Genomic DNA, 114,142 nt, shown 5'->3' with positions numbered 1-114,142 from the left:
CTCGACCCTTCCCGGCTGGTCGCGCAGCCACGTGCTCGCGCACGTCACGGCGATCGGCGAGGCCATGGCCCGCCAGGCGGAGCACGCCGCCCGCGGCGCGCTCGTCGAGGTGTACGACGGCGGAGCCGCCGGCCGCGAGGCCGGCATCCAGGCGGGCGCGGGCCGGTCCGTCGCCGCGCACGTCGTCGCGCTCGAGGCGCTCGCCGAACGCCTCGACGCCGCGTGGCCGGAGCCCGGGTCGTCCGGGTGGGACGCCCCCGTGACCTACCGCGACGGGACCGTCGCCGACGCGCTCGTCGCATGGTGGCGCGAGGTCCGCGTCCACGCCGTGGACCTCGACGCCGGGATCGGCCTCGACACCTGGCCGCGCTCCCTCGACCTCCACCTCCTCGACTTCCTCGGGGTCCGGCTCGCGGACGACGTCGTGGTCGAGCTCGCGAGCGAGCCCACCGTGCTCGGGGTGGGTCCGGGCGGCCTTCGCCTCGCTGCCGAACCCGGGATCTCTCCCGACTCGGAGACTCCCCTGGGGAGCGACCCCGGGTTCGACGCGCGAGCCGGTGTCGTCGTCCGGGGTCGCCTGACCGACGTCGCCGCCTGGCTCGCGGGCCGCGCCCCCGACGCCGCACCCCTCGCGTTCCGCTCCGGCGAACCGGTCGCCCTTCCCGAGATCAGCCCCTGGCCCTCCCCGTACTCGCCGCCGCGGTAGACCCGCGTCGGGGTTCGACGCGTGGCCGGGTCTCGGGCGCGAGCCGAACCCGCCGCTCGAGCGGCGGAGCCTCTGAGCCCTCCGCGACCTGCTCTCCCTCGGCGGACGGGGGTCCCGGGGTGCGGGTGAGACGTCCGGCCTGTGCCGGTCGGGACGTTCGTCCCGCGAAAGTGTGACGCACGCCCGTGACGGAACGCACACTTAGTGCACTCTTTCACAAGCGTAGAATCGGAGCGTGTCGAGTCGAGCGAGCAACCCCGCAAGCAGCGCAGACCAGATCGACGTAGCCCTCATCGGCGGTGGCATCATGAGCGCCACGCTGGGAGCCCTCCTCAAGGTCCTGGAGCCTTCCTGGACCGTGCGCATCTACGAGCGTCTGGACGCCGTGGCGCAGGAGTCGTCGAACCCGTGGAACAACGCCGGGACCGGCCATGCCGCCCTGTGCGAGCTGAACTACACGCCGGAGAAGGCGGACGGCTCGATCGACATCACCAAGGCGGTGAAGATCAACGAGCAGTTCGAGGTGTCGCGCGAGTTCTGGCACCACCTGCTCACCACCGGCGCCCTCCCCCAGCCCGCGAGCTTCATCTCCCGCACGCCGCACATGACATTCGTGCGCGGCGCGGAGAACGTCGACTACCTGCGCCGCCGGTTCGAGACGCTGCGCCGGCACCCGCTCTTCAGCGAGCTCGAGTTCAGCGACGACCCGGCCGTGATCGCCGAGTGGGCCCCGCTCCTCGTCGCGGAGCGCGACGGCGACGAGCCGGTCGCGGCGACGCGCGCGACGAGCGGCACGGACGTCGACTTCGGCGCCCTCACGCAGCAGCTCGTCGACTACCTCGTCTCGCAGGGCACGCAGCTCTACCTCGAGCACGAGGTGAAGAACCTCAAGAAGACGAAGGACGGCCGCTGGCGTCTGACGGTCAAGGACCGCTCGTGGAACGCCCCGAAGCGCCGCTCGACGGTCGAGGCGCGGTTCGTGTTCGTCGGCGCGGGCGGTGGCGCCCTGCCGCTGCTCCAGGCCGCGGGCATCCCCGAGGCCAAGGGTTACGGCGGCTTCCCCATCAGCGGCGAGTTCCTGCGCACCGACAGCCCCGAGCTCGTCGCGCAGCACCAGGCCAAGGTGTACGGCAAGGCCGACGTCGGCTCCCCGCCCATGTCCGTCCCGCACCTGGACACGCGCGTCGTCGACGGCAAGACGTACCTGATGTTCGGCCCCTATGCCGGGTTCAGCCCCAAGTACCTCAAGAAGGGCAAGTACCTCGGGCTGTTCACGTCGCTGCGCCTGCACAACCTCGGCTCGATGGTCGGTGCGGGCCTGAAGAACCTCGACCTCACCCAGTACCTGGTCGGCCAGCTCCTGGCGAGCCCGGAGACCAAGTTCACGGCGCTCCAGGGCTTCATGCCGACGGCGCACCCCAAGGACTGGGAGACCATCACCGCCGGCCAGCGCGTGCAGGTGATCAAGAGGGACAAGGACGGCAAGGGCGTCCTCGAGTTCGGCACCGAAGTCATCGCCGCCGGCGACGGCTCCATCGCGGGCCTGCTCGGGGCCTCGCCGGGCGCGTCGACCGCGGTCCCCGCGATGATCGACCTGCTGGAGCGCTGCTTCCCCGCGCGCTTCACCAAGTGGCGCCCCGAGCTCGCGACGATGATCCCGAGCCTCGGCCACGCCCCCTGGGAGGCCGAGGAGCTCGAGGGTCTCGACCAGCTCACCGGCGGCGCGGACGTCGACGCGGTCGGCTCGCGCGCCTGACCAGGATCTGACGCCCCTCCCCCACGACGGCCCGGACCTCCACGAGGTCCGGGCCGTCGCGTCTCTGTCGCCACGTCTCTGTCGCCCCCTCTCTGTCGCGGCGTCTCTGCAGCCGCCTCCTTGCCGTCCTGGCCGTCTCGCGTCCGTCGTCGTGCGTTCGCCGCGGGCACCGACCGCGTCAGCGCGGGAGCGGCACGCGCCGCGCCGCGCTCGGCGGACGCCGGTTCGACGTCGGCGGCTCGGCGAGCGTCGCCGACGCCTGCGCCGGGGCACCCCGCACGCCGTCGCGCACGGCAGGGTTCGGGACGACGCGCCGCAGGACGAGCTCGGCCGCGACCGCGTGCGGGTCGACGTGCGCGCCCTGCGCGTCAGGGCGCGAGGCCGCCGCCCGCAGGTCGGCGTCGAGACGCTGCGCGTCGCGGTCCGGGCGCTCGCCGTCGACCGACCGGTCGCCCCACGCGCCGGCACCGGGCCACGCGCCGTCGGACCCCGCGGGGAACCACGGTCGCGCGGGGTCCTCGCGCCGCACCGCGAGCGCCGCGACGGTCGGGCCGACGACGAGGAGAAGAACCACCACACCCCAGAAGATGTCCATGCCCCCACCCTTCCGCCGGGCGGCTCCGCCGACGAGTGGCAGGACTGACACCTCTCGACAAGATCCCGCCACGGGCGTAGCGTGCCGTGCATGGTGCACTCCGTCGCTGCCGTCGTGTGCGATGGCCTGGCCCCGTTCGAGTTCGGCGTCGTATGCGAGGTGTTCGGCCTCGACCGGAGCGAGGACGGCGTCCCGCCGTTCGACTTCCGCGTGTGCGGCCCGGTCGCCGGGTCGCCCGTCCGCACGTCGGTCGGCGCGCAGGTCGTCCCCGACCACGGGCTCGACGCGACGGACGACGCCGACCTCCTCATCGTCCCGGCGATCCGCATCGGCTCGCACTACCCGCCCGAGGTGCTGGACGCGGTCCGACGCGCGTCGGACCGCGGCGCGCTGCTGCTGAGCGTGTGCTCCGGGGTGTTCGTGCTCGCCGCGGCCGGCGTGATCGAGGGGCGGCGCGTCACGACCCACTGGATGCACGCCGACGAGCTGCGTCGCCGGTACCCGAGCCTGGACATCGACCCGGACGTGCTGTTCGTCGACGACGGCAACCTCGTGACGAGCGCCGGGACCGCAGCGGGGATCGACGCGTGCCTGCACCTCGTGCGGCGCGAGCTCGGGGCCAAGGTCGCGAACACGATCGCGCGGCGCATGGTCGTGGCGCCCCAGCGCGAGGGCGGTCAGCGCCAGTTCATCGAGCGCCCGGTCCCGGAGTGCGAGGAGGACTCGTTCGCCGAGCTGCTGGAGTGGATGACCGAGCACCTCGACGAGTCGCTCACGGTGCGCGACCTGGCGCGCCGGGCCCACACGTCGGAGCGGACGTTCGCGCGTTCGTTCGTCGCCCAGACGGGCACGACGCCGCTCGCGTGGCTGACGTCGCAGCGCGTCGCGCACGCGCAGTCGCTGCTCGAGGAGTCGTCGCTCGACCTCGAGGAGGTCGCGCGGCGCTGCGGTTTCGGGTCGGCGGCGCTCCTGCGCCACCACTTCCGGCGCGCGGTCGGCATCACGCCGACGGAGTACCGCCAGACGTTCCGCTTCGCCGCCTGACCACGACGCCGCCCGTCCGGCTCCTGCGCGAGTTCTTCACGTGACGCGCTCGCATGCGCAACCTACGGTCCCGTAGGGTGGGGGTCATCTGCAGCACGAGCACCCGCTCACCTCCGCGGCTGGGAAGTCGACACCGACACCCTGCGAGGCCGCACATGACCTCTGCCGCAGTGCGCCCGGGCTTCCGGGCCACCCGTCCCCGCACCGACGAGCCGGGCGCCGTCACCAGCACGTACAGCGCGCTGTCGCGCACCGTGCGCGACGCCGGCCTGCTCCACCGGACGCACGGCTACTACCTGTGGACCCTCGCCGTGCTGACGCTCGCGCTCGGCGGCGCCGTCGCCGGGTTCGTCCTCCTCGGCGACTCGTGGTTCCAGCTCCTGATCGCCGGGGCGCTCGGCCTGATCTTCACCCAGTTCGCGTTCGTCGCCCACGAGGCGTCGCACCGGCAGGTCTTCGCGTCCGGCCCGGCGAACGACCTCCTGGGTCGCATCCTCGCGAACGGCGTGGTGGGGATCAGCCACTCGTGGTGGATGAACAAGCACACGCGCCACCACGCGAACCCCAACCAGCGCGGCAAGGACCCGGACATCGCCCCGGACGTCGTCGTCTTCCTCGACGAGGACGCCGCCGCCGCGAAGGGCTTCCGCTCGGTGATCAACCGCTACCAGGGGTGGCTGTTCTTCCCGCTCCTCACGCTCGAGGGCCTCAACCTGCACGTCCAGGCGTACCGCTCGCTCCTCGCGGGTGGCCGGACGCGCGGCAACGTCCGCGACCGGGTCCGCGAGCTCGTCATCCTCACGCTGCGCCTGTCGCTCTACGTGGGGGCGATCTTCTGGTTCCTGCCGCTCGGCATGGCGTTCGCGTTCCTCGGCGTGCAGCTCGCCGTGTTCGGCGTCTACATGGGGGCGTCGTTCGCGCCCAACCACAAGGGCATGGCGATCATTCCCGAGAACGCGAAGATCGACTTCCTGTCCAAGCAGGTCCTCACGTCGCGCAACATCCGCGGCGGCTGGTGGATGAACGTCCTCATGGGCGGGCTGAACTTCCAGATCGAGCACCACCTCTTCCCGAGCATGCCGCGTCCCCACCTCGCGCGGGCGCGGGAGATCGTGCGCGAGCACTGCGCGAACCTCGGCCTGCCCTACACGGAGACCAGCCTCGTCCAGTCGTACGGCATCGTGGTCCGCTACCTCAACCGCGTGGGGCTCTCGGCGCGCGACCCGTTCGACTGCCCGATGTTCCGCCAGCTCCGCAAGGTCTGACGGGACAGAGGCGTGCCGCCCGGGCCCTCAGGTCCGACGACGCCCGGGCCGGTCAGGCCGACGCCGCGTGCCCGTGCCGCCAGTACCCGACGAAGTCGACGTGCGCCTTGGGCACGCCGCGGTCGTTGACGAGGTGGCGGCGCACCCCGGTCGCGAGCGTCGACTCCCCCACCGCGTACGCGTAGACGGGACCGGACGGCAGGTCGGCCGACCGCACCGCCTCGAGCGCCAGCGCGCCGGGCAGGAGCGCGTGCGGGTCGGTGCCCTCGGGCGCGGAGCCCTCCCGCACGACCCAGCGCAGCTCGACCCCGGCCGGGACGCGAAAGTCCTGCGCGTCCGCCGCCTCGGGGATCTCGACGATCGCGAGGCCGCGCGCGTCGTCGGGCAGCGACTCGCAGATGCCCGCGACCGCGGGCAACCCGGTCTCGTCGGCGACGACGAGGGTCCAGTCGTGCGGGACGCGCGGGTTGTACCCCACACCCTGGTCGAGCACGCCGACGCGGTCGCCCGGCCGCGCGGACAGCGCGAACGACGACGCGGGCCCGGCGTCCCCGTGGACGACGAAGTCGACGTCGATCTCGCGCAGGTCGGGCCGCGCGGCGCGCACCGTGTAGTTGCGGACCCAGGGCCGGCGCGCCTTGGGCGTCGCGAGGTACTGGACGTACCACATGCCCGACGTGCGCGTGGGCAGGCGCAGGGACTCCTGGTCGTCGCGGGCGAGGAACATCCGGAACCACTGGTCGAAGCCCATGGGTGTGAAGAGGTCCATGTCCTCGCCGCCGAGGGTCACCCGCACGACGTTCGGGCTCACCCGCTTGCTGCCCACCACGCTCAGCGTGACGACGTGCGCGTCGGCGGGCTTGACCATCTTGAACGTGGCCACCAGCGGCTCCTCGGGGTGCGGCCCGGGCCTCCCGGGCGGACGACGGCCCCGCGACCACGGTGACCGTAGGCAAGGCTATCCTCACCTGCGGGTCACCGTCGATGTGGCCGATCCCACACACCCCGTGACCCTCCCCGGTCCGGAGGCACCGCGCTCCGCTGGCATGCTCGACGCGTGGAGCTCCCCGTCGCCTGGTCCGTCGTCCTGCTCGTCGCCGCCGCGTGGAACCTGCTCATCTGGCCGCGGTTCCTCCAGCGCATCGCCAAGGACCCCCGCGCGCGGGACGCCGAGGGGCGCGCGACGCGCTTCCTCACGGTGCACGTCGTGCTCATCGCGGTCTCGCTCGTTCTCGCTCTGGCAGTCGGCGCGCTCGGCGTCCTCACGCTCGTCTGAGCCCGGCCAGCCGCTCCGGGTTCCGGAAGAGCAGGACGCGCACGACGCGCTCGCCGTCGTACTCGACGGACGCCGCCATCGCCGGCGCCCCCTCCACGGTCCACACCCCGCCCAGCGCGCCGTTGACCAGCGCCGGCTCGAAGGCCATCGCCGTCGTCTCGGGCTTCGCCGAGAGGCCCACGAGCATGCGCGCCACCTTGTCCGCCCCCGTCACGGGTCGCAGCGCCGCGCGCGCCTTCCCGCCGCCGTCGCTCACCACGACGACGTCCGGCGCGAGGACCTCGACGAGCGCGGTCGTGTCACCCGTGGCGCACGCGGCCATGAACCGCTCGACGGCGGCACGCTGCGCGTCGTCGGGCGGCGTGAACCGCGGGCGACGCGCCCGCACGTGCTCGCGCGCGCGGTGCGCGGTCTGACGCACGGACTCGGCCGAGCGGTCGAGGCCCTCGGCGATCTCGTCGTACGGGACGTCGAACACCTCGCGCAGCACGAACACGGCGCGCTCGAGCGGGCTCAGCGTCTCCAGCACGACGAGCAGCGCCATCGAGACGTCCTCCGCGCGCTCGACCTGCAGCGCGGCGTCCGGCGTCGTGAGGAGCGGGTCGGGCAACCACGACCCCACGTACGTCTCGCGGCGCGCCCGCAGCGCGCGCAGCCGGTCGAGCGCGAGCCGGGTCGTGACGCGCACGAGGTAGGCGCGCGGGTCCAGGACGTCGGACCGGTCCGCAGAGGACCAGCGCAGCCACGCCTCCTGGACCACGTCCTCGGCGTCGGCCGCGGAGCCCGTCATCTCGTAGGCGACGGTGAAGAGGAGCCGGCGGTGGGCGCTGAACGGTACGAGAACCGGGTCGGGGCCGCGACGGTCCGCGACGTCGTCGGGCGGCGCGGTCTCGGCGTCGTCGCTCACCCGGCCAGCCTGCCAGCCGTCGCCGCCGTGCGCAGCCCGCCGTCGAGCGGGACCTCGCAGCGGTCGCTGAAGCCCTGGCTGGACAGGCCGAGGGCCGCGTTGATCCGGCTGCGCAGGTTCTCCAGCGCGACGACGGCGGTGAGCTCGACGAACGCGGGCTCACCCAGGTCGTCGACCAGCGCGGCCGCGAGCTCGTCCGTCACCGTCGGCGGGGTCGCGGTGGCCGCCTCGGCGTACTCGAGCACGCGCCGCTCGACGGCGGTGTACGCGTCGCTGTCGCGCCACGCGGGCACGTCGTGGAGCTTGCGGGGGTCGACGTCGCCGTGCTCCGACTCCCAGTAGCCGAAGTCGACGCACCACGAGCAGCCGATCTGCACCGCGGACGCCATGACCGCGAGCGCCGAGAGCGTCGGGTCGAGCGTCCGCCAGCGCGCGGCCCCGGCCTCGAGGACGCAGTACGTCGTCGCGACGCGCGGGTCGTGCCCGATGGCGGCGAGCGGCTCGAGCACGGCGCCGTACCGCCGGCGCGAGAGCGCCGCGAGCGTGCGGTTGAGCAGGGTCCGGGGCGGGTCGAGCGAGATGCGGGCCACGAGGGTCTCCTTCCGTCAGCCGGCGCGGTGCGCGCCGGTCGAGCGCGGGGTCGACCATCCAGACGCGCGCCGCGGGCCGCGCGTGACACGCACGCGCGTGACCTGCGTCACGGCCGGTGCGCGCGCTTCTCGTTGCCCCGCCGGTAGTTCCCCGTCGCCCGCGCGAGCAGGAGCTGGACCTCGACCTCGTCGTCGCGCGCCTCGGCCCGCTCCAGGGCCGCGACGAGGCGGTCGGCCGCCGCCCCCGCGACCGTGACGACGACGCGACCGCCGCGCGCGACCCGGACGCGGCCGTCCTTGGTCACCTGGTGGTCGAACGGGTCGGGGAACGGGTCGGGGGGTGTGCGGTCGCTCGTCATCCCGCCACGCTAGGGCGCGTCGGACGACGCGCGCACCGCCTTTTGCCCGGCGTGCGGTCGCACGAGGTTCGCGAGCGGCGAGTAGCGCGGCACCCAGCGCGCGAGAGCCGCCGCGGACCCCGCGCCGAGGAGCGACGTCGCCCAGACGCCGGCCGCGAGCGACCCCAGCGCGGCCCCCGCCGAGAGCACGAGGGGGCCCAGCGCGTCGCCGGTGTCCTGGAAGAGCCGCCACACGCTGAGGAAGGTCGGGCGCACGTCCGCGGGGGCGACGTCGGCCCCGAGCGTCATGACGATGCCCGACCCCATCCCGTTGCCGACCCCGAGCACGGCCGCGACGACGGTCACCGCGCCCACCGTGTGGGCGAGGGGCAGGAGCGCGAGCCCGGCGGCCATGGTGAGCATCGACGGCACGGCGACCCACAGGCGCCCGAACCGGTCCATGACCTTGCCCGCCGGGTAGAACAGCAGCATGTCGAGCGCGCCGGAGACGCCGAAGACCAACGACGTCACCTCCGCGTCCAGCCCGAGGTGCTCGCCCCAGAGCGGGATGACGGTCTGGCGTGCCCCGCGGACGGCGCTCACCAGGAGGATCGCGACGCCGAGGGTCGCGAAGAGGCGCCGGTGCTCACGAGCGACGGCGGCGATCGTGACGCGTGGGCCGCTCGACGCACGGCTCACCCGGGACCTGGCCCGACCGTCGCGCTCGCTCCCGTCCGGGCGCACGACGGCGAGCACCGCCACCGCGGCGAGCGCCGCCCCGGCCCCGAGCCAGTACGCGCCCCGCACGTCCGTCGCCGCGATGACCGCGGCACCGGCGAACGGGCCGAGGAACAGTCCGATGCGGTGCACCCCCGCGAGCGTGGACAGGACCCGCGCCCGCCGCAGCGGCGGGGTGATCTCCGTGAGGTACGCCTGCCGGGCGAGGTTGAAGACGGCGGTCGACGCCCCGAGCGCGAGGACCCCCACGGCGAGGCCCCACAGGCTCGGCGTGAGCGCGACCCCCGTGAACGCCGCCGCGGCGACGCCGCCCGCGAGGAGCATCGCCGCGCGGTCGCCGAGCCGCTGGGCGAGCGCCCCGGCCGGGAGGTCGAACAGGATCTTGCCGATCGGGACGAGCGCGGCGATCAGCCCCGCGACCGTGAGGCTCGCGCCGCGACCGGTCGCGGTGACCGCGACCACGGGCAGCATCGCGCCGATGCCGATCTCGAGCACGAGGGTCGGGACGAACGCGCCGAGGACGACGCTGCGGAGCGGGAAGAGCGGCGCGTCGGTGCCCGCCGGGGCGGTCACCGCACCTCCGCCGCGGCCTCGACGCCCACCGGCTCGTCGTCGGGCCGCGTCACCTCCGCCCCGCGGCACGCGGGAGCGTCGGCGAGGAGCTCGAGGAGCTGGGGCGCGGCGGAGGCCGTGCTGTCCCAGCGTCCGGTCACCACGGAGACGACCCAGCTCGGCGCGCCGCCCTCCGGCAGCGGGATCGTCACGAGGCGCTCGGCCTGCGGCTTCGCGGCCACGTGGCGGGGCACGAGGGCGATGCCGAGACCGCGGTCGACGAGCTCGAGGAGCGTGTGCACGTCGTTGACCGAGCACCGCACGCGCCGGTGGACGCCGTGCGCCGCGCACGTGGCGTCGTTGACGGGACGCGCACCCCACGACGGGTCGAAGTCGACGAACTCCTGGCCGGAGAGGTCGGCCCAGTCGACCCTGCCCCGCGCGGCGAACGGGTGCTCCGGGGCGCACACGAGCACGAGCGGCTCGCTGCCCAGCACGGTCTGCGACAACGACCCCAGGTGCTCGGTGGTCGCGACGAACGCGACGTCGAGGTCGCCCTCGCGCACGCGTGCGAGGAGGTCGTGCGAGCCGGCCTGCGCGAAGTGGATCTCCACCTGGGGGTAGCGGCGGTGGAAGCGCTCGAGCAGCGTGGTGACGTCGAGGACGCCGAGGCACTGCTCCGAGCCGACCCGCAGCGAGCCGGACAGGGCGCGCGTCGCGCGGACGACCGCGTCGCGCCCGGCGGCCGCCTGCGCGAGCATGGAGCGTGCGTGGGGCAGCAGCGCCAGGCCCGCCTCGGTGGGCTCGACGCGGCGGGTCGTGCGCGTGAACAGGCTCGCGCCGAGCTCCTCCTCGAGGCTCCGGACCGCGGCGGACAGGCCCGACTGCGAGACCCCGACGAGCTGGGCGGCCCGGGTGAACTGGCGCTCGTCCGCGAGCGCGACGAGGTACTCCATCTGACGAAGATCCATTGACCACTCGCACTTCTCTATATGACAACTACTAGTTGTTGGACTTCTAGGTTATCGCTTCCTAGGCTCGAGCAGTGCCGGGTCGGTCGTCTCGTCCCGCCCGGCGCCCGCCTCGCCGGCGGCGACGTCCCTTCTACCCCTGACCCCGTGAGGAAGTCCCCCATGCAGCAGCGCAGTCTCGGATCCCGGACGGTCTCCGCGATCGGTCTCGGCGGCATGCCGATGTCGATCGAGGGTCGCCCGGACGAGGCCCGGTCCGTCGCGACGATCCACGCCGCGCTCGACGCGGGCGTCACGCTGATCGACACGGCCGACGCCTACCACCTGCACGCCGACGAGGTCGGGCACAACGAGGAGCTCATCGCGCGCGCCCTGCGCTCCTACGGCGCCGACACGTCCGGCGTCCTCGTCGCGACCAAGGGCGGTCACCTGCGCCCCGGCGACGGCACCTGGACCCGCGACGGCGACCCGGCCTACCTCAAGCGGGCCGCGAAGGAGTCCGCCCGCCGGCTCGGCGTCGACGCGATCGGCCTCTACCAGTTCCACCGGCCCGACCCGGCCGTCCCGTACGCCGACTCGGTCGGTGCGCTCGTCGAGCTGCTCGACGAGGGCGTGATCGAGCAGGCGGGGATCTCCAACGCCGACGTCGCGCAGATCGACCTCGCGCACGAGCTCCTCGGCGGCCGCCTCGCGTCGGTGCAGAACCAGTTCTCGCCCCGCTTCCGGTCCAGCCAGGGCGAGCTCGAGCACTGCGCGGCGCTCGGCGTCGCGTTCCTGCCCTGGAGCCCGCTGGGCGGCATCACGAACGCCGCCGAGCTCGGCGCGCGCCACGCCGTCTTCCAGGAGGTCGCCGACGCGCACGGCGTGAGCGTCTACCGGGTGACGCTCGCGTGGGAGCTCGCGCTCGCGCCCGTCGTGATCCCCATCCCAGGCGCCTCGCGGCCCGCGTCGATCCTCGACTCGGCGGGCGCCGCCGACGTCGTCCTCACCCCGGAGGAGGTCGCGCGGCTGTCCGCCGCGTGACGTCCACCGCGTCCCCACCAGCGAAGGAGCTCAGCGGTGAAGACCTTCACCCTCCCCGGCACCGACCTCGTCGTCCCGGACGTCGTGCTCGGCCTCATGCGCATCCAGGACAAGACCGACGACGAGGTCCGCACGCTCGTGCGCACGGCCCGGGACGCCGGGATCACCTTCCTCGACCACGCCGACGTCTACGGCACCGACCTGCACGGCTGCGAGCGCCGGTTCGCCGAGGCGCTCGCCCTCTCCCCCGCCGAGCGCGCGGAGTGGGTCATCCAGTCCAAGGCCGGGATCGTGCGCGAGGGCCCGTACTTCGACTTCTCCTACGAGCACCTCGTCGCGTCCGTCGAGGGTTCGCTCGACGCGCTGCGCACGGACTACCTCGACATCCTCCTGCTGCACCGGCCCGACGCCCTCGTCGAGCCCGAGGAGGTCGCGCGCGCGTTCTCCGACCTGCACGCCGCGGGCAAGGTGCGCGCGTTCGGGGTCTCGAACCACACGCCGGGGCAGATCGAGCTGCTGCGCCGGTACGTCGAGCAGCCGATCGTCGCGAACCAGCTCCAGCTCTCGATCACGCACGCGCCGATCGTCGCGCAGGGCGTCGCGGCGAACATGCAGGGACTCGACCAGTCGATCAGCCGCGACAGCGGGATCCTCGACTACTGCCGCCTGCACGACATCACCGTCCAGGCGTGGTCGCCGTTCCAGGCGGGGTTCTTCACCGGCGTCTTCCTCGGCTCGGAGAAGTACCCCGAGCTCAACGCCGTGATCGACCGGCTCGCCGCGCAGTACGACGTGCCGCCCATCGCGATCGCGACCGCCTGGATCACGCGACACCCGGCACGGATGCAGGTCGTGCTCGGGACCACGAACCCGGAGCGCGTCGCAGGCGCGGCCGTCGGCTCCGACGTGCCGCTCACGCGCGCCGAGTGGTACGAGCTGTTCCGCGCCGCGGGCTACACCGTCCCCTGACGGACGCTCCGCGCGGGGCGTCCCGCACGCCCGTGCCGAAGGTCACGCACGGGCCGTCCGGGCCGCCCCGCGGGGCGGTCTAGGCTCGTGCCGTGGCAACCTTCTCGGCAGTGACCCGGCAGCACATCCTCCAGGCGATCGCGGACTGGGACGACCGGGGTCGGGACGCGTTCCTCGGGGTCTACGGCTTCACCGCCAGCCCCGGGACGCCTCTCCTGCACGAGGACCGGGCGTACGACGCCCAGGCGATCCTCGGCGTCGCGCATCGCTACGCGACCGGGCGCGTGGCGACGGCCGAGGAGTTCCGCAACAGCCCCGTCGGCGTCGCCGACCTGCTCCGCAAGCGCGGGTTCGACGTGCCCGGCGCCGCCCCTGCGGCGCCGGCGCCGGCGCGTCGGACCGCGGCGAAGGCCGCCACCACGCCTCGCGCCCCCCGGCGCACCACGACGCCGCGCGCGTCCGAGCTCGAGAAGCCGCCGGCCGTGTGCCCCACGTGCTTCACGGTCCTGCCCGCGACGGGCATCTGCGACGACTGCGGCTGAACCGGGTCCCCCGACGCACGACGAAGGGGCGCCGTCCGACCGGACGGCGCCCCTTCGTCGTGGGTCCGCGGCGGGACCGGGTCAGTTGACCTCGGACGGGTGGGCGCTCACGCGGCCCGAGCCGTCACCGGTGTCGAGGGCGTCGATCGCGGCGATCTCGTCGGCCGTGAGCTCGAAGCCGAAGAGGTCGAAGTTCTCCGCCATGCGCTCCTTGCGCGACGACTTGGGGAACACGATGAAGCCGCGCTGCAGGTGCCAGCGCAGGACCGCCTGCGCGGGGGTCACGCCGTGGGCGGTCGCGGCGTCGACGACGGCCTGCCGCTCGAACAGCGGGTACTTGCCCTGGCCGAGCGGGCCCCACGCCTCGATCTTGGTGCCGTGCGCGTCCGCCCACGCGAGCACGTCGCGCTGCTGGTACGCCGGGTGCAGCTCGATCTGGTCGACGGCGGGGACGACGCCCGTGTCCGCGACGATCCGGTCGAGGTGCTCCGGCAGGTGGTTCGAGACGCCGATCGAGCGCGCCAGGCCGGCGTCGCGGATCTCGACGAGCTTGGCCCACGCGTTCGTGTACTGGTCCTGCGCGGGCGCCGGCCAGTGCGTGAGGTAGAGGTCGACGAACTCGAGGCCGAGCTTGTCGAGGCTCTCGCGGATCGCGTCGTGCGGCTGCTCGCCGGACTGACGGTCGTTCCAGAGCTTCGTCGTGACGAAGAGCTCGTCGCGCGGGACGCCGCTCTTCGCGATCGCGGCGCCGACGCCCTCCTCGTTGCGGTAGATCGCCGCCGTGTCGATGTGGCGGTAGCCGATCTCGAGGGCCTCGCTCACGGCCTTCTCGGCCTCGTCCGGCGGCACGAGGAAGACGCCGAAGCCGAGCTGGGGGATGGTGTGCCCGGAGTTGAGCGTCACGGTCGGGACAGTGGGAGCGGTCATGCCCTCCAGCCTAGGAACGGGGCGTGCAGCCGTCCAACGACCGCGGGTCGTGCGACTCAGCGCTCCCGCTCATGAGTCCCTGACCTGCTGCGCGAGATCCGGGCTGGACTTTGTAGATCACGGTTTGGTTACATGGGCGCGGTCCTGACCACGAACGAACCGGAGCGCACCATGTCCCGAGGCCGCCACAGCGCAGCCCCCGCAGCTCCCGCACGCTCGTTCCGGCTCCCGGCGCGGCCCGCCCTCCCGGCACTCCCGGCGCGCGCCCTCAAGCTCCCGGCGCTGGCGCTCGTCGGGCTGCTCGGCGCGGGCGTCGTCGGTGCAGGGCCGCAGCCCGCCGAGGGCAACCCCGACCTCGCGCCGCTGAGCGTCGAGCCGGCCAGCGGATCGACCGTCGAGCGCGGGACCGGCGCCGCCAGCCGCTCGTCCGAGCGCACGGCTCCCCCGGCGGCAGCCCAGGAGGCCCCGCTCGTCGAGACCTCGGCGACGATCACCGTGGTCCCCGCCGCCGAGGTCGCCCCGGTCGTCCCCGTCGCCACCGGCCAGCTCTGGACCACCGACGCCGTCAACGTCCGCACCGGGCCGTCTGCCGACGCCGGGCGCGTCGCGACCGCCGCGTTCGGCACCGCCGTCGACGTCACCGGCACGACCGAGGGCGAGTGGAGCCAGGTCGTCTGGGACGGCGCCGCGGCCTGGATCAAGTCCAGCTTCCTCGCGGACTCCCAGCCGGAGGCGCCGGCGGCGACCGCCGCGAGCGGCGGGTCGGGCGCGAGCGGCATCTCCGACGCCGCCTGCTCGGTGAGCTCCGGGATCGAGTCCTCGCTCCGGTCCAACGCCCGTGCGGTCTACCGGGCGGTGTGCGCGATCTTCCCGCAGGTGACGTCCTACGGCGGGATCCGCCCGGGCGACAGCGGCGACCACGGCACCGGCCGCGCCCTCGACATCATGATCACGGGCGAGACGGGCTGGGAGATCGCGCGCTACCTCCAGGCCAACGCCGGCGCCCTCGGGATCACCTACCTCATCTACCAGCAGCAGATCTGGATGGCCGGAGACCCCGCGAGCGCGTGGTCCGGCATGGAGGACCGCGGCGGCACGACCGCGAACCACTTCGACCACGTGCACGTCAGCACGTCGTAGGCCACGACCGCACGGTCACGGCACGACGTTGGAGAACAGCCTCCTGCCCAGGGCGTCCACGTCCGACCCGTCACGGGTCAGCCCCACGTAGCCGCCGCGCTCGACGACGAAGACGTCGGACGGGACCGCGGCCGTCAGGCGCGACACCCAGGAACGCTCGTGGTGAGAGACGACCACCTGGACGCCGTCGGCGACCAGCCGCAGCACCACGTCGACGAGCCCGGGGTGCGCGGGCAGCGGAGCAAGGCCGTCCTCGTCGTCGTACCCGGCGTCCTCCGGGCCGGACCCGCCCGAGAGCTTGAGCGACCGCAGGTGCGGCACGTGCGTGAGGAACGCGCCGTCGGCGCCGTCGAGGCTCAGTGACAGCCGCTCGACGGCGGTGTGCCGCAGTGCGGTGAGGTCGGCACCCCGGGTCGTGCCGAGCAGGTGCAGCTCGGTGAGCGCGGGCAGCTGGGACAGCGCCTCGACGCCCGTGAGGTCGGGGCTGCCAGGGCCACCGGTGACGTTCACGTCCAGCCGCTGGAGATCGGTGCACTCCGCCAGGGGCGCGAGGTCCGCGCGCTCGGTGAGGACCATGCGGAGGCCCGTGAGTCCCTGCACCGCGCCGATGCCCTCGACGGACGGGCACGCACCGAGCTGGAGCACGGCACCCCCGGGGCGGAACATCGTCGCGGCGAACTCCCGCCGGTCGAACCTCCCCCACGCGCGGTGCAGCTCCGCGAGCTCGACGTCGGGGTAGCCGTCGCGCGCGTACCCGGCGAGCACGTCGAGCGCCGCGGGGGTCCCGATGCTTCCCAGCGCCCGGAGGGCCACCCGCCGCTCGGCCGCCCGCTGCCCCGGGCGTGCCGCGAACCACCGGGGGTCCGCGCCGGGACGAGCCGCGAGCCACGACGCCACCTGCGCCACCTTCTCGGGGAGCGCCGGGACGTCGCTCCTTGCGGTCGCGAGCGGCACGTCAGGAGCCTCAGCCGACGCGGGAGCCGCCGGCACGGACCCCAGCGCCGCCGCGTGCTTCGCGGCCGCCCGGCGGATCGTCGCGATCTTCGGAGCGCCCCGCAGTGCGGTCTCGGCGGGGAGCCGGTCGAGGACGGTCACGTCCGCCCGGGCCGCGAGCGCGAGGAGCGCCCAGAGCGTCCGTGCGTCGAGCGCCTCCGCGAGGCTCGACGCGTCGAGACCGGCAACCGCCCTGAGTCCCGGGTCCTCGAACACCCGCAACGCCGCACGCTCCAGCGCGGGGTCACTCGGGAGGCGCACGGCCCCTTTGATGGCGTTCGGCTGATTCGAGTAGCGGTCGAACCGGGTCAGCACCTGCTCGGCGCGTGGTGCGCCGATCGCGTCCGCCAGCACGGCGAAGACGCCTGTCGAACCCGGCATGCGAGCCTCCGCTTCCCGTGGGGACCATCCAGCCGCCGGACGGCAGGACGGGCGGGGCGGACCCTACCGGTCGGGCCTCATGCCGCCGAGGCGCGCCGAACAGGAGAGCGAGAGCGACGACCCGACGCAGCGCAGAAACACGAAAGCGGGGCGCCGAAGAACGACGCCCCGCTTCGATCCGGTGGAGCTGAGGGGACTCGAACCCCTGACCCCCTGCATGCCATGCAGGTGCGCTACCAGCTGCGCCACAGCCCCGTGGATCTGCGAAGATCCTGGTCAAACACTGGATGAACACTCCCCCGGCCGGTTTCCCGTCCTGCGGAGCGTCGCTAGTCTACGCAGAAACCGGCTCCAGATTCCAATCCGGTCCCGCGTTCCACTCGTCGAGCGGGAACCCGGCGCCGACGTTGTGCGCCACGAGCCGCCACGCGGGCGTCGCGGCGCGCGCGGAGCGGTGCAGGTGGGACCAGTGGACGTTGTGCAGGCCGGAGATCCCGCGCCAGCCCTCGGGGTCCAGCCCGAGCAGCGCGGTGACGGCGAGCGTGATGGCGGCGCCGTGGGACACGACGACGAGCGTGTCGTCGTGCTCCAGCTCCTCGACGTGCTCGGTGACGGCCTCCACGAGGCGCGCGGCCACGGCGGCCTTGGTCTCGGCGCCCGCGCGCGTGGGCTCCTCGCCCCGGCGCCACGCCGCGTACTCCTCCGGCCACCGCTCGGCGATCTCCGGGCCGGTCAGGCCCTCCCACTCCCCGAAGCCGCGCTCGCGCAGCCGAGGGTCGAGCAGGACGTCCGCGCCGATCGCGCCCGCGTACGCGCGCGCGGTGTCGGTGGCGCGCACGAGGTCCGACGCCACGACGCGCGTGGCGCGGTGCGCGCTCGCGAGCGCCTTCGCGCCGTGCTCGGCCTGCCACTGCCCGACGCCGTCGAGCGGGATGTCGACCTGGCCCTGCAGGCGCATCCCGGCGTTGTACGCCGTCCGGCCGTGGCGCAGGAGGACGAGCGTGCCGGCGCTCACGCCAGGGGCTCCCCCGAGAGGCGGATGGCGCCGTCGCTGCGGGTCGTGTCGTCGGCGTCGTCGGCCGTGCCGTCGCCGCCGCGCGCGTCCTCGGGGAGCTCGACGACGGGGCAGTCCTTCCACAGCCGCTCGAGCGCGTAGTAGACGCGGTCCTCGGAGTGCTGCACGTGCACGACGACGTCGCCGAAGTCGATGAGGACCCAGCGGGCCTCCTGCTTGCCCTCGCGGCGGATCGGCTTGGAACCCGCCTTGAACATCGCCTCCTCGACCGCGTCGACGATCGCGGAGACCTGGCGCTCGCTCGACCCGGACGCGATGAGGAACACGTCCGTGAGGACGAGCTGCTCGCTCACGTCGAGGGCGATGATCTCCTCGGCCTTGCGGTCGGACGCCGCCCGCGCCGCGATGACGGCGAGCTCTACGGCTCGTTCGGTGGCAGTCACGTGTCTCCGTTCGTGGTGCGGCCGCTCAGCGGCCGGTGTCGAGGGTGCCGGGGTCGTCCCACGACACGGCGGTCGCCGAGGCGCTCGTGTCCTCGGTGGCGAGACCGGGGTCGTCGCGCGAGACGAGCGTCCACACGAGCAGGCCGAGGACGAACGCCACGGCGACGAGGATGAGGTAGTGCAGCCACGTGTACGAGGGGCCGCGCGGCTCGTCGTCGAGGTCGTCGTCCGCCTCGCCGTCGAGCTCGTCGGCACGGCCGCGCACACGGGGGAAGAGGTCGTCGGACGAGCCGCCGACGGCGCGTGCCGCGGCCGCCGTCTCGCGCACGCCGCCGAAGGGAGGCGCGGGCTCGCGGCCCGCGCTCGCCGGCTCGGGCGCCGACCCGGACGTGATCGCCGACCACGGGAGCGCGGCTCCCGGGGCCTCGGCGGGCGCGGCCGCGGCGGGCGGAGCCGCCGGCCGCGCGGCGGCCGGCGTGCGCTCGGGCGCGGGCGCCGCGGTCGCACCCCACGGCGACGGAGCGGGCGCGGGAGACGGCGTGGCGGGGGGCGCGGCAGGTGCTGCCGCGGGAGCCGAGAAGGCCGACAGCCGCTGCGGCTGGGCCGGCGGCGCCTCGGGCGCTCCGACCCGGCCGACCGGCGCGGACCCGAAGCCACCCGCGGGAGCGGACGGCGTCGGGGGTCGGACGGGGCCGGTGGCGCCCGGCGCGGCGGGCCGCGACGGGCCCGCGGGCGGGCGGGAGCTCGTGCGCGTCGGCACCACGGGCGTCGGGACCGGCGGACGGATCGCGACCCGCTCCGCGGTCTCCTGCACCGGGGTGAGGCGACCCGTCTCGTCGAGGCCCCGCATGCCACCCGAGGCGGCCGGAGGACGGACGACGGACGGCTGCGACGGGAAGTCCGTCGGACCGGTGGTCTCGCGCAGGGTACGGCGCGACGGCGGCGGGGTCGCCGGGGCGGCGGGCCGCGCGGGAGCAGGCTGCTGCCACCCGCCGGCGCCGAGCGCCGGGGCGGGTGGAGGCGTGCCGGGCTGCGCGGACCGCTCAGCCGCGGCGGCCTGCTCGCGCTCGCGCATCTCGCGCCGCGTCAGCGGGCGGACGGGCTGCATGTTGCCGTTGTCACTCATCGTGCTGACCTCGATACAAACCGTGCTTGGCGATGTACTGGACCACGCCGTCCGGAACCAGGTACCACACCGGCTGGCCCGCCTCCGCACGCCGACGGCAGTCCGTCGACGAGATGGCGAGGGCCGGGACCTCGAGCGTGGTGACCCCGCCCGGCGGCAGACCCTCGACGCTCAGGCTGTGGCCCGGGCGGGAGACAGCCACGAAGTGTGCCATCTTCCACAGCTCGTCGGCATCCTTCCAGGTCAGGATCTGCTCGATCGCGTCCGCACCCGTGATGAAGAACAGCTCCGCGTCCGGACGCGCGGCCCGCAGGTCGCGCAGCGTGTCGACCGTGTAGGTCAGTCCCGGCCGGTCGACGTCGACCCGGCTCACCGTGAAGCGCGGGTTCGAGGCGGTCGCGATGACCGTCATGAGGTACCGGTGCTCGGCCGGGCTGACGCTCTGGTGCTGCTTGAACGACGGCTTTCCCGTGGGGACGAACACGACCTCGTCGAGGTCGAACCGCGCCGCGGCCTCGCTCGCCGCGACGAGGTGGCCGTGGTGGATGGGGTCGAACGTGCCACCCATCACCCCCAGGCGGGGACGGCGCGGGCTCATCGGGACGTCATCGGTCGCGGGCGCTTCCGTCGTTCGCTACCGGTCAGTGCCGCGTGCCGACGCTGCGGAACGCGTAGGTCACGAGCAGCAGGGCCACGAGCCCGCCGAACCCGAGCAGCCCGTAGGCGAGCGGCGGGATGGGCAGGTGCGACGCGGCCTCGGCGCCTTCCTCGGCGGCCAGCACGACGGCAGAGATCACGACGTCCTCCTCGAAGGTCGTCCCCGGGGCGGACGGTGTCGTGCCGCGGTCCGGGGTGGTGCGGTGGAACGGTTCGCCTGCCGGGACCGGCCCGACGGCGGACCGGACGGGCTCCGGTCGCCGACCAGTCTCTCACGACCGCTCGGCGGCCCGGTCCGGCAGGTATCAGGTACGTGCCGACGAACCGCTCGTCACGGACGGACGTGACCGTCGCCGTGCACGACCCACTTCGTCGTCGTGAGCTCGGCCAGGCCCATGGGGCCGCGCGCGTGGAGCTTCTGCGTCGAGATGCCGATCTCCGCGCCGAGGCCGAACTGCCCGCCGTCGGTGAACCGGGTCGAGGCGTTGATCATGATGGCGGCGGAGTCGAGCTCGGCGACGAAGCGCTCGGACGCCGCGAGGTCGCGCGTGACGATCGCCTCGGTGTGCCCGGACGTCCACGTGCGGACGTGCTCGATCGCGGCGTCGAGGTCGTCGACCACGCGCACGGCGATCTCGGGCGCGAGGTACTCGGTCGCCCAGTCCTCGTCCGTCGCCGCGAGCACCTCCGTGCCCTCGGGCGCGAGGCCGGCCGTGCGGTCGTCGCCGTGCACGACGACGCCCGCCTCGGTGAGCGCGGCGAGCGCGGCGGGGAGGAACTCGGGTGCGGCGTCCGCGTGGACGAGGAGCGTCTCCGCGGCGTTGCACACGCCCACGCGCTGCGTCTTGGCGTTGAGCAGGATCTCGAGCGCCATGGCGCGGTCGGCGCTCGCGTCGACGTACACGTGGACGTTGCCGACGCCCGTCTCGATGACGGGCACGGTCGACTCGCGCACGACGGTGCGGATGAGGTCCGCCCCGCCACGCGGCACCAGCACGTCGACGAGCCCGCGCGCGTGCATGAGCGCGACGGCGCCCGGACGCCCGTGGCGGTCGATCGACTGCACGAGGTCGCCGGGCAGCCCCTGCGCCTCGAGCGCGCGGGCGAGGACGCCCACGATGACCTCGTTGGAGCTCGCAGCCGCGGACCCGCCGCGCAGGATCACGGCGTTGCCGCTCTTCAGCGCGAGTCCCGCGGCGTCGACCGTGACGTTGGGCCGCGCCTCGTAGATCATGCCGACGACGCCCATGGGCACGCGCAGCTGGCGCAGACGCAGGCCGTTCGGCAACGTCGAGCCGCGCACGACCTCGCCCACCGGGTCGGGCAGGCCCGCGAGCGCCCGCAGCGCGTCGGCGATCGCGGCGATGCGCGGGCCGTCGAGCGCGAGCCGGTCGAGCAGGCCCTCGCTCATCCCGTTCGCGCGCTCGCGCGCGAGGTCGACGGCGTTCGCGGCCACGATCTCGTCCGTCGCCGCGACGAGCGCGTCGGCGAGCGCGAGGAGAGCCGCGTCCTTGGTCGCGCGCGTGGCGGTCGCCAGCGTGCGCGAGGCGACCTTCGCGCGGCGCGCGACGTCCTCGACGGCGGTCGCGACGTCGGTCGCGGGGCCGGCTGCGGCGGGACCGGCGGGCTGGGGCTCGGTGGCGCCCGCGACGACGGGCGCGTCCTCGGTGGTGGTCATGGACCGAGCCTACGTCGGCCGGGCTCACCCCGGGGGCGCCGTCCGACGGCCGGTCAGCGGGGCCGCTTGCGCACCAGGACGAGGTCGTCGCGGTGCACGACCTCCCGGTCGTAGCCCTCGCCCAGCTCCGCCCGCAGCTCGCCCGTCGACCGGCCGAGGAGGTCCGGGATGTCACGGGACTCGAACGCGACGAGCCCGCGGGCGACCACGCGCCCGTCCGGCGTCACCAGCTCGACCGGGTCCCCTGCGTCGAACTCCCCCTCGACGGCCGTGATCCCCGCGGGCAGGAGCGACGCGCGCCCGCCCTGCACGGCCTTCACCGCGCCGTCGTCGAGCACCAGGCGGCCGCGCGTGCGCGCGGCGTGCGCGAGCCAGAGGCGACGGCGGGTCGTCCGCTTGCCGGTCGCCGCGAACCATGTCCCGACGGGGTCGCCCGCGAGCGCGGCGGCGGCGTTCTGCGCCTGGGTCAGCACGACGGGGATGCCCGTCCCGGTCGCGATGGAGACGGACTCGAGCTTGGTGAGCATGCCGCCCGTCCCGACCGCGCTCCCCCGGCCCGTGACCTCGACGCCCTCGATGTCGGCCGCGGAGCGCACCTCGGCGATGCGGCGCGTGCCGGCGCGCGACGGCGGGCCGTCGTAGAGGCCGTCGACGTCGGTGAGCAGGACCATCGCGTCGGCACGCACGAGGTGGGAGACGAGCGCGGCGAGGCGGTCGTTGTCGCCGAACCGGATCTCGTCGGTCGCGACGGCGTCGTTCTCGTTGACGATCGGCACGACGCCGAGGTCGAGCAGACGTTCGAGCGAGCGCTGGGCGTTGCGGTAGTGCCCGCGGCGGACGGTGTCCTCGGCGGTGAGCAGCACCTGGCCGACGCGCAGCCCGTGCCCGGCGAACGCCTCCGTGTAGCGGGCGACGAGCATGCCCTGGCCGACCGAGGCGGTCGCCTGCGCCGTCGCCAGGTCGCGCGGTCGGCTCGCGAGCCCCAGGGGCCCGATGCCGGCGGCGATCGCACCGGACGTGACGAGCACGACCTGGCCGCCCGCGGCGCGTCGCGCCGCGAGGACGTCGACGAGAGCCCGCAGCGCCGTGAGGTCGAGGTGACCGTCCGCGCCCGTGAGCGAGGACGAGCCGATCTTCACCACCACGCGGCGGGCGGAGGCGATCTCGGAGCGGGAGGACAGCGCGTTCACGCGTCCATCATCGCCGCCGGACGGTCGCGGGCGCGCACGATTTCACGGACCAGGACGCCCCGGACCGGTTGTGGGCATGGAAGGGGCCCGGTCCCGAGAAGGAGACCAGGCCCATTCCATGCCCACAGCGGGCCCGCGTCAGTCGGCGTCGGGGTCCGTCCAGGTGCCGGCCTCGCGCTCGGTCCACAGCTCGCGACGTGCCTCGGCCTTGGCGTCCATGCGCTCGTGGTGCTCGCGACGCTTCTCCGAGCGCGTGGGGCGCAGGCGCTCCTCGAGGCGGTTGTCCGAGCCGCGCGGGCCGCCGAGCAGCTCCGAGCCGGTCATGAGCGTCGGCTCCCAGTCGAAGACGACGGCGTTGGCGTCGGTGCCGATGCGCACCTCGTCGCCCCCGACGGCCCCGGCCGCGAAGAGCTTCTCCTCCACGCCCAGGCGGGCGAGGCGGTCGGCGAGGTAGCCGACGGCCTCGTCGTTGCTGAAGTCCGTCTGGCGCACCCAGCGCTCGGGCTTGGCGCCGCGCACCTCGAACCAGTAGTCCGTGGCCCCGCCCTTGCGCGTGACGGTGAACCCGGCCTCGTCGACGGCCCGGGGCCGCAGCACGACGCGCGTCGGCTCGGGCGCAGGCGCCTCGGCCCGGGCCTTCTCGACGAGCTCGGCGAGCGCGTACGTCAGCGGGCGCAGGCCCTCGTGGCTGGCCGTCGAGATCTCGAACACGCGCAGGCCGCGCGCCTCGAGGTCGGGCTTGACGAGGTCGGCGAGCTCGCGCGCCTCGGGGACGTCGATCTTGTTGAGGACGACGAGCCGCGGGCGCTCGGTGAGCGGCACGCGGCCGCCCTCGATGTCGAGGTCCTGGGCGTAGGCGGCGAGCTCCGCCTCGATGACGTCGAGGTCGCTGATCGGGTCGCGACCGGGCTCGAGCGTCGCGCAGTCCAGGACGTGCACGATCACGGCGGTGCGCTCGATGTGGCGCAGGAACTCCAGCCCGAGCCCCTTGCCCTCGCTCGCGCCCGGGATGAGGCCCGGGACGTCCGCGACGGTGAAGCGTGCCGAGCCCGCCTGCACGACGCCGAGGTTCGGCACGAGCGTCGTGAACGGGTAGTCGGCGATCTTGGGCCGCGCGGCCGAGATCGCGGCGACGAGCGAGGACTTGCCCGCGCTCGGGTACCCGACGAGTGCGACGTCGGCGATCGTCTTGAGCTCGAGGACGACATCCCGCTCCTCGCCCGGCTCACCCAGCAGGGCGAAGCCCGGCGCCTTGCGGCGCGGGGACGACAGCGCGGCGTTGCCGAGCCCGCCGCGACCGCCCTCGGCGACGACGTACTCCGCGCCGTCGCCCACGAGGTCGGCCAGCACGGTCCCGTCCGCCGCCTTGACGACGGTCCCGTCCGGCACGCGCAGGACGAGGTCCTCGCCGTTCGCCCCGTCGCGGTCGTCACCCATCCCCTGGGTGCCCGACGTCGCGTGCCGGTGCGGCGAGTGGTGGTACTCCAGCAGCGTGGTGGTCTGCGCGTCGACGACGAGACGCACGGTCCCGCCGTCCCCGCCGTTGCCGCCGTCGGGGCCCGCGAGCGGCTTGAACTTCTCGCGACGGACCGAGGCGCACCCGTTCCCGCCGTTGCCGCCGGAGACGTGCAGGACGACACGGTCGACGAAGCTGGCCATGGAACGATCCTCTCAGAGGTGGGAGTGCGAGAAACAGCAGGAGGGGCGCACCGCGTCGGTGCGCCCCTCCTGCTCGAAGCCTGTGGCTGTCGCTCAGCCCTCGACGGCGACGATGTCGATGACCTTGCGGCCACGACGCGTGCCGAACTGGACCGCACCGGCGGCCAGGGCGAACAGCGTGTCGTCCTTGCCGCGCCCGACGTTCTCACCGGGGTGGAAGTGCGTGCCGCGCTGGCGAACGATGATCTCGCCCGACTTGACGACCTGACCGCCGAAGCGCTTCACGCCGAGGCGCTGGGCGTTCGAGTCGCGACCGTTGCGCGAGGAGCTCGCGCCCTTCTTGTGTGCCATGACGAACCTGCTTTCGTGCTGGTTGCTGAGGGAGGGTGCCGGTCGGCGCGGGGCGGCCCGTGGCCGCTACCTCGCGCCGGGCGAGGTCACTTGATGCCGGTGACCTTGAGGCGGGTCAGCTGCTGGCGGTGACCCTGACGACGGCGGTAACCGGTCTTGTTCTTGTACCGCAGGATCGTGATCTTCGGACCCTTCTCGTCCCGCACGACCTCGGCGGTGACCTTGACCTTCGCGAGCTTCGCCGCGTCGGTGGTCACCTTCTCCCCGTCCACCAGCAGGAGAGCGGGCAGCTCGAGGGACTCACCGACCTTGGCGGACACCCGGTCCACCACGACGATGTCGCCGACGGAAACCTTCTCCTGCCGGCCACCGGCCTTGACGATCGCGTACACCACGTTGCTGCTCATCTCTCCTAGTCTTGGCGTGCTCGTCACGGCGAGTTCGTCTTGGAGACTCCGACCACGCCGCGGCGTGCGAGTGCGAGTCGTCCGTGGGCACACGGGACCGGCGCGCCTGGGCGCGCCGACTTTCAAGAGTACGGAAATCGGCTGGGCAGGTCAAATGGCGCGGGCGGTGCCCGCCCGCTCTCGTCCGCGCGGCGGCCCGTGTCCCGCGGCGTGCCGGACTCCGTTCCTACTCGAGGACGAACGTGACCTCGAGGACGACCTGCCAGGTCGTGATGCGCCCGTCGACGATGTCGACCTTCTGCTCCTTGACCCACGCGCCCGAGACGTTGCGCAGCGTGCTCGCCGCGCGCTCGACGCCGATCCTCACGGCGTCCTCGAAGCTCGTGTCCGACCGCGCGCTGATGTGCGTGATCCGTGCCACCGTGCCGCTCATGCCGGGCTCCCCCGTCCGGGGCGGGCGCACCGACGCGCCCGCGCACCCGTCGAGCATCCCGCCGCCCGCGGTCCCTCGCCACCGGGGCCGGGCCCGACTCCCTCGACGTCGCGGCCGCCGCGACGGAGGGCGGGCCGCGCGCGGCCGTGCGTACGCTGGCGGCGGAGGTGGTCGCATGCGCCCGGTACGCCCGCACGACGGGGTCGACGGTCGCGGGCACGACGCCGTCGCCGCCGCGATGCGCGCCGTCGACCGCCGCGCGTTCCTCCCTCGCGCGCAACGGCGCTGGGCGGGCCAGGACCGCCCGCTCGCGATCGGGCACGGCCAGACGAACTCGCAGCCGTCGACCGTCGCGGCGATGCTGCGGCTGCTGGACGTCGGCCCCGGGGCCCGGGTGCTCGACGTCGGGGCCGGCTCGGGATGGACGACGGCGCTGCTCGCCGTGCTCGTCGGCCCGGAGGGACACGTGCTGGGCGTCGAGCGCGACCCCGACCTCGCCGCGTGGGGGGCGACGAACCTCGCGACCCGCCGCGCCCCGTGGGCGCGCATCGTCACGGCGTCGCGCGGAGCGCTCGGCACGCCGGGCGAGCGGTACGACCGGATCCTCGTCTCCGCCGCGGCCGACGCGCTCCCCCAGGCCCTCGTGGAGCAGCTCGCGCCGGGCGGCCGGATGGTCGTCCCGGTCCGGCACACGATGGTGCTCGTCGAGGCCGAGCCGAGCGAGCCCGGTGGCGTCCGGCTCAGCGAGCACGGCTCCTACTCGTTCGTCCCGCTCGTCGAGGAGCCGCCCGCCTGAGCCCGCCACGGGGCCGCCGGCAGGTGCGCCCGGCAGCGCGCCTCGTAGCTCTCGGCCCCGCCGACGTGGGCGGCGACGGGGACCAGCGGGTCGCGAGGCCTGCCGCCCTCCGCCGTCGTCTCCGGCACCACCCGCACGTGGAACGCCGCGTCCTCACCGCACACCGCGCACACCGCGGTGAGCTTGTCGACGCGCTCGGCGAGCGCGGCGAGCGTGGGCAGCGGCTCGAACGGGCGTGCGTCGAACGTCACGTCGAGACCGGCGACGACGACCACGAGCCCGTCGTCCGCGAGGCGCTGCACGACGTCGACCAGGTCGGGCCCGAAGAAGTGGGCCTCGTCGACCGCGACGAGGTCGAGCGGTCCGCCGTCACGCACCAGGCGCGCGAGGTCGGCCGCGTCGTGGGCGGTCCGCGACGGGATCGCCAGACCGGAGTGCGAGCTCACCGTGCCCGTCCCGCGCCGGGTGTCGAGGACATGACCGACGACCTCGACCCGTCGCCCCGCGACCTCGGCGCGGCGGACCCGACGGAGCAGCTCCTCGGTCTTGCCCGCGAACATCGGGCCGCACACCACCTCGACCCGCCCGCCCGCGCGGGAGGCGTCCGGGACTCGCGCGGCGCCGCTCATGCGAGCAGTGAACCATCCCGGCACCGGCACCGCGCGACGCGGGACCGGCGCCCGGGTCAGTGGTGCCGGGCCGATCCGTTCGACGACGGACGCACGGGGAGCGGCTTGGGCTCCCCCGCCGGGCCGAGCACCGACACGCGGTCGGGCGCGCCCGCGCGACCGGCGTCGCGACGGCTGAGCAGCGTGGTCCCCGTGGACCCCGGGTCCTCGGCCCCGGACGGGCGGCCTGTGGCCTCCGGGCTCGCCGTCGGAGGCGCGGCCGCCCCGCCGTCCGCCGGGGCGGCCGGAGCCGTCGGGGCGGGGGCCGGGTCGCGTCGCTCGGCCTCGCGCGCCGGCTCCGCGACCGGCGCGACGGTGGCCCCGGCGGCGATTCCGACGAGGCCCGCCCCACCGATGCCCGGGACCGACCGCACGAGCGGGAGCTCGCGCGTACCCGTGCCCGCCGGTCGGGTCGGCTCCTCGGCGCGCTCCCGCGCCGGCTCGTCCTCGGCGTCGTGCTCGGCCGCCGGTGCAGCGGGGGCCGGCGGCGTCGCGGCCTCGCGGCGCGTCGGGGCAGGAGGCACGGCGTCCGCCGGAAGGGTCCGCCGATCGTCGACCGCCGGGTCTGCCGGCAGGATCCCCCGGTTGAGCTCGCCGTACGGCACGTGCACCGACGGGGCGACCCGGCGGGTGGCCTCGACGACGGCGCGCTGGTCGTCGAAGAAGATGTGCGGGCGCAGCACCTCGAGGACGCCGTCCTTGTCCACGCCGCCGAGGAAGAACGCGTCGTCGACGGTCACGCCCCACGACGACAGAGTCGCGACCGCGCGCTCGTGGGCCGGGGCCGAGCGCGCCGTGACGAGGGAGACGTGCACGCGCGGCCGGTACGACGCGTCGGCCGCGTGCCGCTCCCGCTCGACGACCTGCACCCGGTGGATGCCCACGAGGAGCTCGCGCAGCGGGCCGCGCCCGAGCGGGACGTCGGCGTTGAGCTCCTCGTGCTCGCGGAACGACGCGAGGCCGCCGTCCTGGAACCGGCGCTCCGACGAGTCGTCCGCGAGGACGCCGTCGAAGTCGAACGCGATGCGCAGCTCGTCGCCCGCCTCGTCCGCGAACGTCGGGTCCAGCACGTACCCGGCCGGCAGGCCGAGGTCGACCGCGTCGCGCACGGACCGCTCGTCGGCCGAGAGGAACAGGTCCACGTGCAGCGGACGGATGAACTCGTGCGGGCTGCGGCCCTGGCGGAACACGGCCCGCGTGATGTCGAGCTCGTGGTGCCGGATCGAGCGCATGACGCGCAGGCCCGTCTCCGGCGAGTTGCGCGACATGACGATGACCTCGACGAGCGGGTCGTCGGCCGACGGCGCCAGGTCGTTCAGCGCGAGCAGGCGGCGCACGAACCCGAAGGCGACGCCCGGGGCCAGCGCGTCGTCGCGGTGACGCTCCTGGAAGTCGCGGTACGCCGCCTCCCCCTGCGTGCGGAACACGCGGTCGGACTCGGTGAGGTCGAACAGTGCGGAGGAGGCGACGCCGACGACGAGGCGGCCCGAGAGGTCGTAACCCATGGCGGCATGATGCCAGGTGCGGGTGACGCGGACGAAGACGACCCGGAACGGTCAGGCCCGCGCGGCCCACTCCCGGCGCAGGACGCCCAGGACGACCGCGTCGTACCGGGCGCCGTCGACGACGCGGGCGTCGCGGAACCGGCCCTCCTCCACGAGGCCGAGCGCTCGACCGGCGCCCAGCATCGCGGCGTTCCCGGACCACGTCGCGAGGTCGAGCCGGACCCAGTCGGTCACCGAGAAGAGGTACGTGATCCACGCGCCGAGCGCGTCGCGACCGAGTCCGCGCCCGCGCACCGCGGGGTCGTACAGGCCGATCCCCACGCGCGCCCACTGCGTCTCCGCGGACTCCCAGTACCAGGAGCACGTCCCGACGAGCCGGTCCTCCTCGTCGGCGACGACGACGCGCCGGGGCGGGAGCCCGTCGTCGTCCAGCCCGCCCGGGCGGGCGGCCTGCGCGGCGGCGGCGCGCGCGAGGCGTGCGACCGCCGCGTCGGACGCGGCGTCGTCGGGCACCGGGTAGTACGGGCCGTCCCACCGGTGCCACTCGTGCACCGGGCGCAGCCACTCGCGGTACGCGGCGAGGTCGTCCGCGCGCCACCCGCGCAGGCGGGCGCGCGCCCCGGCGGCGTACAGCGGCACGCCGCCGGGCGCTGTGCCCGTCACTCCTCGCCGGGCTCCGCGTGCGCCTCGTCGCCCGGGACCGGCGCGGAGTCCGCGCCGTCGTGCTCGTGCTCGTGGGCGTGCGCCGCCGCCGCCGCGATCGTGGCGAGCGTGGCCTTCACGGCCGCGCGGGCCTCGGACGTCACCTCCGGCAGGACCGGTACCGCCGGCTGCGGGAGCGTGATCGGGACGTCCTTGGCCGCCGCGGCACCCGAGCCCGAGCCGCGCTTGCGGCGAGACCGCGAGCGGCCGGCCTCGGCCGGCTCCTCGGCGGCAGCCGGGGTGGCGGCGCCACCGCCGTGGTCGTGCCCCCCGCGGCCGTTGCCGCCGGACTTCTCGATCGGGTCGGTGTGCACGATGAACCCGCGCCCGTGGCAGTGCTCGCACGTCTCGCTGAACGCCTCGACCAGGCCCTGGCCGACGCGCTTGCGCGTCATCTGCACGAGCCCGAGCGACGTGACCTCGGCGACCTGGTGCTTGGTGCGGTCGCGGCCCAGGCACTCGACGAGACGACGCAGCACGAGATCGCGGTTCGACTCGAGCACCATGTCGATGAAGTCGATGACGATGATGCCGCCGATGTCGCGCAGCCGGAGCTGGCGCACGATCTCCTCGGCCGCCTCCAGGTTGTTGCGCGTCACCGTCTCCTCGAGCGTGCCCCCCGAGCCGGTGAACTTGCCCGTGTTGACGTCGACGACGGTCATCGCCTCGGTGCGGTCGATGACGAGCGAGCCGCCGGAGGGCAGCCAGACCTTGCGGTCCATGCCCTTGGCGAGCTGCTCGTCGACCCGGTGGACCGTGAAGACGTCCTGCGTGCCCGTCCACTTCGAGACGCGCTCGCGCAGGTCGGGGGCGAGCTCCTCGACGTACGAGGAGATCTCGCTCCACGCCCCGTCGCCCTCGACGACGAGCGAGCTGAAGTCGTCGTTGAAGATGTCGCGGACCACGCGGATCGCGAGGTCGGGCTCGCCCTGGAGCAGGGCGGGGGCCGACGCCGTCTTCGACTTCTTCTCGATGGCCTCCCACTGGCCGCGCAGGCGCTCGACGTCGGCGCGCAGCTCCTCCTCGCTCGCCCCCTCGGCCGCGGTGCGCACGATGACGCCCGCGCCGTCGGGCACGACCTCCTTGAGGATCTTCTTCAGGCGGTTGCGCTCGGTGTCCGGGAGCTTGCGGCTGATGCCCGTCATGCCGCCGCCCGGGACGAACACGAGGTAGCGGCCCGCGAGCGTGATCTGCGACGTGAGACGCGCGCCCTTGTGCCCGATCGGGTCCTTGGTCACCTGCACGAGCACGGAGTCGCCCGACTTGAGCGCCTGCTCGATGCGTCGCGGCTGGCCCTCGAGCCCTGCCGCGTCCCAGTTGACCTCGCCCGCGTACAGCACCGCGTTGCGGCCCTTGCCGACGTCGATGAACGCGGCCTCCATGCTGGGCAGCACGTTCTGGACGCGGCCCAGATAGACGTTGCCCGCCATGGACGCCTGCGACTGCTGGGAGACGTAGTGCTCGACGAGCACGCCGTCCTCGAGCACGGCGATCTGCGTGCGGCCCGCGCGCTCGCGCACGACCATCGACCGCTCGACCGACTCGCGGCGCGCGAGGAACTCCGCCTCGGTGATGATCTGGCGGCGGCGACCGGCGTCGCGGCCCTCGCGGCGCCGCTGGCGCTTCGCCTCGAGGCGGGTCGAGCCCTTGAGCGCCGTGACCTCGTCGGCCAGGCTGCGCTCGCGCGGCCGCGAACGCGTCGAGGAGCTCTCGCCGCTCTCGCCCCGCCCACCGCGGCGGCGGCGACGCCGACGGCGGCTGCTGCCCGCCTCGTCCTCGCCGGGCTCGGCGTCGGCAGCGTCGTGCTCGGGCTCGTCGGCGTCGGCGGCCGCGCCGGAGTCGACCGGCTCGTCGCCCTCGGCGGGGGTCTCGTCGTTCTCGTCCTGGTCGCGACCGGTGTCCGGGCGACCGCGGCGACCGCGGCCACCGCGGCGACGGCGGCGCCGGGGACCGGACTCCGCGTCGTCGGACGCGGCCTGGTCCTCGGTGCCGTCGGGCGCGCCCTCGTCCAGGTCGGCGAAGTCCTCCGGGCCGAACGCGTCGTCGGGGAGCTCGATCCCCTCGGCGACCAGCTCCGACTCGATGGCCTCGATCTCCTCGACGGCGGCGGCGTCCTCGCCCGTGAGGGCGATCTCGACCGTCACGTCCTCCGTGCGCTCGGACGCCACCGGAGCCGCCGCGGGCTCCCTCCGCTCGCGCGGTCCGGCCGCGGCGGGGGGCTCCTCGGCCACGGGGGTCGGCTCGACGTGGCGCGGCGGACCGGCCGGGCTCTGGGCCCGGCGAGGACGCCGCGGCGCGGCCGCGGGGTCGGGCGCCTGGAAGAGCAGGGCGGTCGTCGCGAGGCGCGGCGTGCTCGTGCCGGCGCCGGTGGCGGCGGGCGAGACGGGCGCCTCGGGCGCGGCCGTGGGTGCCGGCGTGGCGGTCGACGTCGGCGCGGCCGTCTCCTGCGGCGCGGGCGCGGCCTCGGCGGGGGCGGCCTTCGAGGTGGCGCGGCGCGAGCGGCGTGCGGGCTTCTTCGGCGCCTCCTCGGAGGTCGGCGCGTCCGGCTCGACGGGCGGCGCGGAGGCCTCGGCCGCGGGTGCGTCGGCGTCGGACGTCGCGGCCGGAGCCGCGTCAGCGACCGTCGCGGTCGGGGCCTTCGTGGTCGGGGTCTTCGTGGTCGGGGCGCCGGCCGCGGAGGTCGCGCGGCGCGAGCGGCGCGCGGGCTTCTTCTCCGCGGGAGCCTCGGACGCGTCCGGCGCGGGCTCGGTCGGACCGGCGGGCTCCACCGCGGAGGCCTCGGGCGCGACGTCGTCCGCGGCCGTCGTGCGCGTCGTCCGGGTGCGCTTGCCCTTGCGGGGCGCGTCGGGGGCGCCGAGCAGCGCGTCCGCGTCCGGGCCGGTGGTCGCGGGTGCCGGCTCCGCGGCGGGCGGGGCGCTCAGCCCGAACTCGGAGAGCACGTCGAGCGGGACGTCGGCCGGGGCGGAGGCAGCCTTCTTGGCGCCGCCCTGGGCGCGGCGCGCGGTGCGCGCGCGTCCCTTCGGCGCGCTCGCCTCCGGTGCCGCCTCGGCGCCGGACGCCTCGACGGCGACCACGGGGGCGCCTGCCACCGCCGCGTCCGTGGCGGTCGTCGCGGGGGCCTCGGCCGCGTCCGGGGCGGGCTCGACAGGCGCGGACGTCGTGCGGGTCGCGCGGCGCGAACGGCGCGCGGGCTTCTTCTCGGCCGTGTCGGGAGCCGGGGCCACGTCGGCCGCGGGAGCCACGTCGGCGGGAGCCGCGGGGGCGTCGGTGGGGGCGGTCGCGCCCCCGTCCGGCACGGCCGGCGTCTGGGGCGGGGCGGCGCTGCGCGTCGCGCGGCGGCGGGCGGGCTTGCGCCCGGTGGTGGTCGGGCTCTCGGCCCGGTCCTGGGTCGCGGCGGCGTCCGCCGTCGACTCTGAGGGGGTGCTGTCGGAGGTGCTGTCGAGCGTCACGCGTCGTGCTCCTGCTGCCACAGGGACCGCCCCGCACCGTGCGGCCCTTCGGGGCGGTCGGTCGTCGCTCGTGACGAGCGCACCGGAGCGCGTCGTCCGGCGACGGAAGTCGTCGGCCACGGCCGCGGTCCGCGTGCGCGGCGCGGGCGCCTGCCACCGGGCCCTTCGCCCCGGTCGGCGCTCCGACTGCCGCGGTCCGCTGGTGCCGCGATCTCGTGCTCGTCGGGAGGGCGATGCGGAGCCCACCCGGCTCCGCCCAGTATCGCACAGGGGCGCGAACGAACCCCGGCGACACGCACCGCGCCCCGGGCCCCGGGTCCCGCCGGACCGGGACCATGGTCCCGCGTGCTTGTGAACATAGTCACAAGCGCCGTGTTTTCAGCACTTGCCGTCATCTCCCGCCCTGCCGATGGGGCAGATTGGACCTAGCGTCAGGACACGGGCGGTCCTCTCCCGGACCGTCCTGACCGGCGCCGTAGCTCAGCACCTCCCCCTGAAGCCCGCCGACCCGTCGGCCTCCCGAGGAGCGCACGTGGAAGCCCTGGATCTCGCCCGGTGGCAGTTCGCCATCACGACCGTCTACCACTTCATCTTCGTCCCGCTGACGATCGGCCTGTCGCCCCTCGTCGCGATCATGCAGACGGCCTGGGTGCGCACCGGCAACGAGCGGTGGCTGCGCCTGACCAAGTTCTTCGGCAAGCTCCTGCTCATCAACTTCGCGCTCGGCGTCGTGACCGGCATCGTGCAGGAGTTCCAGTTCGGCATGAACTGGAGCGAGTACTCGCGGTTCGTCGGCGACGTGTTCGGCGCGCCGCTCGCCATGGAGGCGCTCGCCGCGTTCTTCATCGAGTCGACGTTCCTGGGCCTGTGGATCTTCGGCTGGGACCGCCTCAACAAGAAGGTGCACCTGGCGTGCATCTGGGCGGTCGCGATCGCGACGAACCTCTCCGCGTTCTTCATCCTCGCCGCGAACTCGTGGATGCAGCACCCCGTGGGCGCGATCTTCAACCCCGAGACCGGGCGCGCCGAGATGAACGACATCGGCGCCGTCCTCACGAACAACACCCTGTGGGCCGCCTTCCCCCACCAGATCACGGCGACCTTCCTCACCGCGGGCACGTTCGTCACCGGCATCGCCGCGTGGTGGATGGTCCGGCTGGTCCGCACCAAGAAGGCCGAGAACGTCGAGCTCGCGCGCGACGTCTACCGCCCGGCCGTCACCCTCGGCGTCATCGCGATGCTCGTCGGCGGGATCGGCGTCGCCGTCTCCGGCGACGTCCAGGGCAAGATCATGTACGAGCAGCAGCCCGGAAAGATGTCCTCGGCCGAGGCGCTGTGCCAGGGGCAGGAGGGCGCCGCGTTCTCCATCCTCACGATCGGCGACCTGTCGAACTCGTGCGAGAACGTCACGCACCTCATCGAGATCCCCGGCCTCGCGTCGTACCTCGGCACGGGCCACTTCTCCGGCCCCGAGTCGTACCTGCCCGGCGTCGAGGACGTCCAGGAGCAGATGACCGAGCGCTACGGCGACGTCACGGCCGCCGGCGACCCCGTCACGTACACGCCGAACCTCGCGATGACCTACTGGTCCTTCCGGCTCATGATCGGCATGGCCGCCGGCTCCGTGCTCCTCGCGCTCATGGCGCTGTGGCTCACCCGCAAGGGCCGCGTCACCGACAACGTGTGGTTCGCGCGCGTCGGCCTCGTCGCCATCCCCATGCCGTTCCTCGCGAACTCCTTCGGCTGGATCTTCACCGAGATGGGCCGCCAGCCGTGGGTCGTCGCGCCGAACCCGACGGGCATCGACCAGATCCGCCTGCTCACCGAGCGGGGGGTGTCGACCGTGGTGAGCCCCGGCGTCGTGCTCACGTCGATGATCGTGTTCACGCTCGTCTACGGCGCGCTCGCCGCGGTCTGGTTCACGCTCATGCGCCGCTACGCGATCGAGGGCGTGCCGCTGGTGGTGCACGACGAGTCGCCCGAGGCGCAGGAGCCGCCCGACGACGGCACCGAGGCCGCAGACCGCCCGCTGTCCTTCGCGTACTGACGCGCCCGGACCCGCCCAGAATCTCAGGAGAACACCACCGTGGATCTCGCCGTCGTCTGGTTCGTGCTCATCGCGGTCCTGTGGACCGGCTACCTCGTGCTCGAGGGCTTCGACTTCGGGGTCGGCATGCTGCTGTCGATCCTCCCGCGCGGGGACAAGGAGCACCGCGAGAAGGAGCGCCGCGTCCTCATCAACACCATCGGCCCCGTCTGGGACGGGAACGAGGTCTGGCTGCTCACCGCGGGCGGCGCGACGTTCGCCGCGTTCCCCGAGTGGTACGCGACCCTCTTCTCCGGCTTCTACCTGCCGCTCCTGCTCATCCTCGTCGCGCTCATCGTGCGCGGCGTCGCGTTCGAGTACCGCGGCAAGATCCGCGACGAGGGCTGGGCGCGCCGCTGCGACGTCGCGATCCAGGTCGGGTCCTGGGTGCCCGCCGTGCTGTGGGGCGTCGCGTTCGCCAACCTCGTGCGCGGCGTGCAGCTCGACGCCGACCACCAGTTCGTCGGCGGGTTCTTCTCGCTCCTGTCGCCGTTCGCGCTGCTCGGCGGCCTCGTCACGCTGAGCCTCTTCCTGCTGCACGGCTCGGTGTTCGTCGCCCTGAAGACCGACGGCGAGATCCGCGCCCGGGCCCGGCAGCACGCCTCGGTCTTCGGCGTCGCGGCGCTGGTGCTCGCGGGCGGCTGGGCCGTGTGGGCGCAGGTCGCGTACTCCGTGCCGTGGACGTGGGCCGCGGTCGTGGTGGCGGCCGGCGGCCTCGTCGCGGCGCTCGTCGCCAACCGGCGCGGCGCCGAGGGGTGGGCGTTCATCGCCTCCGCCGTGACGATCGTCGCGGCCGTCGTGCTCATCTTCGGCTCGATGTACCCCGACGTCATGCCCGCCGTCGACCCCGCGAACTCGCTGACGATCCACAACGCGTCGTCCACGGACTACACGCTCACGGTGATGACGTGGGTCGCGGTGATCCTCACGCCGCTCGTCATCGCCTACCAGTCGTGGACCTACTGGGTGTTCCGCCGCCGACTGTCCACGAAGGACATCCCCGCGCCCGTCGGCCTCTCGCTCAAGAAGGTCCGCGAGGCGGCGTTCGGCGGTGCGTCCTCCGGTGGCTCGGCCGGACGCAGCCTCGGGACCGGCGGGTCGGGAGACGCGTGAAGCCGCTCGACCCGCGGCTCCTGCGCCACGCGCGGGCCGCGCGAGGGTACGTCGTCCTGACGGCGGTGCTGGGGTTCGCCACGGCGGCCCTGGTCGTCGCCCAGGCGGTCGTCCTCGCGTCGGTCCTCGCGCCGGCGATCCAAGGGACGGCCGACCTGGCCGACCTCGGGCCGCGGGTCGGACTGCTCGCCGGGGTCGTCGCGGCCCGGGCGGCGACGTCCTGGGCGCAGGAGCGGTTCGCGCTGCGCGCCGCGACCCGGACCGTGGCCGAGCTCCGCGAGCAGGTCGTCACGCACGCCGTGGCCCTCGGGCCGCGGTGGCTCGCGTCCGGGCGTGGGCCCGAGGTCGCCACGCTCGCGACGCGCGGGCTCGACGCACTCGAGCCGTACATGGTGCGCTACCTGCCCCAGCTCCTTCTCGCCGCGACGGTCACGCCCGCGACGCTCGCCGTCGTGCTCGGCCTCGACTGGGTCTCGGCGGTGATCGTCGCCGTGACCATCCCGCTCGTCCCGCTCTTCATGGTCCTCGTGGGTCGGCTCACCGCCGGGACGTCGGAGCGCCGTCTGGTCGTCATGCAGCGGCTTGGCGCCCAGGTGCTCGACCTGCTCGCGGGCCTGCCGACCCTGCTCGCGTTCGGCCGCGCGCGCGGGCCCGAGCGGCGCGTGCGGGCGCTCGGCGAGGCCAACCGGCGCGCGACCATGGGCACGCTGCGCATCGCCTTCCTCTCCGGCATGGTCCTCGAGCTCCTCACGACGCTGTCGGTGGCCGTCGTGGCCGTGGGCGTCGGACTGAGGCTGGTGCACGGGGGCATGGAGCTCGAGCCCGCGCTCGCGGTGCTCGTGCTCGCGCCCGAGGTGTACCTGCCGCTGCGCCAGGTCGGGCTGCACTTCCACGCCTCGACCGACGGCATCGCCGCGGCCGAGCAGGCGTTCGCGATCCTCGACGAGGAGGCCACCGAGCCCGGGACCGTCCCCGCGCCGCCGCTCGCCGGCGCGGCGATCGCCCTGCGCGGCGTGAGCGTCCGCGCCGGCGACCGCGACGTGCTGGCACCGGCCGGCCTCGACCTGGACCTCGCACCCGGGACGTCCGCAGGCCGCGTCGTGGCCCTCACCGGCCCCAGCGGCGCCGGGAAGACGACGACGGCGCTCGTCCTGCTCGGGCTCGTCCGCCCCGACCGCGGCACCGTCACGATCACCGCGTCCGGGCGGGCGGTCGACCTCGCCGACCTCGACCCGGCCACGTACTGGTCCCAGGTCGCCTGGCTCCCCCAGCGGCCGGTGCTCGCCCCGGGACGTCTGCGCGACGTCGTCGCGGGCGGCCTGCCCGTGGGCGACGCCGACCTCGACCGTGCCGCGCGCACCGCGGGCCTCGACTCCGTCCTCACGACGCTGGCCGACGGCTGGGACACCGAGGTGGGACGCGGCGGCGTCGGCCTGAGCGTGGGCCAGCGGCAGCGGGTCGCGCTCGCCGCGGCCCTGCTCGGCGACCCCGCGCGCGTCCCGCTCGTCGTGCTCGACGAGCCCACGGCGCACCTCGACGCGCGCGGGGAGCAGGTCGTGCTCGACGCGGTTCGGGCCTTCCGCGACCAGGGCCGGACCGTCGTGGTCGTCGCGCACCGCGCGTCGCTCGTCCGGGCGGCGGACGAGGTCGTCGAGGTCCGCGCGACGCCGCTCGACGACCCGGCCCTCCCCGAGCACGCTCGGCACGAGGACGCCGCCTCGCCCGCCCCTGCCGCGGCCGCGCCGACCGACGGGAGGCACCCGTGACCGGGCCCCGCGACCGCCTCGCGAACGACCCGCTGTGGCGTGCCGTCGGGCTGCTCGACGTGCGCTGGCGCCGCGTCGTCTGGGCCGTCGTGCTCGGCACGCTCTCGCTCGGGAGCGCCGTCGGCCTCGCCGCCGTCGCCGCGTGGCTCATCGCCCGCGCCTCGCAGATGCCTCCCGTCCTCACCCTGTCGGTCGCGGTCGTCGCCGTGCGCGCGTTCGGCATCTCGCGCGGCGTCTTCCGCTACCTCGAACGCCTCGCCTCGCACGACGTCGCGCTGCGCGGCATGGCCGCCCTGCGCGCGAACCTGTACACCGCACTGGCGGAGGGCTCCCCGGGCGCGCTCGTCGGGCTGCGGCGCGGAGACCTGCTCGCGCGGGTCGGGGCGGACGTCGACGCGGTGGGCGACGTCGTCGTGCGCGCGCTCGTCCCCGCCGGTGTCGCGCTGGCGATCTCGGTGGGATCCGTGGTGCTCGTCGGGGCGTTCCTGCCCGCCGCGGGCGTCGCGCTCGCGCTGTGCCTGCTCCTCGCCGCGGTCGTCGCGCCGTGGCTCTCCGCACGGTCGGCGCGCGAGGTCGAGGCGCGCGGCGCGACGACGCGCGCGGCGATGACCGCGACGACGCTCGAGATCCTCGAGCAGTCCGGCCCGCTCGCCGTCTCGGGCCGCCTCGACGCGCGCCTCGCCGACCTCCGCGCGAGCGACCGCGCCCTCGCCCGGGTGACCGACGACGGCGCCCGGCCCGCCGGGGTCGCCGCCGGGATCGCGGCGCTCGCCGTCGGCCTCGCCGTGCTCGCGTCGCTCCTGCTCGGCATCCCGGCCGTGACGGCCGGGACGCTCGCGCCCGTGGAGCTGTCGGTCATCGTGCTCACGCCGCTCGCGGTGTTCGAGGCCGCGAACGCCCTGCCCGCCGCCGCCGTCCAGCTCCACCGCTCGCGCCAGGCCGCGGCGCGCGTCGTCGCGCTCCTCGACGGCTCCGCACCCCGCGTCACGACGGCTGCCCCCGCCGCGGACGCGTCCGTCCCCGGTCCGGCGGAGCCGTCGTCCCCCGAGCAGGCGTCGCTCGCGCTCGACGACGTCGCGGCGGGCTGGCCGGGCGCGGCGCGCGTCGTCGTGGCGGGGGCGGACCTCGACCTGCGCCCCGGGCGCGCGGTCGCGGTCGTCGGTCCGTCCGGCGTCGGCAAGACGACGCTGCTCGCGACCGCCGCCGGGCTCGTCCCCGCGCTCGCGGGGAGGGTGACGCTCGACGGAACCGACGTGAGCGCCCTCCCCCGCGAGGCCACGGCGCGCGGCGTCGTGCTCGTCGCCGAGGACGCGCACGTGTTCGACACGACGGTGCTGGAGAACCTGCGCGTCGCGCGAGGCGACGTCACGGCCGAGGAGGCCGCGGCGACGCTGCACGACGTCGGCCTGGACGCCTGGCTCGCCGCGCTGCCGGACGGCGTCGAGACGCTGCTCGGCCCGGACGCCACGACCGTCTCCGGCGGCGAGCGTCGTCGTCTGCTCGTCGCGCGGGCGTTGTTGTCACCCGCGCCCCTGCTCCTGCTCGACGAGCCGGCCGAGCACCTCGACGCGACCGGCGCCGACGCGCTCGTGCGGCACCTCGTCGCGACGACCCGCGCGCCGGCGGGCGCGTCGGCCGGAGGTGGCCGACGCGGCGTCGTGCTCGCGACGCACCGGCTCAGCGCGCTCGAGGCGGTCGACGAGGTGCTGCTCCTCGGTGTCCCGGACGGCGCGCCGGACGACGCCCCGGCGCGCGTCGTCGCGCGCGGGACGCACGCCGAGCTGCTCGGGCTCCCCGCCTACCGGTGGGCGCTCGACCAGGAGACGCCCGCACCGCGGTAGCCCCGAGATCGACCCGTGCGGCCGAGATCGACCCTCCGAGGGTCGATCTGGAGACCGACGGGTCGATCTCGGCCGGTGTCAGTGGTAGCCGTCAGCCTTCGCCGAGGCGCGCGAGGAACAGCGCCTCGCCGACCGCGAGGTTCTCGATCTCGCTCGGTGCGACCGACTCGTTCGGCGCGTGGATGAGGCACGCCGGCTCCTCGACGCCGAGCAGCACGATCTCCGCGTCCGGGTACTGCCCGGCGAGCACGTTGCACAGCGGGATCGAGCCGCCCTGCCCCGCCGTGACCGTCTCGCGCCCGTACGCGTCCGCGAGCGCCGCCGTGAGCGTGTCGAACACGTGCCCGCTCGTGCGGGCCGCGAACGGCTGCCCGACGGCGTCGCGCTCCACGCGGACGCGCACGCCCCAGGGCGCGTGGGCCTCCAGGTGCGCGACGAGCTTGTCCTGGAGGTCCTGGGCGTCGGAGCCCGGCGGGACACGCAGGTTGAGCCGCGCCGAGGCGCGGGGCTGGATCGCCGCGGCCGAGCCGACGACGCTCGGGGCGTCGATCCCGAGGATCGTCACCACGGGCCGGGCCCAGAGCCGGTCGGCGACGCTGCCCGTCCCGACGAGGCCGACGCCGTCGAGCACTCCCGCGTCGTGGCGGAACTGCTCCTCGTCGTACGCGACGCCGTCCCAGGTCCCGTGGGTGACGGCGTCCGGCACGCCGTCGATCGTCGTGTCGCCGTGCTCGTCGCGCAGGCTCGCGAGCACGGCGACGAGCGCGGCGAGGGCGTCGGGCGCGGCCCCGCCGAACATGCCCGAGTGGATCTCGCCCTCGAGCGCCTCGACGTGCACGACGACGTTCGCCGCGCCGCGCAGCGTCACGGTGAGCGTCGGGAGGCCGAGCTCGGCGTTGCCGGTGTCCTGGACGAGCATCGCGTCGGCCGCGAGCGCCCCCGGGTTCGCCTCGACCCACCGGTCGAGGCCGCCGGTCCCCTGCTCCTCCGAGCCCTCGACGACGAGACGGACGCCGACCGGGTAGTCCTCGCCGCCGAGCGCGCGCAGCGCCCGGAGCGCGGTCAGGTGGGTGACGATGTTCCCCTTGCAGTCGGCGGCCCCACGCCCGTAGAGCCGGCCGTCGCGCTCGGTGAGCTCGAACGGCGGGGTCGTCCACGCGGCGTCGTCGAGCGGCGGCTGCACGTCGTAGTGCGCGTAGAGGAGCACCGTGGGCGCGCCGTCGGGGCCGGGGCGGTGCCCGAGCACGACCTGCGACCCGTCGGGCGTGACCTCGAGCCGTGTGTCGATCCCCTCGGCGCGGAACGCGTCGGCGACCCACTGCGCGGCGCGCTCGCACTCGGCACGGGGGTAGAGGCGCTCGTCGGCGACGGACGGGATGGCGACGAGCGTGCGCAGGTCGTCGAGCGCACGGGGCACCAGGCCCTGGACGGCGGCACGCACCTCCTCGACGTGCCCGGTGGCGCCCGGTCGTGCTCCGGTGCTCGGCTGGCTCACGCGTCCTCCTCGGTCGGGGTGGCGTCGGCGCCCTCGGTGGCGTCGCTGCCCGGCTCGGTCGTGCGGCCGGGGTCGAGGTCGAGCGAGTCGACGTACGCGTCGAACGCGTCGAGCTGGTCGGGGCAGTAGACCTCGATGACGAGCCGGTCGCCCGCGAGGCGGCGCTCGTCGAGGACGGACGGCCGCAGCCCCGGCCCGGCCGCCCCGTTCGCGGCGCCGAGGTTCGCCGTCGCCTCGACGAGGGCCGCCGGGTCCGTGCAGAACCCGCCGCCGTCGTCCCCGAGGACGTCGGCGATGGTCTCCTCGCTGAAGGCCGTGATCCCGATCTCGGCGAAGCGGTCGTGCAGCTCGGCGGCCTTCTGCTCGGCCTCGCGTGCGTCGCGGTTGGTGCGCACGTCGTGGAACACGGTCACCATGACCGCGCCGAGCGCGACGAGGAGCAGCGCGACGGCGGTGTACGTGACCCACCGCTTGGACGAGACCGGCTCGGGCTCGTGCTCGGGGACGTGGTCCGGGCGCGTCGTGGTCATGCCGCCTCGCCCTCCCCCGCCTCGTCCGCGGCGGCGATGGCCGCGGCCTCCGGGTCCTTCCAGGACGGCTTGCGCAGCAGGTAGAACAGCGCCGGGACGAGCAGGCCGATGATGCCGAGCCCGCCGCCCACGATGAGCACGTACACCCCGACGTTCCCGCTGGAGAACTGGGCCGGCGGCACGAACCCGATGATCATCGCGGCCACCGACGCGCAGAACCCGACGACGCACAGGAGCGTGAGCACGGGCGCTCGGTAGCCGCGCGGGTGGTCGGGTGCGCGACGACGCAGCCGCACCGCCGCGACGAACAGCAGCAGGTACATGACGAGGTACACCTGCGTCGTGATGACGGACAGGATCCAGTAGGCGCTCGACACGTCCGGGATGAACGCGTAGAGGAGCGCGATCCCCGTCGTGATGAGGCCCTGGGTGACGAGGATGTTCTGCTGCACCCCGTGCTTGTTGAGGCGCTGGAGGAACGGCGGGAGGTAGCCCTCCTCGCGCGCGACCGTGAGCAGGCCCTTGGACGGCCCGGCGAGCCACGTGAGCATGCCGCCGAGCGACGCCGCGATGAGCATGAGGCCGAGGATCGGCGTCAGCCAGCTCACGCCGAAGTTGGCGAAGAACGCGTCGAACGCCTGCATGACGCCCGCCGTGAGGCTGAGCTGGTCGGCCGGGATGACCCAGCTGATCGCCACGGCCGGGAGGATGAAGATGACGAGCACGAGCCCGATCGCGAGGAACATCGACCGCGGGAACTCCGTCGAGGGCTTGCGCAGGCTCGTGACGTGGACCGCGTTCATCTCCATGCCCGCGTAGGACAGGAAGTTGTTGACGATGAGCACGAGGGACGCGAGGCCCGTCCAGGCGGGGAGCAGGTGCTGCGCGTCCATCGGCGCGGCCGACGGGTTGCCCTGCCCGAGGAACACGATGCCGAGCACGACGAGGATCGCGGCCGGGATGAGCGTGCCGATGATGAGTCCCCAGCTCGACAGGCCGGCGACCGTCTTGGTGCCCTGCGAGGAGAGCCACACGCCGGTCCAGAAGAGCACGACGATGACGATCGCCACGTACAGCCCGTTGCTGGCGAGGCTCGGGTTGATGACGTACGCGAACGTGCTCGCGACGTACCCGAGCAGGCTCGGGTAGTAGAAAATCGTCATCGCGAACTGGCACCAGACGGCGAGGAAGCCGAGCGGCTTGGACACGCCGTCCGCGACCCACCGGTACACCCCGCCCGACCAGCCGGAGGCGAGCTCGGCGGACACGAGGGACGTCGGCAGCAGGAACACGAGCGCCGGGACGATGTAGAGGAACACCGCCGCGAGTCCGTAGACCGCCATCGTCGGCGCGGCGCGCAGGCTCGCGACCGACGACGTGATCATGAACGCGAGCGTGAGCCACGTGATGTAGTTCTTCGGCGTCCGTGCCGTGATCGCCGCGCGCACCTCCGCGTGCGTCGGCGCGCCCGTGGACGAGCCCATCCCCACCCCCGAAGCCGTGACCCCGCGGGGCCGACCGGGACGGCGCGCGGACGGCGCGTCGTCGGAACACCGCGAACATATCCCCGGCGGCGAGGTCGCGCCTGCGGAAGCGCAGGTGGGACGGGCGAGGCGCCCCCGAGCAGCAGCCGTGCGGCGGCCGGCCGCCCGCCGGACGGCACGGTGGTACGTTCGCGAGGCGGCCCGACCCGCGCCGGGAGGCCGCGACCTCGACGGACCACCCCGGGAGCAGCATTGAAGATCCTCGTGCCCAGCACCATCGCCCTCGACGTGCGCGGCGGCCCGGGAGACCAGGTCGTCCGCTACGACGCCGCGGCACCGCTCGGTCCCGAGGACGCCGACGCCGAGGTGCTCGTGGCGTGGGCGAACACCCCCGCGAACCTCGCGGACGCCGCTGCGCGGCTCACGCGACTGCGCTGGGTCCAGACGCTCGCGGCGGGCCCGGACGCGGTGCTGGCCGCGGGGTTCGGCCCGGACGTGCCGATCACGTCCGGGCGGTCGCTGCACGACGGTCCCGTCGCCGAGCATGCGCTCGCCCTCGTCCTCGCGGCCGTGCGCCGGCTCGACGTGCTCGGGGCGGCGCAGCGCGACCACCGGTGGGACACCGCCGTGAACCGCGCCCAGGCCGACCCCGCGACGGCCGCGCGGTACACGCTCGACGGCGCGCGCGTGACGATCTGGGGTTTCGGCTCGATCGCGGCACGGCTCGCCCCGCTGCTCGCCGCGCTGGGCGCCGAGGTGACGGGCGTCGCGAGCCGCCGTGGCGAGCGCCACGGGTTCCCCGTCATGACCGACGACGACCTCCCCGACGTGCTCGCCTCGACCGACGTGCTCGTCTCCCTGCTCCCCGCGCTCGACGCGACCCGGCACGCGTTCGACGCCGCCCGGATCGACCAGCTCCCCGACCACGCGGTCTTCGTCAACGTCGGCCGCGGCGCCACGGTCGACGAGGACGCGCTCGTCACGGCCCTGCGCGACGGCCGCCTCGGCGGTGCCGCGCTCGACGTCACGGAGACCGAGCCCCTGCCGGAGGCGTCACCCCTGTGGGACGCGCCGCGGCTGATCCTCACGCCGCACGTCGCGGGCAACCGCCCCCAGCGCGCGTCGGACCTCGTGAACGCCAACCTCGACGCGCTCCGCGCGGGCCGCGAGCTCCGCAACGTCGTCCCCCGCTGACCCGGCGACGACGGCGAGACGAACCGGAGTGCCGACGCCGGAGCGGGGGCGGGCCGACGACCTACCAGCGGCCGTTGCGGGGGCGCGGCTGGCACCGCGGGCACGTGTACGACGAGCGGTTCATGAACTCGTCGCGGCGCACCGGCGTCCCGCAGCGCGGGCACGGCTCGCCTTCCTGCCCGTACACCGCGAGCGAGCGCGAGAAGTAGCCGGACTGCCCGTTGACGTTGACGTAGAGCGCGTCGAAGCTCGTCCCACCCTGGGCGAGCGCCTCCGTCATCACCTCGGCCGCGGCGTCGAGCAGGCGGTACGCCTCGGGGCGGCGCAGCGTGTCGGTGGCGCGCGCGTAATGCAGGCGGGCGCGCCACAGCGCCTCGTCGGCGTAGATGTTGCCGACGCCGGACACGACCGTCTGGTCGAGCAGCGCGCGCTTCACGCCGGTCCGACGGCGGCGGATCGCGTCGACGACGTCGTCGCGCCGCAGGGCGGGGTCGAGGAGGTCGCGGCCGATGTGCGCGACCGGGGCGGGCACCGCGGCGAGGTCGGCCCCGAGCCCGCCGGGCGCGCCGTCGGGCGTGGGCACGAGGTCCTGGACGGACAGGTGCCCGAACGTGCGCTGGTCGACGAAGTCGAGCGCGAGCGCGCCCGCCGGGCCGGCGCCGTCAGGCTCGAGCACGAGACGCACGCGCAGGTGCGGCGACCGTTCCCCGAGGCCCGGCCCCGAGCGCACCAGGAGCTGGCCCGACATCCCGAGGTGGGCCAGCAGCGCGGCCGCGGGGCCGTCGTCGGGCCCACCCGTCGGCCCGCCCGTCGACCCGCCCGGCACGAGCGGGAGCCAGAGGAACTTGCCGCGGCGCACCGCGGCGTCGAGCCGCTGGCCGAGGAGCTGGTCCCGGAAGTCGGCCGGGCCGCCGTCGTGGCGCCGCACGCTGTAGTCGCGCAGCACCTCAACGTCGACGACCCGGGAGCCCAGCACGTGGCGGCCGAGCCCGTCGCGGACGGTCTCGACCTCGGGCAGCTCAGGCACCGGCGTCCTCGGCCGCCTCCACCGTCGTGGCCGCGCGCCCGTCGGACGGCTCCGGCTCCGCGCGCTCGGCCGCCAGTGCGCGGTAGGCCCGCTCGGCGGCCTCCTGCTCGGCGTACTTCTTCGCGGTGCCGCTGCCGGTCCCGTAGAGCCGGCCGTCGAGGTGGACGTACGAGGTGAAGACGCGCGCGTGGTCCGGCCCGACGGCGTCGCTCGAGTAGGAGGGGGCGCTGAGCCCTGCGGCGGCGGCGGCCTCCTGGAGCGACGTCTTCCAGTCCAGCCCCGCGCCGAGCCCTGCGGCGGCCGACAGCGTCGGCTCCACGAGACGGAGCACGAGGCCGCGTGCGGGCTCGAGCCCGTGGCTCAGGTAGACCGCGCCGATGATCGCCTCGACCGTGTCCGACAGGATCGAGTCCTTGTCGTTGCCGCGCGTGCGGATCTCGCCCTTGCCGAGCAGCACGTACTGCCCCAGGCCGAGCCGGCGCGCGATCGCGGCGAGCGACTTCTGCGAGACGGTCGCGGCCCGCATCTTGGCGAGCTCGCCCTCGGACAGGTCGGGGTGGCGGCGGTAGAGGGTCTCCGTGACGACAAGGCCCAGGACGGTGTCACCGAGGAACTCGAGACGCTCGTTCGTGGGGATGCCGCCGTTCTCGTGCGCGAACGACCGGTGCGTGAGCGCAAGCACGAGAAGCTCGGGGTCCAGATGGACCCCGAGCTTCTCGAGAAGACCGGATGCCGGTGCAGCCGGTGCCACGCGCCTCAGCCTGCGTGCTCGGTGCGCAGCGCCTCGGCGTACTGGCGGCCCTTGTAGGTACCGCACGTCGGGCACGCCGCGTGCGACAGCTTGTCGCCCTTGCACTGCGGGCAGGTGGTGAGGTTCGCGGCGGTCGTCTTCCACTGCGAACGACGCGCACGGGTGTTGCTGCGCGACATCTTGCGCTTCGGAACAGCCACGGCTAGCTCTCTTTCGTCTCGTCGGACACGTTCGAGGTGTCGAACATGCTCTCCAGCGCCGACCACCGAGGGTCGACAAGTTCGTGGGTGTGGCCCGGGTCGTCCGCCAGGCGCGCACCGCACTCGGAGCACAGCCCCGGGCAGTCCGCTCGGCACACCGGACTGAATGGTAGTGCAGTGACGACCGAATCCCGTAGCGCGGGCTCGATGTCCGCGAGGTCGCCGTCGAGGTCGTACACGTCCTCGGCGTCCTCCAGGTCGTCGCCCGACTCCTCCGCGGCCTTCGCCCGCTCGGGGTAGGCGAAGAGCTCCGCGAGCTCGACCGTGACGTCCTCGTGGACGGTGTCGAGGCAGCGCACGCACTCCCCGACCGCGCGGCCCGTCACCGTCCCGGAGACCAGCACGCCCTCCATGACCGCCTCGAGGCGCAGGTCGAGCTCGAGCTCGCTGCCCTCGGGGATGCCGATGACCGCGGTCCCGAGGTCGGCGGGCGCGGGGACGGTCGCGACGACCGTCCGCATGCTCCCGGGTCGCCGACCGAGCTCGTGCGTGTCGAGCACGAGCGGCGACGTCTTCTCGGCGGTGATGGCGCGCTCCAGGATCGCCAGGCCGCGGGCGTGGGGGCCCGCGGACGGATGGTCAACGATGTCGGGGGCCGACGGCCGCTCGAGGCGACTGCCAGGCACAGGCCGACGCGCGACGCGCCGAGCCAAACATCGATCTTACGTCACGCGACGGCCCGACCGCCACCTGCCACGTCCTGTGGGGAGCCCACGACCCGGCCCGCCGCCGAGCAGCCGGTGGTCGTCGGCACCGCAGACGCTCCGCGCCGGCCCGGTGAGGGACTCAGCGGCCGGTGCGCTCGCGCATCGTCGCCGGGAACGGCGACTCCTCCGGCTCGGCGACGCGGTCCCCGAGGCGGTCCGCGAGCTTGGCGCGGCCGCCCTGGACCTGTGCGAGCAGCTTGCCGAGGTCGACCTCGAAGTCCGCGAGCCTGCGGTCGCAGTAGTCGTCGGCGTCGCGTCGGAGCACGGCCGCGGCCTCCTCGGCCTCGTCGACGATCTCCCGGGCCCGTGACTCCGCCTGCACGACGACCTGCTCCGCCTGCACGAGCTCGATCGCGCGCGCCCGCGCCGTCGTGAGGATCTCCTCCGCCTGCCGGTGCGCGTCCTCCAGCACGGCGTCCGCCTGCGCGAGCACCTCGTCCGCGTGCGCGAGCTGCTCCGGCAGCGCGCCGCGCAGCTCGTCCAGGAGCGCGACCGCGTCGCCCTTGTGCACCAGCACCGACGACGACATGGGCATCGCGCGCGCCGTCTCCACGAGGTGCGTCAGGTCGTCGAGGATCGCGTTCAGCCCGACCTGCGCCTCCTCCGTCGCGCGCTCCTCGTGCGTCACCCGCCGGTCCTGCTGCTCGCTCACGTACCCGGTCCTCCCCGTCGTGCTCACCTGCTGCTCCCCTGCACCCGTGCCAGCGCCGCACGGACGGCGTCGCCCACCCCCGGCGGGACGAGGTCGTCCACCGGTCCCCCGTACCGCGCGATGTCCTTCACGAGCGACGACGCGACGTGCTGCAGCGCGGCGTCGCCCGCGACGAACACGGTCTCGACGCCCGCCAGGTGCCGGTTCATGAGCGCCATCGGCAGCTCGGCGTCGAAGTCCGCGCCACCGCGCAGGCCCTTGACCACGGCGACCGCCCCGATCTCGCGGCAGAAGTCCACCAGGAGCCCCGGCACGACCTCGACGCGGACCCCGTCCAGCCCGGCGTCGTCGACGGCCGCGCGGGCGAGCGCGACGCGCTCGTCGACGCTCAGCAGCGCCGACTTCGACGCGTTCCGTGCGACGCCGACGACGACCTCGTCGAAGAGCGCGCGGGCGCGTCGGACGATGTCGAGGTGGCCCAGGGTGATCGGGTCGAACGACCCGGGACAGACGGCTGTGGTCACCTCGTCACGGTAGTACACGGGAGCGCGCGGACCCCGGCGGCACGGCCGGGCGGGCGCGGATCGGCCCCGCGCGCGACGATGGTCGGCGTGACCGCCCCCGAGGAGCCCGCCGTCGTCCCGCTCGCCACGCCCGAGCTCGTCCGCTCGCTCCACCGCGACGTGCTGACGCCGTCGTTCCCGCCCGCCGAGCTCATGGGCGGGGACGAGCTCGTCGACGCCCACGCGACCGGGCGCCTGCGCAGCCTCGGGGTGGTCGAGGACGGGCGCGTCATCGCCGGCGTCGTCGGCGAGTGGTTCCCCGACGCACGCGTCCTCCTCGTCCTCTACCTCGCGATCGCCCCGGGTCGGCGCGGCGGCGGGGTGGGCGCCCGGCTGGTCGCCGCCGCCCTCGACGACTGGCGCGCGCTCGACCCGCTGCTCGTCGTCGGGGAGGTCGAGCACCCCGCGCACCACGTGGGCAGCGAGGCGCACGGCGACCCGGTCGCGCGGCTGCGGTTCTACGCACGGCTCGGCGCGCGCGTCCTCGCCCTCCCCTACTTCCAGCCCGGCGACGGCCCCGGCGGCGAGCGCGTCCCGGCGCTCCTGCTCGTGTCGTTCCCGCTCGGCCAGGGCACCGCCGACGACGTCCCGGCAGCCCCGCTGCGTGCCTTCCTCGCGGAGAACCTCCGCGGGAGCGAGGGCACGCTCGCCGACGACACCGCGACCCGCCGCCTGCTCGACGCCGCGAGCGGCGACCGCGTCGCGCTCGTCGACCCGGCCGACCCCACCGCCCTCGCGACCGCCCCGGTCGGCCTCCTCGCCCCCTCCGAGACCCACGCCCCACCCCGCTGACCCCCCGCCTCGCCACCGACCAGGCCCTCCCGACACGTCGAGCAGGTGGTTCCGGCGCGTCCGGGTCGCAGGACGCGCCAGAACCACCCGCTCGGCGGTCAGGGGTGGGCTACGGGAGGGCGGGGCCGACGAAGTAGACCGTCGTCTCGCCGTAGTCCTTGCGCGCGACGAGCTCCCAGCCTGTCGGCCAGGCCGGTTCCGGGGTCCGGGTGGAGCGCTCGACGACGACGACGGCGGCCGGGTCGAGGACGCCGGGCGCGGCGAGGTGGGCGAGGACGCGCTCCAGCGCCTCGGCGGTGACGTCGTACGGCGGGTCGACGAGCACGAGGTGGTACGGGCCGTGGCCCGCCCGAACGGAGGCCGGCGTTCCGTCCGCCCCGCCGGCCGGGCGCTGCGCCGCGGCGGCCGCCACGCCGGCGACGAACGCCTCGGCCGGCTGGGCGACGACCCGCACGTCGCGGAGGCCCAGGGCGGCGACGTTGCGTCGGGCGACGTCGGCGGCGACCCGGGCGGAGTCGACGAGCGTCACGTCGGCGGCGCCCCGGCTCGCGGCCTCCAGACCGAGCGCGCCCGAGCCGGCGTAGAGGTCGAGGACGTGCGCGTCGTCGACCACGCCCAGGTGCTCGAGGCGCGAGAAGATCGCCTCGCGGACGCGCTCGCTCGTCGGCCGCGTCCCGCGCGGCGGGACCTGCAGCGTGCGTCCCCCTACCGTCCCCGCCACGATCCTCGTCACGCGCCCAGCCTAGAGCCTGTCGAACGACGGCCCTGGGCCGAGACGGCGTAGCCGGGCCCGGTCCGGGACAGGGCGCGAGCGTGCGCGCACCCTCGCGACGCCTGCGGCCTCGACGACCGGGGGACGACGGGGACGGTGGACCACGACCGCCTCACGCCCGCTCGAGGAACTCCTCGCGCTCCGGGTCGAGCTGGTCGCGGATCGCGTCGGCGAGCGCCGGGTGGCCGGTCAGGTCCGGATCCTCCGCCACGACGGCGGCGGCGTCGGCGCGCGCGGTCGCGATGACGTCCGCGTCCTTGACGACGCGCAGGAGCCGCAGAGAGCTCGCGCGCCCCGACTGCGCGGCCCCGAGGACGTCGCCCTCGCTGCGCAGCTCGAGGTCGACGGTCGCGAGCTCGAACCCGTCGGTGGTGCGCGCGAGGGTCTCGACGCGGGTCGCGGCAGGCGTGCCGGGCTGCGCGGTCGACACGAGCAGGCACAGCCCCGCCGCGGACCCGCGCCCGACGCGCCCGCGGAGCTGGTGGAGCTGGGAGATGCCGAACCGGTCGGCGTCGAGCACGACCATCGCCGTCGCCTCGGGGACGTCGACCCCGACCTCGACGACGGTCGTCGAGACGAGCACCTGGACCGCACCGGACGCGAAGTCGGCCATCACGGCGTCCTTGTCCGCCGGGGGCATCTGCCCGTGCAGCACCCCGACCTCGAGCCCCGCGAGGCGCGGGTGCGCGCGCAGCTCCTCGGCGACCTCGAGCACCGCCCGCAGGGGCGCGCGGTCCGAGGCGTCCGGGGCGTCGGGGTCGAGGAGGAAGTCGGGCACCTCGTCGAAGTCGTCGGTCCGCTTCGACGGCGCGTCGGCGTCCGGCTCGTCCGGGTGGATGCGCGCGCACACCACGTACGCGCGGTGCCCGGCGTCGACCTCCTCGCGCACGCGCGCCCACGTGCGCTCCATCCACGCCTCGTTGCCGGCGGGCACGACGTGGGTCGTGATGCCGGCGCGCCCGGCCGGGATCTCGGTGAGCGACGAGGTCTCGAGGTCGCCGAACACGGTCATCGCGACCGTGCGCGGGATGGGGGTCGCCGTCATCACGAGCAGGTGCGGGCTCGTACGGGCCTTGGCCCGCAGCGCGTCGCGCTGCTCGACGCCGAACCGGTGCTGCTCGTCCACGACGACGAGGCCGAGGTCGGCGAACTGCACGTTCTCCGACAGCAGGGCGTGGGTGCCGACGACGATCCCGGCGGCGCCGCTCGCGGCGTCGAGCAGCGCCTCCTTGCGCGCCGCCGCGCCGAGCGACCCCGTGAGCAGCGCCACGCGCGTCCCGTGCTCGGCGCCCCCGAGGAAGCCGCCCTCCGCGAGCGGGCCGAGCAGCGCGCGCAGGGTGCGCGCGTGCTGCGCGGCGAGCACCTCGGTCGGGGCGAGGAGCGCCGCCTGCCCGCCGGCGTCGATCACCTGGAGCATGGCGCGCAGCGCGACGACCGTCTTGCCGGAGCCCACCTCGCCCTGCAGGAGACGCTGCATCGGGCGCGGGAGCGCGAGGTCGGCCGCGATCTCCTCCCCGACCTCGCGCTGACCCGTCGTCAACGTGAACGGGAGGGCGTCGTCGAAGTCGGCGAGGATGCTCGGCTCCCCCGGGCCACGGAGGGGTCGCGCCGTCGCGGGCTCGGCCGCGGCGCGGGCCCGGCGCTGGGCGAGCGCCGCCTGGAGGACGAACGCCTCCTCGTACCGCAGCCGGTCGCGCCCGCGCCGCCACTGCTTCTCGTCGTAGGGCTCGTGCACGTCGCGCAGCGCCTCGAGCCGCGTCCCGAGCCCGTGCCGCTCGCGCTCGGCGTCCGGGAGCGGGTCCGGGACGTCCTCCTCGCGCAGCGGGTCGAGCACGGTGCGCACCGCGGGCTGGATCTTCCAGCTCGGGATGCTCGCGCTCGCGGGATAGATCGGGATGGGCCGGCTCGCCTCGAGCACGGCGCTCTCCGCGTCCTCGGCGTCGTCGTCGACCCCGATGATCTTGTAGTCGGGGTGCGTGAGCTGCCGCGTGCCGCGGTACAGCCCGACGACGCCGGTGAAGAGCCCGTGCCGCCCCGGCGCCAGCCGTTGCTCGTGGTAGCGCAGGACGTTCGGGCTCTTGGCGAAGAACGTGAGCGAGAGCTGCTGCGGACCGTCGGTCACGACCGCCTCGAGGATCGCGCCCGCGCGGTTGCGCATGCGCCGGACCGTCGCGCTGCGGACCTGCGCGACGATCGTCACGTGCTCGCCGAGCGCGAGACCCCCGAGGTCGGTGAGGCGCCCCGGGTCGCCGTACCGCCGCGGGTAGTGCCGCAGGAGGTCCCCGACGGTCTCGAGGCCCAGCTTCGCGAGCGGACCCGCGCTGCGCGTGCCGACCGCGCGGGTCAGCGGCTCGGCCAGGCGATCGCTCATCCCTCGGCCTCCACGGTGACCTCGATGTCGTCGGCAGCGTCCTCCGGCCCCTCGGCGGCGAGCGTGACGGCACCGCCGTCGCGGCCCGAGCGCAGGAGCACGACCTCGGCGCCGTCCCCGGTCGCGCGCGCCGCGAGCGCGTCGAGGGCCGCGTCCGGCACGTCGTCGTCGGCGAGCACCGTGACGAGCGTGCCGGCGCGCACACGGAGGGGTTCGAGCCCGTCCGCGAGCCGTCGCGCCAGCTCGGGCACCGGCACGCCCGGGGCGTCGAGCCGAGCCCACCGGGCGGCGGCGAGCGCCGACCGTGCCGCCTCGAGCCGCTGCGCCGCACCGGGCTCCACGAGCTGTGCGGCGGCGAGCGCCACGGCGACGTGCAGGTCGGTCACGGCGGGCAGCACCTCGAGCGTCCCGACCCCGTCCTCGCGCAGGGTCGCGCGCAGGGTCGCGGCGTCGTCCTCCGGCAGGTCCGCGCCGGGCAGGAGCGCGACGTGCGACGCGCGGGCGTCGACCGCGACGCGGTGCAGGGCGGTCAGGTCGACGGGACCGGGAGCCTCCCGCAGCAGCACGACGGCGCCCGCGCGGGCGAGGTCCGCGACGAGACCGGGCGCCGTGGTCACGGCGACCAGACCCGGGCCGTCCGCCGCCACGGTCGCGACGTCGTGCGCCCCGCCGGCAGCGGTGTCCAGGGCGTGGCCCTCCTCGTGGGGCCCCGGGAGGTGCCGGACCCGCACCTGGCGCAGCGCGGCGTCGTCTCCCCCCGCGGTCGACGCGGCCTTCTCGCCGACGCCCCGCGCGGACCGCAGGCCCGCGACCGCGGCACGTCCGACGGCGACCGCGGCCATCGGGTCGTCGGTGTGGACGTGCGCCTGCCAGAGCCCCGAGCCGTGGTCACCCGGCCCGCCCACCACGACGACGGAGTCGCCGATCCGCGCGAGCTCGGCACGGAGCGGCTCGGCGGGGTCCTCGACGGGCGTGCCGGCCGGGTCCACCGCTCCACCCGCGGGGACGTCGACCACGAACATCACCTCGAACGCACCCCCCTCGTGGACGTCCTGCGGACCGGCACCTGCCTCCCGGGGCGAGCCCGCCACCGGAACCATGCCGGCCATCATGCCGAGCACCTCCGACACACCCGCCACTGCCGGCCCCGCGGCGTCGCGTGCGGGCGCCGGTGCCGAGGCGGCCTCCACGGGGTCGACCGTCGGGACGACACCCGTGCGTCGCGCGTCGAGCGCCGCGACGAGCGCGCCGAGGACCAGCACCAGGCCGAGGGCTCCGGCGTCGAGGACCTGCGCCCGCGCGAGCACGTCGAGCTCGCCGGTGCTGCGCAGCGCCGCGGCGCGCGCCCCGTCCCGGGCCGCGGCCGCGACGACCGCGGGCGAGGAGGCGCCGGGCCCGTCCGCCGCGGTCGCGGCCGCGCGCGCCGCGGCGTCGGCGGCCGTGAGGATCGTGCCGGGTGCGGGGCGGGCCACCGCGCCGCGGGCGGTGCGGGCGGCGCGGTCCAGGCCCCCCGCGAGCGCGGCACCGGTCACGGTCCGGTGCTCGGCGAGCGCGAGGGCGAGCCCGCGGAGGTACTCGCTGAGGATGACGCCCGAGTTGCCGCGCGCCCCGACGAGCGCACCGCGGGCCAGGCGCACGAGCAGGTCGCCGGCGCCGCCCGCGGCCCCCGTCTCCCCGCCTCCCGCCGGGTCGCCGCCGGGCAGCGCGCGGACCGCGTCCAGGAGCGTGAGGTACATGTTGGTGCCCGTGTCCGCGTCCGCGACCGGGAAGACGTTCACGCGGTCGAGCGACTCGCGCGCGTCGGCGAGCGCACGGACGCCACCGTGGCCCCACGCGACGACGACGGCGGCGTCGACCACGTCGGCTCCGGGGCTCACGTCGGACCGGCTCCTCGCGCTCGGGGGACGACCGCGCCGGGTGGCCGGACGGTCGGACGGCACCGCGGGCCGTCGGGACCACGGTAGTCAACCGCGCGCGCCGTGGGGGCGCCCGCCGGGCCGCCTCCGGGCGCGCGCGGGTGTGACGAGCGCCCGGTTTGAGCTCGGGCCCTCGGATCGGCTACCCTGACGAGGTTGCCCGGGTGCTTCGCGCGCCCTCGACACCGTCGAGGAGCCGCCGAGGAACACCGGGCGAGACACCCTACAGACCATTCAGGACGTCGCCGCTGCGTGCGCGACGTGCACGACGATCAGGAGAAACCGTGGCTGCCAACTGCGACGTCTGCGGCAAGGGCCCGGGCTTCGGGCACAGCATCTCGCACTCCCACATCCGGACGAAGCGCCGCTGGAACCCGAACATCCAGCGCGTGCGCGCCGTGGTCGCGGGGACGCCCAAGCGCCTCAACGTGTGCACCTCCTGCCTCAAGGCCGGGAAGGTCACCCGCCCCGCCTGAGCATCGCGAGACTCTGTGACGAGAGCGTCTGCCGGTTCCCGGCAGGCGCTCTCGTCGTCTCTGCGGCACGACCAGCCCCGCGACCACGGGCGACGACCCCCCGGAGATGCGGAGATCTCCTGAAGATCGGGACAAACCGGTTTGGCGGATCCGGGCCGCGGTGGCAGTCTTTGTGCATGGTGACGGAACTGAGCGAGGTAACCATCCGCCCGGCCGCTCCCGCGGACGCGAGCGCCATCGCGGCCGTGCACATCGCGTCCTGGAGGGGCGCGTACGCGGGCATCGTCCCCGACGAGTACCTGGCCTCGCTCGACCACGACCAGCGCGAGCAGCACTGGGTCCAGAGCCTCGCCACCGCGGGCGCCCGCACGTGGCTCGCCGACGCGGACGGCCGCACGATCGGCTTCGCGACGCTCGGCCCGAGCCGTGACGAGGACGCCGAGCCCGGTGACCTCGAGATCTACGCCATCTATCTCGACCCGGAGTCCTGGGGCCGCGGCGTCGCGCGCGACCTCATGCGCACCATGCTCGGCGAGGTGCGTCCCGGCACGACGGTCACGCTCTGGGTCCTCGAGGACGCGGAGCGCGCGCGCCGCTTCTACCGTCGCCACGGCTTCGTGCCGGACGGCGTCGAGCGACGGGACGACATCGGCGGCAAGGACCTGACCGCCGTCCGCTACCGCCGGGGCTGACCGCCGCGCTCAGGCGCGGAAGTGGTCCCACCCCGTCGCGCGGTGCGCCACGCGGCCGTCGACCCGGACGCCGGGATCGTCGCACCACGCACGTCGGACCGTGCCGATCGCCCGGAACCCGTCGGGCAGGTCGGCGTCGGCGGGGAACGTCGCGAGCAGCGCGTGGTCCTCGCCTCCCGACAGCACCCAGCCCTCGGCGCGGTCGCCGGCGTCCGTCGCGGCGTCGCCGTCCCCGCTCGTGCCGTCGAGCACGACCGCCGCCGCGCGCAGGCGGTCGTGGTCCGCGCCCAGCGCGGCGAGCTCGAGGTCCACGACGACGCCGCTCGCCCGCGCCATCCGGCCCGCGTCACGCAGCAGCCCGTCGGACACGTCCATCATCGCGGTCGCGCCGGCGTCGGCGGCCGCAGGCCCCGCGGCGAGCGGCGGGTCGGGGCGCAGGTGCGCGACGACGAGCGCGTCGTCGAGGTCCGCCCGGTCGGCGTCGAGCAGCGCGAGCCCCGCCGCGGACCGGCCGAGGCCCCCCGCGAGCGCCACGACGTCGCCCGGCCGTGCGCCGGAGCGCAGCACGGGCTCGCGGCCCTCGAGGTCGCCGTGGACGGTGACCGCGACGACGACCTGGTCTCCTCCCGAGAGGTCCCCGCCAACGACCGCGGCGCCGAGGGGCGTGCACGCGTCGGCGAGCCCGCGCGCGAGGCCCGTGACCCAGTCGACGGGCAGGTCGCCCGGCATGACGAGCGAGACGACGAGCGCCGCGGGGCGTGCACCCATGGACACGACGTCGGCGAGGTTCTGCACCGCGGCCCGCCACCCGACGTCGTACCCGGACGACCAGCGCCGACGGAAGTGCCGGTCCTCGACGAGGACGTCGGTCGACACGACGTAGCGGCCGTCGGGCGCCGCGACGACGGCGCAGTCGTCCCCCGGACCGACGAGGGTGGTCGGCGCGGTGGGCAGCAGAGGGAAGATCCGGGCGAGGAGCGCCTCCTCGGGCACGTCGCGGACCAGCAGGGGCGTCTCGCTCACGCCGCCACCCTAGTCGCCGCCCGGGCGGTCACGGGCACCCTCCGCGGGCCGCTACGGTGGTCGCGTGCTCGACGCCGTCCCTCCCGCCTCGCCGTCCACCCACCCCGGTGCGCCCCGGCCCCGCCGCTCGCACCCCCTCGTCCGAGCCCTCGCGGTGCCGGCGCTCCTCGGCGTCGTCGCGGCGACCGCCGCGTGCGCGCCGCGCATCGGCGTCCCGGTCGCGGACGACGCCCAGAACCCGCTGTGCGCGGACGTCGTGCTCGCGCTGCCGGACACCCTGGGCGAGGACCTGGCGAAGGTCGGGACGACGAGCCAGGCCACCGCGGCATGGGGCGAGCCGGGCGCCGCGGTGACGCTGCGGTGCGGCGTCGAGGTGCCCGGCCCGACGACGACCACGTGCCAGAGCGTCGAGTCCGCCGGCGGCACCGTGGACTGGCTCGTCGTCGAGGACCAGGGCACGTGGACGTTCACGACCTACGGACGCGACCCCGCGGTGCAGGTCGTCGTGCCGCCGGCCGTGACCGAGAGCCACTCCACGTCGTTCATCGCCGACCTGGGGCGCGCGGTCATGGAGGTCCCGCAGACGCGCGCGTGCGTCGGCGCGGGCGACCTGGGCTGAACCCGCCCGGGTCGGCGCACGGGGTCAGCGCAGGCCGGTGGGCCGCTCGAGCGCGAGCGCGACGAGCTCGTCGATGAGCTCGGGGTAGCTGAGCCCCGACTTCTCCCACATGCGGGGGTACATCGAGAACGGCGTGAAGCCGGGCATGGTGTTGATCTCGTTGACGACGACCTGCTCGTCGGGCGTGACGAACACGTCGACGCGCGAGAGGCCCTCCGCACCGACCGCCTCGAACGTGCGGACCGCGATCTCGCGCACGCGCTCCACGAGGTGCTCGGGGAGGTCGGCGGGGCACGACAGCTCGACCCCGGCCTCGTCGAGGTACTTGGCCTCGAAGTCGTAGAAGTCGTGCGCCTCGCCCGTGACGACGATCTCGCCGGGCAGCGACGCGCGCGGGCGCGCGCCACCGCGCCCGCCGAGGACGGCACACTCGATCTCGCGACCGACGACGCCCGCCTCGACGATCACCTTGGGGTCGTGCTCCTGCGCGGCGGCGATCGCGGCGGGCAGGTCCGCGAGGTCGTCGACCTTGGAGATGCCGAGGCTCGACCCGGCGCGCGCGGGCTTGACGAACACGGGCAGGCCGAGGGCCGCCACGGTCTGCGTCCACGCCTCGGGGTCGCGCTCGAACGCGCCCGGGCGGATCACGGTGTACGGGGAGACGGGCAGCCCCTCGCCCGCGAGCACGAGCTTCATGAAGTGCTTGTCCATGCCGACGGCGGACGCGAGCACGCCCGCGCCGACGTAGCGGACGTCGGCGAGCTCGAGCATGCCCTGGAGCGTGCCGTCCTCGCCGTAGGGGCCGTGCAGCAGCGGGAAGACGACGTCCACCTCGCCGAGCACGCGGGGGACGTCGCCCGGGGTGAGGACGCGCAGCTCCCGGCGCCCGGTCGACAGCGGCAGGATGACCTCCTCGCCGGTCGGCTCCACCTGCGGCAGGCGCCCCTCCGTGATCTCCCAGCGCGCGGGCTCGTCGGCCGCGAGGACCCACTCGCCCGTCGGCGTGATCCCGACGGGGACCACGTCGTAGCGCGAGCGGTCGATCGCGCGCAGGACGCCCGCGGCGGTCGCGGCGGAGATGGCGTGCTCGCCGGAGCGGCCCCCGAACAGCACGAGGACGCGGGGCTTGCGGGGCGCGCCGGTGGGGTGCTCGTCGGTGGACGGCACGGACCGGTCGGGGCTCTGGCTGGACATCGCGGACGACCCTACCGGACGCCTGCTCGCGCGCCCGACGCGCGCAGGTCCGTCGCCCCGGGAACGATCCGGGGGCGTCCCGCGTTGGGGTTGCCGTGGAAGACACGACTCTCGAGGCCCCCGCGGCCGACGACCCCGACCATAGTCCCGGCCGCACCGGCCCCGGCAGCGAGCGGACGCGCGAACGCGTCCCCGACGACCGGAGGGCGGTGCGGGCACGATGACGACCTTCCTCTCCCTCCTGCTCGGGCTCCTCGTGGTTCTCGCGATCACGGCGGCGACGGCGTACTTCGTCGCCCAGGAGTTCGCCTACATGACCGTCGACCGCTCCCGCCTGGGAGCCAAGGCGGAGGCCGGCGACGAGTCGGCCCGGCGCGCGCTCGCCGTCACGAGGCGCACGTCCTTCGTCCTGTCCGGGGCCCAGCTCGGGATCACCGTGACGGGCCTGCTCGTCGGCTACGTGGCCGAGCCGCTCATCGGCGAGTCGCTGGGCACGATGCTCGGCGGCGTGGGAGTACCCACGGGCGTCGGCGTGGCGGTGGGCACCGTGCTCGCCCTCGTGCTCTCGACGATCGTCCAGATGCTCTTCGGCGAGCTGTTCCCCAAGAACCTCGCCATCGCGCGGCCCGAGCCGCTCGCGAAGGGCCTGGCCCGCTCCACGACCGCCTACCTCACGGTGTTCGGCTGGCTCATCGCGGTGTTCGACAAGGCGTCCAACGCCCTGCTGCGCCTCCTGAAGATCGAGCCCGTGCACGACGTCGACAACACCGCGACCGCGCGCGACCTCGAGCACATCGTGGCCGACTCGCGCGAGAGCGGGGACCTGCCCGACGAGCTCTCCGTGCTGCTCGACCGCATCCTCGACTTCCCCCAGCGGGACGTCGAGCACGCGATGATCCCGCGCTCGCGCGTCGGGACGGTCCGCCCCGACGCGACCGTCGCCGAGGTCCGCGAGCTCATGGCCCGCGCCCACACCCGCTACCCCGTGGTCGACGAGACGGACCAGCCGCTCGGCGTCGTCCAGCTCGCCGACGTCCTGGCGACCGACCTGCCCGACGGCGCGCCCGTCACCGCGCTCATGCGCCCGGCCGTCGTGCTGCCCACGCTCATGACGCTGCCCGACGCGCTCGCGCAGCTCAACGCCACGCGCAACCAGCTCGCGTGCGTCATCGACGAGTACGGCGGGTTCACCGGCGTGCTCACGGTCGAGGACCTCGCCGAGGAGCTCGTGGGCGAGATCACCGACGAGCACGACCCGGAGCAGCCCGTCACGGTCACGGCCGAGGACGACGGCGTGTGGGTCATGGGCGGCGACGTCCACGTCGACGAGGCGGAGCGCGCGATCGGGCAGGACCTGCCGCGCGGCGACCACGAGACGGTCTCCGGGCTCCTCATCGCCCAGCACGGCGCCCTGCCGCGCGCGGGCGACACGATCGAGGTCCCGCTGCCGGACGACCCGGCCGACCTCGTCCACGACGTGCCCGTGCACCGCTCGCTCGTCGTCGACGTCCTGTCGGTCGAGCGGCACGTGCCGCGCCTCGTGCGGGTCCGGCTCGTGGAGCAGCGGGGCGACGCACCCGCCGCCGACGAGACGGGCGAGAGCGCCCGACCGACCACACGCCCGGCGACCGCTGCGGAGGAGTCCCGATGAGCAACCCCTGGGTCGTCGTCGTGGCGACCGTCGCGATCATCGCGCTCAGCGCGTTCTTCGTCGCCGTGGAGTTCGCGCTCCTCGGCGCCAAGCGGCACCGCCTCGAGGACGCCGCTCCGACCAGCCGCGCCGCGCGCGCGGCGCTGCGCAGCTCGAACGAGCTGACCCTGCTCATGGCGGGCGCGCAGCTCGGCATCACGGCGTGCACCCTCGCGCTCGGCGCCATCACCAAGCCCGCGGTGCACCACTGGCTCACCCCGGTCTTCGAGACCTGGGGCGCGCCCCTGTGGGCCGCCGACGTCGCGGGCTTCGTGCTCGCGCTCGTCATCGTGACGTTCCTGCACCTCGTCATCGGGGAGATGGCGCCCAAGTCGTGGGCGATCGCCCACCCGGAGCGCTCGGCCACCCTGCTGGCGCTCCCGATGCGCGGGTTCATGTGGGCGTTCCGCCCGCTCCTGCGCTGGCTCAACGCGCTCGCGAACCGCTGCGTGCGGGCCGTCGGCGTCGAGCCGGTCGAGCACGTCGAGGGCGGCGGTCAGGACCCCGCGACCCTGCGCCACCTCGTCGAGCACTCGGCGAACGTCGGCGCGCTCGAGGCGTCGTACCGCGTCCAGATCTCCGGTGTCATCGAGCTGGAGACCCTCACTGTCGACGCTCTCGTGCCCGCGGAGGGCCGACCCACGTCGGTCCCGGCGACCGCCACGGCCGCGGACGTGCGCGCCGCGTCCGCCCGGTCGGGCCACCTGCGCATCCTCGTCGAGAACGGGAGCGTCGTACCGAAGGTCGTGCACGTGCGCGACACGCTGCTGGAGCCCGACGACCGGCCCGCCGGGGAGCTCGCGCGCCCGGGGTTCGTCCTCGCGTCCGGGACGACCGTGCACGCCGCGCTCGCGCGCATGCGCGAGTCGAGCGAGCAGCTCGCGGTCGTCATGGACGGCGAGCGGTTCGTCGGCGTCGTGACGCTCGCCGACGTGCTGCGCCGGATCCTGCCGACCCCGGAGGATCCGGTGCCCGCGCTCGTCGGCTGACCTGCCCGGCGTACGGTGGAGGGCCTCGGCGACGCGCGTCGCCGGGGCCCCTCGCCGTCCGCCCCGACCGAAGGCAGGCCATGCCCACGCCCGTCACCCCGTCGTCCTCCCCGTCCTTCTTCGCTCCCCCGTTCCCGGAGCCCCGCTCCCTTCTGTCCGACGACCTGCTCGACGCGGTCCGTGGCCGCGCCGCGGGCTACGACCGCGACAACGCGTTCTTCGACGAGGACCTCGCGGCGCTCGTCGACGCGGGATACCTGCGCGCGCTCGTCCCCACGTCGTTCGGCGGCGCCGGGCTCGGCCTGCGCGAGGTCGCGCACGAGCAGGCACGCCTCGCGGGCGCGGCGCCCGCGACGGCGCTCGCGGTGAACATGCACCACGTGTGGACCGGCGTCGCGCGCTACCTGCACGAGCGCGGCGACTCGTCGCTCGACTGGCTGCTCGAGGAGGCCGGCCGCGGCGAGGTGTTCGGCTTCGGGTACTCCGAGGGCGGCAACGACCTGGTCCTGCTCGGTTCGCGCACCGAGGCACGACCGGACGGCGCGGGCGGCTACACGTTCCACGGCCGCAAGATCTTCACGTCCAACTCGCCCGCGTGGACGCGCCTGGGCGTCCTCGGCCTCGACACTGCGTCCGACGACGCCCCGCGCCTCGTGCACGCGTTCGTCCCCCGGGACTCCGGGGTCGAGGTGCTCGACGACTGGGACACGATGGGCATGCGGGCCTCGCAGTCCCGGTCCACGGTGCTCGACGGCGCTCACGCGCCCGCCGACCGCGTCGTCCGGCGCCTCGCGCCCGGCCCCACGCTCGACCCGCTCGTCGTGGGGATCTTCACGACGTTCGAGACCCTCCTCGCGTCCGTCTACACCGGGATCGCGGAGCGCGCGCTCGAGCTCGGCGTCGCCGCGGCGCGCCGCCGCACGTCGATGAAGAACGACGGCGCGTCGCTCGCGCAGGACCCGGACATCCGGTGGCGACTCGCCGACGCCGCGCTCGCGCTCGACGCGGTCTGGCCGCAGATCGACACCGTCGCGGGCGAGCTCGACGCGCTCGTCGACCGCGGCGCGGGCTGGTTCCGCGCGACCGCGGGGCTCAAGGTGCGCGCCACGGAGACTGCGAAGACGGTGGTCGACCAGATGGTGCGCGTCGCCGGCGGGTCGAGCTACTTCGCCGGCAACGAGCTGGGCCGCCTGTACCGCGACGTGCTCGCCGGGATCTTCCACCCGTCCGACGACGAGTCGGCCCACTCGACGGTCGCCCAGTCCCTCCTGGGCCCGCCCGCCTGACCTTCCCTCCCTCCACCCGCCGAGTCGGGTGGTGGTCAGGGGGTGGTTGGTCGGGGCAGCCGTCGCGCAGGCGGGCGTACGCTGCGGCCATGAGCGACCCGCACGTCCCCGCCGCCCTCTCCCCCGCGACCGTCGCCGTCGCTGCCGGGCGGCCCGAGCGCGGGCAGGGCGCGCCCGTGAACCCGCCGATCGTCTTGTCGTCCACGTACGTCTCGCAGGGTGTACAGCAGCCTGGTGAGCTCCTGTACACGCGGATGGACACCGAGACCTGGCACCCGTTCGAGGAGGCGCTCGCCGCGCTCGAGGGCGCGGCGGAACCGGGCGTGGTCTTCGGCTCGGGGATGGCGGCCGTCGCGGCCGTCTTCTCGTTCGTCCCCGCCGGTGGCAGGGTCGTCCTTCCCCGGCACGCCTACCAGGTGACGCTCGGCTTCGCGGACGACCTCGCCGCGCGCGCGGGCGTGGAGGTCGTCCGCGTCGACGTCGCGGACACCGACCAGGTGCTCGCCGCTCTCGACGGCGCCTCGCTCCTGCTCGTCGAGTCGCCGACCAACCCCATGCTCGAGGTCGCCGACCTGCCGGTGCTCCTCGCGGCGGCGCGCGACCGGGGCGTGCTCACCGCCGTCGACAACACGTTCGCGACACCGCTCGGGCAGCAGCCGCTCGCGCACGGGGCCGACGTCGTCGTGCACTCGGTGACGAAGTACCTCGCCGGGCACTCCGACGTGGTCCTCGGCGCCGCGGTGGCCCGGACGCCCGAGCTCGTCGCGGCCCTGCGCGCGTACCGGACCCTGCACGGCTCGATCCCCGGCCCGTTCGAGGTGTGGCTCGCGCTGCGCGGCCTGCGCACCCTCGCGCTGCGCGTCGAGCGCGCCCAGGCGAACGCCGCCGAGCTGGCCAGGCGGCTCGCCGACCACCCGGACGTCGTCGACGTGCGCCACCCGAGCCTGCCGACGGATCCCGGTCACGAGCGCGCGTCGCGCCTCATGACGGGCTACGGGTCGATCCTCGGGGTCCGCCCGCGCGGCGGAGCGTCGGGGGCTGACGCGGTCGTCGCGGCCGTGCGCCTGTGGGTGCCGGCGACGAGCCTCGGCGGCGTGGAGTCGAGCCTGGAGCGTCGCCGACGGTTCGCGACCGAGTCGCTCACGGTCCCCGAGGACCTGCTGCGGCTCTCCGTGGGCATCGAGGACGTCGAGGACCTCTGGCAGGACCTCGACCGCGCGCTGCGGGCACCCGCCGACTGACCTCCCCCGAGGTGCGCTACCGTGCCTCGACGTCCGGGCGCCCGGGCCGCGACGGGTCGGGCGTGCCCACCGGGCCCGCCGGGACGTAGAAGACGCCGTCGTCGAGGTCGACGTCGAACGGACGCCCCTCCGCGGGGCGCTGCACGATGTCGAGGCGCTGACGCTCCTTCTCCTCGGTGAGGTGCGTGCGGCTCGGCTGGAAGATCTCGACGATCTCGCCGAACATGCCCGACGACGCGCTCTCGCCCCCACCCGCGTCGCGGCGGGCGCGCGCCTCGGCGCCGGAGGTGAACCGCGTGATCCCGACGACGAGCAGCACCGTGAGCGCGACCGTGACGAGCACGCCCACCGCGTCTGCGCCGATCCCCTGCAGCATCTCCCGAGCCTAGCGTCGACCACCCCGACCGGACCACGACGGCAAGGCCCCGCGCACACGACCCCGGGACGACGTCGACATCCTGCCGAGACACCGCCGTGACCCGACCGGAACCGGACCGTGCCCTGTCCGCCGCGCGGGCGTGACCTGCGCTTTCTACGATCGAGCCATGAGGACACGACGAGCGGTGCAGACCGGAGGCCGGCGAGGACGGCCCGCCCTGGCGAGGCCGCGACGACGCCCCGCGGCAGCCGCCGCGGCAGCGGGGCTCGTGCTGGCCCTCGCCGCGTGCACGCCGGGCGGCACGGACGACTCCCCGTCGCCGTCGGGCACCGCGACGAGCGACTCGCCCAGCCCCACGGACGCGCCGTCCGACGGGTCGGGCGAGAACCCGACGGACGACTCGTCGGCACCGGCCGACGACGCGACCGAGGCCCCGCTGCCGTTCCCCGCGAACACCGATCCCGACACCCAGGACCCGTCCGCGGACGCAGCCCTGACCGTGACGGACATCCGGATCGGTCACCACGACGGCTTCGACCGCGTCGTCTTCGAGCTCGGCGGCACGGGGGCGCCCGGGTGGCTCGTCGAGTACGTCGACCAGCCGATCGACGACGGCAGCGGCAACGTCGCGACCGTCGACGGCGACGCCTACCTGCAGGTCATGATCTCCGGCTCGGGATACCCCATGGACACGGGCGTCGACGAGTACGCGGGCCCCAACCCGGTGCGCGCCGGCGACGACGGCGAGGTCGAGGAGGTCCTGCTGCGCGGGGTCTTCGAGGGCTACACGCAGGCGTTCGTCGGGGTCGACGACGAGCAGCGACCCTTCCGGGTGTTCTCGCTCGAGGACCCGACGCGCGTGGTGGTCGACGTCCGCGACGACGACTGACGCTCCGCGCCCGGCCCCGCAGCCGTCCTCAGCGCTCCGCCGAGATCCCCTCGGCCTTCTGCGGCCGGGCGAGCAGGCCGCGCGCCATCTCGTCGACGGGCATGCCCTCGTGCAGCACCGCGACGACGCCGGCCGTGATGGGCATCTCGACGCCCACCTTCTGCGCGAGCTCGAGCACCGACCGGCAGGACTTGACGCCCTCGGCCGTGCCGCCGGTGGCGGCGATCGCGTCGTCGAGGCTCAGCCCCTGGCCGACGTGCTTGCCGAGCGTGTGGTTGCGCGAGAGCGGCGACGAGCACGTCGCCACGAGGTCGCCCATGCCCGCGAGGCCGGGGAACGTCTCGGCGTCCGCCCCGAGCGCGAGGCCCAGGCGCGTGATCTCGACGAGCCCGCGGGTGATGACCGTGGCCGTGGTGTTGTAGCCGAACCCCCGCCCCTGGGCGATCCCCACCGCGAGGGCGATGACGTTCTTGACCGCGCCGCACAGCTCGACCCCGACGACGTCGCGGTTCGTGTAGGGACGGAAGTACGACGACGAGCAGGCCCGCGCCACGTACCGCGCCACGTCCTCGTCGACGCACGACACGACGGTCGCCGTCGGCTGGCGGTGCGCGATCTCGCGCGCCAGGTTCGGGCCCGACACCACGGCGACGCGCTCGGGCGGCAGCCCGAGGGACTCGGCGACGACCTCGCTCATGCGGCGGTCGGTGCTCAGCTCGACGCCCTTCATGAGCGAGACCGCGACGGCGTCGGGCTCCAGGTGCGGGCGCAGCTCGGCGAGCGTCGTGCGCGCGACCTGCGAGGGGATCGCGACGACCACCAGGCCCGCCCCGGCGAGCGCGTCGCGCGCGTCGGTCGTCGCCCGGATGCCCGCGGGCAGCTCGATCCCCGGGAGCCGCTTCTCGTTGCGGCGCTCGACGTTCACCTGCGCGGCGACCTCGGGGTCGCGGCCCCACAGGCGGACCTCGCAGCCGGCGTCGGCGAGCACGGCGGCGAACGTCGTGCCCCAGCTCCCCGACCCGAGGACCGCGGCGACGACGCGCTCCGGGGGAGGGGCGTCGTCGGCGCCGAGCGGCGCGGGACTGATCTCGACGGTCTGGTCCCCGCTCACCGACGGCGCTCCGAGCCCGGGTGCTGACGCAGGTCGAAGCGCTCCGCGGGCGCCTTCGCGCCGCGGATCTCCTCGAGCTGGCGCGTGATCGCCGCCATGATGCGCTCGGTCGCCTCGCGCAGCGTCGCGGTGTCCTGCGGGCGGTCGTAGAGGTCGGACAGGTCGACGGGCGGGCCGGCGTGCACCGCCACCCGCTTGGGCGGGATCGGCTTGAACACCTTGCCGTACGGCGCGAGGAGCTGCTCGGCGCCCCACTGCGCGATGGGAACCACAGGGGCGCGGCTCGTCAGGGCCAGCCGCGCGACGCCCGTCTTGCCGACCATGGGCCAGCCGTCGGGGTCGCGCGTCAGCGTCCCCTCGGGGAAGAACACGACGCACTCCCCCTCGTCGAGGCGCGCGGTGGAGTCGACGAGCGACTGCGCGGCGCCCGCGGTACCGCGGTGGACCGGGATCATGCCCGTGCGACGCAGGATGCCCCCCAGGACCGGCACCGTGAACAGCGACGCCTTGGCCGTGATCTTGGGCGCGCGCCCCTGGTCGTAGAGGAAGTGCGCGAGCGTCACGGGGTCGACCTCCGTGACGTGGTTCGCCGCGGCGATGAAGCCGGTCGCGGGAAGGTTCTCCGCGCCGCGCCAGTCACGGCGGGTGATCGCGAAGAGGATCGGGCGCAGGAAGAACGCGAGGGTCTTGTACGCGCGCGGGGTCTCGGGCAGGCTCGGCACGGTCACCGAGCCTACCGGGCGCGGCCCGCCGCTCAGATCCAGCCGTGCCGCCGCGCCACGTGCGCCGCCTCGTGACGGTTCGCCGCCCCGAGCTTCGCGGCGGCCGACGACAGGTAGTTGCGCACCGTTCCTGGGGCGAGGTGGGCGCGCGTCGCGATCTCCTCGACGGGCGCCCCGTCGGCGGCGAGCTCGAGCACGTCCGCCTCGCGCGCGGTGAGCGGGCTCGCGCCCGCGGCGATCGCCTCCGCGGCCAGCTCGGGGTCGACGTAGCGGCCGCCGTCGCGCACCTGCCGCACGACGTCGGCGAGCACGCGCGACGAGACCGTCTTGGGCAGGAACCCGCGCGCGCCCGCCTCCAGCGCGCGCTTGAGATAGCCCGGCCGGCCGTGGCTCGTGACGATCACCACACCGCACGACGGCAGGTCGCGCGCGAGGCGCTGCGCGACCTCGACCCCGTCGAGCCCGGGCATCTGGAGGTCGAGCACCGCGACGTCGGGCTCGAGCTTGAGGGCGGCGGCGACGGCCTCGGGACCCGAGGCCGCCTGCGCCACGACCTCCAGGTCGTCCTCGAGGGCCAGGAGCGACGCGACGGCGTCGCGGATGAGGTTCTCGTCGTCGGCGAGCAGGATGCGGATCACGCGCGCGTGGTCCTCTCGGTGGTGGGGGCGGGAAGGTCGCGAGCGCTGCCCCGCGCCGGTGCCCCCCGGGCCGCGCCGTCGTCGGGCACGCGCGCGACGAGGCGGTACCGGCCGCCGTCGGACCACGTGCGCAGGCTCCCGCCGGCGCCCTCCAGCCGCTCCCGGAGACCGACCAGCCCGGAGCCGCGTCCGTCGCCCGTCCCCGTGGGGGCGCCGTCGTTGACGATCTCGACGACGCTCGACGTCCGGTCCCGGTGCACCGTGATCGTGCACGTGCGGGCGGTCGAGTGCCGCACCACGTTGGTGACGCCCTCGCGCACCGCCCAGGCGAGCGCCTCCTGCGCGTCGGCGCCGACCGGGGTCTCCTCGCCGTGGACGGTCGTCTCGATGCCCGCCGAGCGCAGGACCGAGCGGGCGCCGACGAGCTCGGCCCCGAGGTCGGCGGTGCGGTAGCCGGCGACGACGGCGCGCACCTCGCGCAGCGCGTCCTGCGCGATCCGGCGCACCTCGAGCATCTGCTCCTCCGCGCCGGGGCGGCCCCGGGCGGCCAGCTCCGCGGCGAGCTCGCTCTTCACGGCGACGACGGACAGCGTCCGCCCGAAGACGTCGTGCAGGTCGCGGGAGAACCGCAGCCGCTCCTCCGCGACGGCGAGCCGGGCGTGGAGCACGCGCGTGCGCTCCTGCTCCCACACGATGCCGAGCATCCACACGGACACGCGGTAGGACCCGAACACGGCGACGAGCATGATCGTGCCCGACAGCCCGAGGCCGAACGCCATGCCCGCGGTCGTCGAGGTGATCGGCCCGGTGCCCACCCACACGGAGCACCCCGTGACCGCGCCGAACAGGACGGCGAGGAGGGCGAGGCGCCGGAAGGTGAGGAGCGGCACGACGGCGAGCGTGCCGAACCCGAACCCCAGCAGGAGCGCGTAGTACCGGGCGCTCCCGGCGACGTCGTCCGCCGAACCGACCGGGAAGGTCCAGAACCCGACCACCGCGACCGCGAGGGACACGGCCCCGTGGAGCGCGAGCAGCCACGGGCGCACGACCGGGCCCCCGAGGAAGTGCACCACCCCCGCCCGGAGCATCGCGAGGCACGTGACGGTGTGCGCGAGGACGAGCAGCAGCCACGCGTTGACGGCCCCCGGCCGGAACGTCTGGTCGACGCCGACGAGCGCGAGCGCGAGGAACGGCTCGAACAGCGAGAGCAGGTACAGCGACCAGCGCGTGTAGGCGTCGAACCGCTCGGGCGCGGTCCGACGGCTCCACACGTCGAGGAACGTGCGTGGTCGGGTGATCACGTCGACCAGCGTCGCACGCACGCGCGCCGCAGCGCCGTGACAGGCGTCATGACCTGCGGTGACGACGCCGCGGGGTCAGTCGCGGCGGACGTCGGCACCGAGCGCGACGAGCTTCTCCTGGAAGTTCTCGTAGCCGCGGTCGATGAGGCTGATGCCGCGCACGGTCGACGTGCCCTTCGCCGCGAGCGCGGCGATGAGGTGGGAGAAGCCGCCGCGCAGGTCGGGGACCTCGATGTCGGCCGCGGCCAGCGGCGTCGGGCCGGAGATCACCGCGGAGTGGTGGAAGTTGCGCTGGCCGAACCGGCAGTCGCGCCCGCCCAGGCACTCCTTGTAGACCTGGATGGTGGCGCCCATGCCGCGCAGCGCGTCGGTGAAGCCGAACCGGTTCTCGTAGACCGTCTCGTGCACGATCGACAGGCCCTTGGCCTGGGTGAGCGCGACGACGAGCGGCTGCTGCCAGTCCGTCATGAAGCCGGGGTGCACGTCCGTCTCGAGGACGATCGGCGACAGGTCGCCGCCCGGGTGCCAGAACCGGATGCCGTCGTCCTGGACGTCGAAGCGGCCGCCGACCTTGCGGAACGTGTTGAGGAACGTCATCATCTCGGGCTGCGTCGCGCCCTTGACCGTGATGTCACCGCCTGTGGCGAGCGCGGCCGACGCCCACGACGCCGCCTCGATGCGGTCGCCGAGCGCCGTGTGCGTGTACCCGTCGAGGCGGTCCACGCCCTCGATGCGGATCACGCGGTCGGTGTCGACCGAGATGATCGCGCCCATCTTCTGGAGCACCGCGATGAGGTCCATGATCTCGGGCTCGATCGCGGCGTTCGCCAGCTCCGTGATCCCCTCGGCGCGCACGGCCGTGAGCAGGAGCTGCTCCGTGGCCCCCACCGACGGGTACGGCAGCGCGATCTTGGTGCCCTGCAGGCGGCGCGGGGCGCGGATGTGGATCCCGTTCTCGCGCTTGTCCACGACGGCGCCGAACTGGCGCAGGATGTCCAGGTGGTAGTTGATCGGCCGGTCGCCGATCCGGCACCCGCCCAGGTCGGGGATGAACGCCTCGCCCAGGCGGTGCAGCAGCGGGCCGCAGAACAGGATCGGGATCCGGCTCGAGCCCGCGTGCGCGTCGATGTCCGCGACGTGCGCCGACTCGACGTTGGAGGGGTCCAGGTCGAGGATCCCCGCGTCCGGGTCGGACTTCACCGCCACGCCGTGCAGCTCCAGCAACCCCGTCACGACGCCGACGTCGCGGATCTGCGGCACGTTGCGCAGCACGCTCGGCGACTCCCCCAGCAACGACGCCACCATCGCCTTGGACACGAAGTTCTTCGCGCCCCGTACGGTGATCGTCCCGTCCAGCGGGGTCCCGCCGTTGACGTACAGCACATCCTTCATGAGCTCTGGTCGCCCTCTCGCCAGCCGATGGTCCGTGGTGCCCCTGCGGGCCCGGTCCCGCGTGTCGTGGCCGCGGACGGCTCATCCGCGGGCGCGGGGCCCGAGTGCGCCAACATGCGGCACCCGGAGATTATTCACCCCCGCGGGCATGCTCGCCGCCATCCGGACGGCGGCGGCCGTCCCCGACACGTTACTCCCCGGTACGCCTGCGCGGGACGAGCGCCCAGAACCGCGAGGTAGAGCCCTGGTCCCGCGGGGTAGAGCCCTGGTCATGACCATGCCTCTACCTCGGCGGACCAGGGCTCTACCTGGGCGGACCAGGGCTCTCTCCCTCGGCGGACCGGGGCTCTCCCTCGGTGCAGCCGGAGGCCGGGTCAGACGGCGGTCGGGTCGAACCCCGCGACGTACCGGTCGATCTCGGCGAGGTAGGCGGCCCGCTGGGAGTCGCCCAGCCACGACGCCTCGAACGAGTTCCGCGCGAGCTGCACGACCTCCTGGGTCGTCAGGTCCGCGGCGTCCGCGAGCGCCACGTAGTTGTCGGCCACGTAACCGCCGAAGTACGCGGGGTCGTCCGAGTTCACCGTGACGCGCACGCCCGAGCGCAGCAGGCCCGCGATCTCGGTCGCCTTCATGTCGTCGGTGACGAACGAGTTCGAGACGGGGCAGCACGTGAGCCCCAGGCCGCGCTCGCGGACGACGTCGACGAGCGCCGGGTCCTCGACGACGTTCGTGCCGTGGTCCACGCGGTCGACGCCGATCTCGTCGAGCACGGTGCGGATGTTGTCGATGCTGCCGACCTGGTCGATGTCGCAGTGCATCGTGAGCCGGTAGCCGAGCTCGCGGGCGCGCGCGAAGACGTCGGCGAACTTCTGCGGCGGGTTGTCGCGCTCGTCCGAGTCGAGCCCGACGCCCAGGATCTTGTCCCGGAACGGCACCGACGCCTCGAGCGTCTCTGCCGCGCTCTGTGCGGAGTGGTCGCGCAGGAAGCACAGGATGAGGTGCGCGTCGATGCCGTGCTTGCTCGGCGCCTCGGCCGCGGCGCGGTGGTAGCCCGTCACGACCGCCTCGAACGGCACGCCCCGCGACGTGTGCGCCTGCGGGTCGAAGAACATCTCGGCGTGCTTCACGCCGTCCGCCGCCGCGCGGGCGAGGTAGGCGTCGGCGAGCTCGTAGAAGTCGTCCGCGGTCTGCAGCACCTCCATCGCCGGGTAGTACACGGCGAGGAAGCTCGTCAGGGAGTCGAACGCGTAGGTCGCGCGCACCTCCTCGACCGTCGTCTGGCCGATGTCGATCCCGTTCTTCTGCGCGAGCCGCAGCTTGAGGTCGGGCTCGAGCGTGCCCTCCAGGTGCAGGTGCAGCTCCGCCTTGGGCAGGCCGGTGACGAACTCACGGGTGGGCGTCGTGGGCGCGGGCATGGGTCTCCTTCTCGGGTCGGTGTCCCCCCGCCCCCATCCTCCCCCGTGCACGACGCCGGGGCGCACCCGCCCCCGGGACGGCCGCACCGGCGTCGGGCTCGCGGGGACGGTGGCGGCCCGAATCGATTAGGCGGCTGACGCCGCGGGCGGGTGCGAGGCATGGTCGTCGCGTTCGACATCCGAGAGCGAAGGAGCTGGAGAGATGCGACGCATCGCAGCGTGGGCCGCCGCCGTGGTCCTCGGCGCGGCCGGGCTCGTGGCGGCCTCGCCACCCGCCCCGGCCGCCGCGCACGGGGCGGAGGTGTTCCCGGGGAGCCGCCAGTACCTGTGCTGGGTGGACGGCCAGACGGGCAACGGGCAGGTCGACCCGCAGAACCCGGCGTGCGCGAACGCCTACGCGGTCAGCGGGACCTCGGCGTTCTACAACTGGTTCGGGAACCTGGACTCGAACGGCGCGGGCCGGACGGTCGGCTACGTCCCCGACGGGCAGATCTGCGACGGCGGGGGGCGCGGCCCGTACGACTTCAGCGGGTTCAACGCCGTGCGCGACGACTGGCCGCGGACGCACCTGACCGCCGGGGAGACCTACCAGTTCCAGCACAACAACTGGGCCGAGCACCCGGGACGCTTCGACGTCTACGTCACCCGGGAGGGCTGGGACCCGTCGAGCCCGCTCGCCTGGGACGACCTCGAGCTCGTCGACAGCGTGACGAACCCGCCGGACACGGGCGGACCCGGCGCCCTGAACTACTACTACTGGGACGTCACGCTTCCGGCGGACCGCAGCGGCGACCACATGATCTTCACCCACTGGGTCCGCTCGGACAGCAACGAGAACTTCTACTCGTGCTCCGACGTCGCGTTCGACGGCGGCGCCGGCGAGGTCACGGGGATCGGCGACGACGGCGGCGAGCCGACCGAGCCGGCGTGCCCCGACGAGGCGCCGGGCGCCCCGGGAACGGTGATGGCCATGTCCGTCACCGCGACCAGCGCGCACGTCATGTGGGGTGCCGCCGAGTCCGGGTGCGTCACCGGGTACGACGTGCTCGACCCCGTCACCGGCCAAGTCCTCGCGAGCACCGACGGGTCGCCCATGGTCGACCTCACCGGTCTCGAGCCCGACACGGCGTACACGGTGGAGGTCCGGTCGCGGAACGACCACACCGGGGCGGTCTCCGGGACCAGGAACGTCACGTTCACGACGCTGGACGACGGCGGCACCCCCGAGCCCACCGGCGCGTGCACCGTCGACTACTCCGCGGCCGCCTGGGGCGGCACGAGCACCGGGTTCACCGCGTCGGTCACGGTGACCAACACGTCCGCCGCGACCGTGGACGACTGGGTCGTCACGTTCGACTACCCCGGGGGTCAGCGGGTCGACGCGCCGGGATGGAGCGCGGCCGTCGCCCAGACGGGCACCACGGTCACGGCGACCCACCCGGCGTGGCAGCCGAGCATCGCGCCGGGGCAGTCGGTCACGTTCGGCTACAACGGCGCGACCACGACGGCCGGCACCCACCCCGATCCCACCGGGTTCACGCTCGACGGGGTCGCCTGCGACTGACGCGCGACGACGGTGGGCCGGCGGGGACCGCCCCGTCGGCCCACCCACCTCTAGTCCGTCGCCGAGACCAGACCCACGCGGTAGGCGAGCACGACCGCCTGCACCCGGTCCCGGAGCCCGAGCTTGGCCAGGATCCGGGACACGTACGTCTTGACGGTCTCGGGGGTGATGACGAGCACGCTCGCGATCTCCGCGTTGGACAGCCCCGCGGCGAGCTGCTCGAGCACCTCGAGCTCGCGCGGGGTCAGGGCACGCACGACGTCGTCCCGCGCGGGGCGGGAGGCGTCGGTCGGCCGCACCCGCTCGGCGTAGCGGCCGACGAGGGCGCGGGTGACGCTCGGGGCCAGCAGGGACTCGCCCCGGGCGATCGTCCGGATGCCCTCGACCAGCTCGGCGGGAGGGGCGTCCTTGAGCAGGAACCCGCTCGCCCCGGCGCGCAGCGCCTCGTAGACGTACTCGTCGACGTTGAACGTGGTCACCATGAGCACCTTCGCCGGCGTCTCGACGTCGGGCCCGGCGATCTGCCGTGTCGCCTCGATGCCGTCGAGCACGGGCATCCGGATGTCCATGACCACGACGTCGGGGCGCAGCCGTCGCGCGGCCTCGACGGCCGCCCGGCCGTCCTGCGCCTCGCCGACGACCTCCATGTCGGCCTGCGCGGAGAAGATCGTGACGTAGCCGACCCGCACCAGCTCCTGGTCCTCGCAGACCAGGACGCGGATCGGGGGCCGTGGCCCCGGCGGCGAGACGGTCATGGGCTGCTCCTGGTCGGGGCGGTGGTCGGGGCGGTGGGGATCCGGGCCCGCACGCGGAATCCCCCGTCAGGCGTGGGGCCGGTCTCCAGGTCCCCGTCGAGGACGCGGACGCGCTCGCGCAGACCGGCGAGCCCGCGACCGGCCGGTGGCGCCGGATCCACGGTGCCAGGCCCGTCCGGCGACGGAGTTCCCGGCCTGGCGACCGACGAGTCGGGTCCGCCGGTGCTCACCTCGGCCTCGACGTGGTCGGCGCCGTGCCGCACGCGGACCGTGGTCGGGCGCCCGGGCGCGTGCTTGAGCGCGTTGGTCAGGCCCTCCTGCACCACCCGGTAGGCGGCGAGCCCGACGGCGTCGGGCAGGTCGCGCCGTCGACCCTCCTCCGTCCACTCCACCGGTTGGCCGGACCGGCGGGCCTGGTCGACGAGGTCGCCCACGCGGCCGAGGACCGGCGCCCGCTCCGCCGGGGCCGCCTCGCCCGTGGCCTCGAGCACGCCCAGCAGGTGCCGGAGCTCCGTCAGGGCGCGTCGCCCGGTGCCGCTGATCGCGACGAGCCCTTCGGCGGCGCGGTCGGGTGCCGCGTGCAGGAGGTACTGCGCGGCGTCGGCCTGCACGACCATCGCGGTCACGTGGTGCGTCACGACGTCGTGCAGGTCCCTCGCGATCCGGGCGCGCTCCTGAGCGGTCGCGACGGCGGCCGCGAGACGCCGACGCTCGACCTCCTCGGCCCGCCGGCGACGCACTCCCGCGCCGGCCGACCAGATCACCACCAGGACGAGGTAGAACGCGAGGAACACGGGCAGCCGGTTGGGCGAACCGAGGCCGGACAGCGTGGCCGCGAGGACGACGTAGCCACCGGTCACCACGGCGGCGATGATCCGACGAGACCGCGCCAGGTGGGCCCCGGCGGTGTACAGCGCCACGTAGAGGCCGACGCTCGCGAACGTCGGCGGGCAGGCCAGCACCTGCGCCGCGGCGAAGGCGGCACCGACGACGGCGAGGCAGACCCCGGGTACGCGGCGGCGGAACGCGAGCGGCAGGCACTGCGCGAGGGCGAGCGTCACCGCCAGCGCGTCCGTCGGCCGCTCGGGCAGGTCACCGAGCTCGACGCCGATCGTCGAGAGCGTCGGGACGAACCCGAGCACCGCGAGGGCGACCGCGAGCGACGCGTCCAGCGCGTCCTGCCGTCCCGGTCGCCACCGTCGACGCGGCTCACCGGGGCGAGACGCCCGGTCGAGGACGGGGGTGTCGGGCACGGCCCGAGCCTACGGGCGACGACGGCGGGCCGGGACCCACGTCCCACGCCGGCGCGCGAGCACGAGCATCGGGACGGCGATCAGCGCGCCGAGCACCACGGTCACCACCGACCCCTCGATGCCGAACGCTCCGCCCGTCAGCAGGCTCGGCCCCGAGACGCCGGCGACCAGCAGGCCCGCGGAGGCGTGCCCCGAGACGGGGATGCCGAGCAGCGCGATCGTGGCGTTCCAGGCGAGGTGCAGGCCGATGGCGAACCACAGGTTCCGCCGCCAGAGGAACGCGGCGCCGAGCAGTCCGCCCGCCTCGATCGCGATCGCCAGCGCGCTCCACGCGGTCGCGGCCGGGTTGAACAGGTGCGTGAGACCGAAGAACAGGGCCGTGATCCCCAGCGCGACCCAGCTCCCGAGCAGACGCTCGAGCGCCTGGAGCGCGAAGCCACGGAACATGAGCTCCTCGGTGACGGCGGCGCCGACGGTCACCGCGACGATCGGTGCCACCACCGCGAGGAGGTCGCCGTCGGCGACGCGGAACGTGTAGCCGCCGAGGGCCGTGACGACGGCCGCGGACACCGCGACGAAGCCGAGCCCGACCGCGGCGCCCAGCAGCGCCTCCGGCACCGCGCGGCGGCCGGCGAGCTCGGGCGTGCGGCGGTGGGCGACGCACCGCATGACCACCCGGTAGACGACGACCGCGAGCGCCGCGCCCAGCACGGGGAGCAGCAGGAACTGTTCGGCCGACGCCGTCAGACCTCCGACGAGGGCGACGCCGACCACGCCGATCAGCATCCACGTCAGGGGGTGCCGCAGGAAGCGGGACATCGGGCCGCCGCCGTCGTCCTCCCGGGTCCGGGGGCGAGGTGTCGTGGTCGTCGTGCTCATGCGGGCCTCCGTCGCTGTGCGTGACCGCCCGGCTGGGCGACCACCGGCAACGCTAGGAATCCGGGCGCTCCGGCGAATCACCCCCGGGTGAGCAGTCCGGATAGCTCTCACGGGGGACCCACGCCGCGGCAGACCCGCCTCGTGACGCCCGGAGCTCAGTTGCGGTTCAGGCCGTGCCTCCGCGAGTCCAGGGCGACCTTGAAGTGGCTCTCTGCCTCGTCGATCACCCGCGTCGGTGTCGACGGGTCGAACACCCGCAGCAGCGAGAAGCGGAAGCCGGTGGGGTCGACGGTGCGCAGCTCGACGTTGCCACCGTGGCCGTTGGTCGCGTACGCGGTCCAGCGCTGCCGGATGCTCTCCGCACCGTCGGCCTTGCCCACGTAGTGCCGACCGTCGCGGGTGTCGGTGATCAGGTAGACACCGACGACGGAGGCCAGCGCCGTGCGCCACGCGGCATAGCGGTGCTCGCGCATCACCGCCTGCAGCTGCGCGTGGTCGAGCACGAGCCGGTCGAACCCCGGGAACGGCACGGGCCGCGCGTCGGCGATCTCCATGACCGGGTAGCCCGCCGCGGTCGGGCCGTTGAGCCGCCACGTGCGCGGCGACCGCCAACCGATCACCAGCCGGTCCCTCAGGTCCGCGAGCCGCTCGGACTCGACCAGGTCGAACGTGCGGAGGGCCCCGTCGTTCGAGACCTCACCGCGGTTCTCCAGCACCGACCACAGCCGCGCCCGGTCTCCACCCTCGCGGAGGAACACGACCCAGATGCCCGGCGGAGCAGCCGGGAAGATCCGTGGCGACGTCGACTGCCGGCGTGTGTACGCCAGGATCTCGTCATCGGTCGAGTCCGCGTGGATGCCCGGCAGGCCCGTGTCCTCGTGCTCCTTGACGAAGGCGTGCCGGATCACGAGGGCCTCCGCGGGGTCGATGAGCCCGCTGCGCAGGATCGGTTCGAGCGTCAGTGTCATGTGCCGGTCGGTCTCCCGTGTCGTCGTGGCGTCTCGTCCGCCGTCGTCGAGGCCGCCCGGCGCGTTCGCCGGCTGCCGTCGGTCGAGGTCGGCCGGGCAGCCCCCGCGTCGCCGCGAGTACGGCCCCGCGCCGCGTCCAGCGCCGTCACCAGTCGACGACGCGCGCCACGACGCTCCCCGCACCCCGCGCGAGCCAGACGACGCCGCGCCCGACGTTCACGACGACGCTGACGAGGTCGGCGAGCTCGAGGACTCTGGCGATGCCGCGCCCGAGGACTCGGAACGGTCGCCACACCTGGTACCAGAAGCCCCGTCGCGGCCGGCTCGGCGAACTCACGACGGAAGCGTGCCACACACGACCCGTTCTCGGCCGCTCGGCCACGTGCTCGCCACGCCCGCTAGGGTGCTTCGCATGCGAAACGACGACCCTGCGGCGGTGGCCTCCGAGGAGCTGCGGATCCAGATCCCGGCGGGCGGCTGGGTCGTCGGCACGGTGCGCCGGCCCGCCGAGGAGCCGCCCCGCGGCGTCGTGGTGATCCACCCGGCGACGGCGGTCCCCGAGCGCCTGTACACGGGGTTCGCGGAGTTCCTCGCTACCCACGGGTACGTGGCCGTCACCTACGACTACCGCGGCACCGGCCGGTCCGGCAGCCCGCGCTCCCACCGCGGCCTGCGCATGCGCGACTGGATGGCCGACGACGTCCCCGCGGTCGCCGCGTGGGCCCGCCCGCGGTTCGGCGACGTGCCGCAGCTCGCCGTCGGGCACAGCATCGGCGGGCACGCGCTCGCGCTCGGCAAGGGCTCACGGGGCCTGGCCGGGTTCGTCACGGTCGCGTCGCACGTCGCCGCGACGTCCACGATCCCCGACCGTGCGGAGCGGGCGCGCGTCAGGCTGATCCTGCGGGTGCTCGGCCCCGCGGCGGCCCGGGTGCTCGGCTACGTCCCCGGCCGTCGCCTGAGCCTCGGGGAGGACATGCCCGCCGCCGCGATGCTCGAGTGGAGCCGCTGGACCACCCTGCCGGGCTACTTCTTCGACGACCCGACCATGACCGCCGCCGCGGACGCGGCACGCGTCACCGGCGACGTCCTCGCCGTCGGGTTCACCGACGACCCGTGGGCCACCCCCGCGCAGATCGACGCGATCACCGACCGCCTCACGGCCGCTCGCGTCGAGCGACGGACGTGGAGCCCCGCCGACGGCGGCGTGCAGGCGATCGGTCACATGGGCTTCTTCCGCCGAGGCCTGCGCGACACGCTCTGGCCCGAGCTCCTCGCCTGGCTCGACGCCCGCGCGGGGGCCGCCCCGGCGCAGGAGGACGGCAACGTCCGCTTCCCTGCCAGGAAGCCGCGACGATGACGCGTCGCCCGCCGCGGCTGGTGTTCCTCACCACCGCGGCGGAGCGCCAGATGCGGCGCTGGATCGCGCGACGCGGCAGCGCACACGGCACCGGGACCGGCGGGCAGGGATTCGGCGCCCCCGCCGCCGGCGTCCTGCTGCACCTCGCCGACCACCCCGGCGCGACGATCGGCGAGGTGACCGCCGCGCTGCAGGCCTCCCCCGCCGGCACCAGCGGCCTGCTCGCCCGCATGGAGCGCGCCGACCTCGTGCGCCGTCGCACCGACCCCGACGACCGACGCACCGTCCACCTGGACCTCACGCCCACCGGTACCGCGGCGCTCGACGACGTCCGCGCCGCGCTCGCCGAGCTCAACGACCGCCTCACCGACGGCTTCACCCCCGACGAGCTGGCCACGGTGAGCCGCTGGCTCGAGCACGTGACGCGGACGCTCTCGTAACGGTCGCACCCTCCCCGGCTCCGGATGGGCGCCATCATGGGCCTGTACGTAACATCAAAAGTAGGTAACATTCGATGCGACCTACATCGGAGGAAACCATGGTGACCGGCTTCGTCGGTCGGAAGCGCGAGCTCGCCGACCTCGATTACGTCCTGGAGCAGGTGCGGAACCCGACCTCCGACAGGCCGGGGAAGGCGATCGCCCTGCGTGGACGTCGCAGGGTCGGCAAGTCCCGCCTCGTCACCGAGTTCGTCGAGCGTGCAGGGGTGCCGTCGCTGTACTTCCTGGCAGACGGATCGCGCCCCGAGCTCGAACAGCGCCGACTTCTCGAGACCGTCGCCGCCTCCGGTCTGCCCGGTGCGGACGCCGCCGGATACGCCGTCTCCGGTTCCTGGCAGGACGCCCTGACCGTCCTGGCCCTCGCCCTGCCAACGGACCGGGTGTCGATCATCGTGCTGGACGAGGTCTCCTACCTGACCGGCGACCCAGGGTTCGAGGGCGCGCTCCAAGGCGTGTGGGACACCCGGTTCTCGGCGCTGCCCGTGCTCCTCGTCCTCGTGGGGTCGAATCAGTCAGAGATGGAACGGCTCACCAGCCACGGACGCCCGTTCTACGGCCGCAGCGTCGACAAAGAGATCCTCCCGCTGACCCCGCAGGACGTGGCGACGATGACGGGCCTGGACGCGGCACCAGCGATCGATGCCTATCTGGTGACGGGCGGCCTGCCCCCGCTGGTCACGGCGTGGAGACGTGGGCAGTCGGTCGCGGACTACCTCGCCGACGGCCTGTCCACCTCGATCAGCACGCTGGTCGTGTCGGGCGAACGGGTCCTGTCCTCCGAGTTCCCCTCCGAGACCCAGGCGAAAGACGTGCTGCGCGCGATCGGCGCGGACGCCCGGACGTTCACGGCGATCGGCCAGGCTGCCCAGGTCGACCAACGCGCTTCGCTCTCGCGTTCGCTCGACCAGCTGGTCGAGCGGCGCGTCGTCGCCGTCGACGAGCCCCTCTCGACCAAGCCTGCCCACCACAAGCAGTACCGGATCGACGACCCGTACATGCGCTTCTGGCTCGCGTTCCTGCACGACGCCGCCGACCTCATCGATGCAGGCCGTGGCGACATCGTGACGCGGCGCATCGAGCGCGGGTGGTCGACGTGGCGCGGACGAGCCGTCGAGCCCGTCGTCCGGCGGCTCCTCTGGGAGCGAGCGCTCGACGACGACGTCGTGCCGGCGTCCGCCGTCGTCGGCGGCTGGTGGAACCGCAAGGGCGACGTCGAGGTCGACCTGGTCGGCGCCGATCGGCGACCCGCGAAGACCGTCACCTTCATCGGCTCGATCAAGTGGCGCGAGACCGCACCCTTCGATCTCCATGACGCCACCGAGCTGGTCAACCAGCGCAGCGTCGTCCCTGGGGCCGACCAGGACGCCCCGCTGATCGCCGCGTCCCGCTCCGGGGGCAGCATCGACGGCATCACGATCCTCACCCCGGCCGACCTGCTCGGCTGAGCTCACCGCTACGGCAGGTGGGCCCCGTCGAAGGCGTCGAGCATGCTGGGACGTCGGCGGTGTCTATCCCGCGGGCAGCCCCCACCCCGGTCCGCGCCTCGGCCCAGGCGTTGTTCCGCCTCCTGCGTGCCTCTCCGAGTGGCCCGCAGGGGGCACGCCTGTCTCAGGTGCGCACGGGCCTCCAGACAGAAAGAGGCCTGGAACCGTGGAACTCCGCGGATCCGGGCCTCTGACCACGCGATCGGACGGCGTCCGACCTGACATGCTGCCTAGAAGTTGATCATCTAGTTCGAAGGCCCCGGGATCGTTGATATTCCGCGGATTCCTGCTTCTTCGGTTCTGGGCCGTGCCACCTGCGTGCCACTACGAAACGACGAGTCATGAGGGCGACGTAGCAACACCGCGCCAAGGTTATCGCGCACCCTGTGCGGTGTCAGGAGTCCCAGTACTTGCCGCAGCGGGCCGGGAGGCGCGGAGTTCCGCGGAACATGCGGCGGGTCGGTGGACCTCGTGCCACCTGCGTGCCACTTCTGTAGAAGATGCACTCGACCCGAGTGCAACCAGCAGCTCCTGCAGCACAAGACTACCCGCGCCCGACGGCAAGGCCACGCGGCCCGCAGACGCCGCTCGGCGGCCTCAACCACGGGAGACCGCTCCAGTAGCTTCAGCGCGAGCGAGCTGCGAAGCTCACGGACGTGGACGGCTACTCGCGGCATGTGAAGGCGGTCATTCCGCCTGAGCACACCGCGGAGCTCGCGGTCGTCGACGGATTGGCACGTCGGCTCGCTGAGCACATCGCCTCCACCCGCAACGCGATCGCAACGATCCATGTCCACGGCGCGCCGAGCAAGGCGATCCAGGACCACATCGCGACGCTGCTCCGCGTCGAGCTCGGGTTCGGCGAAGAGGTTGTCCTCACGCCCCAGACTGGGTTCGTCACGCAGGCCCGGCCGGACTTCTTCTACAGGCTGTCGCCAAGTCGCGGTGTCATCGCGGAGGTCGAGCGCGGCGGCACGACGACGAACAACCACGATCTGAAGGACCTCTGGAAAGCGCACATTGCACCGGACGCGCATCACCTGTTTCTCATCGTGCCGAGGAACAACTGGAAGGCAGACGGGACGCCGCGGGAGCGCCCATTCCAACTCGTCTCGCGGCGGTTGGGGGCCTTCTTCGGCGAGCCGCGTCGCGAGATCGACGTCCTGAGTGCGCACGTGTTCGCGTACTAGCCGTTCAACGGGATGGCGCGAACCTCTGCGAGTAGGCCGTCCAAGAGTCCTGGCACTTCGCTCAGCCCGGGCTCGACGCACAACATCGTCGCCGCTCGCACCTTCGCGCTGCCCCCGTGTACCCCGCCGCCGCGAGCGGCGGCCCGACCCTGATCGACAAGGGCTACCAAGGCGCCGGGATCGACATCCTGCACCCGCGCCAGCTGCCGACGAACGCTCACGTCGACGACCTCGCGAGAAACAAGATCCTCATCGCCCTACACGCCGTGGCCGAGCGCGGCAACGCGCTGCTGAAGAACACCTGGCACTCCCAGCGCCCGGTCACCCTCGACCCCAACCACATCACCGAGCGACCATCGCTTCGCGCTCGTCACGAGGACCGGTCGACTGCGTCGATGACACCCTTGAGGAGGCCCTCCGTGGCTTCGTTGCCGACGAGCAGCATGCGGTCTAGCAGGAGGTTGGAGCCTTCGCACGAGGTCTCGGACGCGAGCAGACAAGAGTGGCACGCCGCGAGGTTGAGGCCGTCCAGGTTCTGCGGGTTCGCTTCCGAGCAGACCGGGTCGTTGGAGCACCAACTCAGTTGTTCAGCCGCGCGGGCCAGGGCCGTTCCGATGCGGTCGCGCTCACCCTCGCGGACGAGCCCTCCAAGCGTTCCCTCCTCGTCGCTCGACGTTGTGTAGACGAACACGCCGTAGTCGTTGGCACCCGGGTCGCAATAGACACGTTCACGCAGGGAGGCCGCGGAGTACCCCGACGTGAAGGAGAACTCGCGGAGCAACGCGTGGGCGAGAGAGTGCAGGGCCACGTACTGGGGCGAGAAGGGGTGAAGTCTGTTGGCGTAGCGAGAATCATCGAAGTTGCGCGAAAGTTCGCTCAGACGCCCGCCAACAGCGGGCGAGGATGCCCAGACGTTAACAACATCGGCAGCGAGTTTGAGGAAGATGCCCTCGCCGAATCCTTCGGCGGCGGGGAGCCATGACGCCTCATCGCCTGTGCGTACAACGGACCGGACCAAGTCGGCGTCGGGTGTGTACCGCTTGAACCCCAGGGATACTCGGACCTCGCGGAGGCGGTCGACGAGAATGACGCTCTCGAAAAGACCGGCCAGTGCGCGCTCGACGAGATCCTCAGACTCACGATCGAGCACCACGGAGCGGGTCTTGAAGTTCGCCTCGTCTGCCTGGTCGAGTGCCGCCGCGCGGAACGCCTGGAACTCCTCGGAGAGGATCGCCGTGTGGGTAGTGGCGAGGTCGGCCACGTCGCCGTTCGCGGCCCGAGCAACGGCGACGACGGTCTCGGCGTTTACGTCCACCGCGTCAGCAATCATCTGCGCAAGCACCGGGGCGTTCGCGCTTTCGATCGTGTCTTTGAGTCCCAAGAACAGTGGATGCTGGGTGATCCGGTCCGTCGCGTCGAGCACGATGGCGGTCATCGCCGGGATGTCGATGGCGGCCTCAGACTCGCCGTAGTGGAAGTTCGTCGCTCCACGTTGGATCACTTCAAGGGGCTTCCCACACTGACCCCAGGCAGATTCCCACGGTTGGATGCCACGGCAGGTTGTTCCCTCACGCGAGAAGACGTCCGAGCGCAGCTCGCCGAGGGTCCGGCGCGTCCCGCAGGCATCGCACTTCACCTCGAGGCCAGACAGCCCCTGGGACCCGCCCTGGACTTGCTGGAAGCGAAGGTGCTCCCCGTCCTTGCAGATCACACCCTCCCGCGCGACCCGGTGGACCCAGTCCACCCATGGGACGTCGGTGGCATGGCTGCGTTCACGACATACGACAACGAAGCGCATCGGCACGAGCCTGCCCGAGTCGTGGGGGCAGAGGGGTGCAGCACCGTTCTCGTTCTTCGCGGTCCACCGCGTCATCCGCCGGCACGTCTGGCAGAAGAGCCACGATGGGAAGCGAGCAACGTTGACCGAGATTGCCTTGGGGTCGCCCGGATCTTCCGACGGCGGTGGTCCATAGAAGCGCTGGACGCCGAGCCGGTCGGAGAGCCGTGGGCACTCGATCTCAGGGAGGAGGGTGCGCTTGGGCCACCGGTCGGCCGTCAGGGTGACGAAGGACTCGCCGAGGATGTCGACGATGGCGCCCGGTCCGAACGGGGAGATCAGCTGGGCGACGCTCACCTGCAGGGTCCGCTTGCTCATGCTCGTTCTCCTTGCGGGCGGATGCGGACGGCTTTGTCCACGGAGCGCATCGAATGCATGGTCGGCCAGCCCCGGCCAGGGTCTCCGAAGTTCTTGAGGAGTCGCTCGTCGGGGTTCTTGGGTGACGAGTACTTCAGAGGGCTCGCATGGTTGGACGCCAACCGGCCCCAGTCGGTCGCGGCGTCGCGGAGCTCCTGCTCAATGCCGAAGCGTTCTCGTGGATCGGCGATCGCGATGTGCTGCACGAGGAGATCGATCGCCTTCCCAACCTGTCCCGAGTCCGGATCGAACAGGGAGGCATCGTCGTTCCCGGACAGGCCGATCGCGTGACGGGTGAGGATGACGAGGGCAGCGCGGAGTGCGCGTCGGCGTGCCTGAACGGCCCATGGCGTGACCGAGGTCGGTTCGACGAAGCGGTAGAACGCCCCGTGATAGTTGCGAAACGACTCGAAAGTCGAGCGGTCGCGGGCTTTGCCAGACCGGTGCAGCGTGACGACGATTCCGGGCACCTTGTCGCGTCCGACTCGGCTCGTTGCCTGGATGTACTCGGATGTCGTCTTGGGCTGACCGTTGACCAACATGAGGCCGAGGCGGGCGACGTCGATTCCGACCGAAAGGATGTTCGTCGCGGCGAGCGCGTCGATCGCGCCCTCCTCGTCTGCGTGCGTCGCGAGCCGTTCGAGGGTCCCGACGAGCTCGTGGGAACTGACGTTGCTCGTCAACTCGAACACGCCGTCGGCCGACAGGGTGCGTCCGGTCATGCCACGTTCGTGGTCGCGCTGGAGGTTGTCGCGGACGTCGTCGCGCAGGATCGTCACCGTGCGGCCGAGTTCCCTGAGGCTGTTGTGATAGAGCACCAGGGTCCAGTACGCGTCCCGCTCCTCGGGTGTGAGGTCGACGGCGTCCGCCGCCGCGAGCAGGCGGCCAGCCAATTGACCGATCGACCACGCAGGCGCGAACGCCTGAGGCATGAGGCCTACGTAGAGCCTGCCTGGCGCCGTCGGGGCGGTCTTGGCGAAGTAGTTGTCGTCTGCGTCAAGTCCGCTGGGTGGGAACACCGCGACCTTCGAGGCCATGAGGCCCCGAACCTGCTCGTCGGCGGAGCGAATCGTCGCCGTGGATGCAACGACCTTGGGGCTGGTGCCACGCCATCGCAACAGCGCGCGGATGGCTGCCTCGTAGATCCCGACGACAGTGCCAAGGGGACCAGAGATGAGGTGGAGTTCGTCCTGAATGATGAGGCTTGGGGGGTCGAAGGGAACGTTGTCGAGCCCGAAGATCGACCCGCCGTCCGAGATCCATGCTAGCCGCGCGAACTTGTCGACGGTCGCGACGACGATGGTCGGTGGGTTCTGGTAGATGGCTTCATCCACTACCTGAACGGGGATGGAACTGGCGAACGGACAGGTGGGGTCTACGCAGTAGGCGGTGAACGTGTGGTCAGTGGCATGGAACCCATACGCGTCGTCCCGCCGGCTCCGCCGTGGTGGCAGCAAAGGTGTGTCGCACCAGGGGCAGCTTCGAAGTTGGAACGGGCTCTGCGGTGTGAGTTGCTGCTTGACCTCGTCGAGTTGCTTGTGTGCGGCCTTGTACGTGCCTGGGGTCGTCGAGTTGCCCAGCAGGAGACCGATGCTGAAGGGAGCTGCGTTCTTGAGTGGGCCATCGCCGCGCCGTAGCAGTTCGAGTGCGCAGATCAGTTTCGCCGCGCGCTGGAACTGTTGAGCAGTCAACAGCCTCATGGTGTACCGCGTGACGACGGCTGTACCGCCCCCGTCGAAGCCTCGGGCCAATCGCCGGCGGACCATCTCGACCGCGGCGAGCCCGAGGTATGCCTCTGTCTTTCCGCCACCGGTGGGGAACCAAATGAGGTCGACGAGATCGCGATCGTCGTGGGTGTCGGCGACGGTGGACGGCAGGGCCATCAGGATGAAGGCGAGCTGGAACGGGCGCCACGTGGGGTTGGGGTTGCGGGGGCTCTCCGCCTGCATACGCATCGCCTCGTTCGCGATGCGGAACGCGGTTCGCACGGTGTCGTCGGTGGCAAGCAGATCGATCCCTGCCCGCATCCGGGCGAGCGCCTCGTCCATACGTGTGACGATGCGCTGAGCCGCGTCGACGTGTATTGGTGCCGCAGCATCTGCCTGGGTGTGCTGCTTCTCCACCCACGCCGCGTAGTTGTCGACGAAGGCGCTGAGGCGTTCACAAACTTCGTCAGCGGCGACGGCGTCCTTGGCAAGCCAGGCCATCGTCAAGGTGTCATCGACGCGGTTGATCCGCTGCATCACCGGGCGGACGATCTCGGTGGGAAGGGAGTCCGTCTCGATGCGCATCACGGGGCGTTGGGTGCCCCACGTGGCCGCAACACCGTGGCCGACGCCGTAGCTCAGGTTGGTGCGGTACCGGAAGTCGAGTTCACGGTCTTCGTCGCTGGCATTGACGACGATGCTGCCGGGGTACGGACGAATCTCTCCCGTAACAGCCTCGACACTGAATCCTGCCTGAAACAGGACCTGCTCCTGGGAGCTCTTTGCCTTCCCCAGCGCGACCTTCGTGGCGTTCGAGAGCGCGACGGTGACGATTGGCTCATCCTTGCCCGAACGAGAGCGCCACTGGAGGCGCGCGAGTCCGTCCCACAGGTCGTAGCTGCCACTGCCGTTCGACGCGACGGTGACTGCCGTTTCAGGCAGCGGCACGCGACGCCAACCCGAGGTCGGAGCGCCGTCATCGCCCCCCTCCGCACCGCCGGTATCGCCGGCGCCCTCGGTCGGGGCCTCGTTCTCGAACTGCGCATAGCGGGCTGCGCGCACTCGAACGATGAGTTCCTGAGCGTCATGAATGAATGAGAGCCCCATGGACGATGGCGCCCATCCCGTGGCGGCGGTCAGGCCACCGAGGTCATCGTCGACATCATCCTCGGTGAGATCGGGTTCACCAGCCCCCTCCCCCACGCCGGCATCGATCGCTTCTCCCGGGAGGAGGTCCTCGTCGAGGGGGTCGGGCGGCACACCCTCGCCCTCTTCGACAGGGAACAGCATCCCGGTGAGGTAGGAGTAGACGGGGCTGTCGCTGAGCACCTCGTGCTCGTCGCCAGTCTTCGGGCCGATGACGTTGTTGCGGAGGTACGTGACGTACGCCTGCTGTCCGGGTGAGGGCATGATGTCAGACTCCTGTCGTGTCCCAGAGGAACGCGAACTCGGTGTACGCGAGGTCCTTGTCGAACTGTTCGAACGTGTCGCGGACGTTGACGACGAGGCAGTCCTCCGTGCCGCCGTTCCGCGGACCACGGAGCCCCCGACCGACCATCTGCACATAGCGGTTCGGGGAGAACGTCGGGCGGGCGATGTACAGCGCACGAACCTTCGGCGCGTCGAAACCCTGCGTGAGCAGGTCGCAGTTGACGAGCACCTTGGTCTCGCCCGACTTGAAGCCCTCGATCTTGCGGCGCCGTTCCTGGCCCCGCATTTCCCCATCGACGGCCTCGGCGGTTCGGCCAAGGCTCCGGATGAGCGCCGCGGTCACGTGCGCCGACACGACCGACGGCGTGAACACGAGAATCGGCCAGTCGGTGTCTTGTCGAAGCACGTGGTCCACCAGGAGCTGGGTTCGATCCAGGTTCGCTCCGAGCCGGTCGAGGATCGCGCGGGAGACATCGTCCCAGGCAGCACTACCGCCTCGCCCTTCTGCTGGCGGGTCGGAGATGACGATGTTGGAGTCGAGAAGCTGGTGTTCGACTCGGGAGAGCACCTGCATCTCACGAAGCTGACCGATCGGGTCTTCCTCGTCGAGCGCATTGAGGAGGCGACTGCCGAAGCGCTGAGCAAAGAGCCGGTTCGCGTCGGCGTTTGTTCCGCGGTACGGAGTAGCCGTCAGCCCGAGAAGCGGCCGTTCCGTCCGTGTGCCACCACGCTGGGAGATTCCGAGCCACTCCAGGATCTGCGTGTAGCGCTGAGAGCCCGCGCGGTGTGCTTCATCGATGACGACGAGCCGGGAGTCACGGAGCCACCGGTGAGCTTGCCTGTTCGCGTCACTCGCGATCATCTGTGCCAGCTTGGCGTCGGTAGCGATGGCGACCTGTAGTTCCTGGAACGACTCGTCTGCTTCGTAGTCACCCCAGTACCTGGTGATCTCCAGGGCACGCTCATCGCCGACGGCGCGCCACACCTCGGTCCACGAGACGATGGCCTGCTCGCAGAGTTCCTCGGACTGTGCGATCCAGAGAACCGGAGACGAGAGTTCGTCGTCTCGTAGCATCGTAGCGATGGCCTGCGTGGTGACGCGGGTCTTGCCCGCGCCCGTCGGGAGGTACAGGAGCCCGCGCTTGCAGTTCCCGTCGGCCTCCTTGGTCAGCGTGAGGTCACGGATCTGCTGGAGCAAGTCCTCCTGGAAGTCGTGAAGGCCCTTGAGTTCGACCTTGCCCGGCACGATGTCGACCGCGGGTGCCTTCTTGTCACGTGCGCCGGCGAATGCGCGTGGGAAGCCGAAACGCGTGACGAAGTGTTCGGCTTCAGACGTGCCATCCCAGCGCCGCGGCACGGGGAGTCCGGTTTCAACGATGGCAGCCCTCAGACGACGCAGTGAGTCGTTGCCGTACGTCGTCAGGAAGAGCTCTGCGACGTCCTCGTCCGCTTGCTTGCCCTGTCGTTCCTCGATGACGGAGAGCAAGCCCTGCGGGAGATTCGAGGCGAGAACGTCGCGGCCGACAAGCGTGAGGAGCTTTGCGCTCTCGGGCTGCGCCGCTTGGGTCCGTTGAACGAGCTTGTTGGTGCGGAGCTTCTCGTCGTTCTGAATGACTCGTTCGGCATCGGACCGGGCGAGGCGCAGGCCCAGGAGCTGGCTCACCTGGAGCAGCGTGTCGACGTCGGACAGCTCATCGTCGACGAGCGCAACCCTGCCGTCGAGGTGCCCACTGAGCCGTTGCTCTTTGACCCCGGTAGGGCTCGTCGTCCGCCTGACGATCGAACTGCATCGAGCGACGAACACTTCGTCGACCGCGGCTGGCGAGGAGACAATCCGCGCAAGCGACGGGTAGATGTCGAGCAGTGGCACCTGTTTGCCGGACGTTGCCCAGTCCACGACGCGGGCTACGACATCGGCGACCCCGAGAACACCCCACACCTTTCGGAGAGCGTCGTTCCACGGGCCGGAGGGAATGTAGCGAAGTCCATGGACGGCGAGGTCGCCGAGTTCATCGTCCTCAGCTACGACGACGCGGTTCAGCGGAGTGAGCTCCACCTGGTGGGTCGCGATGTCGAGCGCCGGGAGCATGTCGGGGTCCGCGAAGGTGTCCTCGCGGGCGGCAACGGCGAGGACCTCACCGAGAAGTTCGGGGTGCGCCGGCCGGTAGCCCGTGCGGGTCATGAACTCCTCCAGGGCAGGGACACGGACATCCTCGATCCGCCCCGGAAGCGCGTACTGGCCAGCAAACGACTCGGTGGCGACGGGGAGGTAGTCGGAAAAGTCCGCGAGCTGCCTGCCGAGGGTCGCCCTGAGCGGTTTCGGCCCCTGCGAGGTGTGGACGAGGCCGTACTTCTCCACGCCCCAGCGCTCGACCGACTTGAACTCGCCTTTCTTCGACCGCTCGCCGCCTCGGAAGTCGATGCTCGCCGATATCCGGGGGCTAACCGTGAGCCGGATCAGCTGGCCCGTCAGCTTGGCTCGTGCGTCGTCGGCCGCCGGATCGCCCAGGTCAGCCAGCGACTTGAGCACGTCAATCGGCCCCGGGCCCTCGCGCACCTCGAAGCGCAGATTCGGCGTGGACGTTCGACCGTACTGTTCGGAGATCGCCCTCTCTGCCTGCCTCTCCATGGCGCGTCGGTACTCGGCGAACACCTCGCCGGTGTGAACCGGCCAGCGATCGGTCAGCCCGCCGAGGCAGCCCGCCACCTGGAGGAGATCGGAGCGGCCACCGACCGCGACAATGTCCGCCTGCCAGCGCGGGAGCTTCGGCACGAGCGCGGAGTCACGGAAGACTTCCGTAGCAGGCCTCCAACCACCCGCCTTCGTGGGCACACGTACCGCAAGGCCGCGGTTGGTGATTCCCTGAAGTGCTGCAGTCCCGGACGCTACGGAAGCCAAGGCCAGAACGCCCCAGAGGTGAGCCCAGTCGTCGTCACTGGACGCGCTGGTAATCGAGGCCGCCACGGCCGCCGCAACCTGGTCGGCGGAGACCTCCTGAACGCCCAGGCTCCGAAGCTTGCGGCGGGTGAGAAGGTCGCGGGAGAACTCATCGTCGACGAGGGCCACGCCCGTCGGCGTGGGAGCGTCGTCGAGGGGAAGGAGCACCTTGGCAGCGTCCTTGGCAGCTTCGAACGTGCCGTCGGCGAGCGGAATGACCTTGGCCCAGCGGAACTGATCGACGACATCGTCGCCCTTGTCGCGCGCGATGATCGTGAGAATGTCGAGAGCTGCACCGACCGAGGCGAGCGTTCGCGGTTTCGCCGCCTCTGTTAGCCACTCGACGGGTGCGATCGGGGTCGCAGACAGGCGACCGTTCTCGTCGGTAAGCAGTTGTGTGAGTCGCGCCGCACGCGTTGCGTTCTGGTAGCAGGACCAATGCGGCGTGTCGACGGCACCCGTTGCTTCGGACCAGGATCTGATCGCTTGCGCCGGGAACGCGTAGGAGCGTTCCTTGGACGCGTAGTAGTACGGTGCACGGACCCGTGCGGGGCTCCGCATCTCACCGTTCAGCGTGGGAATCAGCTGGTGCATGCGTGCCAGACGAGGGATCCGTTCGGACATGTACTTGTCCGCGTTCGAGCGAGTCTCGCGGCCTCGGGCAGGGAGAACGTCAAAGTGTTTTGCGGGATCCTCGGGGGTGGACTCCAGCACCGCGGCGTCGATAAGGAGGTCGGCAGCGACGTCGAGGAGCTCACGATTGAGGGCGCTACTGGCGAGCATCGAGGTGCGGTCGTCGTTGACCTGCCATGGGGCATTGAAGATGCCCTGCGCCGTCGTGCGGTCCTGCAAAGGGAACCAAGCCCAGAACTCGCCATCGCCCCGACGACCTTGCCCCACGGGAAGCGCGTACGACACGCGGACGTGCTCACGGTGGAAGAGGCCAGGGAGGTCGGCCTTGACCTCGTCCGATACGTCGTGCTCCCGGTGGAGCACACGGTAGCTGGTCGCGCTTTGCTCGGGTGTTTCGAGCTGCGCGAACCCAGAGTTCTGAACACGCCAGAACCGCTTCTCCTCAAGTTCCACGAGTCCAGTTGTCGGGTCGATCGCACGATGGAACTCCGAACGGATCCGATCGGCGCCACTGCCCACGGTGATCGTGACGCCCGACAGATTCTCTGGGAAGAGCAGGTACCGCGCGTCAAAGTTCAAGAGCCGCTGTCGCAGGCGGCCACCGCCCCGAACCAGGGGAAGTCGGATGACTGTTGTGGCCCAGGTCATCAACTCGGCGACGTTCGGGTCCTCCGCGGCAATCGCATGAGGGTCGATGGTGCTGGGGACGCGCAGCGCAGGGACGCGCGCGGGGTGGTACGGGAGAGCGGACAGCAACTCCACTGCCCCGGGCTCGTTGAACCCGAATGAGATCGACCGGCTGAGGATCTGCGGGTGGTCGGTGACGCCGAGGACGGACTTGAAGCCGAGACCGAACCGTCCGATCTTCTCGTCGCGCTTGGAGCTAAGGAACGCTCCGGTCACGGCCCTGATGCCCGCGGCTCCGAAGGGGTTGCCCTCGTTAGCGCAGTAGAGGGCGCCGTCGCTCAGGCGAAGCTCGACGCGGCCTGGCTCAACGAGCTGGTCGAGTGCGTTCTGCAGGAGTTCTTCGACTTGCCGCTCACCGTAGCCGCCGGCCTGAAAGTTGTCTTCCATGCCGACGTGCTCTTCGAGCAGGGCTGGGTCGTTGGTGTAGTTCGTGATCGTGATCCGCTGGCGCTCTCGCACCTGCTCTTGCAGTGCGGGATCCGCCTGCCCCCAGGCTCCCGCGTTCGCCAACGACATACCGTGTTCCCAACCCTGCACCCGAGGCTCTCCCGCCACTTCCCGCTGCCAACGTCGATGTCGTAGCGCACCGTCGCGCCAACCATGCTGCCTGCGAATCTAGGGGAAGGCACCGACAAGAACGGGGCGGCTGAGCAGCTATCAGGTCACGATTTGGGCATTTCACCCGCACGCCCCGCGCGACCGCGGCCTACAGGACCTGACCAAGATGCCTACCCCGCGCCTCTTCCAGATGCACAGGGACGGCGTTCCCGACCTGGCGTGCGAGCTGCGATCGATCCCCGCGACCCAGCGGTAGTCGTCCGGAGAGCCCTGCAGACGTGCCGCGCGAACGGCGCTGGCACGAGCGCGACGCGAGCGGACGAGCAGTGGAAAGGTCCTGGCGGCGCCACCCTTGGCGCCTGCAACGGCGCTCGATCTACGCGACGTGCGACTCGATACCGCTGCGGCAACGGCGTCGTCGTGTTCCCAGATGCGGCCAACGGTCCGGCTGGCGTTCACCAGGTCCCGATCTGTCGCCCTGTCGCGGGCGACGTTCCGAGCGGCTTCGTCTGCTGGCGGGGCCGATGCATGACGAGGGCGGGAGCAAAGGGTGGTGCTCACGCGAGTGCGCGAGCCAGGTGGCGCCCGACTGCCTCTCCGAGCGGGACGGGAACGGCATTGCCGATCTGCCGCGCTATCTGCGCGCGGTCTCCCACCCAGAGGTGGTCGTCCGGGAACCCTTGGAGCCGTGCAGCCTCCCAGTGGGTGATGGCGCGGTGTTGGGTCGGGTGCGTGAACCTGCCCTTCTCGGGCTTGAAGAACTCCGTTCGGATCGTGACCGACGGCTTCTCCCACTCGAGTCGCCCCATGAACGTCCGATGCACTGCGAGGGTTGTTCCGCCATCAGTCCATGCTGAGCTCATCCGGCAGGTCGTGGCGGTTGCCGCCGTAGGGGATCGAACGAAACCTCTGCTGGTAGAGCGGGCTCCAGTCGCGCGTGATGTGGAGGTCACGACCCTTGAACGCCCCGGGGCGCCAGACCCCACGGAACTGCGTCTTCTGGGGCGGCAACGCAGTGTCCCCGGCGAACCCACGGATGCCGGCGAACGCGTCACGAACGGTCGCGCGCGGACCGCTGGCGGGCAGAGGGTGTCCAGGGTGGTCGAGATCACGGCGGACGCCGATCACGATGACGCGCTTTCGAGTCTGTGCGGCACCGAAGTCGGCGGCGTTCAGGATCCGAGCCCGAATCTCGTAGTCCGCCAGGTCGCCGCTCGCAAACGTCTCGACGAATGCGGCGAACTCGCCCGAGCGGAGGAGAGCGGGCACGTTCTCCATGACGAAGGCTCGTGGCATGGCACGACGGACCACCTCGACGTACGGCCGCCAAAGCGTGTTGCGGAGATCCAGCGGGTCGCGCTTCCCGATCAGCGAGAAGCCTCGGCACGGCGGACCACCCAGAACCACGTCGACGGAGGGGGTCGGCTCCTCGTCGAGCCATCGGACGATGTCGCCCGCGTGGACGACGTCTCCGAAGTTCTGCGCGTACGTCGCGGCGGCTGCGAGGTCCAACTCGACCGCCCGAGTCGTTGCGTAGCGGTTGCTGCCACGATGGAAGCCCAGGCTCAGCCCGCCGGCGCCCGCGAAGAGTCGAGGATGGAGAGCCGCCCGCCGGACCCGATGGCATCGTGTTCCGGCTCGGTCGGCGGGGCATCAAACGGCACGGACGCATCGTATGTTCAGCCAGTTCCTGAGCCCGGTAGCGCCTACCTATTGGAGCGCCCGAATCTCCGCCACGAGGTCGTCGTAGTCGCGGATGCGTCGCTGCTCGACGAGCCGGTGGAACTGGTCGCGACCGCGACGGCGCTGCGTGGTCGTGCCATAGACGGCATCGACGGCCTCGCTGAGCGCAGGGACGTCAAGGTGGTAGACACAGTCGACGTCGCCGGACCCCCCGCCGAGGAGGTTCAGCATGTACGGGCGCGGCTCCATGGTGACGACCGCGAAGTGGGGCATCCGTCCACGACGAAGCGCAGACATCTTCGCTCCTTGGGAGCGGCAGTCCTGTGCGCGGTCGGTTCGCAGCGACCACTTGAGCGAGAGGCCGACCTCGAGGTTCGGCAGCCGATCACGGCTGGTTCGTCGTGCGACCGTGAGATCGAGACCGAGCAGCGACTCGTCGCCGAGTTCGTCGAGCAACTTTCGGAGAGCCGCGTCGCTCGCGTCCACGGAGTGCTCGACGGCCTCGATCATTGCCTCGACGCGGGCCACCTCCGCACCTGTCGCCCGCTTCCGCACGTGCGTCGTCAGACGCTTCCACGCGGAACTGAACTCCTTCGAACGACCGGCTTCACGTCGCGGATGACGCCGACGTGGCGATACTGCGCGAACTCGAAGAGCTTGCGCTCGGCGCTGATCTCCGTCGAGCCAGCGAGGGCGAACATCTCGAGAAGGTCCGCCCTCACGGCCTTGGCGAGTTGACCACCCGTTGGCTCGTCCTTCTCGTCTGAGCGCCGATGGCTCACCCCGAGCACGTCGAACAGTGCTTCGCCGATCTCGACGCTGAGCTTCTCGCTCGCGTCGCTCGTGTTGGGCTTTCCGTTCACTCGGTACTTACAGAGGTCCTTCGCGAAGGGGGCAGGCACAGAGGCGACGATAGTCGGCGAACCCACGGGTGCTCGGCGACACGACCACGCTCAGCCGGCAAGGGCCTCGGTCACGGCCGCCTCGATGATGTCGGCTGCGATCACCGCCGGCTCGTGCTCCCATACGCGTACGACTCGCCACCCCGCGCTGCGGAGGTCCGAGTCCGTCTGCCGGTCACGTGCGACGTTCCGGGCGAGCTTCTCTGCCCACCACGCTGCGTTCGCCTTCGGGCGTGTCGCGTGCTGCGGGCACGAGTGCCAGAAGCAACCATCGATGAAGACCGCGACCTTCGCGCGGGTGAACACGATGTCTGCGCGACGGCGCCCAGGGAGCACCGCGCGTTGAACGACGTACCGGCGTCCACGTCGATGGAGCTCACGACGAACCGCCATCTCGGCGGCCGTGTCCCGGTTCCGAACACGCGCCATCCTGGCGCTGGTCGCCGCGTCCGTCTTCATAACGTCCATCGTCCCGCGCTCGGCAAGCCAAATCCGATACGGTCCGTGACGTGACAGATCCTGCACCGAAACCGACGCTGCCTGCACCAGGACGCGTCTGCACACCGGATCCGCGGCCCGGACGGACGCGTGAGCCACACATTCTCGTTGCCCCGGAGGACGACGATGAGCTCCAGCAGGTCTACGCCTGGCTGATGCCCTCGCCCGTTGAGCGCGCGTTCACGCGCGCAGTCGACGACGCCATCAAGTACGTCCTCGACGGCTCCAGGACCGGCCGGTTCGACCTGATGAGCCCAGACGTCGACTCGGACGAACGCGCCTCTGTGGGCACGAAGTTGCAGTACCGAATCCTCAACGAGCTGAAGCTGGTGAAGGAACCCCCGCTCGACACGACGATCCTCGGGATCCCTGTCGAACTGAAGGCGACAGTCAGATCGAACTGGATGATCCCGACGGAAGGCCAGTGCGAGATCTGCCTGCTCGTCCAGGTCGACGCTGCGCGCGCGAGATACCGCGCCTTCCTGATGCGGACGCATCGCGCGTGGCTGCGCGACGGCGCCAACAAGGATGGGAAGCGGGGTGTAATGAGCGCGGCACTTGCTGCGTTTGCCCTCCCAGTCCTCGACTGGACGCCGCTCCCGCCTGAGCCGCTCAAACGGCTCACCCGACCCCAGCTCGACATCGTGTTCGCTCCGCGCGTCGGCCAGACGGAGCGACTGACGGCACTGTTCGGCTACCTGCCCGACATCGTCGTGCCGAGGTCCTCGATCGAGACCGTGTGCGCAGGCAACCGCGATCCGATGCGGCGCGCCCGCCAGGCCAAGCCACTCGTCGCCGAGCGACATGGCCTGACCCTGCTCTGCGGGACGTGGCGAGAGGATCTCGAACTCGCAGCGTCGCGCGGCTTTGACATCTCCGGCGACGCGTGGGTGGCACTTACGCCGGAGGCTCTTGAACGTCCAGGAATGGCCTGATCTGGCGAGCGATCGCGCGAGCGAGCCCGCTGGGCACGGCGTTCCCGATCTGGCGAGCAATCTGGATCTTCGTACCGACCCACTTGAAGTCCTTCGGAAAGTCCTGGATGAGTGATGCCTCGTAGTGCGTGATCACGCGATCCACACTGCGGACCGGGTCACCCTGGACCTTGCCCTCGTATCCGTGATCCTGGACACGCGCCCGCTCCCACTGCGGGTGCAAGTACTGCCCCTTCTCCGGCTTGTAGAACTCGGTACGGATCGTCACCGACGGTGCGTCCCAGCGACCTCGGCCCATGACGTCGGTCGTCCCGGTGGGCTTGTCCTGCCAGCAGCGCGGCTGGAGCTCATACGGAAGGTCGAACCTGCCGCCGCCCGGCGGAACGAATGAGTAGCGCCGGAGGCTCTCGGGCCTCGGGTTCCTCTTGATGTGAAGATCGAGCTCAGAGAACGGTCCCGGCATGAGTTCGCCGCTGAACTCCCACTTGCGGTCGGCGCCCTTGGGAAGCTCGGTCGACGCAGGGTCGACGGGCAGGTGGCCGATCACGTCGCGGAGCGTCCGCCATGGCCTGAGCCCGCTCCCCCCCGCCGGCTTCTGCGCGTGTGTCGGGGTCGGCATCTCGATACGGCCGATCCGGGAGCCGATGACGATCGTTCGCTTCCGTCGCTGGGCAACGCCGTAGTCGGCGGCGTTGAGCACCGCGTGCGTGATCTCGTAGTCCTTGAGCGCACCATGCTCCTGCTCGGAGAGGAGCATCTGGAACTCGGGGCTCTTCGAGAACCGGTCCACGTTCTCGATCACGAAGACCTCCGGCTTCGCAGCGCCCACGAAGCGCAGGTACTCCCGCCACAGTTGGTTGCGCGGATCGTTGATGTCCTTGAGCCCGAGGTTGCTGAATCCTTGGCACGGAGGCCCGCCGATGATGACACGCGCTCGCGGAATCTCCTCCGTCGGCACCTCGGCAATGTCGCCGGCGATGACGTGGTCGTCCCCGAAGTTGGCGGCGTACGTCGCCGCGGCCGCCTTGTCCCACTCGACCGCAAGAAGCGGCTCAAAGCCCTCCTCCACGAACCCCTGCGTCATGCCACCGCAGCCTGCGAAGAGGTCGATCATGGGGATGCCGGTCATGCGAGAGATAGTACGGGGAGGGACTGACACGCTGGGATCGACGCGCCCGGGCGAGCCCTTCCAGCGTTGCCCGCGAGCGCGGCCCTCCCGGACCGTCTTCACGACGGCGGTCACCGCTCCGCCCTCGACGTCAGCCGCCGGAACCCGCGCCAGGCGCCCATGAGTGGCCACAGGACGACTCCGCAGGCGAACTTCAGCGCGTCGATGGACGCGATGACGATCGCGAGTCGGAGCCAGCCGTTGGTCTCGGCGGCGGGTAGCCCGTCGAGCCACATGGCGATGCCGGCGTAGACGAAGTAGAGGGCGATGGACAGGGGCCAGGCGTAGCGCAGGTGGCCGGGCCAGCGCATCCATCTGGCGATGATGTTGGTGGGGAACCAGGTCTGCGAGAAGTTCATGTAGGCGGTCGCAAGGGCGAGCGAGAGCTGAAAGGCCACGGCGGTCTCCTCCTCTGGTGGAACTGCCGCCCGGACGTGGCGGCGTGCTGCCACGGTGCGCACACCTGGGTGTTCGGTGGGGACACGGCCGGGACGCCTGTGCACGACGGGGTTCGCATTGTTGTCATCGCACTCGTTGTCCACAGGCGTCGGGGTCGGGAGGTTTTGCACAGCCCTCCGATCCGGCCCCACCGCGACGGCGTATGCGCTGCCACGCTGTGCGGCATGTGTGCGCTCCGCACTGCGCTGCTCCCGACCACGCACGTGCGTCCCCCTTGGTGAGGAACGTCAGCGGCTTGTCGTCCTCGGTCCGCGCGGAGTACGACTTCGCGTCAGGGCCTTGTACCGCGCCTGCCATCGCCTGGAGGGCAAGCGCCGAAGGCTCCCCCACGCTTCCCTGCGTTGCCGCGCGGTCGCCGGCTCCTTCATCTCGCCACCTCTTGGTCGTCCCCGTCGTGCCACCCCCGTGCCATAGCGGGTGGACGTTCAGGGGTCCTTCTGTCTTCAGGTGTCCACGTCGAACCAGAGACAGAAAGAGGCCCGGACCTGCGGGAACTCGCAGATCCGGGCCTCTGACCAGGCGAGTCGGGTGTGTCCGAATCGCCGGAGGAACTAGAAGTTGATCATGTGCCCCGCGAGGCCGTGGATCGACTCCTGGACGGCCTCGGACAGCGTCGGGTGGGTGTGGACGTTGCGCGCGACCTCGTTGACCGTGAGGTCCCACTTCTGCGCGAGCGTGAGCTCGGGCAGCATCTCGGAGACGTCGGGGCCGATGAGGTGGCCGCCGAGCAGCTCGCCGTAGGTCTCGTCGGAGATGAGCTTGACGAAGCCGACCGGGTCGCCGAGGCCGTGCGCCTTGCCGTTCGCCATGAACGGGAAGGTCGCGACCTTGACCTGGTAGCCCTCGTCGCGCGCCTGCTGCTCGGTGAGGCCGAAGCTCGCGACCTGCGGCTGGCAGAACGTCGCGCGCGGCATCATGCGGTAGTCGCCGAGCGTGAGGGTCTCGGCGCCGCCGATGGTCTCGGCCGCGACGACGCCCTGCGCCTCGGCGACGTGCGCGAGCATGAGCTTCGCGGTGACGTCGCCGATGGCGTAGATGTGCTCGACGTTGGTGCGCATGACGTCGTCGATCGCGATGGCGCCGCGCTCGGTGAGCTGGACGCCGGTGTTCTCCAGGCCGAAGCCCTCGACGTTGGGCGCGAAGCCGACGGCCATGAGGACCTTCTCGACGACGAGCTCGCCCGGCTTGTCGTCCTTGACGCCCTTGTAGGTGACCGTGACGCCGTTCGCGCCGTTGTCGGTGACCGTCTGGACGGCGGTCGACGTGAGCAGGTTGACGCCGAGCTTCTTGTACTGCTTGGCGATCTCCTTCGACACGTCGGCGTCCTCGTTGGGCAGCGCGCGGTCGAGGAACTCGATGATCGTCACGTCCACGCCGTAGTTCTTGAGGACGTAGGCGAACTCCATGCCGATCGCGCCGGCGCCGACGATGGCGATGGAGCGGGGCAGGTCGCGCGTGAGGATCTGCTTCTCGTACGTGACGACGTTCTCGGACAGCTCGACGCCCGGGAGCAGGCGCACCTTCGAGCCGGTCGCGATGATGACGTTGTCGAACGTCACCTGGTCGGTCGAGCCGTCGGCGAGCTTCACGTCGAGCGTGTGCGCGTCGCGGAACGTGCCGCGGCCGTCGTACTCGGTGATCTTGTTCTTCTTCATGAGGAAGTGCACGCCCTTGACGCGCCCCTCCGCGACGGTGCGCGAGCGGTCGAACGCCGCGCCGAAGTCGAAGCTGACCTCTCCGGAGATGCCGAAGGTCTTCGCGTCGTGCTGGAAGATGTGCGCGAGCTCGGCGTTGCGCAGGAGCGCCTTGGACGGGATGCAGCCCACGTTGAGGCACACCCCACCCCAGTACTTCTCCTCCACGACCGCGACCGACAGGCCCAGCTGGGCTGCACGGATCGCGGCCACGTAACCACCGGGACCTGCACCGAGGACGACGACGTCGTAGTGGGATGCCATGGCGTCCAGCCTAATGGCGCGGGATCGGCCGTGGCGCGCCCGCGCGGGCGACGTCCGCCACACCCGCGGGCCCGGGAGGGTTGACCCTGCGCCGTCGGGCAGGTCACGATGTCCGGGATGCGACACCTGCGGCTCCTCCTTCGCCGGCCGCGCTGAGCCCGCCGGGCGGGCACGCTCAGCGCGGCGATGCCCGCGCGTCCCCACGGACCGGGCGAGTGCCCGACGACGAAGCCCACCTTCTCGAGGAGCCTCCCCGTGGACGCCGCACACCCACCCCAACCCTCCGTACCCCCGTCTCCCCCGTCGACCCGCGAGATCGAGGACCGCTGGCAGCGGCACTGGGCCGAGCACGGGACGTTCCGCGCGCGCGACGACGGCGCGCGACCGCGCCGCTACCTGCTGACGATGTTCCCGTACCCCTCGGGCGACCTGCACATGGGTCACGCCGAGGTGTTCGCCCTGGAGGACGTCGTCGCGCGGTACTGGCGCCTGCGCGGGTACGACGTGCTCAACCCGATCGGCTGGGACTCGTTCGGGCTCCCCGCCGAGAACGCGGCGATCCGCCGAGGCGAGAACCCCGCGGTCTTCACCGAGACCAACATCGCGACGCAGGCCGCGACGGCGCACCGGTACGGCGTGTCGTTCGACTGGTCGCGACGCCTGGAGACCCACCGCCCGGAGTACTACCGCTGGACGCAGTGGCTGTTCCTGCGGCTGCTGGAGCGCGGCCTCGCCTACCGCACCACGGCCCCCGTGAACTGGTGCCCCGCGGACCGGACGGTGCTCGCCAACGAGCAGGTCGTGGGCGGGCGGTGCGAGCGGTGCGGGGCGGCCGTCGTGCAGCGCGAGCTCACGCAGTGGTTCGTGCGCGTCACCGCGTACGCCGACCGGCTGCTCGACGACATGGACGCGCTCGAGGGCGCGTGGCCCGCCCGCGTCCTGACGATGCAGCGGAACTGGATCGGGCGCAGCACGGGCGCGCGCGTGCGCTTCGCGGTCGTGCCCGACAGCGGCCCCCGCGCCGCCGCGAGCGCCTCGCCCGGGCCGGGCGCACGCCCCAAGCACGTCGAGGTGTTCACGACGCGCCCCGACACCCTGCCCGGCGCGACGTTCGTCGCCGTCGCGCCGGACGGACCGCTCGCGGCGGTGCTGTGCGCGCCGGAGCACGCGGAGGCGCTCGCGCGGCACCGGGAGGCCGCGCTGGCCTCCGGGGAGATCGAGCGGACGAACGCGCAGCGCACGAGCGCCGGGACGTTCCTGGGTGCGTGGGTGCGCCACCCGGTGACGGACGAGCGGCTGCCCGTCTGGGCGGCAGACCACGTGCTGCCCGGCTACGGGACGGGCGCGGTCATGGGCGTACCCGTACACGACGACCGCGACGCGCGCTTCGCCGCCGCCCACGGCCTGCCCGCGGGGTCGGGCGAGACGTGGCCCGACGTCGACGACGCGATCACACGGCTGGAGGCCGACGGCGCGGGCGAGCGCGCGACGTCGTACCGGCTGCGGGACTGGCTGGTCTCGCGCCAGCGCTACTGGGGCGCCCCGGTGCCGGTCGTGCACTGCCCGGCGTGCGGCGTCGTGCCGGTCCCCGACGACGAGCTGCCCGTGCGGCTGCCGGACCTGGCCGGCGACGACCTGCTCCCCCGCGGGCGCTCCCCCCTCGCGTCGCCCGCCGCCGCCGCGTGGCGGCGCGTGCCGTGCCCGCGCTGCGGCGCGGACGCGGAGCGGGACCCGGACACGCTCGACACGTTCGTCGACTCGTCCTGGTACTTCCTGCGGTACTGCTCGCCGGGCGACGACGGCCCGCCCGGCGACGCCCCGTTCCGGCCCGGGGACGCGCGGCGGTGGATGCCCGCGGCGCAGTACGTGGGCGGCGTCGAGCACGCGATCCTGCACCTGCTGTACAGCAGGTTCGTCACGAAGTTCCTGCACGACGAGGGCTGGGTGGACGTCGTCGAGCCGTTCGCGACGCTGCTCAACCAGGGGCAGGTCCTCAACGGTGGTCGGGCGATGAGCAAGTCGCTCGGCAACGGCGTCGACCTGGGCGAGCAGCTCGACCGGCACGGCGCCGACGCGGTCCGCCTCGCGATGGTGTTCGCGGGGCCGCCCGAGGACGACGTGGACTGGGCGGACGTCGACCCCGGCGCCATGCGACGCTTCTGCGCGCGCGTGCTGCGGCTGGCCGACGCCGTCGGCCCGGCCGTGGGGTCGGCCGGAGGCTCGGTCGTCGGGCCGGCCGGAGGCTCGGTCGTCGGGCCGGGCGCACGGTCGGGCGCGGCGACCCACGACGCCTCGCTCGCCGGGGTGGCGCCCGGGTCGCGCGCGCACGACCTGCGCCGTGCGACCCACACGACCGTGCACGAGGCGGAGGACCTGCTCGGCCGGAGCCGGTTCAACGTGGTCGTCGCGCGCGTCATGGAGCTCGTCACCGCCGCGCGGCGGGCGTCCGACGCGGGCCCGGCGCCGGGCGAGCCCGACGCGCCGCACCGGGCGGCCGTGCGCGAGGCTGCCGAGGTCGTCGCGGTGCTGCTGAGCCTGTTCGCCCCGCACACCGCCGAGGAGGCCTGGCACCGGCTGGGCCGCGATCCCTCGGTCGCCGACGCGACCTGGCCCGTCGCGGACCCGGCGCTCCTCGTCGCCGACGAGGTCGAGGCGGTCGTCCAGGTCGACGGGAAGGTCCGCGGCCGGGTGCGGGTGCCCGCGGACGTCGACGAGCGCACGCTGCACGACCTCGCGCTCGCGTCGACCGGCGTCGCGCGGGCGACTGCCGGGCGCGAGGTCGTGCGCGTCGTCGTGCGCGCGCCGCACCTCGTGAACGTCGTGACCCGCCCCACGGCGCGCTGAGCACGGTCGGCGCCCGCGTCCCGACGGGACCGGGCGCCGACCCCGTGCCGGGCGCCGCCGGGCGACGGTGGGCGAGCGCGACGCCGCGGGGCCCGCACTCGCTACGATGCTGCCGCCGCGTCCACTCGACCAGCGGGCCCGTGCGCGGCGACGCGGGCCGGCGCACGGAGCACCTCCCCATGGCCTTCGGACTCGCTGCCCTCCTGGACGACATCGCGGCGTTCGCCAAGCTCGCCGCCGCGTCGATCGACGACGTCGGCGCCGCCGCCGGGCGCGCGAGCGCCAAGGCGACGGGCGTCGTCATCGACGACACCGCCGTCACGCCGCGCTACGTCGAAGGCCTCGCCGCGAAGCGCGAGCTGCCGGTCGTTAAGCGCATCGCCACGGGGTCGCTGCGCAACAAGCTGCTGTTCATCCTCCCGGCGATCCTGCTGCTGAGCCAGTTCCTGCCCCAGCTGCTCACGCCGCTGCTCATGCTCGGCGGGACGTACCTCGCGTTCGAGGGCGCCGAGAAGGTGTGGGAGCTCGTCTCGGGCAGGCACCACGCCGAGGTCGAGACGAAGGCCGAGAAGAAGGCCGTCGACGAGGACTCCGTGGTGTCGAGCGCGGTGCGCACCGACTTCATCCTCAGCGCGGAGATCATGGTCATCGCGCTCAACGAGGTCGCCTCGGAGGCCTTCTGGTCGCGCCTGATCATCCTCGTGATCGTCGCGGTGCTCATCACGGTCCTCGTGTACGGGGTCGTGGGGCTCATCGTGAAGATGGACGACATCGGCCTGCACCTCGCGCGGCGCGACACACCCTGGGTCCAGTCGTTCGGTCGCGGGCTCGTCGGCGCGATGCCCAAGGTCATGTCCGTCATCTCGTTCGTCGGCATCATCGCGATGCTCTGGGTCGGTGGCCACATCCTGCTCCAGGGCGCCTACGACCTCGGCTGGCACGGCCCGTACGACGTCGTGCACCACCTCGAGCACGCGGTCACCGGCGTCGCGGGCGTGGGCGGGTTCCTCGGCTGGCTCGTCAACACGGCGTGCTCGGCGGTCGTCGGCATCGTCGTGGGTGGCGTCGTCGTCCTCGTGGCGCACGTCGTCCCGCGCCGCAAGCACGCCGAGCCGGCCACCGCCGAGGGCACGACCGACGCGACCGACGACGCGACGGCCGGGACGGCGACCGGGGCCGCCGCACCGGCGGCCGAGCCGCAGGGCTCCGCCCCGGCCGATGCAGACCAGGCCGATCCCGAGCCGACCGACCCCGAGCCCACGGACCCCGGCCGGAGCCCCACCGACCGCTGATCCCACGTCGGGCCGGGCGGCCTGCTTGGATGGAGCATGGACTCCGGTACCTGGGCCAACATCGGCCTCGTGCTGCTCTTCATCCTCGTCGGCGGTGTGTTCGCCGGCACCGAGATCGCGCTCGTCTCGCTGCGCGAGAGCCAGGTCGCACGGCTCGAGAAGCAGTCCGCGCGCGGCGCGCGGGTCGCGGCCGTCGCGCGCGACCCCAACCGGTTCCTCGCCGCCGTGCAGATCGGCGTCACCGTCGCGGGGTTCTTCTCGGCCGCGTACGGCGCCTCGACGCTCGCCCCTGACCTCGCGCCGTCGCTCGAGAGCCTCGGGCTGTCGAGCGGGCTCGCGGACACGGTCGCGCTCGTCGGGCTGACGCTCGTCATCGCGTACCTCTCGCTCGTGCTCGGGGAGCTCGTGCCCAAGCGCATCGCGCTCCAGCGCTCGGCGGGGGTCGCGCTCGTCGTCGCGCCGCCGCTCGACCGGTTCGCGACCCTCATGCGGCCCGTCATCTGGCTGCTGTCGCGCTCGACCGACGGCGTCGTGCGCCTGCTCGGCGGCGACCCGTCGGCGCGCAGCGAGGAGATGAGCGAGGAGGAGCTGCGCGAGATCGTGCTCGCGCACGAGTCGCTGCCGGAGGACGAGCGCCGCATCCTCGACGACGTGTTCCAGGCGGGCGACCGGTCGCTCGCCGAGGCCATGACCCCGCGCGGCGAGGTCGCGTTCCTGCGCGCCGACACGACGCTCGCCGACGCCGCGGAGACCGTCGCGGCGGGCCCGTACTCGCGCTACCCCGTGACCGGGGACGACTTCGACGACGTCGTCGGGTTCCTCCACGTCCGCGACCTCCTCGGGCGCGACTGCCCCGACCACCCGGCCACCGACCCGGTGACGGGGCGCGCCCTCGCGGTGCGCGACGTCGTCCGCCCGATCCTCGCCCTGCCCGCGACGAACACCGTGCTCCCCGCGATGTCGCAGATGCGCCGCGAGGGCGTGCACATCGCCGTCGTCGTGGACGAGTACGGCGGGACCGACGGGATCGTCACGCTCGAGGACCTCGTCGAGGAGCTCGTGGGCGACATCCGCGACGAGTACGACCCCGACGAGCCCTCCCCGGCGCGCGAGCACGGCACCGCGACGAGCGTCGACGCCGGCCAGACGATCGAGGAGTTCGCGCGGCGCACCGGCGTCGAGCTGCCCGACGGTCCCTACGAGACGGTCGCCGGGTACGTCGTCGCGCAGCTCGGCCGGCTGGCGACGGTGGGCGACCACGTCGACGTCGACGACCGCCGTCTCACCGTGACCGACGTCGCCCGCCGCCGCATCGTCCGCCTCGACGTCACCCCGCTCCCCTGAGTGCTGGGGACTCGTCGTCGCTGGCGCCCGGAGACGACGCCTACCCAGCACTCGACGGGCTCGGGTGTGGGTGGCGGGGCGTAGCGTCCTCGGGATGAGCGCAGCGACGGAGACAGGGTCGGAGATCAAGGTCGGGGTGGTCGGGAGCTTCGGCTCCGCGGCCCAGGTGCTGGACATGGCGGTCGGCGCCGAGGAGTCCGGCTGGGACGGGTTCTTCTCGTGGGACGGGCTGAGCCTGCTGTCGATGCCCGTCGACACGTTCGACCCGTGGGCGGTGCTCGCCGCAGCGGCGGTCCGGACCGAGCGCATCGCGCTCGGGGCGATGGTCTTCGCCCTCCCGCGCCGCCGGCCGTGGGAGGTCGTGCGGCAGGCGCTCACCGTGGACCACCTGTCGGGCGGACGCCTGGTCCTGCCCGTCGGCGTGGGCGTGCTCGACGACGGCGGCTTCTCCGCCGTCCCGGGCCAGCCCCAGTCCCTGCGTGAGCGCGCGGAGCTGCTCGACGACGCGATCGCGTACCTCGACCGCGCCTGGTCGGGCGAGAAGTTCACCTTCGACGGCACGCACGTGCACGCGGGCGAGATGCTGTTCCTCCCCCGACCCGTGGAGCGCCCGGTCGTCGGGCACCACGTGCCGGTGTGGCCCGTGGGCGTCTGGGACGCCGAGCGCCCGCCGCTGCGCTCGCTCGACCGCACGCTGCGCGCGGACGGGATCGTGCTGCAGCTCCGCGGCGAGCGCGGCTTCGACGTCCCCACGCACGACGACGTCTCCGCCCTGGTCGCCTGGCTCACCACGCGCCGTGCGGAGCTGGGCCTCGACGCGGGCCGCCCGTTCGACGTCGTCGTCCAGGGCGAGCTCCCGTCCGACCGTTCGGCAGCGGCGGACCAGCTCGCCGGCCTCGCCGACGCGGGCGCCACCTGGTGGGTCGAGTCCCGCTGGAACCCCGAGACCGCGACCCCGGAGTCCCTCCTCGACGCCATCCACCAGGGCCCACCCCGCCCCTGAGGAGGCGAGGCGCCGACGGTGCGAGTCGCCGTCGTCCCCGATCAGTCCGCGCGAGTGACGTGTCGGCGACACGACCACGGGCGGGGTCTGGGGAGGTGACGACGGGTCGTGGTGGGCCTGGCGGGAGCGGGGCGAGGAACGAGCCCCGCGGATGGTAGACCCGTCGTCACCTCCCCAGAGCCCGCCCCCGAGCCAGGAAGGTCAGACCGGCCGAGCAGCCTCGATCTCGACCTTCGGCAGCGTCTTCGCGGGCAGCGTCTTGGGCCGCCACGACGCCCGCGTCGCCTCGAACGCGGAGATCTCGTCCTCGTGCTGGAGGGTCAGGCCGATGTCGTCCAGACCCTCCATGAGGCGCCAGCGCGTGTAGTCGTCGATCTGGAACGGCACGGTGACGTCCTGCGCGGACGCGGTGCGGTTGACGAGGTCCACGGTCACCTCGGTGCCGGGGTTGGTCTCGAGGATCTTCCAGAGGAGCTCGATGTCCTCCTGCGCGACGATGCCCGCGACGAGGCCCTGCTTGCCGGAGTTGCCGCGGAAGATGTCGGCGAAGCGCGACGCGAGGACGACGCGGAAGCCGTAGTCCTTGAGCGCCCAGACGGCGTGCTCGCGCGACGAGCCGGTGCCGAAGTCGGGTCCGGCGACGAGCACGGAGCCCGCGCGGTAGGCGTCCTGGTTGAGGACGAACGTGGGGTCACCGCGCCAGGCGGCGAACAGCGCGTCCTCGAACCCCGTGCGCGTCACGCGCTTGAGGTAGACGGCGGGGATGATCTGGTCGGTGTCGACGTTGCTGCGGCGCAGCGGGACGCCGACGCCGGTGTGGGTCGTGAACTTCTCCATGGCAGGAACCTCTTCGAGTATTCGGGCGACGAGTGGGGCAGCAGCGCGGCGCGGGGCTCAGACCTGCACGAGGACGCGCGGGTCGAGCGGCGCGAGCGGCGTGCCGTCGAAGGACGTGATGTCGGTGCCCTCGGGCAGGTCGAGGTCGCTCAGCGAGGAGAGCGTCCCGCGCAGCGCGGTGGCGGCGGCGACGAGCGGCGACACGAGGTGCGTGCGGCCGCCCTTGCCCTGGCGCCCCTCGAAGTTGCGGTTCGACGTCGAGGCGGCGCGCTCGCCCGGCTGGAGCTGGTCGGGGTTCATGCCGAGACACATCGAGCAGCCGGCGTTGCGCCACTCCGCGCCGAAGTCGAGGAAGATCTTGTCGAGGCCCTCGGCCTCGGCCTGGAGGCGCACGCGCGCGGAGGCCGGGACGACGAGGACGCGCACGCCGTCGGCCTTCTGCTTGCCCTGGACGACCTTCGCGACCGAGCGCAGGTCCTCGATGCGGCCGTTGGTGCACGACCCGATGAACACGGTGTCGACGGGGATCTCGCGCAGCGGCTGGCCGGGCGTGAGGCCCATGTACTCGATCGCGCGCTCGGCGGCGACGCGCTCGTTCTCGTCCGCGATCTCCTCGGGGACGGGCACGGTCGCGGAGATGGGCAGGCCCTGGCCGGGGTTGGTGCCCCACGTGACGAAGGGCTCCAGGTCGGACGCGCGGAGCGTGACCTCGGTGTCGAAGACGGCGTCGTCGTCGGAGCGCAGCGTGCGCCAGTACTCGACGGCCGCGTCCCAGTCGGCGCCCTCGGGCGCGTGCGGGCGGCCCTTGAGGTACTCGAACGTCGTGTCGTCCGGGGCGATCATGCCGGCACGTGCGCCCGCCTCGATCGACATGTTGCAGATCGTCATCCGCGCCTCCATGGAGAGCTTGCGGATGGCCTCGCCGCGGTACTCCAGGACGTAGCCCTGGCCGCCGCCGGTGCCGATCTTGGCGATGATCGCGAGGATGATGTCCTTGCTCGTCGCGCCGGGCGGCAGCTCGCCGTCGACGTTGATCGCCATCGTCTTGAAGGGCGCGAGCGGGAGCGTCTGCGTGGCGAGCACGTGCTCGACCTCGGACGTGCCGATGCCGAACGCGAGCGCGCCGAACGCGCCGTGCGTCGAGGTGTGCGAGTCGCCGCACACGACCGTCAGACCCGGCATGGTGAGGCCGAGCTGCGGCCCGACCTGGTGCACGATGCCCTGGTCGGCGTCGCCGAGCGAGTGGATGCGGACGCCGAACTCGCGCGCGTTGTTGCGCAGCGTGTCGATCTGCGTGCGGCTCGTGAGGTCCGCGATCGGCAGGTCGATGTCGAGCGTCGGGGTGTTGTGGTCCTCGGTCGCGATCGTGAGGTCGGGACGGCGGACCGGGCGGCCCGCGAGGCGCAGCCCCTCGAACGCCTGGGGGCTGGTGACCTCGTGCACGAGGTGGAGGTCGATGTAGAGGAGGTCGGGCGACCCGTCGGTGCCTCGTCGCACCAGGTGCGCGTCCCAGACCTTCTCCGCCAGCGTGCCGGCCATGTAGCTCATCTCCTCGTCGTCTGTCACGGTGCTCCTGGGGGTCTGGAGAACCGTCTGGGTCGATCGTCCGTCGTCCGGCAGCCTGCCGGGGAGAACGTCCAGCGGGTGGAACATCTCCGCCGGACTTGCATCTCAGTGCGTGAGACGTCAATATCGACCTATGGACAATACTAGCGGAGTCGGAGTGCTGGACAAGGCGGCCTCCGTCCTGGGCGCCCTGGAGTCCGGACCAGCCACCCTCGCCCAGCTCGTCACGGCCACCGGCCTGGCTCGCCCGACCGCGCACCGCCTCGCGGTCGCGCTCGAGCACCACCGCATGGTGGCGCGCGACATGCAGGGCCGGTTCGTCCTCGGCCCGCGGCTCAACGAGCTCGCTACTGCCGCCGGCGAGGACCGCCTGCTCGCCGCCGCGAACCCCGTGCTCACCGCCCTGCGCGACCACACGGGCGAGAGCGCCCAGCTCTACCGCCGCCAGGGCGACCACCGCATCTGCGTCGCGGCCGCCGAGCGTCCGGTCGGCCTGCGCGACTCGATCCCGGTCGGCGCCACGCTCACGATGAACGCGGGCTCCGCGGCGCAGATCCTGCTCGCGTGGGAGGAGCCGGACCGCCTCCACCGCGGCCTGCGCGAGGCCGTCTTCACGGCCACGATCCTCTCGGGCGTCCGACGCCGCGGCTGGGCCCAGTCCGTCTCCGAGCGCGAGCTCGGCGTCGCCTCGGTCTCCGCTCCCGTGCGCGGGCCGTCCGGCCGCGTCGTCGCGGCGGTCTCCATCTCCGGTCCGGTCGAGCGCCTGAGCCGTCAGCCCGGCCGCCTGCACTCCGGCTCGGTCGTGGCCGCGGCGAACCGCCTCACCGAGGTGCTGCGTCGCGCGGGCGAGTAACAGGGACGCGCCGAACCCGGGGACGCGGCCGGGTTCGCGACGGATCCGGCGATAGCCCCGGGTTCGGCGCGCCGCGGGCGGCAAACGGGACGTGCCCTGTCAAAATGTCACCGGCTGCTGCCATGCTGTGCGTGCCCCGGCGCCGGACGGTGCGGTGGCGGCAGGGGGCGCACCTGACCGTCCGAACCCGAGACACGAGGAGTCCCGATGCATCCCAAGGTGAAGATGACCCTGATCTGGGTGCTCGTGATCTTCGCCGTCTACGCAGTCATCAGGAGCCCCGACCGCGCCGCCGACATCGTCGAGGGCATCTGGGACGTCATCCTCGGTGCCTTCAGCTCCATCGGCCAGTTCTTCAACTCGCTCCTGGACTGACCGTGGCCCGCGGCCGTCCCCGGAGCCGGATCCTCGACCGCTACGTGCTCAGCGGCGAGCGGGTCGTGGTGGCCACGCGCCACCACTGGGGGATGCTGCTCGAGCCGGTCGTGACCACCGTCGCGGGCGCGTTCCTCGTCGCGTGGCTGGTCGTGCGCGCGGGGCCGGCCGTCGGCGACGGCGTGCTGTTCCTGTGGTGGCTGTGGCTGATCCTCGCCGGGCGCCTGGTGTGGAAGGTCTTCGAGTGGCGCAACGAGTGGTTCGTCGCCACCGACAAGCGCCTGCTCCTGCTGTACGGCCTCATCACGCACAAGGTCGCGATGATGCCGCTCACCAAGGTCACCGACATGAACTACGGGCGCTCGCCCGTCGGGCGCGTCTTCGGCTACGGGCAGTTCCTCCTGGAGTCCGCCGGACAGGACCAGGCGCTGCGCCAGATCGACTGGGTCTCCCACCCTGACGCGACGTACCGCCTCCTGTGCGACACGCTCTTCACGCCCGGGAGCCGCCCCGGCGCGGGACCGAGCGGCTCCGGAACGGCACAGGGCGGCACCCAGGGAGCCGCCCCGGCGTCGATCCCGCCGCCGGGCCCGCGCCCTCCCCAGCCGGCCGAGCCGGCGCCCGTCGAGCCCGCCCCCGCGTGGGACGGCCGCAGCCCGGCCCAGACCCTGCCCCCCGTCCCCGCGCCCCCACCCGCCGACCAGCACGTGGTCGTCGTCCCCGGGCGCGCGGCCGGCGAGTCGAGCGGGCCGACGCAGCCCATCCCGGTCGCGGGGCCGTCGGAGGCGGCTCAGGGCGCCGCGGGACGCAGGGACGGGTGGCTCGGCGGCGAGCACCCCGCGGAGCCTCATGACGACGAGCCCGGCTGGGCGGTCTCCGGGGAGCACCGGGCGACCTACGTGCCGGTCATCCACCCGCGCCCCACGCCGACGCCGATCCCGAAGCCCTACGAGCCCGGCCCGGGTCGCGACGGCGCGCCCTGACGACACCTCGACGAGCTCACGAGCGCGGGCTGACGGTTCCGTCGTGCCCAGCACGGCGATCACGCGTCCCCACCGAGGGCCGCGACCTTCGTCACACGGCGCGTGCGAGCACCACGACACGTCGCGTCGAGCACTGCTCACGCTTCTCCGAGCATGACAAAGGCCCGGTCACCGTGATGGTGACCGGGCCTTTCTCTGTACCCCCAACGGGATTTGAACCCGTGTTACCGCCGTGAGAGGGCGACGTCCTAGGCCGCTAGACGATGGGGGCCTGTGGATCCTCGTACCGTTTCCGGTCCGTTTCTCCGTCGAGAACTCTACCTCATGTTTCGCGCGGTCTTGACCACGCGATCCGAGCCGGAGCTCTTCGCTGGGGTACCAGGACTCGAACCTAGACTAAGTGAACCAGAATCACTCGTGCTGCCAATTACACCATACCCCAAGGGGGTAACCAGCCACCGTCGAGGAGCCGTTTCGACGAGTCGAGACTCGTCCCCTGGCTCCCTCCCGTGGAGGTCCCACCGGCCGAGAACATTACCGGACATGGGGACGCGGACCAAATGCGACCCGCACCGTGGAGGTCCGGTACGCACGGGCACCTCCGGGTCGACGCGCGGCGCCGCCGTCTGGCACCGTCGGGGCATGAGCACAGGAGACTCCCCCGATCCCGGCTCGCGTGCCGACCGCGCCGCGTCGTTCGAGCAGGGGGCCGCCCAGTACGCGTCCACACGGCCCTCCTACCCGGACGAGGCGGTCGACTGGCTCCTGCCCGACGGCGCGCGGCGCGTCCTCGACCTCGCCGCGGGCACCGGGAAGCTCACCGAGCGGCTCGTCGCCCGCGGGCTGGACGTCGTCGCCGTCGAGCCCTCGGACGCGATGCGCGCGCGCCTCACGGAGTCCGTGCCGGACGCACGGGCGCTGCCCGGCTCGGCCGAGGCGATCCCGCTCCCCGACGCGAGCGTCGACGCCGTGCTCGTCGCGCAGGCCTGGCACTGGTTCTCCCCCGCCGCCCAGCCCGAGATCGCGCGCGTGCTGCGCCCCGGCGGGCGCCTCGGCATCGTGTGGAACGTGCGGGACAGCGCGGTCGACTGGGTCGGCCGGTTCACGGAGATCATCCACCGTGGCGACACCCTCGAGCGCAGCTACCGCGAGCCCGTCCTCGCCGAGCAGCTCTTCACCCCGCCCGACCACCGCACGGTGCCGTGGGCCGACCGTGTCCCGACGTCGTCGCTCCGCCCGCTCGCCGCGTCGCGCAGCTACCTGCTGACGCTCCCCGACGCGCGCCGCGAGGAGCTGCTCGGCGAGATCGACGAGCTCGTCGCGACCCACCCGGACCTCGCGGGGCGCGACCGGGTGGACCTCCCGTACCTCGCCGAGTGCTGGCGGGCCGACGTGCTCGCCGCCCCGGGCAGCGCGTGAGCACGCGCCCGGGCCGCGCCGGCCACCGCACCCCGGAGGCCGTCACCGGCGACGACGTCCGGACGGCGGCGCGCTGGCTCGCGGACCACCTCGTCCGGCACCCCGCCTCGGCGTTCGACGCGCAGGCCGGCCCGGTGCGGTGGTCGTGCTGGACGACGGCGGAGCACGTCGTGGACGACCTGCTCGCCTACGCCCTCCAGCTCGCCGCGCTCCCGCGCCTCGCGTACGTCCCGCTCGTCGGCCCGCGCGGGGAGGACGAGATCGCGCACGTCGACCGTGCGGCCGGGACGGCGGGCCTGGCCGAGGCGCTGCTCGGCGGCGGCGAGCTCCTCGCGACGCTCGCCGAGACCCGTCCGGCGGCAGCGCGCGCCTATCACCCCTACGGGACCTCCGACGCCGCGGGGTTCGCGGCGATGGGGGTCGCCGAGGTCCTCGTGCACGGCCACGACGTCGTGCTCGGGCTCGCGGGCGAGCACGTGCCGTTCCCCGCGGGCCTCGCGCCGCGGGTCCTCGCACGCCTCTTCCCGGACGTCGACCCGGGAGCGGAGGAGGACCCCGACCTCCTGCTCCTGTGGGCGACCGGGCGCGGCGAGCTCCCCGGCAGGCCCCACCGCACGCGCTGGCGCTGGGACGCGTCGGTGCGCTGACGGACCTCGTCGCGCCCGCGGGGCCAGGGTCAGCCCGACGAGACGGCCGCCGCGGCGGCGATGCGGCGCGCGGCGGACGAGAGCGCGGTGCCGTCCTTCCACACCATGCGCAGGCGACGGTCGAGCTCGAGCCCCGGGACGGCGACCCGCACCAGTGCGCCGCGCGCGACGTCGTCGGCGACGGCGAGGCTCGACAGGACCGCGACGGCACCGCCGTGCTGCACGGCGGTCTTCAGCGCCGCCGTCGAGCCGAGGTAGGGCAGGTGGTCGGGCAGGCGCTCGCCGACCGCCGCGAGGCCGCGCTCGAGCGTCTCGCGCGTGCCCGACCCGCGCTCGCGCACGACGAGACCGCCCGTGAGCAGCTCGTCGACCCGCAGCGCGCTCCGCCGTGCCCACCGGTGCGCCGGCCCGACGACCACGACGAGCCGGTCGTGCGCGACGGTGCGGCTGCGCAGCCCGCGGCGCAGCGTCGCGCTCTCGACGAAGCCCAGCTCGACGGCGCCGTCGAGGACGAGGTCGGTCACCTCGCGCGAGTTGCGCACCACGAGCTCGACGTCCGGCGCTCCCCCGCCGGGGCCGGATCCCTCGAGCGCCAGGCGCGCGAGCCAGCGGGGAGCCAGGTACTCGGCGACCGTGAGGCTCGCCGCGACGCGGACCCGGGCGGCCGGGGCGTCGCGCAGCGCGGCGACCGACGTCTCGAAGCGGTCCGACGCCTCGATCACCTCGCGCGCCCACGCGGCGGTCGCGCGGCCCGTCTCCGTGAGCCGGGAGCCGCGCGTCGTGCGCTCGAGGAGCTCGAGCCCGAGGCGGCGCTCCAGCGCGCGCAGGCCTGCCGACGCCGTCGGCTGGGCGACCCCGAGCGCCCGCGCCGCAGCGCTGATCGAGCCGTGCGAGTCGGTCGCGACGAGCAGCTCGAGCGCGGAGAGCGAGGTCCGGTCGCGAGAGGTGTGGGCCATAGGACCACTCTATGGGTTGCGAGGCAGATCGCCCTTCCGCGGCGTCGCCGCACGCAGCAGGCTCGTGAGCATGGCACCTCCCGCACCCCGCACGGCCCGCACCGCACCACCTCCCGTCGCGACGGCGAGCGCGTCCCGCCGCGCCGCGGGCTCCCGTGCGCTGCTGCCCGGGCTCGTGCTGGTCGCCGGGGCGACGGTCCTCGTGCTGCTCGGGGCGCGGCTCGTCCCGACGGTCTCCCCGCTCGTCGTCGCGCTCGTGCTCGGCGCGCTCGTCGCACCGGTCCTGGGCCGGGTGGGCAGGACCCGGCGCGGCGGAGCCACCGTCGCGGCGACCCGGCCCGGGGTCGCGTGGACGTCCCGCGTCGTCCTGCGCACCGGCGTCGTGCTGCTCGGCTTCCAGCTCTCGGTCCCCGAGGTCCTCGCGCTGGGCTGGCGCGGGCTCGTGGTCGTCACGACGACCCTCCTCGTCACCTTCACGGGCACGCTCGCCCTCGGTCGCGCGCTGCGGGTTTCGCGAGTCACCTCGCTGCTCGTCGCGACCGGGTTCTCGGTGTGCGGGGCCGCGGCGATCTCGGCGATGCAGGGCGTCGTCGCCGGTCCGGGACGCACCCCCGGGCAGGTCCGCGAGGACGACGACGGCGTCGCCGCGTCCCTCGCGCTCGTCACCGTCTACGGCACGCTCGCGATCGTCGCGCTGCCCTGGCTGGCGTCGGTGGTGGGGCTGAGCGACGACCAGGCCGGGCTCTGGATCGGCGCGAGCGTGCAGGAGGTCGCGCAGGTCGTCACGGCCGCCGGGACCATCTCGGACCCCGCCCTCGCGACCGCCACGGTCGCCAAGCTCGCGCGCGTCGCCCTCCTCGCCCCGCTCGTCACCGTCGCAGGCGTCGTCGTGGCCCGCGGGGCCCGGCGCGCGGCCGTCGCCCGGGTCGGCTCCACCGGCGCCGTCCACGGCGACGCCTCGGGGACGACGGCGCACGCGACCCCACCGCGGGTCGCGCCGGTGCCGTGGTTCGTCGTCGGGTTCGTGGCCGCGGTGGCGCTGCGCAGCCTGGGCGTCGTGCCGGCGCCCCTGCTCGCCGCGCTCGCGACCGCGACGACGCTCGCGTTCGTCGCCGCCATGTTCGCGCTCGGGCTCGGCGTGGACGTCCCGTACC

104 protein-coding genes and 3 tRNA genes (2 of these 107 only partly in view) are annotated in these 114,142 nt (G+C 73.3%); 40 read left to right on the top strand and 67 right to left on the bottom strand.

Annotated features, from left to right (window positions below):
• Positions 1-706 carry the 3' portion of a maleylpyruvate isomerase family mycothiol-dependent enzyme gene (locus ABWU78_RS00780; RefSeq protein ID WP_353708905.1) on the top strand. It extends 128 nt beyond the left edge of the window, so 706 of the gene's 834 nt are visible here — the last part of the coding sequence; its start codon lies off the left edge, out of view; it ends in the stop codon at positions 704-706.
• Between the two features lie 235 nt (positions 707-941).
• Positions 942-2,462 carry a malate dehydrogenase (quinone) gene (gene mqo, locus ABWU78_RS00775; RefSeq protein WP_253050402.1) on the top strand — a complete coding sequence of 507 codons (1,521 nt, stop codon included), beginning with the start codon at positions 942-944 and terminating at the stop codon, positions 2,460-2,462.
• Positions 2,463-2,640: 178 nt separating this feature from the next.
• Here the strand turns inward: mqo and ABWU78_RS00770 are convergent, their stop codons facing one another.
• A complete protein-coding gene (locus ABWU78_RS00770; protein WP_253050404.1) occupies positions 2,641-3,057 on the bottom strand; it encodes a hypothetical protein in 417 nt (138 codons plus the stop codon).
• Positions 3,058-3,147: 90 nt separating this feature from the next.
• On the opposite strand from ABWU78_RS00770, the gene ABWU78_RS00765 reads away from it, so the two are divergent.
• Together ABWU78_RS00765 and ABWU78_RS00760 are read left to right on the top strand one after the other, a co-directional pair.
• Positions 3,148-4,101, top strand: coding sequence for a helix-turn-helix domain-containing protein (locus ABWU78_RS00765; RefSeq protein WP_253050406.1), 954 nt, complete (start codon positions 3,148-3,150; stop codon positions 4,099-4,101).
• Between the two features lie 155 nt (positions 4,102-4,256).
• Positions 4,257-5,366, top strand: a complete 1,110-nt coding sequence (locus tag ABWU78_RS00760) for a fatty acid desaturase family protein (protein ID WP_353708904.1) — start codon at positions 4,257-4,259, stop codon at positions 5,364-5,366.
• Positions 5,367-5,418: 52 nt separating this feature from the next.
• On the opposite strand, the gene ABWU78_RS00755 is transcribed toward ABWU78_RS00760, so the two are convergent.
• Positions 5,419-6,249: a siderophore-interacting protein gene (locus ABWU78_RS00755; protein ID WP_353708903.1), complete on the bottom strand. Its 831-nt coding sequence runs from the start codon at positions 6,247-6,249 to the stop codon at positions 5,419-5,421.
• 174 nt (positions 6,250-6,423) lie between these two features.
• Here ABWU78_RS00755 and ABWU78_RS00750 point away from each other — a divergent pair, with 174 nt between their 5' ends.
• On the top strand, positions 6,424-6,642 hold the full coding sequence (locus tag ABWU78_RS00750; protein WP_253050410.1) for an SCO4848 family membrane protein: 219 nt from the start codon (positions 6,424-6,426) through the stop codon (positions 6,640-6,642).
• Here the strand turns inward: ABWU78_RS00750 and ABWU78_RS00745 are convergent.
• From ABWU78_RS00745 to ABWU78_RS00725, 5 genes are all read right to left on the bottom strand, one after another.
• The gene (locus ABWU78_RS00745) at positions 6,629-7,549 is read right to left on the bottom strand and encodes an RNA polymerase sigma-70 factor (RefSeq protein ID WP_353708902.1); all 921 of its coding nucleotides are present in this window, start codon (positions 7,547-7,549) and stop codon (positions 6,629-6,631) included. The two genes, ABWU78_RS00750 and ABWU78_RS00745, sit on opposite strands and share 14 nt — an antisense overlap.
• A complete protein-coding gene (locus ABWU78_RS00740; RefSeq protein ID WP_253050411.1) occupies positions 7,546-8,139 on the bottom strand; it encodes a carboxymuconolactone decarboxylase family protein in 594 nt (197 codons plus the stop codon). The genes ABWU78_RS00745 and ABWU78_RS00740 overlap by 4 nt, the downstream gene beginning before the upstream one ends.
• 107 nt (positions 8,140-8,246) lie before the next feature.
• On the bottom strand, positions 8,247-8,498 hold the full coding sequence (locus ABWU78_RS00735; protein ID WP_253050413.1) for a hypothetical protein: 252 nt from the start codon (positions 8,496-8,498) through the stop codon (positions 8,247-8,249).
• A 9-nt stretch (positions 8,499-8,507) separates the two neighbouring features.
• Positions 8,508-9,788: an MFS transporter gene (locus tag ABWU78_RS00730; protein ID WP_253050415.1), complete on the bottom strand. Its 1,281-nt coding sequence runs from the start codon at positions 9,786-9,788 to the stop codon at positions 8,508-8,510.
• Complete coding sequence (locus tag ABWU78_RS00725) at positions 9,785-10,738, bottom strand: LysR family transcriptional regulator (RefSeq protein WP_253050417.1); 954 nt, start codon at positions 10,736-10,738, stop codon at positions 9,785-9,787. The genes ABWU78_RS00730 and ABWU78_RS00725 overlap by 4 nt, the downstream gene beginning before the upstream one ends.
• Positions 10,739-10,900: 162 nt before the next feature.
• Between ABWU78_RS00725 and ABWU78_RS00720 the strand changes: the two genes are divergently transcribed.
• The 3 genes from ABWU78_RS00720 (at position 10,901) to ABWU78_RS00710 (ending at position 13,272) form a co-directional block, all read left to right on the top strand.
• A complete protein-coding gene (locus ABWU78_RS00720; RefSeq protein WP_253050419.1) occupies positions 10,901-11,761 on the top strand; it encodes an aldo/keto reductase in 861 nt (286 codons plus the stop codon).
• 36 nt (positions 11,762-11,797) lie between these two features.
• Positions 11,798-12,730 (top strand): aldo/keto reductase, encoded by a 933-nt coding sequence (locus tag ABWU78_RS00715; RefSeq protein WP_253050421.1) that lies wholly within the window; start codon positions 11,798-11,800, stop codon positions 12,728-12,730.
• A gap of 92 nt (positions 12,731-12,822) precedes the next feature.
• On the top strand, positions 12,823-13,272 hold the full coding sequence (locus ABWU78_RS00710; protein ID WP_253050423.1) for a hypothetical protein: 450 nt from the start codon (positions 12,823-12,825) through the stop codon (positions 13,270-13,272).
• An 81-nt stretch (positions 13,273-13,353) separates the two neighbouring features.
• On the opposite strand, the gene ABWU78_RS00705 is transcribed toward ABWU78_RS00710, so the two are convergent.
• Entirely contained in the window at positions 13,354-14,199 is an 846-nt protein-coding gene (locus ABWU78_RS00705) for an aldo/keto reductase (RefSeq protein ID WP_253050425.1), read from the bottom strand.
• A gap of 171 nt (positions 14,200-14,370) precedes the next feature.
• Here ABWU78_RS00705 and ABWU78_RS00700 point away from each other — a divergent pair, with 171 nt between their 5' ends.
• On the top strand, positions 14,371-15,339 hold the full coding sequence (locus ABWU78_RS00700) for an SH3 domain-containing protein (protein ID WP_439157266.1): 969 nt from the start codon (positions 14,371-14,373) through the stop codon (positions 15,337-15,339).
• A 15-nt stretch (positions 15,340-15,354) separates the two neighbouring features.
• On the opposite strand, the gene ABWU78_RS00695 is transcribed toward ABWU78_RS00700, so the two are convergent.
• The 13 genes from ABWU78_RS00695 to ABWU78_RS00635 form a co-directional block, all read right to left on the bottom strand.
• Positions 15,355-16,713, bottom strand: a complete 1,359-nt coding sequence (locus ABWU78_RS00695) for a hypothetical protein (RefSeq protein WP_353708894.1) — start codon at positions 16,711-16,713, stop codon at positions 15,355-15,357.
• A 182-nt stretch (positions 16,714-16,895) separates the two neighbouring features.
• A tRNA-Ala gene (locus ABWU78_RS00690) sits at positions 16,896-16,968 on the bottom strand.
• 79 nt (positions 16,969-17,047) lie between these two features.
• Complete coding sequence (locus ABWU78_RS00685) at positions 17,048-17,728, bottom strand: histidine phosphatase family protein (RefSeq protein ID WP_353708893.1); 681 nt, start codon at positions 17,726-17,728, stop codon at positions 17,048-17,050.
• A complete protein-coding gene (gene rsfS, locus ABWU78_RS00680; RefSeq protein ID WP_253050432.1) occupies positions 17,725-18,171 on the bottom strand; it encodes a ribosome silencing factor in 447 nt (148 codons plus the stop codon). Before rsfS ends, ABWU78_RS00685 begins: the two co-directional genes overlap by 4 nt.
• A gap of 25 nt (positions 18,172-18,196) precedes the next feature.
• Positions 18,197-19,297, bottom strand: a complete 1,101-nt coding sequence (locus ABWU78_RS00675; RefSeq protein WP_439157265.1) for a hypothetical protein — start codon at positions 19,295-19,297, stop codon at positions 18,197-18,199.
• Complete coding sequence (nadD, locus tag ABWU78_RS00670; RefSeq protein WP_439157264.1) at positions 19,290-19,895, bottom strand: nicotinate-nucleotide adenylyltransferase; 606 nt, start codon at positions 19,893-19,895, stop codon at positions 19,290-19,292. The genes ABWU78_RS00675 and nadD overlap by 8 nt, the downstream gene beginning before the upstream one ends.
• A gap of 43 nt (positions 19,896-19,938) precedes the next feature.
• Entirely contained in the window at positions 19,939-20,094 is a 156-nt protein-coding gene (locus tag ABWU78_RS00665) for a hypothetical protein (RefSeq protein ID WP_021483496.1), read from the bottom strand.
• A gap of 191 nt (positions 20,095-20,285) precedes the next feature.
• Positions 20,286-21,632 carry a glutamate-5-semialdehyde dehydrogenase gene (locus tag ABWU78_RS00660; protein ID WP_353708891.1) on the bottom strand — a complete coding sequence of 449 codons (1,347 nt, stop codon included), beginning with the start codon at positions 21,630-21,632 and terminating at the stop codon, positions 20,286-20,288.
• Between the two features lie 53 nt (positions 21,633-21,685).
• Positions 21,686-22,813 (bottom strand): glutamate 5-kinase, encoded by a 1,128-nt coding sequence (proB, locus tag ABWU78_RS00655; RefSeq protein WP_353709509.1) that lies wholly within the window; start codon positions 22,811-22,813, stop codon positions 21,686-21,688.
• Between the two features lie 147 nt (positions 22,814-22,960).
• A complete protein-coding gene (obgE, locus tag ABWU78_RS00650) occupies positions 22,961-24,481 on the bottom strand; it encodes a GTPase ObgE (protein ID WP_253050440.1) in 1,521 nt (506 codons plus the stop codon).
• A gap of 93 nt (positions 24,482-24,574) precedes the next feature.
• Positions 24,575-24,832 (bottom strand): 50S ribosomal protein L27, encoded by a 258-nt coding sequence (rpmA, locus tag ABWU78_RS00645; protein ID WP_047234735.1) that lies wholly within the window; start codon positions 24,830-24,832, stop codon positions 24,575-24,577.
• A gap of 86 nt (positions 24,833-24,918) precedes the next feature.
• On the bottom strand, positions 24,919-25,239 hold the full coding sequence (rplU, locus tag ABWU78_RS00640; protein ID WP_047234734.1) for a 50S ribosomal protein L21: 321 nt from the start codon (positions 25,237-25,239) through the stop codon (positions 24,919-24,921).
• Between the two features lie 226 nt (positions 25,240-25,465).
• Positions 25,466-25,672 carry a dodecin family protein gene (locus ABWU78_RS00635; protein WP_205206126.1) on the bottom strand — a complete coding sequence of 69 codons (207 nt, stop codon included), beginning with the start codon at positions 25,670-25,672 and terminating at the stop codon, positions 25,466-25,468.
• 175 nt (positions 25,673-25,847) lie between these two features.
• Here ABWU78_RS00635 and ABWU78_RS00630 point away from each other — a divergent pair, with 175 nt between their 5' ends.
• Positions 25,848-26,468 (top strand): protein-L-isoaspartate O-methyltransferase family protein, encoded by a 621-nt coding sequence (locus ABWU78_RS00630; protein ID WP_253050442.1) that lies wholly within the window; start codon positions 25,848-25,850, stop codon positions 26,466-26,468.
• Here ABWU78_RS00630 and ABWU78_RS00625 read toward each other — a convergent pair.
• The 4 genes from ABWU78_RS00625 to ABWU78_RS00610 are packed head-to-tail and all read right to left on the bottom strand — an operon-like array spanning position 26,429 to position 32,792.
• On the bottom strand, positions 26,429-27,097 hold the full coding sequence (locus ABWU78_RS00625; RefSeq protein ID WP_253050444.1) for a thymidine kinase: 669 nt from the start codon (positions 27,095-27,097) through the stop codon (positions 26,429-26,431). The two genes, ABWU78_RS00630 and ABWU78_RS00625, sit on opposite strands and share 40 nt — an antisense overlap.
• Positions 27,098-27,153: 56 nt before the next feature.
• A complete protein-coding gene (locus tag ABWU78_RS00620; protein ID WP_253050446.1) occupies positions 27,154-28,641 on the bottom strand; it encodes a 5'-nucleotidase in 1,488 nt (495 codons plus the stop codon).
• A 51-nt stretch (positions 28,642-28,692) separates the two neighbouring features.
• Positions 28,693-29,304: a GNAT family N-acetyltransferase gene (locus ABWU78_RS00615; RefSeq protein ID WP_439157263.1), complete on the bottom strand. Its 612-nt coding sequence runs from the start codon at positions 29,302-29,304 to the stop codon at positions 28,693-28,695.
• Positions 29,301-32,792: an Rne/Rng family ribonuclease gene (locus ABWU78_RS00610; RefSeq protein ID WP_353708889.1), complete on the bottom strand. Its 3,492-nt coding sequence runs from the start codon at positions 32,790-32,792 to the stop codon at positions 29,301-29,303. Before ABWU78_RS00610 ends, ABWU78_RS00615 begins: the two co-directional genes overlap by 4 nt.
• A 532-nt stretch (positions 32,793-33,324) precedes the next feature.
• Here ABWU78_RS00610 and ABWU78_RS00605 point away from each other — a divergent pair.
• The 4 genes from ABWU78_RS00605 to cydC are packed head-to-tail and all read left to right on the top strand — an operon-like array spanning position 33,325 to position 39,598.
• Positions 33,325-34,839 carry a cytochrome ubiquinol oxidase subunit I gene (locus ABWU78_RS00605; protein WP_253050450.1) on the top strand — a complete coding sequence of 505 codons (1,515 nt, stop codon included), beginning with the start codon at positions 33,325-33,327 and terminating at the stop codon, positions 34,837-34,839.
• 39 nt (positions 34,840-34,878) lie between these two features.
• Entirely contained in the window at positions 34,879-35,991 is a 1,113-nt protein-coding gene (cydB, locus tag ABWU78_RS00600) for a cytochrome d ubiquinol oxidase subunit II (RefSeq protein ID WP_439157262.1), read from the top strand.
• Positions 35,988-37,757 carry a thiol reductant ABC exporter subunit CydD gene (gene cydD, locus ABWU78_RS00595; protein ID WP_353708887.1) on the top strand — a complete coding sequence of 590 codons (1,770 nt, stop codon included), beginning with the start codon at positions 35,988-35,990 and terminating at the stop codon, positions 37,755-37,757. The genes cydB and cydD overlap by 4 nt, the downstream gene beginning before the upstream one ends.
• On the top strand, positions 37,754-39,598 hold the full coding sequence (gene cydC, locus ABWU78_RS00590) for a thiol reductant ABC exporter subunit CydC (protein ID WP_353708886.1): 1,845 nt from the start codon (positions 37,754-37,756) through the stop codon (positions 39,596-39,598). The genes cydD and cydC overlap by 4 nt, the downstream gene beginning before the upstream one ends.
• A gap of 91 nt (positions 39,599-39,689) precedes the next feature.
• Here the strand turns inward: cydC and ABWU78_RS00585 are convergent, their stop codons facing one another.
• Genes ABWU78_RS00585 through ABWU78_RS00575 form a run of 3 tightly spaced genes read right to left on the bottom strand, consistent with a single transcriptional unit; the run spans position 39,690 to position 43,107 of the window.
• Positions 39,690-41,093, bottom strand: coding sequence for a dipeptidase (locus ABWU78_RS00585; protein WP_353708885.1), 1,404 nt, complete (start codon positions 41,091-41,093; stop codon positions 39,690-39,692).
• Complete coding sequence (locus ABWU78_RS00580) at positions 41,090-41,623, bottom strand: hypothetical protein (RefSeq protein ID WP_353708884.1); 534 nt, start codon at positions 41,621-41,623, stop codon at positions 41,090-41,092. The genes ABWU78_RS00585 and ABWU78_RS00580 overlap by 4 nt, the downstream gene beginning before the upstream one ends.
• The gene (locus tag ABWU78_RS00575; RefSeq protein ID WP_253050461.1) at positions 41,620-43,107 is read right to left on the bottom strand and encodes an APC family permease; all 1,488 of its coding nucleotides are present in this window, start codon (positions 43,105-43,107) and stop codon (positions 41,620-41,622) included. The genes ABWU78_RS00580 and ABWU78_RS00575 overlap by 4 nt, the downstream gene beginning before the upstream one ends.
• Positions 43,108-43,359: 252 nt before the next feature.
• Between ABWU78_RS00575 and ABWU78_RS00570 the strand changes: the two genes are divergently transcribed.
• Entirely contained in the window at positions 43,360-44,301 is a 942-nt protein-coding gene (locus ABWU78_RS00570; RefSeq protein ID WP_353708883.1) for an NAD(P)-dependent oxidoreductase, read from the top strand.
• Between the two features lie 61 nt (positions 44,302-44,362).
• Here ABWU78_RS00570 and mutM read toward each other — a convergent pair whose 3' ends face one another.
• From mutM to coaD, 6 genes are all read right to left on the bottom strand, one after another.
• Complete coding sequence (gene mutM, locus ABWU78_RS00565) at positions 44,363-45,328, bottom strand: bifunctional DNA-formamidopyrimidine glycosylase/DNA-(apurinic or apyrimidinic site) lyase (RefSeq protein ID WP_353708882.1); 966 nt, start codon at positions 45,326-45,328, stop codon at positions 44,363-44,365.
• Positions 45,321-46,079: a ribonuclease III gene (gene rnc / locus ABWU78_RS00560; protein ID WP_253050467.1), complete on the bottom strand. Its 759-nt coding sequence runs from the start codon at positions 46,077-46,079 to the stop codon at positions 45,321-45,323. Before rnc ends, mutM begins: the two co-directional genes overlap by 8 nt.
• A 5-nt stretch (positions 46,080-46,084) precedes the next feature.
• Positions 46,085-46,279, bottom strand: a complete 195-nt coding sequence (rpmF, locus tag ABWU78_RS00555) for a 50S ribosomal protein L32 (RefSeq protein ID WP_021482203.1) — start codon at positions 46,277-46,279, stop codon at positions 46,085-46,087.
• 2 nt (positions 46,280-46,281) lie between these two features.
• Complete coding sequence (locus ABWU78_RS00550; RefSeq protein ID WP_439157295.1) at positions 46,282-46,800, bottom strand: YceD family protein; 519 nt, start codon at positions 46,798-46,800, stop codon at positions 46,282-46,284.
• Between the two features lie 325 nt (positions 46,801-47,125).
• On the bottom strand, positions 47,126-47,725 hold the full coding sequence (locus ABWU78_RS00545) for a hypothetical protein (RefSeq protein WP_439157261.1): 600 nt from the start codon (positions 47,723-47,725) through the stop codon (positions 47,126-47,128).
• The gene (gene coaD / locus ABWU78_RS00540; protein ID WP_253050469.1) at positions 47,722-48,222 is read right to left on the bottom strand and encodes a pantetheine-phosphate adenylyltransferase; all 501 of its coding nucleotides are present in this window, start codon (positions 48,220-48,222) and stop codon (positions 47,722-47,724) included. Before coaD ends, ABWU78_RS00545 begins: the two co-directional genes overlap by 4 nt.
• Before the next feature lie 87 nt (positions 48,223-48,309).
• Between coaD and ABWU78_RS00535 the strand changes: the two genes are divergently transcribed.
• Positions 48,310-49,053: a GNAT family N-acetyltransferase gene (locus tag ABWU78_RS00535; RefSeq protein ID WP_439157260.1), complete on the top strand. Its 744-nt coding sequence runs from the start codon at positions 48,310-48,312 to the stop codon at positions 49,051-49,053.
• Positions 49,054-49,162: 109 nt separating this feature from the next.
• On the opposite strand, the gene rsmD is transcribed toward ABWU78_RS00535, so the two are convergent.
• The 3 genes from rsmD to ABWU78_RS00520 all read right to left on the bottom strand — a co-directional run bounded on the left by rsmD (position 49,163) and on the right by ABWU78_RS00520 (position 54,073).
• Positions 49,163-49,786: a 16S rRNA (guanine(966)-N(2))-methyltransferase RsmD gene (rsmD, locus tag ABWU78_RS00530; RefSeq protein WP_253050473.1), complete on the bottom strand. Its 624-nt coding sequence runs from the start codon at positions 49,784-49,786 to the stop codon at positions 49,163-49,165.
• A gap of 151 nt (positions 49,787-49,937) precedes the next feature.
• A complete protein-coding gene (locus ABWU78_RS00525) occupies positions 49,938-52,196 on the bottom strand; it encodes an ATP-dependent DNA helicase RecG (protein WP_439157259.1) in 2,259 nt (752 codons plus the stop codon).
• A complete protein-coding gene (locus tag ABWU78_RS00520; RefSeq protein WP_353708879.1) occupies positions 52,193-54,073 on the bottom strand; it encodes a DAK2 domain-containing protein in 1,881 nt (626 codons plus the stop codon). The genes ABWU78_RS00525 and ABWU78_RS00520 overlap by 4 nt, the downstream gene beginning before the upstream one ends.
• A 323-nt stretch (positions 54,074-54,396) precedes the next feature.
• Here ABWU78_RS00520 and rpmB point away from each other — a divergent pair, with 323 nt between their 5' ends.
• Both rpmB and ABWU78_RS00510 read left to right on the top strand, forming a co-directional pair.
• The gene (gene rpmB, locus ABWU78_RS00515; RefSeq protein ID WP_024840757.1) at positions 54,397-54,588 is read left to right on the top strand and encodes a 50S ribosomal protein L28; all 192 of its coding nucleotides are present in this window, start codon (positions 54,397-54,399) and stop codon (positions 54,586-54,588) included.
• A 176-nt stretch (positions 54,589-54,764) separates the two neighbouring features.
• Positions 54,765-55,280 carry a GNAT family N-acetyltransferase gene (locus tag ABWU78_RS00510; protein ID WP_253050479.1) on the top strand — a complete coding sequence of 172 codons (516 nt, stop codon included), beginning with the start codon at positions 54,765-54,767 and terminating at the stop codon, positions 55,278-55,280.
• 9 nt (positions 55,281-55,289) lie between these two features.
• On the opposite strand, the gene ABWU78_RS00505 is transcribed toward ABWU78_RS00510, so the two are convergent.
• On the bottom strand, positions 55,290-56,303 hold the full coding sequence (locus ABWU78_RS00505) for a thiamine-phosphate kinase (protein ID WP_439157258.1): 1,014 nt from the start codon (positions 56,301-56,303) through the stop codon (positions 55,290-55,292).
• Between the two features lie 64 nt (positions 56,304-56,367).
• On the opposite strand from ABWU78_RS00505, the gene ABWU78_RS00500 reads away from it, so the two are divergent.
• Positions 56,368-56,922 (top strand): DUF3515 family protein, encoded by a 555-nt coding sequence (locus tag ABWU78_RS00500; protein WP_353708877.1) that lies wholly within the window; start codon positions 56,368-56,370, stop codon positions 56,920-56,922.
• A 24-nt stretch (positions 56,923-56,946) separates the two neighbouring features.
• On the opposite strand, the gene ABWU78_RS00495 is transcribed toward ABWU78_RS00500, so the two are convergent.
• Entirely contained in the window at positions 56,947-58,116 is a 1,170-nt protein-coding gene (locus ABWU78_RS00495; protein ID WP_047232575.1) for a D-alanine--D-alanine ligase family protein, read from the bottom strand.
• Between the two features lie 220 nt (positions 58,117-58,336).
• Here ABWU78_RS00495 and ABWU78_RS00490 point away from each other — a divergent pair, with 220 nt between their 5' ends.
• The 4 genes from ABWU78_RS00490 to ABWU78_RS00475 all read left to right on the top strand — a co-directional run bounded on the left by ABWU78_RS00490 (position 58,337) and on the right by ABWU78_RS00475 (position 63,322).
• Positions 58,337-59,767, top strand: coding sequence for a hemolysin family protein (locus ABWU78_RS00490; RefSeq protein WP_353708876.1), 1,431 nt, complete (start codon positions 58,337-58,339; stop codon positions 59,765-59,767).
• Positions 59,764-60,795, top strand: coding sequence for a hemolysin family protein (locus ABWU78_RS00485; protein ID WP_353708875.1), 1,032 nt, complete (start codon positions 59,764-59,766; stop codon positions 60,793-60,795). The genes ABWU78_RS00490 and ABWU78_RS00485 overlap by 4 nt, the downstream gene beginning before the upstream one ends.
• An 80-nt stretch (positions 60,796-60,875) precedes the next feature.
• Positions 60,876-62,081 (top strand): acyl-CoA dehydrogenase family protein, encoded by a 1,206-nt coding sequence (locus ABWU78_RS00480; protein ID WP_353708874.1) that lies wholly within the window; start codon positions 60,876-60,878, stop codon positions 62,079-62,081.
• Between the two features lie 89 nt (positions 62,082-62,170).
• The gene (locus ABWU78_RS00475; protein WP_439157257.1) at positions 62,171-63,322 is read left to right on the top strand and encodes a trans-sulfuration enzyme family protein; all 1,152 of its coding nucleotides are present in this window, start codon (positions 62,171-62,173) and stop codon (positions 63,320-63,322) included.
• 16 nt (positions 63,323-63,338) lie between these two features.
• Here ABWU78_RS00475 and ABWU78_RS00470 read toward each other — a convergent pair whose 3' ends face one another.
• Entirely contained in the window at positions 63,339-63,698 is a 360-nt protein-coding gene (locus ABWU78_RS00470) for a DUF6191 domain-containing protein (protein ID WP_353708872.1), read from the bottom strand.
• Positions 63,699-63,867: 169 nt separating this feature from the next.
• On the opposite strand from ABWU78_RS00470, the gene ABWU78_RS00465 reads away from it, so the two are divergent.
• Positions 63,868-64,590, top strand: coding sequence for an AMIN-like domain-containing (lipo)protein (locus ABWU78_RS00465; protein WP_439157256.1), 723 nt, complete (start codon positions 63,868-63,870; stop codon positions 64,588-64,590).
• 28 nt (positions 64,591-64,618) lie between these two features.
• On the opposite strand, the gene ABWU78_RS00460 is transcribed toward ABWU78_RS00465, so the two are convergent.
• The 6 genes from ABWU78_RS00460 to ABWU78_RS00435 form a co-directional block, all read right to left on the bottom strand.
• Positions 64,619-65,677 carry an NAD(P)H-dependent glycerol-3-phosphate dehydrogenase gene (locus ABWU78_RS00460; RefSeq protein ID WP_353709507.1) on the bottom strand — a complete coding sequence of 353 codons (1,059 nt, stop codon included), beginning with the start codon at positions 65,675-65,677 and terminating at the stop codon, positions 64,619-64,621.
• A gap of 20 nt (positions 65,678-65,697) precedes the next feature.
• A complete protein-coding gene (locus ABWU78_RS00455; RefSeq protein WP_353708870.1) occupies positions 65,698-66,423 on the bottom strand; it encodes a lysophospholipid acyltransferase family protein in 726 nt (241 codons plus the stop codon).
• Positions 66,424-66,455: 32 nt separating this feature from the next.
• On the bottom strand, positions 66,456-67,061 hold the full coding sequence (locus tag ABWU78_RS00450; protein WP_047232570.1) for a response regulator transcription factor: 606 nt from the start codon (positions 67,059-67,061) through the stop codon (positions 66,456-66,458).
• Positions 67,058-68,362: a sensor histidine kinase gene (locus ABWU78_RS00445; protein ID WP_353708869.1), complete on the bottom strand. Its 1,305-nt coding sequence runs from the start codon at positions 68,360-68,362 to the stop codon at positions 67,058-67,060. The genes ABWU78_RS00450 and ABWU78_RS00445 overlap by 4 nt, the downstream gene beginning before the upstream one ends.
• A gap of 75 nt (positions 68,363-68,437) precedes the next feature.
• Positions 68,438-69,754, bottom strand: coding sequence for a UDP-N-acetylglucosamine 1-carboxyvinyltransferase (murA, locus tag ABWU78_RS00440; protein WP_064317243.1), 1,317 nt, complete (start codon positions 69,752-69,754; stop codon positions 68,438-68,440).
• A 374-nt stretch (positions 69,755-70,128) separates the two neighbouring features.
• A complete protein-coding gene (locus ABWU78_RS00435) occupies positions 70,129-71,169 on the bottom strand; it encodes an adenosine deaminase (protein WP_353708868.1) in 1,041 nt (346 codons plus the stop codon).
• Positions 71,170-71,371: 202 nt separating this feature from the next.
• Between ABWU78_RS00435 and ABWU78_RS00430 the strand changes: the two genes are divergently transcribed.
• Positions 71,372-72,733, top strand: coding sequence for a lytic polysaccharide monooxygenase (locus ABWU78_RS00430; protein ID WP_353708867.1), 1,362 nt, complete (start codon positions 71,372-71,374; stop codon positions 72,731-72,733).
• A 50-nt stretch (positions 72,734-72,783) separates the two neighbouring features.
• On the opposite strand, the gene ABWU78_RS00425 is transcribed toward ABWU78_RS00430, so the two are convergent.
• From ABWU78_RS00425 to ABWU78_RS00405, 5 genes are all read right to left on the bottom strand, one after another.
• The gene (locus tag ABWU78_RS00425) at positions 72,784-73,488 is read right to left on the bottom strand and encodes a response regulator transcription factor (RefSeq protein ID WP_353708866.1); all 705 of its coding nucleotides are present in this window, start codon (positions 73,486-73,488) and stop codon (positions 72,784-72,786) included.
• A complete protein-coding gene (locus tag ABWU78_RS00420) occupies positions 73,485-74,741 on the bottom strand; it encodes a sensor histidine kinase (protein WP_439157255.1) in 1,257 nt (418 codons plus the stop codon). The genes ABWU78_RS00425 and ABWU78_RS00420 overlap by 4 nt, the downstream gene beginning before the upstream one ends.
• A gap of 9 nt (positions 74,742-74,750) precedes the next feature.
• Positions 74,751-75,620 (bottom strand): lysostaphin resistance A-like protein, encoded by an 870-nt coding sequence (locus ABWU78_RS00415; RefSeq protein ID WP_439157254.1) that lies wholly within the window; start codon positions 75,618-75,620, stop codon positions 74,751-74,753.
• 155 nt (positions 75,621-75,775) lie between these two features.
• The gene (locus tag ABWU78_RS00410) at positions 75,776-76,588 is read right to left on the bottom strand and encodes a GIY-YIG nuclease family protein (protein ID WP_439157253.1); all 813 of its coding nucleotides are present in this window, start codon (positions 76,586-76,588) and stop codon (positions 75,776-75,778) included.
• Between the two features lie 145 nt (positions 76,589-76,733).
• A complete protein-coding gene (locus tag ABWU78_RS00405) occupies positions 76,734-76,925 on the bottom strand; it encodes a hypothetical protein (protein WP_439157252.1) in 192 nt (63 codons plus the stop codon).
• A 75-nt stretch (positions 76,926-77,000) separates the two neighbouring features.
• Here ABWU78_RS00405 and ABWU78_RS00400 point away from each other — a divergent pair, with 75 nt between their 5' ends.
• The 4 genes from ABWU78_RS00400 (at position 77,001) to ABWU78_RS00385 (ending at position 81,119) form a co-directional block, all read left to right on the top strand.
• A complete protein-coding gene (locus ABWU78_RS00400; RefSeq protein ID WP_439157251.1) occupies positions 77,001-77,945 on the top strand; it encodes an alpha/beta hydrolase family protein in 945 nt (314 codons plus the stop codon).
• Positions 77,942-78,385, top strand: coding sequence for a MarR family winged helix-turn-helix transcriptional regulator (locus ABWU78_RS00395; protein ID WP_439157250.1), 444 nt, complete (start codon positions 77,942-77,944; stop codon positions 78,383-78,385). Before ABWU78_RS00400 ends, ABWU78_RS00395 begins: the two co-directional genes overlap by 4 nt.
• 101 nt (positions 78,386-78,486) lie before the next feature.
• Positions 78,487-79,890 (top strand): ATP-binding protein, encoded by a 1,404-nt coding sequence (locus ABWU78_RS00390; protein ID WP_439157249.1) that lies wholly within the window; start codon positions 78,487-78,489, stop codon positions 79,888-79,890.
• Between the two features lie 695 nt (positions 79,891-80,585).
• A complete protein-coding gene (locus ABWU78_RS00385; RefSeq protein WP_439157248.1) occupies positions 80,586-81,119 on the top strand; it encodes a hypothetical protein in 534 nt (177 codons plus the stop codon).
• A gap of 370 nt (positions 81,120-81,489) precedes the next feature.
• Here the strand turns inward: ABWU78_RS00385 and drmB are convergent, their stop codons facing one another.
• The 8 genes from drmB to ABWU78_RS00345 form a co-directional block, all read right to left on the bottom strand.
• Positions 81,490-83,274 carry a DrmB family protein gene (gene drmB / locus ABWU78_RS00380; protein WP_439157247.1) on the bottom strand — a complete coding sequence of 595 codons (1,785 nt, stop codon included), beginning with the start codon at positions 83,272-83,274 and terminating at the stop codon, positions 81,490-81,492.
• On the bottom strand, positions 83,271-86,429 hold the full coding sequence (locus ABWU78_RS00375) for a helicase-related protein (protein ID WP_439157246.1): 3,159 nt from the start codon (positions 86,427-86,429) through the stop codon (positions 83,271-83,273). Before ABWU78_RS00375 ends, drmB begins: the two co-directional genes overlap by 4 nt.
• A 4-nt stretch (positions 86,430-86,433) precedes the next feature.
• Entirely contained in the window at positions 86,434-91,167 is a 4,734-nt protein-coding gene (locus ABWU78_RS00370; protein WP_439157245.1) for a sacsin N-terminal ATP-binding-like domain-containing protein, read from the bottom strand.
• A 656-nt stretch (positions 91,168-91,823) separates the two neighbouring features.
• Positions 91,824-92,075, bottom strand: a complete 252-nt coding sequence (locus ABWU78_RS00365) for a DNA cytosine methyltransferase (RefSeq protein WP_439157244.1) — start codon at positions 92,073-92,075, stop codon at positions 91,824-91,826.
• A 34-nt stretch (positions 92,076-92,109) separates the two neighbouring features.
• Positions 92,110-92,829: a DNA cytosine methyltransferase gene (locus tag ABWU78_RS00360; RefSeq protein WP_439157294.1), complete on the bottom strand. Its 720-nt coding sequence runs from the start codon at positions 92,827-92,829 to the stop codon at positions 92,110-92,112.
• Between the two features lie 147 nt (positions 92,830-92,976).
• Positions 92,977-93,477, bottom strand: coding sequence for an NgoMIV family type II restriction endonuclease (locus tag ABWU78_RS00355; protein ID WP_439157243.1), 501 nt, complete (start codon positions 93,475-93,477; stop codon positions 92,977-92,979).
• Between the two features lie 35 nt (positions 93,478-93,512).
• Positions 93,513-93,851, bottom strand: coding sequence for a hypothetical protein (locus tag ABWU78_RS00350; protein WP_439157242.1), 339 nt, complete (start codon positions 93,849-93,851; stop codon positions 93,513-93,515).
• Between the two features lie 51 nt (positions 93,852-93,902).
• A complete protein-coding gene (locus ABWU78_RS00345) occupies positions 93,903-94,310 on the bottom strand; it encodes a very short patch repair endonuclease (RefSeq protein ID WP_439157241.1) in 408 nt (135 codons plus the stop codon).
• Between the two features lie 50 nt (positions 94,311-94,360).
• Between ABWU78_RS00345 and ABWU78_RS00340 the strand changes: the two genes are divergently transcribed.
• The gene (locus ABWU78_RS00340; protein ID WP_439157240.1) at positions 94,361-95,284 is read left to right on the top strand and encodes a NaeI family type II restriction endonuclease; all 924 of its coding nucleotides are present in this window, start codon (positions 94,361-94,363) and stop codon (positions 95,282-95,284) included.
• Here the strand turns inward: ABWU78_RS00340 and ABWU78_RS00335 are convergent.
• The 3 genes from ABWU78_RS00335 to lpdA all read right to left on the bottom strand — a co-directional run bounded on the left by ABWU78_RS00335 (position 95,247) and on the right by lpdA (position 98,869).
• Positions 95,247-96,413, bottom strand: a complete 1,167-nt coding sequence (locus ABWU78_RS00335) for a DNA cytosine methyltransferase (RefSeq protein WP_439157239.1) — start codon at positions 96,411-96,413, stop codon at positions 95,247-95,249. The two genes, ABWU78_RS00340 and ABWU78_RS00335, sit on opposite strands and share 38 nt — an antisense overlap.
• Before the next feature lie 110 nt (positions 96,414-96,523).
• Positions 96,524-96,850, bottom strand: a complete 327-nt coding sequence (locus tag ABWU78_RS00330; RefSeq protein ID WP_439157238.1) for a hypothetical protein — start codon at positions 96,848-96,850, stop codon at positions 96,524-96,526.
• 612 nt (positions 96,851-97,462) lie between these two features.
• Positions 97,463-98,869: a dihydrolipoyl dehydrogenase gene (gene lpdA / locus ABWU78_RS00325; RefSeq protein ID WP_439157237.1), complete on the bottom strand. Its 1,407-nt coding sequence runs from the start codon at positions 98,867-98,869 to the stop codon at positions 97,463-97,465.
• 255 nt (positions 98,870-99,124) lie between these two features.
• On the opposite strand from lpdA, the gene ABWU78_RS00320 reads away from it, so the two are divergent.
• From ABWU78_RS00320 to ABWU78_RS00305, 4 genes are all read left to right on the top strand, one after another.
• Positions 99,125-101,713: a leucine--tRNA ligase gene (locus tag ABWU78_RS00320; RefSeq protein WP_439157236.1), complete on the top strand. Its 2,589-nt coding sequence runs from the start codon at positions 99,125-99,127 to the stop codon at positions 101,711-101,713.
• A gap of 179 nt (positions 101,714-101,892) precedes the next feature.
• Positions 101,893-103,005, top strand: a complete 1,113-nt coding sequence (locus tag ABWU78_RS00315; protein ID WP_353708862.1) for a DUF808 domain-containing protein — start codon at positions 101,893-101,895, stop codon at positions 103,003-103,005.
• Between the two features lie 36 nt (positions 103,006-103,041).
• On the top strand, positions 103,042-104,349 hold the full coding sequence (locus ABWU78_RS00310) for a hemolysin family protein (protein WP_353708861.1): 1,308 nt from the start codon (positions 103,042-103,044) through the stop codon (positions 104,347-104,349).
• Between the two features lie 94 nt (positions 104,350-104,443).
• Positions 104,444-105,352: an LLM class flavin-dependent oxidoreductase gene (locus ABWU78_RS00305; protein WP_353708860.1), complete on the top strand. Its 909-nt coding sequence runs from the start codon at positions 104,444-104,446 to the stop codon at positions 105,350-105,352.
• Positions 105,353-105,553: 201 nt separating this feature from the next.
• Here ABWU78_RS00305 and leuD read toward each other — a convergent pair whose 3' ends face one another.
• Both leuD and leuC read right to left on the bottom strand, forming a co-directional pair.
• A complete protein-coding gene (gene leuD, locus ABWU78_RS00300; protein WP_087469387.1) occupies positions 105,554-106,189 on the bottom strand; it encodes a 3-isopropylmalate dehydratase small subunit in 636 nt (211 codons plus the stop codon).
• A gap of 57 nt (positions 106,190-106,246) precedes the next feature.
• Positions 106,247-107,728, bottom strand: coding sequence for a 3-isopropylmalate dehydratase large subunit (gene leuC / locus ABWU78_RS00295; protein WP_253050789.1), 1,482 nt, complete (start codon positions 107,726-107,728; stop codon positions 106,247-106,249).
• 160 nt (positions 107,729-107,888) lie between these two features.
• Between leuC and ABWU78_RS00290 the strand changes: the two genes are divergently transcribed.
• From ABWU78_RS00290 to ABWU78_RS00280, 3 genes are all read left to right on the top strand, one after another.
• On the top strand, positions 107,889-108,608 hold the full coding sequence (locus ABWU78_RS00290; RefSeq protein ID WP_024840729.1) for an IclR family transcriptional regulator: 720 nt from the start codon (positions 107,889-107,891) through the stop codon (positions 108,606-108,608).
• A gap of 207 nt (positions 108,609-108,815) precedes the next feature.
• On the top strand, positions 108,816-108,983 hold the full coding sequence (locus tag ABWU78_RS00285; protein WP_167550992.1) for a hypothetical protein: 168 nt from the start codon (positions 108,816-108,818) through the stop codon (positions 108,981-108,983).
• A 2-nt stretch (positions 108,984-108,985) separates the two neighbouring features.
• On the top strand, positions 108,986-109,966 hold the full coding sequence (locus tag ABWU78_RS00280) for a PH domain-containing protein (protein WP_439157235.1): 981 nt from the start codon (positions 108,986-108,988) through the stop codon (positions 109,964-109,966).
• Between the two features lie 198 nt (positions 109,967-110,164).
• On the opposite strand, the gene ABWU78_RS00275 is transcribed toward ABWU78_RS00280, so the two are convergent.
• Positions 110,165-110,237, bottom strand: a tRNA-Glu gene (locus ABWU78_RS00275).
• A gap of 99 nt (positions 110,238-110,336) precedes the next feature.
• A tRNA-Gln gene (locus ABWU78_RS00270) sits at positions 110,337-110,408 on the bottom strand.
• A 200-nt stretch (positions 110,409-110,608) separates the two neighbouring features.
• Here ABWU78_RS00270 and ABWU78_RS00265 point away from each other — a divergent pair.
• On the top strand, positions 110,609-111,385 hold the full coding sequence (locus ABWU78_RS00265; RefSeq protein ID WP_253050532.1) for a class I SAM-dependent methyltransferase: 777 nt from the start codon (positions 110,609-110,611) through the stop codon (positions 111,383-111,385).
• Entirely contained in the window at positions 111,382-112,032 is a 651-nt protein-coding gene (locus ABWU78_RS00260) for a hypothetical protein (RefSeq protein WP_253050534.1), read from the top strand. Before ABWU78_RS00265 ends, ABWU78_RS00260 begins: the two co-directional genes overlap by 4 nt.
• A 29-nt stretch (positions 112,033-112,061) precedes the next feature.
• On the opposite strand, the gene ABWU78_RS00255 is transcribed toward ABWU78_RS00260, so the two are convergent.
• Positions 112,062-112,988, bottom strand: coding sequence for a LysR family transcriptional regulator (locus ABWU78_RS00255; protein ID WP_439157234.1), 927 nt, complete (start codon positions 112,986-112,988; stop codon positions 112,062-112,064).
• Positions 112,989-113,058: 70 nt separating this feature from the next.
• Between ABWU78_RS00255 and ABWU78_RS00250 the strand changes: the two genes are divergently transcribed.
• Positions 113,059-114,142 carry the 5' portion of a YeiH family protein gene (locus ABWU78_RS00250; RefSeq protein ID WP_253050538.1) on the top strand. 95 nt of this gene lie beyond the right edge of the window, so 1,084 of the gene's 1,179 nt are visible here — the first part of the coding sequence; its start codon is at positions 113,059-113,061; its stop codon lies off the right edge, out of view.

Source organism: Cellulosimicrobium sp. CpK407 (genome assembly GCF_051844275.1).
Classification (GTDB): Bacteria; Actinomycetota; Actinomycetes; order Actinomycetales; family Cellulomonadaceae; genus Cellulosimicrobium; species Cellulosimicrobium cellulans_G.
The sequence above is the reverse complement of the archived record's forward strand: the minus strand, read 5'-3'. Positions and strand labels throughout refer to the sequence as shown.

What these genes read in the sequence shown, in the direction of transcription:
- ABWU78_RS00770 (WP_253050404.1), bottom strand. Translation starts at nt 3,057, where the DNA reads ATGGACATCTTCTGGGGTGTGGTGGTTCTTCTCCTCGTCGTCGGCCCG.
- ABWU78_RS00765 (WP_253050406.1), top strand. Translation starts at nt 3,148, where the DNA reads ATGGTGCACTCCGTCGCTGCCGTCGTGTGCGATGGCCTGGCCCCGTTC.
- ABWU78_RS00760 (WP_353708904.1), top strand. Translation starts at nt 4,257, where the DNA reads ATGACCTCTGCCGCAGTGCGCCCGGGCTTCCGGGCCACCCGTCCCCGC.
- ABWU78_RS00735 (WP_253050413.1), bottom strand. Translation starts at nt 8,498, where the DNA reads ATGACGAGCGACCGCACACCCCCCGACCCGTTCCCCGACCCGTTCGAC.
- ABWU78_RS00725 (WP_253050417.1), bottom strand. Translation starts at nt 10,738, where the DNA reads ATGGATCTTCGTCAGATGGAGTACCTCGTCGCGCTCGCGGACGAGCGC.
- ABWU78_RS00720 (WP_253050419.1), top strand. Translation starts at nt 10,901, where the DNA reads ATGCAGCAGCGCAGTCTCGGATCCCGGACGGTCTCCGCGATCGGTCTC.
- ABWU78_RS00705 (WP_253050425.1), bottom strand. Translation starts at nt 14,199, where the DNA reads ATGACCGCTCCCACTGTCCCGACCGTGACGCTCAACTCCGGGCACACC.
- ABWU78_RS00700 (WP_439157266.1), top strand. Translation starts at nt 14,371, where the DNA reads ATGTCCCGAGGCCGCCACAGCGCAGCCCCCGCAGCTCCCGCACGCTCG.
- ABWU78_RS00695 (WP_353708894.1), bottom strand. Translation starts at nt 16,713, where the DNA reads ATGCCGGGTTCGACAGGCGTCTTCGCCGTGCTGGCGGACGCGATCGGC.
- ABWU78_RS00675 (WP_439157265.1), bottom strand. Translation starts at nt 19,297, where the DNA reads ATGAGTGACAACGGCAACATGCAGCCCGTCCGCCCGCTGACGCGGCGC.
- nadD (WP_439157264.1), bottom strand. Translation starts at nt 19,895, where the DNA reads ATGAGCCCGCGCCGTCCCCGCCTGGGGGTGATGGGTGGCACGTTCGAC.
- ABWU78_RS00660 (WP_353708891.1), bottom strand. Translation starts at nt 21,632, where the DNA reads ATGACCACCACCGAGGACGCGCCCGTCGTCGCGGGCGCCACCGAGCCC.
- obgE (WP_253050440.1), bottom strand. Translation starts at nt 24,481, where the DNA reads ATGGCCAGCTTCGTCGACCGTGTCGTCCTGCACGTCTCCGGCGGCAAC.
- rpmA (WP_047234735.1), bottom strand. Translation starts at nt 24,832, where the DNA reads ATGGCACACAAGAAGGGCGCGAGCTCCTCGCGCAACGGTCGCGACTCG.
- rplU (WP_047234734.1), bottom strand. Translation starts at nt 25,239, where the DNA reads ATGAGCAGCAACGTGGTGTACGCGATCGTCAAGGCCGGTGGCCGGCAG.
- ABWU78_RS00635 (WP_205206126.1), bottom strand. Translation starts at nt 25,672, where the DNA reads ATGAGCGGCACGGTGGCACGGATCACGCACATCAGCGCGCGGTCGGAC.
- ABWU78_RS00630 (WP_253050442.1), top strand. Translation starts at nt 25,848, where the DNA reads ATGCGCCCGGTACGCCCGCACGACGGGGTCGACGGTCGCGGGCACGAC.
- ABWU78_RS00625 (WP_253050444.1), bottom strand. Translation starts at nt 27,097, where the DNA reads ATGAGCGGCGCCGCGCGAGTCCCGGACGCCTCCCGCGCGGGCGGGCGG.
- ABWU78_RS00620 (WP_253050446.1), bottom strand. Translation starts at nt 28,641, where the DNA reads ATGGGTTACGACCTCTCGGGCCGCCTCGTCGTCGGCGTCGCCTCCTCC.
- ABWU78_RS00580 (WP_353708884.1), bottom strand. Translation starts at nt 41,623, where the DNA reads ATGACCACGACGCGCCCGGACCACGTCCCCGAGCACGAGCCCGAGCCG.
- ABWU78_RS00575 (WP_253050461.1), bottom strand. Translation starts at nt 43,107, where the DNA reads ATGGGCTCGTCCACGGGCGCGCCGACGCACGCGGAGGTGCGCGCGGCG.
- ABWU78_RS00550 (WP_439157295.1), bottom strand. Translation starts at nt 46,800, where the DNA reads ATGCGGACGGTCGTCGCGACCGTCCCCGCGCCCGCCGACCTCGGGACC.
- ABWU78_RS00525 (WP_439157259.1), bottom strand. Translation starts at nt 52,196, where the DNA reads ATGAGCGATCGCCTGGCCGAGCCGCTGACCCGCGCGGTCGGCACGCGC.
- ABWU78_RS00510 (WP_253050479.1), top strand. Translation starts at nt 54,765, where the DNA reads ATGGTGACGGAACTGAGCGAGGTAACCATCCGCCCGGCCGCTCCCGCG.
- ABWU78_RS00495 (WP_047232575.1), bottom strand. Translation starts at nt 58,116, where the DNA reads ATGTCCAGCCAGAGCCCCGACCGGTCCGTGCCGTCCACCGACGAGCAC.
- ABWU78_RS00490 (WP_353708876.1), top strand. Translation starts at nt 58,337, where the DNA reads ATGACGACCTTCCTCTCCCTCCTGCTCGGGCTCCTCGTGGTTCTCGCG.
- ABWU78_RS00485 (WP_353708875.1), top strand. Translation starts at nt 59,764, where the DNA reads ATGAGCAACCCCTGGGTCGTCGTCGTGGCGACCGTCGCGATCATCGCG.
- ABWU78_RS00480 (WP_353708874.1), top strand. Translation starts at nt 60,876, where the DNA reads ATGCCCACGCCCGTCACCCCGTCGTCCTCCCCGTCCTTCTTCGCTCCC.
- ABWU78_RS00475 (WP_439157257.1), top strand. Translation starts at nt 62,171, where the DNA reads ATGAGCGACCCGCACGTCCCCGCCGCCCTCTCCCCCGCGACCGTCGCC.
- ABWU78_RS00470 (WP_353708872.1), bottom strand. Translation starts at nt 63,698, where the DNA reads ATGCTGCAGGGGATCGGCGCAGACGCGGTGGGCGTGCTCGTCACGGTC.
- ABWU78_RS00465 (WP_439157256.1), top strand. Translation starts at nt 63,868, where the DNA reads ATGAGGACACGACGAGCGGTGCAGACCGGAGGCCGGCGAGGACGGCCC.
- murA (WP_064317243.1), bottom strand. Translation starts at nt 69,754, where the DNA reads ATGAAGGATGTGCTGTACGTCAACGGCGGGACCCCGCTGGACGGGACG.
- ABWU78_RS00435 (WP_353708868.1), bottom strand. Translation starts at nt 71,169, where the DNA reads ATGCCCGCGCCCACGACGCCCACCCGTGAGTTCGTCACCGGCCTGCCC.
- ABWU78_RS00430 (WP_353708867.1), top strand. Translation starts at nt 71,372, where the DNA reads ATGCGACGCATCGCAGCGTGGGCCGCCGCCGTGGTCCTCGGCGCGGCC.
- ABWU78_RS00425 (WP_353708866.1), bottom strand. Translation starts at nt 73,488, where the DNA reads ATGACCGTCTCGCCGCCGGGGCCACGGCCCCCGATCCGCGTCCTGGTC.
- ABWU78_RS00415 (WP_439157254.1), bottom strand. Translation starts at nt 75,620, where the DNA reads ATGAGCACGACGACCACGACACCTCGCCCCCGGACCCGGGAGGACGAC.
- ABWU78_RS00410 (WP_439157253.1), bottom strand. Translation starts at nt 76,588, where the DNA reads ATGACACTGACGCTCGAACCGATCCTGCGCAGCGGGCTCATCGACCCC.
- ABWU78_RS00400 (WP_439157251.1), top strand. Translation starts at nt 77,001, where the DNA reads ATGCGAAACGACGACCCTGCGGCGGTGGCCTCCGAGGAGCTGCGGATC.
- ABWU78_RS00395 (WP_439157250.1), top strand. Translation starts at nt 77,942, where the DNA reads ATGACGCGTCGCCCGCCGCGGCTGGTGTTCCTCACCACCGCGGCGGAG.
- drmB (WP_439157247.1), bottom strand. Translation starts at nt 83,274, where the DNA reads ATGAGCAAGCGGACCCTGCAGGTGAGCGTCGCCCAGCTGATCTCCCCG.
- ABWU78_RS00375 (WP_439157246.1), bottom strand. Translation starts at nt 86,429, where the DNA reads ATGCCCTCACCCGGACAGCAGGCGTACGTCACGTACCTCCGCAACAAC.
- ABWU78_RS00365 (WP_439157244.1), bottom strand. Translation starts at nt 92,075, where the DNA reads ATGGGGCGACTCGAGTGGGAGAAGCCGTCGGTCACGATCCGAACGGAG.
- ABWU78_RS00345 (WP_439157241.1), bottom strand. Translation starts at nt 94,310, where the DNA reads ATGAAGACGGACGCGGCGACCAGCGCCAGGATGGCGCGTGTTCGGAAC.
- ABWU78_RS00335 (WP_439157239.1), bottom strand. Translation starts at nt 96,413, where the DNA reads ATGACCGGCATCCCCATGATCGACCTCTTCGCAGGCTGCGGTGGCATG.
- lpdA (WP_439157237.1), bottom strand. Translation starts at nt 98,869, where the DNA reads ATGGCATCCCACTACGACGTCGTCGTCCTCGGTGCAGGTCCCGGTGGT.
- ABWU78_RS00315 (WP_353708862.1), top strand. Translation starts at nt 101,893, where the DNA reads ATGGCCTTCGGACTCGCTGCCCTCCTGGACGACATCGCGGCGTTCGCC.
- ABWU78_RS00310 (WP_353708861.1), top strand. Translation starts at nt 103,042, where the DNA reads ATGGACTCCGGTACCTGGGCCAACATCGGCCTCGTGCTGCTCTTCATC.
- ABWU78_RS00305 (WP_353708860.1), top strand. Translation starts at nt 104,444, where the DNA reads ATGAGCGCAGCGACGGAGACAGGGTCGGAGATCAAGGTCGGGGTGGTC.
- leuD (WP_087469387.1), bottom strand. Translation starts at nt 106,189, where the DNA reads ATGGAGAAGTTCACGACCCACACCGGCGTCGGCGTCCCGCTGCGCCGC.
- leuC (WP_253050789.1), bottom strand. Translation starts at nt 107,728, where the DNA reads ATGGCCGGCACGCTGGCGGAGAAGGTCTGGGACGCGCACCTGGTGCGA.
- ABWU78_RS00290 (WP_024840729.1), top strand. Translation starts at nt 107,889, where the DNA reads ATGGACAATACTAGCGGAGTCGGAGTGCTGGACAAGGCGGCCTCCGTC.
- ABWU78_RS00285 (WP_167550992.1), top strand. Translation starts at nt 108,816, where the DNA reads ATGCATCCCAAGGTGAAGATGACCCTGATCTGGGTGCTCGTGATCTTC.
- ABWU78_RS00265 (WP_253050532.1), top strand. Translation starts at nt 110,609, where the DNA reads ATGAGCACAGGAGACTCCCCCGATCCCGGCTCGCGTGCCGACCGCGCC.
- ABWU78_RS00255 (WP_439157234.1), bottom strand. Translation starts at nt 112,988, where the DNA reads ATGGCCCACACCTCTCGCGACCGGACCTCGCTCTCCGCGCTCGAGCTG.